Source organism: uncultured Phascolarctobacterium sp., assembly GCF_958349595.1.
Classification (GTDB): domain Bacteria; phylum Bacillota; class Negativicutes; order Acidaminococcales; family Acidaminococcaceae; genus Phascolarctobacterium.
The window spans coordinates 57,672-166,275 of record NZ_CATWDQ010000005.1; the positions used below are offsets into that span (position 1 = coordinate 57,672).

Annotated in this window: 103 protein-coding genes, 1 tRNA gene and 1 pseudogene (1 of these 105 running past the window's edge); 12 read left to right on the forward strand and 93 right to left on the reverse strand. The window is 44.8% G+C overall.

Features of this window, described 5'->3' with window-relative positions:
- The 15 genes from Q4G98_RS05720 to Q4G98_RS05790 all read right to left on the reverse strand — a co-directional run.
- Nucleotides 1-771 carry the 5' portion of a carbohydrate ABC transporter permease gene (locus tag Q4G98_RS05720; protein WP_298565020.1) on the reverse strand. It extends 57 nt beyond the left edge of the window, so the window shows 771 of its 828 coding nt (coding positions 1-771); the start codon lies at nucleotides 769-771; its stop codon lies off the left edge, out of view.
- The gene (locus tag Q4G98_RS05725; RefSeq protein WP_298565023.1) at nucleotides 761-1,639 is read right to left on the reverse strand and encodes a carbohydrate ABC transporter permease; all 879 of its coding nucleotides are present in this window, start codon (nucleotides 1,637-1,639) and stop codon (nucleotides 761-763) included. The genes Q4G98_RS05720 and Q4G98_RS05725 overlap by 11 nt, the downstream gene beginning before the upstream one ends.
- Nucleotides 1,640-1,708: 69 nt before the next feature.
- The gene (locus Q4G98_RS05730; protein ID WP_366935075.1) at nucleotides 1,709-3,013 is read right to left on the reverse strand and encodes an ABC transporter substrate-binding protein; all 1,305 of its coding nucleotides are present in this window, start codon (nucleotides 3,011-3,013) and stop codon (nucleotides 1,709-1,711) included.
- Nucleotides 3,014-3,285: 272 nt separating this feature from the next.
- Nucleotides 3,286-3,483 carry a hypothetical protein gene (locus Q4G98_RS05735; protein WP_177560687.1) on the reverse strand — a complete coding sequence of 66 codons (198 nt, stop codon included), beginning with the start codon at nucleotides 3,481-3,483 and terminating at the stop codon, nucleotides 3,286-3,288.
- A 586-nt stretch (nucleotides 3,484-4,069) separates the two neighbouring features.
- Entirely contained in the window at nucleotides 4,070-7,417 is a 3,348-nt protein-coding gene (locus Q4G98_RS05740; RefSeq protein ID WP_301961889.1) for an exodeoxyribonuclease V subunit beta, read from the reverse strand.
- Nucleotides 7,410-10,487 carry a PD-(D/E)XK nuclease family protein gene (locus Q4G98_RS05745; protein WP_298565033.1) on the reverse strand — a complete coding sequence of 1,026 codons (3,078 nt, stop codon included), beginning with the start codon at nucleotides 10,485-10,487 and terminating at the stop codon, nucleotides 7,410-7,412. The genes Q4G98_RS05740 and Q4G98_RS05745 overlap by 8 nt, the downstream gene beginning before the upstream one ends.
- Nucleotides 10,488-10,589: 102 nt before the next feature.
- Nucleotides 10,590-11,051 carry a GNAT family N-acetyltransferase gene (locus tag Q4G98_RS05750; RefSeq protein ID WP_298565036.1) on the reverse strand — a complete coding sequence of 154 codons (462 nt, stop codon included), beginning with the start codon at nucleotides 11,049-11,051 and terminating at the stop codon, nucleotides 10,590-10,592.
- Entirely contained in the window at nucleotides 11,032-13,299 is a 2,268-nt protein-coding gene (locus tag Q4G98_RS05755) for an EAL domain-containing protein (protein ID WP_298565039.1), read from the reverse strand. Before Q4G98_RS05755 ends, Q4G98_RS05750 begins: the two co-directional genes overlap by 20 nt.
- Before the next feature lie 35 nt (nucleotides 13,300-13,334).
- Nucleotides 13,335-14,744, reverse strand: a complete 1,410-nt coding sequence (locus Q4G98_RS05760; RefSeq protein ID WP_298565042.1) for a hypothetical protein — start codon at nucleotides 14,742-14,744, stop codon at nucleotides 13,335-13,337.
- 32 nt (nucleotides 14,745-14,776) lie between these two features.
- Nucleotides 14,777-16,063: a serine dehydratase subunit alpha family protein gene (locus Q4G98_RS05765; RefSeq protein WP_298565045.1), complete on the reverse strand. Its 1,287-nt coding sequence runs from the start codon at nucleotides 16,061-16,063 to the stop codon at nucleotides 14,777-14,779.
- 31 nt (nucleotides 16,064-16,094) lie between these two features.
- The gene (locus tag Q4G98_RS05770) at nucleotides 16,095-16,742 is read right to left on the reverse strand and encodes a CatA-like O-acetyltransferase, family 3 (RefSeq protein ID WP_298565048.1); all 648 of its coding nucleotides are present in this window, start codon (nucleotides 16,740-16,742) and stop codon (nucleotides 16,095-16,097) included.
- Between the two features lie 43 nt (nucleotides 16,743-16,785).
- Entirely contained in the window at nucleotides 16,786-17,589 is an 804-nt protein-coding gene (locus tag Q4G98_RS05775) for an RNA methyltransferase (protein ID WP_298565051.1), read from the reverse strand.
- 13 nt (nucleotides 17,590-17,602) lie between these two features.
- Nucleotides 17,603-18,727 carry a radical SAM protein gene (locus Q4G98_RS05780; protein WP_298565054.1) on the reverse strand — a complete coding sequence of 375 codons (1,125 nt, stop codon included), beginning with the start codon at nucleotides 18,725-18,727 and terminating at the stop codon, nucleotides 17,603-17,605.
- A gap of 89 nt (nucleotides 18,728-18,816) precedes the next feature.
- Nucleotides 18,817-20,193 (reverse strand): 23S rRNA (uracil(1939)-C(5))-methyltransferase RlmD, encoded by a 1,377-nt coding sequence (gene rlmD / locus Q4G98_RS05785; protein ID WP_298565057.1) that lies wholly within the window; start codon nucleotides 20,191-20,193, stop codon nucleotides 18,817-18,819.
- Nucleotides 20,194-20,365: 172 nt separating this feature from the next.
- Nucleotides 20,366-20,860: a YbaK/EbsC family protein gene (locus Q4G98_RS05790; RefSeq protein ID WP_298565060.1), complete on the reverse strand. Its 495-nt coding sequence runs from the start codon at nucleotides 20,858-20,860 to the stop codon at nucleotides 20,366-20,368.
- A gap of 166 nt (nucleotides 20,861-21,026) precedes the next feature.
- Here Q4G98_RS05790 and Q4G98_RS05795 point away from each other — a divergent pair, with 166 nt between their 5' ends.
- Nucleotides 21,027-21,233 carry a DUF1858 domain-containing protein gene (locus Q4G98_RS05795; protein ID WP_177562109.1) on the forward strand — a complete coding sequence of 69 codons (207 nt, stop codon included), beginning with the start codon at nucleotides 21,027-21,029 and terminating at the stop codon, nucleotides 21,231-21,233.
- A gap of 46 nt (nucleotides 21,234-21,279) precedes the next feature.
- Here Q4G98_RS05795 and Q4G98_RS05800 read toward each other — a convergent pair whose 3' ends face one another.
- Entirely contained in the window at nucleotides 21,280-22,113 is an 834-nt protein-coding gene (locus Q4G98_RS05800; RefSeq protein ID WP_298565063.1) for a deoxyribonuclease IV, read from the reverse strand.
- Between the two features lie 80 nt (nucleotides 22,114-22,193).
- On the opposite strand from Q4G98_RS05800, the gene Q4G98_RS05805 reads away from it, so the two are divergent.
- Complete coding sequence (locus Q4G98_RS05805) at nucleotides 22,194-22,886, forward strand: DNA alkylation repair protein (RefSeq protein WP_298565066.1); 693 nt, start codon at nucleotides 22,194-22,196, stop codon at nucleotides 22,884-22,886.
- Nucleotides 22,887-22,924: 38 nt separating this feature from the next.
- Here the strand turns inward: Q4G98_RS05805 and Q4G98_RS05810 are convergent, their stop codons facing one another.
- From Q4G98_RS05810 to Q4G98_RS05850, 9 genes are all read right to left on the reverse strand, one after another.
- On the reverse strand, nucleotides 22,925-23,686 hold the full coding sequence (locus Q4G98_RS05810; protein WP_298565069.1) for a hypothetical protein: 762 nt from the start codon (nucleotides 23,684-23,686) through the stop codon (nucleotides 22,925-22,927).
- Nucleotides 23,687-23,694: 8 nt separating this feature from the next.
- Entirely contained in the window at nucleotides 23,695-24,918 is a 1,224-nt protein-coding gene (gene pepT / locus Q4G98_RS05815) for a peptidase T (RefSeq protein WP_298565072.1), read from the reverse strand.
- Nucleotides 24,919-24,929: 11 nt separating this feature from the next.
- Entirely contained in the window at nucleotides 24,930-26,153 is a 1,224-nt protein-coding gene (locus tag Q4G98_RS05820) for an ATP-binding protein (protein ID WP_293548092.1), read from the reverse strand.
- A gap of 1 nt (nucleotide 26,154) precedes the next feature.
- Nucleotides 26,155-26,622: a 2-amino-4-hydroxy-6-hydroxymethyldihydropteridine diphosphokinase gene (gene folK, locus Q4G98_RS05825; RefSeq protein WP_298565075.1), complete on the reverse strand. Its 468-nt coding sequence runs from the start codon at nucleotides 26,620-26,622 to the stop codon at nucleotides 26,155-26,157.
- Nucleotides 26,604-27,797: a dihydropteroate synthase gene (gene folP, locus Q4G98_RS05830; RefSeq protein ID WP_298565078.1), complete on the reverse strand. Its 1,194-nt coding sequence runs from the start codon at nucleotides 27,795-27,797 to the stop codon at nucleotides 26,604-26,606. The genes folK and folP overlap by 19 nt, the downstream gene beginning before the upstream one ends.
- Nucleotides 27,794-28,573: a GTP cyclohydrolase FolE2 gene (folE2, locus tag Q4G98_RS05835; protein WP_293661061.1), complete on the reverse strand. Its 780-nt coding sequence runs from the start codon at nucleotides 28,571-28,573 to the stop codon at nucleotides 27,794-27,796. Before folE2 ends, folP begins: the two co-directional genes overlap by 4 nt.
- Nucleotides 28,573-28,932 carry a 6-carboxytetrahydropterin synthase QueD gene (queD, locus tag Q4G98_RS05840; protein WP_177562091.1) on the reverse strand — a complete coding sequence of 120 codons (360 nt, stop codon included), beginning with the start codon at nucleotides 28,930-28,932 and terminating at the stop codon, nucleotides 28,573-28,575. The genes folE2 and queD overlap by 1 nt, the downstream gene beginning before the upstream one ends.
- Before the next feature lie 17 nt (nucleotides 28,933-28,949).
- Nucleotides 28,950-29,414: a tRNA (uridine(34)/cytosine(34)/5-carboxymethylaminomethyluridine(34)-2'-O)-methyltransferase TrmL gene (gene trmL, locus Q4G98_RS05845; RefSeq protein WP_177562089.1), complete on the reverse strand. Its 465-nt coding sequence runs from the start codon at nucleotides 29,412-29,414 to the stop codon at nucleotides 28,950-28,952.
- Nucleotides 29,415-29,479: 65 nt separating this feature from the next.
- Nucleotides 29,480-30,571 (reverse strand): glucosaminidase domain-containing protein, encoded by a 1,092-nt coding sequence (locus Q4G98_RS05850; protein ID WP_301961890.1) that lies wholly within the window; start codon nucleotides 30,569-30,571, stop codon nucleotides 29,480-29,482.
- Between the two features lie 147 nt (nucleotides 30,572-30,718).
- On the opposite strand from Q4G98_RS05850, the gene Q4G98_RS05855 reads away from it, so the two are divergent.
- Nucleotides 30,719-31,384: a metal-dependent hydrolase gene (locus tag Q4G98_RS05855; protein WP_177562087.1), complete on the forward strand. Its 666-nt coding sequence runs from the start codon at nucleotides 30,719-30,721 to the stop codon at nucleotides 31,382-31,384.
- A 51-nt stretch (nucleotides 31,385-31,435) separates the two neighbouring features.
- Here the strand turns inward: Q4G98_RS05855 and Q4G98_RS05860 are convergent, their stop codons facing one another.
- From Q4G98_RS05860 to Q4G98_RS05920, 13 genes are all read right to left on the reverse strand, one after another.
- Nucleotides 31,436-32,356 carry a hypothetical protein gene (locus Q4G98_RS05860; protein ID WP_298565088.1) on the reverse strand — a complete coding sequence of 307 codons (921 nt, stop codon included), beginning with the start codon at nucleotides 32,354-32,356 and terminating at the stop codon, nucleotides 31,436-31,438.
- Nucleotides 32,353-32,826 (reverse strand): hypothetical protein, encoded by a 474-nt coding sequence (locus tag Q4G98_RS05865; RefSeq protein WP_298565091.1) that lies wholly within the window; start codon nucleotides 32,824-32,826, stop codon nucleotides 32,353-32,355. The genes Q4G98_RS05860 and Q4G98_RS05865 overlap by 4 nt, the downstream gene beginning before the upstream one ends.
- A gap of 16 nt (nucleotides 32,827-32,842) precedes the next feature.
- The gene (locus Q4G98_RS05870; RefSeq protein ID WP_177562080.1) at nucleotides 32,843-33,139 is read right to left on the reverse strand and encodes a hypothetical protein; all 297 of its coding nucleotides are present in this window, start codon (nucleotides 33,137-33,139) and stop codon (nucleotides 32,843-32,845) included.
- A 10-nt stretch (nucleotides 33,140-33,149) separates the two neighbouring features.
- The gene (locus Q4G98_RS05875) at nucleotides 33,150-33,626 is read right to left on the reverse strand and encodes a Tfp pilus assembly protein FimT/FimU (protein WP_177562078.1); all 477 of its coding nucleotides are present in this window, start codon (nucleotides 33,624-33,626) and stop codon (nucleotides 33,150-33,152) included.
- Nucleotides 33,604-33,987, reverse strand: a complete 384-nt coding sequence (locus tag Q4G98_RS05880) for a type II secretion system protein (protein ID WP_298565094.1) — start codon at nucleotides 33,985-33,987, stop codon at nucleotides 33,604-33,606. The genes Q4G98_RS05875 and Q4G98_RS05880 overlap by 23 nt, the downstream gene beginning before the upstream one ends.
- Before the next feature lie 13 nt (nucleotides 33,988-34,000).
- On the reverse strand, nucleotides 34,001-35,239 hold the full coding sequence (locus tag Q4G98_RS05885) for a type II secretion system F family protein (RefSeq protein ID WP_177562074.1): 1,239 nt from the start codon (nucleotides 35,237-35,239) through the stop codon (nucleotides 34,001-34,003).
- 136 nt (nucleotides 35,240-35,375) lie between these two features.
- A complete protein-coding gene (locus tag Q4G98_RS05890) occupies nucleotides 35,376-36,740 on the reverse strand; it encodes a hypothetical protein (protein ID WP_177562072.1) in 1,365 nt (454 codons plus the stop codon).
- An 18-nt stretch (nucleotides 36,741-36,758) separates the two neighbouring features.
- Nucleotides 36,759-38,507, reverse strand: coding sequence for a pyruvate kinase (gene pyk, locus Q4G98_RS05895; RefSeq protein ID WP_298565099.1), 1,749 nt, complete (start codon nucleotides 38,505-38,507; stop codon nucleotides 36,759-36,761).
- 18 nt (nucleotides 38,508-38,525) lie between these two features.
- The gene (locus Q4G98_RS05900; RefSeq protein WP_177562068.1) at nucleotides 38,526-38,720 is read right to left on the reverse strand and encodes a hypothetical protein; all 195 of its coding nucleotides are present in this window, start codon (nucleotides 38,718-38,720) and stop codon (nucleotides 38,526-38,528) included.
- Nucleotides 38,721-38,744: 24 nt separating this feature from the next.
- Nucleotides 38,745-39,935: an electron transfer flavoprotein subunit alpha gene (locus tag Q4G98_RS05905; RefSeq protein ID WP_177562066.1), complete on the reverse strand. Its 1,191-nt coding sequence runs from the start codon at nucleotides 39,933-39,935 to the stop codon at nucleotides 38,745-38,747.
- A gap of 11 nt (nucleotides 39,936-39,946) precedes the next feature.
- Nucleotides 39,947-40,744 carry an electron transfer flavoprotein subunit beta/FixA family protein gene (locus Q4G98_RS05910; RefSeq protein ID WP_177562064.1) on the reverse strand — a complete coding sequence of 266 codons (798 nt, stop codon included), beginning with the start codon at nucleotides 40,742-40,744 and terminating at the stop codon, nucleotides 39,947-39,949.
- Nucleotides 40,745-40,849: 105 nt separating this feature from the next.
- Nucleotides 40,850-44,254: a DNA polymerase III subunit alpha gene (locus tag Q4G98_RS05915; RefSeq protein ID WP_177562062.1), complete on the reverse strand. Its 3,405-nt coding sequence runs from the start codon at nucleotides 44,252-44,254 to the stop codon at nucleotides 40,850-40,852.
- A 150-nt stretch (nucleotides 44,255-44,404) separates the two neighbouring features.
- Nucleotides 44,405-45,799, reverse strand: a complete 1,395-nt coding sequence (locus tag Q4G98_RS05920; RefSeq protein WP_177562060.1) for a sodium:solute symporter — start codon at nucleotides 45,797-45,799, stop codon at nucleotides 44,405-44,407.
- Nucleotides 45,800-46,165: 366 nt separating this feature from the next.
- Here Q4G98_RS05920 and Q4G98_RS05925 point away from each other — a divergent pair, with 366 nt between their 5' ends.
- Together Q4G98_RS05925 and Q4G98_RS05930 are read left to right on the forward strand one after the other, a co-directional pair.
- On the forward strand, nucleotides 46,166-47,299 hold the full coding sequence (locus Q4G98_RS05925; RefSeq protein WP_177562058.1) for an acyltransferase: 1,134 nt from the start codon (nucleotides 46,166-46,168) through the stop codon (nucleotides 47,297-47,299).
- A 157-nt stretch (nucleotides 47,300-47,456) separates the two neighbouring features.
- Entirely contained in the window at nucleotides 47,457-48,824 is a 1,368-nt protein-coding gene (locus tag Q4G98_RS05930) for a sodium-dependent transporter (RefSeq protein ID WP_301961891.1), read from the forward strand.
- Between the two features lie 152 nt (nucleotides 48,825-48,976).
- Here Q4G98_RS05930 and secF read toward each other — a convergent pair whose 3' ends face one another.
- From secF to Q4G98_RS05995, 13 genes are all read right to left on the reverse strand, one after another.
- On the reverse strand, nucleotides 48,977-49,852 hold the full coding sequence (gene secF, locus Q4G98_RS05935; RefSeq protein ID WP_177562054.1) for a protein translocase subunit SecF: 876 nt from the start codon (nucleotides 49,850-49,852) through the stop codon (nucleotides 48,977-48,979).
- Complete coding sequence (gene secD / locus Q4G98_RS05940) at nucleotides 49,852-51,081, reverse strand: protein translocase subunit SecD (protein ID WP_298565110.1); 1,230 nt, start codon at nucleotides 51,079-51,081, stop codon at nucleotides 49,852-49,854. The genes secF and secD overlap by 1 nt, the downstream gene beginning before the upstream one ends.
- 47 nt (nucleotides 51,082-51,128) lie before the next feature.
- The gene (locus Q4G98_RS05945; protein ID WP_293548034.1) at nucleotides 51,129-51,689 is read right to left on the reverse strand and encodes a 5-formyltetrahydrofolate cyclo-ligase; all 561 of its coding nucleotides are present in this window, start codon (nucleotides 51,687-51,689) and stop codon (nucleotides 51,129-51,131) included.
- The gene (gene yajC / locus Q4G98_RS05950; protein ID WP_155163524.1) at nucleotides 51,689-51,991 is read right to left on the reverse strand and encodes a preprotein translocase subunit YajC; all 303 of its coding nucleotides are present in this window, start codon (nucleotides 51,989-51,991) and stop codon (nucleotides 51,689-51,691) included. Before yajC ends, Q4G98_RS05945 begins: the two co-directional genes overlap by 1 nt.
- A 68-nt stretch (nucleotides 51,992-52,059) precedes the next feature.
- Nucleotides 52,060-53,172: a tRNA guanosine(34) transglycosylase Tgt gene (gene tgt, locus Q4G98_RS05955; protein WP_293548024.1), complete on the reverse strand. Its 1,113-nt coding sequence runs from the start codon at nucleotides 53,170-53,172 to the stop codon at nucleotides 52,060-52,062.
- 14 nt (nucleotides 53,173-53,186) lie between these two features.
- On the reverse strand, nucleotides 53,187-54,215 hold the full coding sequence (gene queA / locus Q4G98_RS05960) for a tRNA preQ1(34) S-adenosylmethionine ribosyltransferase-isomerase QueA (RefSeq protein WP_366917011.1): 1,029 nt from the start codon (nucleotides 54,213-54,215) through the stop codon (nucleotides 53,187-53,189).
- A gap of 14 nt (nucleotides 54,216-54,229) precedes the next feature.
- Nucleotides 54,230-55,540 carry a SpoIID/LytB domain-containing protein gene (locus tag Q4G98_RS05965; RefSeq protein ID WP_298565120.1) on the reverse strand — a complete coding sequence of 437 codons (1,311 nt, stop codon included), beginning with the start codon at nucleotides 55,538-55,540 and terminating at the stop codon, nucleotides 54,230-54,232.
- Between the two features lie 24 nt (nucleotides 55,541-55,564).
- Nucleotides 55,565-56,113, reverse strand: a complete 549-nt coding sequence (locus Q4G98_RS05970) for an epoxyqueuosine reductase QueH (protein WP_293661024.1) — start codon at nucleotides 56,111-56,113, stop codon at nucleotides 55,565-55,567.
- Between the two features lie 4 nt (nucleotides 56,114-56,117).
- The gene (gene ruvB, locus Q4G98_RS05975) at nucleotides 56,118-57,125 is read right to left on the reverse strand and encodes a Holliday junction branch migration DNA helicase RuvB (protein ID WP_293548014.1); all 1,008 of its coding nucleotides are present in this window, start codon (nucleotides 57,123-57,125) and stop codon (nucleotides 56,118-56,120) included.
- Nucleotides 57,125-57,733: a Holliday junction branch migration protein RuvA gene (gene ruvA, locus Q4G98_RS05980; RefSeq protein WP_293661021.1), complete on the reverse strand. Its 609-nt coding sequence runs from the start codon at nucleotides 57,731-57,733 to the stop codon at nucleotides 57,125-57,127. Before ruvA ends, ruvB begins: the two co-directional genes overlap by 1 nt.
- On the reverse strand, nucleotides 57,734-58,228 hold the full coding sequence (ruvC, locus tag Q4G98_RS05985) for a crossover junction endodeoxyribonuclease RuvC (RefSeq protein WP_177562038.1): 495 nt from the start codon (nucleotides 58,226-58,228) through the stop codon (nucleotides 57,734-57,736). It abuts the gene before it with no gap.
- A gap of 68 nt (nucleotides 58,229-58,296) precedes the next feature.
- Nucleotides 58,297-59,037 carry a YebC/PmpR family DNA-binding transcriptional regulator gene (locus Q4G98_RS05990; RefSeq protein ID WP_177562035.1) on the reverse strand — a complete coding sequence of 247 codons (741 nt, stop codon included), beginning with the start codon at nucleotides 59,035-59,037 and terminating at the stop codon, nucleotides 58,297-58,299.
- Between the two features lie 171 nt (nucleotides 59,038-59,208).
- Complete coding sequence (locus tag Q4G98_RS05995; protein ID WP_298565128.1) at nucleotides 59,209-60,153, reverse strand: nitronate monooxygenase; 945 nt, start codon at nucleotides 60,151-60,153, stop codon at nucleotides 59,209-59,211.
- Between the two features lie 245 nt (nucleotides 60,154-60,398).
- Between Q4G98_RS05995 and ilvD the strand changes: the two genes are divergently transcribed.
- On the forward strand, nucleotides 60,399-62,075 hold the full coding sequence (gene ilvD / locus Q4G98_RS06000) for a dihydroxy-acid dehydratase (RefSeq protein ID WP_298565130.1): 1,677 nt from the start codon (nucleotides 60,399-60,401) through the stop codon (nucleotides 62,073-62,075).
- Between the two features lie 52 nt (nucleotides 62,076-62,127).
- Here the strand turns inward: ilvD and Q4G98_RS06005 are convergent, their stop codons facing one another.
- Nucleotides 62,128-62,319, reverse strand: a complete 192-nt coding sequence (locus Q4G98_RS06005) for a hypothetical protein (RefSeq protein WP_177562029.1) — start codon at nucleotides 62,317-62,319, stop codon at nucleotides 62,128-62,130.
- A 74-nt stretch (nucleotides 62,320-62,393) separates the two neighbouring features.
- Nucleotides 62,394-63,041, reverse strand: a complete 648-nt coding sequence (locus Q4G98_RS06010) for a hemolysin III family protein (protein WP_177562027.1) — start codon at nucleotides 63,039-63,041, stop codon at nucleotides 62,394-62,396.
- Nucleotides 63,042-63,397: 356 nt separating this feature from the next.
- Between Q4G98_RS06010 and Q4G98_RS06015 the strand changes: the two genes are divergently transcribed.
- Entirely contained in the window at nucleotides 63,398-64,249 is an 852-nt protein-coding gene (locus tag Q4G98_RS06015; protein ID WP_366917012.1) for a pirin family protein, read from the forward strand.
- A 106-nt stretch (nucleotides 64,250-64,355) separates the two neighbouring features.
- Here Q4G98_RS06015 and Q4G98_RS06020 read toward each other — a convergent pair.
- The 5 genes and pseudogenes from Q4G98_RS06020 to Q4G98_RS06035 form a co-directional block, all read right to left on the reverse strand.
- Nucleotides 64,356-64,430: transfer RNA gene (locus Q4G98_RS06020), tRNA-Ile, on the reverse strand.
- A 76-nt stretch (nucleotides 64,431-64,506) separates the two neighbouring features.
- The gene (rpoD, locus tag Q4G98_RS06025; protein WP_367119688.1) at nucleotides 64,507-65,550 is read right to left on the reverse strand and encodes an RNA polymerase sigma factor RpoD; all 1,044 of its coding nucleotides are present in this window, start codon (nucleotides 65,548-65,550) and stop codon (nucleotides 64,507-64,509) included.
- A 162-nt stretch (nucleotides 65,551-65,712) separates the two neighbouring features.
- Nucleotides 65,713-66,090 (reverse strand): annotated as a pseudogene (locus Q4G98_RS12390) (RNA polymerase sigma factor region1.1 domain-containing protein); the annotation flags it as partial.
- Between the two features lie 41 nt (nucleotides 66,091-66,131).
- On the reverse strand, nucleotides 66,132-67,913 hold the full coding sequence (gene dnaG, locus Q4G98_RS06030; protein ID WP_298565138.1) for a DNA primase: 1,782 nt from the start codon (nucleotides 67,911-67,913) through the stop codon (nucleotides 66,132-66,134).
- A gap of 104 nt (nucleotides 67,914-68,017) precedes the next feature.
- Nucleotides 68,018-69,004, reverse strand: a complete 987-nt coding sequence (locus Q4G98_RS06035; RefSeq protein WP_293718758.1) for a deoxyguanosinetriphosphate triphosphohydrolase — start codon at nucleotides 69,002-69,004, stop codon at nucleotides 68,018-68,020.
- A gap of 80 nt (nucleotides 69,005-69,084) precedes the next feature.
- Here Q4G98_RS06035 and Q4G98_RS06040 point away from each other — a divergent pair, with 80 nt between their 5' ends.
- Nucleotides 69,085-69,546: an organic solvent tolerance protein OstA gene (locus Q4G98_RS06040; RefSeq protein ID WP_298565142.1), complete on the forward strand. Its 462-nt coding sequence runs from the start codon at nucleotides 69,085-69,087 to the stop codon at nucleotides 69,544-69,546.
- 46 nt (nucleotides 69,547-69,592) lie between these two features.
- On the opposite strand, the gene Q4G98_RS06045 is transcribed toward Q4G98_RS06040, so the two are convergent.
- From Q4G98_RS06045 to lepA, 19 genes are all read right to left on the reverse strand, one after another.
- The gene (locus Q4G98_RS06045) at nucleotides 69,593-70,411 is read right to left on the reverse strand and encodes a pyruvate, water dikinase regulatory protein (protein WP_366780858.1); all 819 of its coding nucleotides are present in this window, start codon (nucleotides 70,409-70,411) and stop codon (nucleotides 69,593-69,595) included.
- Nucleotides 70,404-71,066, reverse strand: coding sequence for a helix-turn-helix transcriptional regulator (locus Q4G98_RS06050; RefSeq protein ID WP_177561709.1), 663 nt, complete (start codon nucleotides 71,064-71,066; stop codon nucleotides 70,404-70,406). Before Q4G98_RS06050 ends, Q4G98_RS06045 begins: the two co-directional genes overlap by 8 nt.
- A 147-nt stretch (nucleotides 71,067-71,213) precedes the next feature.
- Nucleotides 71,214-72,734: a PucR family transcriptional regulator gene (locus Q4G98_RS06055; RefSeq protein WP_298565145.1), complete on the reverse strand. Its 1,521-nt coding sequence runs from the start codon at nucleotides 72,732-72,734 to the stop codon at nucleotides 71,214-71,216.
- 247 nt (nucleotides 72,735-72,981) lie between these two features.
- Nucleotides 72,982-74,301 (reverse strand): short-chain fatty acid transporter, encoded by a 1,320-nt coding sequence (locus tag Q4G98_RS06060; protein WP_177561705.1) that lies wholly within the window; start codon nucleotides 74,299-74,301, stop codon nucleotides 72,982-72,984.
- A gap of 35 nt (nucleotides 74,302-74,336) precedes the next feature.
- Nucleotides 74,337-75,524 carry a thiolase family protein gene (locus Q4G98_RS06065; protein WP_298565148.1) on the reverse strand — a complete coding sequence of 396 codons (1,188 nt, stop codon included), beginning with the start codon at nucleotides 75,522-75,524 and terminating at the stop codon, nucleotides 74,337-74,339.
- 2 nt (nucleotides 75,525-75,526) lie between these two features.
- Entirely contained in the window at nucleotides 75,527-76,201 is a 675-nt protein-coding gene (locus Q4G98_RS06070) for a 3-oxoacid CoA-transferase subunit B (RefSeq protein ID WP_298565151.1), read from the reverse strand.
- Nucleotides 76,198-76,851 (reverse strand): CoA transferase subunit A, encoded by a 654-nt coding sequence (locus Q4G98_RS06075; RefSeq protein WP_293660993.1) that lies wholly within the window; start codon nucleotides 76,849-76,851, stop codon nucleotides 76,198-76,200. The genes Q4G98_RS06070 and Q4G98_RS06075 overlap by 4 nt, the downstream gene beginning before the upstream one ends.
- A 211-nt stretch (nucleotides 76,852-77,062) precedes the next feature.
- Nucleotides 77,063-77,512 carry a GatB/YqeY domain-containing protein gene (locus tag Q4G98_RS06080; protein WP_293718751.1) on the reverse strand — a complete coding sequence of 150 codons (450 nt, stop codon included), beginning with the start codon at nucleotides 77,510-77,512 and terminating at the stop codon, nucleotides 77,063-77,065.
- A 14-nt stretch (nucleotides 77,513-77,526) separates the two neighbouring features.
- Nucleotides 77,527-77,703, reverse strand: coding sequence for a 30S ribosomal protein S21 (rpsU, locus tag Q4G98_RS06085; protein ID WP_021717591.1), 177 nt, complete (start codon nucleotides 77,701-77,703; stop codon nucleotides 77,527-77,529).
- Between the two features lie 145 nt (nucleotides 77,704-77,848).
- The gene (locus Q4G98_RS06090; protein WP_298565156.1) at nucleotides 77,849-78,184 is read right to left on the reverse strand and encodes a histidine triad nucleotide-binding protein; all 336 of its coding nucleotides are present in this window, start codon (nucleotides 78,182-78,184) and stop codon (nucleotides 77,849-77,851) included.
- Nucleotides 78,185-78,416: 232 nt separating this feature from the next.
- Nucleotides 78,417-79,721 carry a tRNA (N(6)-L-threonylcarbamoyladenosine(37)-C(2))-methylthiotransferase MtaB gene (mtaB, locus tag Q4G98_RS06095; RefSeq protein ID WP_298565158.1) on the reverse strand — a complete coding sequence of 435 codons (1,305 nt, stop codon included), beginning with the start codon at nucleotides 79,719-79,721 and terminating at the stop codon, nucleotides 78,417-78,419.
- 3 nt (nucleotides 79,722-79,724) lie between these two features.
- Complete coding sequence (locus tag Q4G98_RS06100; RefSeq protein ID WP_293718747.1) at nucleotides 79,725-80,459, reverse strand: 16S rRNA (uracil(1498)-N(3))-methyltransferase; 735 nt, start codon at nucleotides 80,457-80,459, stop codon at nucleotides 79,725-79,727.
- 3 nt (nucleotides 80,460-80,462) lie between these two features.
- Complete coding sequence (gene prmA, locus Q4G98_RS06105) at nucleotides 80,463-81,404, reverse strand: 50S ribosomal protein L11 methyltransferase (protein WP_298565160.1); 942 nt, start codon at nucleotides 81,402-81,404, stop codon at nucleotides 80,463-80,465.
- Nucleotides 81,405-81,541: 137 nt separating this feature from the next.
- Nucleotides 81,542-82,690, reverse strand: coding sequence for a molecular chaperone DnaJ (dnaJ, locus tag Q4G98_RS06110; RefSeq protein WP_298565162.1), 1,149 nt, complete (start codon nucleotides 82,688-82,690; stop codon nucleotides 81,542-81,544).
- Nucleotides 82,691-82,712: 22 nt separating this feature from the next.
- Nucleotides 82,713-84,545 (reverse strand): molecular chaperone DnaK, encoded by a 1,833-nt coding sequence (gene dnaK / locus Q4G98_RS06115; protein ID WP_177561687.1) that lies wholly within the window; start codon nucleotides 84,543-84,545, stop codon nucleotides 82,713-82,715.
- A 48-nt stretch (nucleotides 84,546-84,593) separates the two neighbouring features.
- The gene (grpE, locus tag Q4G98_RS06120; RefSeq protein WP_298565165.1) at nucleotides 84,594-85,193 is read right to left on the reverse strand and encodes a nucleotide exchange factor GrpE; all 600 of its coding nucleotides are present in this window, start codon (nucleotides 85,191-85,193) and stop codon (nucleotides 84,594-84,596) included.
- A 23-nt stretch (nucleotides 85,194-85,216) separates the two neighbouring features.
- Nucleotides 85,217-86,236 carry a heat-inducible transcriptional repressor HrcA gene (hrcA, locus tag Q4G98_RS06125; RefSeq protein ID WP_298565168.1) on the reverse strand — a complete coding sequence of 340 codons (1,020 nt, stop codon included), beginning with the start codon at nucleotides 86,234-86,236 and terminating at the stop codon, nucleotides 85,217-85,219.
- A gap of 100 nt (nucleotides 86,237-86,336) precedes the next feature.
- Nucleotides 86,337-87,491 (reverse strand): radical SAM family heme chaperone HemW, encoded by a 1,155-nt coding sequence (hemW, locus tag Q4G98_RS06130; protein ID WP_298565171.1) that lies wholly within the window; start codon nucleotides 87,489-87,491, stop codon nucleotides 86,337-86,339.
- 1 nt (nucleotide 87,492) lies between these two features.
- Nucleotides 87,493-89,289: a translation elongation factor 4 gene (gene lepA, locus Q4G98_RS06135; protein ID WP_177561728.1), complete on the reverse strand. Its 1,797-nt coding sequence runs from the start codon at nucleotides 89,287-89,289 to the stop codon at nucleotides 87,493-87,495.
- A 287-nt stretch (nucleotides 89,290-89,576) separates the two neighbouring features.
- On the opposite strand from lepA, the gene Q4G98_RS06140 reads away from it, so the two are divergent.
- Together Q4G98_RS06140 and rpsT are read left to right on the forward strand one after the other, a co-directional pair.
- Complete coding sequence (locus Q4G98_RS06140; RefSeq protein ID WP_177561681.1) at nucleotides 89,577-90,116, forward strand: nitroreductase family protein; 540 nt, start codon at nucleotides 89,577-89,579, stop codon at nucleotides 90,114-90,116.
- Nucleotides 90,117-90,214: 98 nt separating this feature from the next.
- Entirely contained in the window at nucleotides 90,215-90,478 is a 264-nt protein-coding gene (gene rpsT, locus Q4G98_RS06145) for a 30S ribosomal protein S20 (protein ID WP_177561679.1), read from the forward strand.
- 118 nt (nucleotides 90,479-90,596) lie between these two features.
- Here the strand turns inward: rpsT and sepF are convergent, their stop codons facing one another.
- The 15 genes from sepF to Q4G98_RS06220 form a co-directional block, all read right to left on the reverse strand.
- Nucleotides 90,597-90,959, reverse strand: a complete 363-nt coding sequence (sepF, locus tag Q4G98_RS06150; protein ID WP_177561677.1) for a cell division protein SepF — start codon at nucleotides 90,957-90,959, stop codon at nucleotides 90,597-90,599.
- Between the two features lie 106 nt (nucleotides 90,960-91,065).
- Nucleotides 91,066-92,883: a translational GTPase TypA gene (typA, locus tag Q4G98_RS06155; protein WP_177561675.1), complete on the reverse strand. Its 1,818-nt coding sequence runs from the start codon at nucleotides 92,881-92,883 to the stop codon at nucleotides 91,066-91,068.
- A 192-nt stretch (nucleotides 92,884-93,075) separates the two neighbouring features.
- Entirely contained in the window at nucleotides 93,076-94,353 is a 1,278-nt protein-coding gene (locus tag Q4G98_RS06160) for a TRAP transporter large permease (RefSeq protein ID WP_298565176.1), read from the reverse strand.
- Nucleotides 94,347-94,880 carry a TRAP transporter small permease subunit gene (locus tag Q4G98_RS06165; RefSeq protein WP_293547965.1) on the reverse strand — a complete coding sequence of 178 codons (534 nt, stop codon included), beginning with the start codon at nucleotides 94,878-94,880 and terminating at the stop codon, nucleotides 94,347-94,349. The genes Q4G98_RS06160 and Q4G98_RS06165 overlap by 7 nt, the downstream gene beginning before the upstream one ends.
- A gap of 72 nt (nucleotides 94,881-94,952) precedes the next feature.
- Nucleotides 94,953-95,978 carry a DctP family TRAP transporter solute-binding subunit gene (locus tag Q4G98_RS06170; protein ID WP_298565182.1) on the reverse strand — a complete coding sequence of 342 codons (1,026 nt, stop codon included), beginning with the start codon at nucleotides 95,976-95,978 and terminating at the stop codon, nucleotides 94,953-94,955.
- Between the two features lie 21 nt (nucleotides 95,979-95,999).
- A complete protein-coding gene (locus Q4G98_RS06175) occupies nucleotides 96,000-96,866 on the reverse strand; it encodes an oxaloacetate decarboxylase (protein WP_298565184.1) in 867 nt (288 codons plus the stop codon).
- 453 nt (nucleotides 96,867-97,319) lie between these two features.
- Nucleotides 97,320-97,820: a C40 family peptidase gene (locus Q4G98_RS06180; RefSeq protein ID WP_298565187.1), complete on the reverse strand. Its 501-nt coding sequence runs from the start codon at nucleotides 97,818-97,820 to the stop codon at nucleotides 97,320-97,322.
- Between the two features lie 33 nt (nucleotides 97,821-97,853).
- A complete protein-coding gene (locus tag Q4G98_RS06185) occupies nucleotides 97,854-99,461 on the reverse strand; it encodes an MBL fold metallo-hydrolase RNA specificity domain-containing protein (protein ID WP_293547957.1) in 1,608 nt (535 codons plus the stop codon).
- A 109-nt stretch (nucleotides 99,462-99,570) separates the two neighbouring features.
- On the reverse strand, nucleotides 99,571-100,788 hold the full coding sequence (locus tag Q4G98_RS06190; protein ID WP_298565190.1) for an ATP-dependent DNA helicase RecQ: 1,218 nt from the start codon (nucleotides 100,786-100,788) through the stop codon (nucleotides 99,571-99,573).
- A gap of 65 nt (nucleotides 100,789-100,853) precedes the next feature.
- Complete coding sequence (gene nth / locus Q4G98_RS06195; RefSeq protein WP_298565193.1) at nucleotides 100,854-101,486, reverse strand: endonuclease III; 633 nt, start codon at nucleotides 101,484-101,486, stop codon at nucleotides 100,854-100,856.
- Nucleotides 101,486-102,844: a PFL family protein gene (locus tag Q4G98_RS06200; protein ID WP_177561659.1), complete on the reverse strand. Its 1,359-nt coding sequence runs from the start codon at nucleotides 102,842-102,844 to the stop codon at nucleotides 101,486-101,488. Before Q4G98_RS06200 ends, nth begins: the two co-directional genes overlap by 1 nt.
- Before the next feature lie 10 nt (nucleotides 102,845-102,854).
- Nucleotides 102,855-103,124 (reverse strand): ACT domain-containing protein, encoded by a 270-nt coding sequence (locus Q4G98_RS06205; RefSeq protein ID WP_177561657.1) that lies wholly within the window; start codon nucleotides 103,122-103,124, stop codon nucleotides 102,855-102,857.
- Between the two features lie 150 nt (nucleotides 103,125-103,274).
- Entirely contained in the window at nucleotides 103,275-103,790 is a 516-nt protein-coding gene (locus Q4G98_RS06210; protein ID WP_298564084.1) for a 3-isopropylmalate dehydratase small subunit, read from the reverse strand.
- A gap of 5 nt (nucleotides 103,791-103,795) precedes the next feature.
- Nucleotides 103,796-105,073 (reverse strand): 3-isopropylmalate dehydratase large subunit, encoded by a 1,278-nt coding sequence (locus Q4G98_RS06215; RefSeq protein WP_298564086.1) that lies wholly within the window; start codon nucleotides 105,071-105,073, stop codon nucleotides 103,796-103,798.
- Nucleotides 105,074-105,112: 39 nt separating this feature from the next.
- Nucleotides 105,113-106,027, reverse strand: a complete 915-nt coding sequence (locus Q4G98_RS06220) for an alpha/beta fold hydrolase (RefSeq protein WP_298564088.1) — start codon at nucleotides 106,025-106,027, stop codon at nucleotides 105,113-105,115.
- Between the two features lie 172 nt (nucleotides 106,028-106,199).
- Between Q4G98_RS06220 and Q4G98_RS06225 the strand changes: the two genes are divergently transcribed.
- Entirely contained in the window at nucleotides 106,200-107,078 is an 879-nt protein-coding gene (locus tag Q4G98_RS06225) for a LysR family transcriptional regulator (RefSeq protein ID WP_298564090.1), read from the forward strand.
- A gap of 107 nt (nucleotides 107,079-107,185) precedes the next feature.
- Complete coding sequence (locus Q4G98_RS06230; protein WP_298564092.1) at nucleotides 107,186-108,034, forward strand: Bro-N domain-containing protein; 849 nt, start codon at nucleotides 107,186-107,188, stop codon at nucleotides 108,032-108,034.
- 52 nt (nucleotides 108,035-108,086) lie between these two features.
- On the opposite strand, the gene Q4G98_RS06235 is transcribed toward Q4G98_RS06230, so the two are convergent.
- Nucleotides 108,087-108,566, reverse strand: coding sequence for an ATP-binding protein (locus tag Q4G98_RS06235; protein WP_301961892.1), 480 nt, complete (start codon nucleotides 108,564-108,566; stop codon nucleotides 108,087-108,089).
- Nucleotides 108,567-108,604: the final 38 nt, after the last annotated feature.

Genomic DNA, 108,604 nt, shown 5'->3' on the forward strand with positions numbered 1-108,604 from the left:
ATATAAGCCCAGCGGCGGTAAGCTGGTCAGCGTGGCGACTGCCATGGCGATGCCCCATTCGCTGCCGCCTTCAGCACTGATAAACATTTGCAGAGCCAGCGGCAGGGTGTAGGTTTCTTTGTCCTGCAGCACCAAGAGCGGCCAGAAATATTCGTTCCATGAGTTGATAAAAAACAGGATACCGACCGCGATAACAGACGGCTTGATCAGCGGCAGCACCACTTTGCGCAGTACCTGCAGCGGTCCTGCATTATCTAAAACAGCCGCTTCCAGCAAGGGTTTGGGTATGCCGCGCATGGTCTGGCGCATCAAAAATACACCCATACCGTCAACAAACTGCGGCAGCATAACGCCCCAGGGCGTATTCAGCAGCTCCAGTTTGCTCATCAGCAGATAATTCGGCATGATCAGCACAGTGATCGGAATAAAAAAGGTCAGCAGCATACTGTTAAAAACGGTTTCTTTATATTTAAAATCATAGTAAATAAAAGCAAAGGCGGCCAAAACACTGGTCAGCACTTTAAATACCGTGACAAAGGCGGCAATAAAAAAGGTGTTATAGATATAAGTAAACAGCGGAAAATTGCCCAGAACGGTCAGATAGTTATTCAGCGTCGGTGGCAGCGGCAAAGGGTTCAGCGTCGCCTGAAAGATCTGGTCCATATCCTTGAGCGAAGTAGAAACCATAAAAACTATCGGCCACAGCTGGATAAATACCGCTGCCAAAAGCGGCAGGTGCCACCACAGATCTTGATGTGTTTTAGTTTTCATAATAAACTTTTTTCTCCAGGTATTTATTTTTCAGGTACAGGAACGCCATATAACAGAATATAGTGATAATGGCAAACGCTGCCGACTTACCGGTTTGGAAGAAAATAAAACCGTACTGGTATACGATATAGACCAGATTGGAGCTGCCCTGATCCGGCCCGCCCTGCGTCAGCATATTGACAGGAACCAGCACATACTGCAAGCCGAAAACTACAGTAATAGTAAAAACATAGATCGCCGTCGAAGATGTCATTGGCACAATGATGCGGCGGAAGATCGTCCAGTTAGAAGCATTTTCCAGTTTGGCGGCTTCGATCATTTCTTTAGGTACGGCAACCATTGCCGCCAGCATCACGATCAGGTTATAGCCAAACACCTTCCAGCCAATGATCGTACAGATGGAAAAAATAACGAGCAGGTTTTCCTTGAACCAACGCGGCGATTCCAGACCAAACCACGAAAGCACGATACTGATAGGCCCGGCCAGCGGATTATAGAGCCACAGAAACAGGATACTTGCTACTGCCAGCGATAAGGTGGCCGGCAGAAACAGTATGGAACGGTAAAACATTTTACCGCGCTGCAGCAGATGACCCATGATAAACGAATAAATATATGGCAGTACAAAATTAAATAGCAGCATGATCAGCACAAAAACGATCGTATTGCCGATGATCTTGTACAATTCTTTACTTCCTAAAATAGCACCGTAGTTGGCCAGCCCTACATATTTCATCGTCGGACTGATCATATTCCAGCTGAAAAAGCTGAGATATAAGTTCTGCAGCAGCGGCCAGTAAAAGAAAACTATAAACAGCAGCGCCGCCGGCAGCAGAAACCAAAACGCAGGCCACTTGGCTTTGTTCATAACAACTCTCCTTTGGTAAAAATCAGGATACCGCAGCAAGCAGCACCCTGATTGGTTCAAACATTAGTATTACAATAAGTTATTGATCTTTTCTGACGTTTCGTGCAGAGCCTGCGCAGCAGTTTCTTTACCGCTCAGAATAATATCGCGGGCGTCGATCAAAAGCTGCTCGGCCTGCAGACCGTTAGCGCCGGGGAAACTGGCCCATTTCACCAGATTAGGCATCGTGGACAAAGCGACCTGGATATTTTTGTTTTCTTCGATCATCTTTTTGAAACCGTTGGGGTCTTCGGCCACACCTTTACGCGGCGGCAGATAACCGGTGCCGGTACTCCATTTAGCCAGAGCTTCAGGAGATTCGATATATTTGATAAATTCCCAGGCGGCTTTCTGTTTATCAGCATCTTTAGAGAACAGCATCAGGAAGTTGCCGCCGGCAGGAACTTTCAATTCTTTGCCTTCAAACTGCGGGAAAGGAGCAGCCATGACTTTAAACTTGGCGCTTTTTTCAAAATTGGCACGTTTGCCAATCGTAGTACAAACCATGCCCAGCTTGCCGGACAGATAAGCCTGGAAGCCTTCTTCATTAGTAGCATGCAGGCCGCTGCCGTCTTTCACCATATCGGCCAGCAGTTGATAGGCTTCTGCGGCTTCGGGTGTATCAAAGCCGGCTTTGACCTTGCCGCCTTCATTTTTCAGCATCGAGCCGCCATTGGATTCGATAATAGCCTGTTGGGTCCAGTTATCAGCATATTCCTGCATAAAAAAGCCCATAGTGCCGGTCTTGTCTTTGATCTGTTTCGCCGCGCTCACTACCTCTTTCCAGGTTTTAGGCGGGTTATTGGGATCAAGCCCTGCCGCGGTAAAGATTTCAGGATTATAGAACAGCACCGGTACGCTGATAGAATACGGGATACCGATTTGTTTGCCGTCGTCAGTCTGAGCTAAAGCCAAAACATTAGGCAGATAATTGTCTTTCAGGAAATTTTTATCTTCAGGCGCCTGCTTTTCGATCGTTGACTGCAGATCAGTATATTTAAGATTTTCAGCGGCATAGTTCAAATACGACCAGCCCATCTGCACAACGTCGGGATTTTTGCCGGAAGCGATAGCAGCCTGCAGATTTTGGGTCAGCCCTTTATACATATCAGGATTATATTTTTCTACGACCTGGATATTAGGATGTTTGGCATTAAAGTCAGCTACCAGTTCTTTGACTGTCGCACCGCCAAAGCTTTCGGAAGCCACATGCCAATATTCGATCTGCACCTTTTTCTCAACACTGCCTTTGGATTGGTTATCGCTGCTGCCGCAGCCTGTAAAGACCATCGCGCTGGCAGCTGCCAAAAGCAGCGCCGCAATTTTCTTTTTCATCATCATTCCTACCCTCCACATTTTTTAGTTCCGAGCTCTGTTATGTATAATAGCTGATTTTGATTAAATCTAAACGCTGTTTTTGTTAAAGCTTTGTAAAGTTTGTTATAAAAATTTGCGCAATAAAAAAAGACAGTGAAACTTTCTTCAAGTTCCGCCGTCCTTCAGTTATTTAAAATTCAATATATTAATCCCCCGACTGTCAGGCAGCCGGGGAAATTATATTTCAACTAAAACATTTCCATGTTACTAGCAAAATCATCACTGGAAATTTACTTAGCGCCAGGTCTGTTTTTAAAGCAGGAGTACCTGCAATAATAGTAGCGCTTTCTTTTGATCAAAGCCGTATAAACATGATGCGCTTTATTACAGACAAATTCTTTGCCGCAGACCGGACAGGTCATCACCAGCGAACCAACAATACTTTTGGCTTTTGTTTCGATTGTGTTTATCATTTCTTTTTCTTTCATAACAGATCACCCCAAACTCAGAATATTTTTTTGGTCTGAGCTTTAGTTTAATGGAATTTTCACTGTACCACTCCCTTATCTGGCATTTGAGCTTTATATTCATCGGGGCATCCGTTATGTAGCGCCAAGGTTTTGGCGTTGTTATGTTACCTTGTAATGACACCCGTCAGTTGCACCTTTAAAAAACAAAATATCTCTGTCAGATAGTTTCTATCATTCTTTTATTGCAATATTTTATAATTTGTAAATTTTAATTCACATTATTGAAAAAAGTTTGTATTTTTAAATTATTATTTCCCTTCATAGATATTTTTAAGTATAATAACATATTTGTTTTTAGTATGCAAGATATCTTTATTTACATAATTAATCCAGCATTTAATTTATTGTGATATTTTGCCATTCTTCTCAAGTATCAGGAATGTTTGTGGTTTATTTATACATGCGAATAGTAATATTAAAAATACTGTATGTATCGTCATTCTTAGGTTTCTTTAACCTGTGAAAATATTAAATTTTAACCCTTATGGGTAAATAAAAAACGCCTGTATTCACAGACGTTTTTTATTTATTAATTTTTAGCTGTTTATTCGTGCTTCGGGCAAAAGTAAGCAAACTGACAGTTTTGACAATATTTGTTTTTCACAGCAAATTCACATTCTGTACGTTTGGCAAAAATTTCCTTACATAAATCGGCAGCTTCCGCCAACACATCGCTGTGGACTGACAATTGCCAGCAGGAATTGTTTTGCAGAAAATGCAGCTCCGCCATTTTGACAGGCTGCTGCCATAATTCGGCGGCAGCTTTTTTATAGAGAGCCAGCTGATAAATATACCCCTGCTGCGGTTCATCCTCACCCGGCGGCAAGCCGGTCTTATAATCGATAATGGTCAGAGTTCCGTCACCGTTAAAGACAGTGCAGTCAATATAACCAGTAAAGGCAGCGTCAACCCCAAACTCACGCAGCAGCGGCAGGTTAAAGCTGATTTCCGCTTTACGTTCCTTCTGCTGCAGCTTTTGATAGAGCGGCCCGTTAAGATAGCGCCAATAGATCTCATGCGCTCTATCTGCACTTCCCTGCACCTTATAAGCCTGCAGCGCCGCTGTAAAGGCCTGCTGCGGTTCATATCCATGTACCAGCAGCTCCAGGGCCTTATGAATTACCTCGCCCTGCAGGGAGGCTGGCAAATAGCCCTCAGCTCCGGCTTCCTTCTGCATTTCATAGCCTGGCATCTGCAAAATATACTGGTAATAATAACAACGTGGACAGTAGAGATAAGTTTGCAGCGCCGTTGCCGATAAGCTGCGCTGCCAGGCCAGCCCATACTCTGGTAACGGCTGGATACGCTGCAGCAGTTCGCCTGAGACCAAAATTGTAGCAGCTGTTGCTGCTGCGCTAACGGCAGGCTTTACCTCAGCCGCTTTATATTCCTTCAGCAGGAACTGATCATAGTCCTGCAAAATATTACGCAGACTGCTGAACCATGTCTCGCTTTTACTTCTGCTGCCGCTGTCATATGCCCCTGAAAGGATCAGCCTGTCCTGAGCTCTTGTCATAGCTACATATAACTGCCGCTGTTTTTCAGAAGTATCCAGCTGCTTTTCGATTTCCTTGATTTCCGTCATAACGCTGGTATCCTGTAATTCGCCGCCTAGATCGACTTTTATCCCCAGCCCAACTGCGGCATTGAACCGCAGCATATCCGTATCGCCCTTGCCCCTGGCATCCAGTGCCGGTACAAAGACTACAGGAAATTCCAGCCCTTTGGATTTATGGATCGTCATGATCGTTACCGAAGTTCCGCCAGCCGTATCAGCCGCAGACGCCTCTCTTGCCGAGGCCAGCCGCAGCTGCTGCAAACGCAGCAGATAATCTGCCAGCGTCCCGTGTTTTTCTGTGGTATAAGCCTCGGCCAGAGCGATCATTTTTTTGACATTGGCCAGTTTTTCCATACCAAAGTCCTGCGCTGCCAAAAGCGGCTCCAGATGCAAACTTTTCAGAATGGTATGCAGCAATTCCGGCAGAGCCATCACAAGGGCGCACTGCCGCAGCTCACGCAATACTCCGGCAGCCTGCTGCAAACCTTCTCTCTGGCTGCCACTCACTAAACGCCAGTTATCCTGCTGCAGCAATTGCCACAGGTTTGCTGCTTCCTGTCCCTTGCCGTTCAGCTCTAAAAAAAGCGCAGTCAGTGTTTCGTCGTCCACTGCAAAATAAGGTGAACGCAGCACACCTGCCAGTTCCAGACTGCGGCTGCTGTCTTCTAAAAATACCAGCAGATTGATCAGGTCAATGATCTCCTGCCGTTCATAGAAACCTTTGCCGTCAACGATATTATAAGGTATCCCTGCCTGCTGCAAAGCTGCCGCAAAGCCTTTTGCCGTAGTCAAGGCACTGAGCAGTATCACCATGTCTTCATAAGCGACAGCTTCGCTATTATGCAGTTCCAGTATCCGCTGCGCTATAACGGCGGCTTCAGCTTCCCTGCGGCTGTCCTTACTGTCTTTATCATAGGCGACAGCCAGCATTTCCGGCATCAGATCTGTTGCCCGGTTGGCGTTCAGGGCTTCAAAATAAACGTCCTGCTCACGGTCTTCACCCAACAGTGCTGCAAACGCCAGATTGCACAGATCCAGCACTTTATCGACCGTACGAAAGTTATCATCTAAAACGATATTACTGCCGCCTGTGGCTTTTATATCGCGTCTCACGCGGGCAAATACGCTGACATCAGCACCGCGGAAACGGTAAATCGATTGTTTGGCATCACCCACTACAAACAGCTTCCTGCCGCGTAATTCATCTTTATTGCCGCCGCACAGCAAATACACCAGCTGCCGCTGCCGTTCGTTCGTATCCTGAAATTCGTCGACCATGATATATTGATAGCGCCTGCTGTTTTTGGCACAGACCTGATCGTTGTTGGAAAGCAGCGCCAATGCTCTGCTTTCCAGGTCGTCAAACCCCAGCATATTATTAAGGTCCTGCTGCTGCCTTAGATAAGCACAGCAGTCTGTCAGGGTCTGCTGCCAGCAGGGCAACAGCTCTAAAGCAGCCTTGTCAGACGCCAGTAAACGCAGTTTCTGCAAAACATCTTTCGCCGCTTTGACTACAGCTTTGTCGCTGCTGGTCGCTGCCAATCTGCCCACATACCGCTCCAGCAGCGTCATATTTTCTTTACTGCTGCTGTCCGCCGCTGCCTCTAAAAGCTGAGGCAGGTTCTCACGCAGCTGCTCCAGCTTTTGACGGTGGGCTGCCGCTTTGACCTTTGTCCTGTCTTCTGCAAGCTCTATCAGCAGATAATGCAGCTGCTCCTGCAAAACTCCTTGTGCAGCCAAGCTTTCCTGATAAGGATGCGACAGATCACCAAAACCCAAAATCTCATCCAGCCTGGGGACAGCCATCAATAACTGCTTCACCAGATCAGCCGCTGTATATTCGTCAGCCAGACGCAAAATATTACTGTCGCCAACGCGCAGGCACTGCTTGACAAACTGCTGTACCGTACGCAGTAAAAACTCATCCATTTCTACTTCTTCCGCCACTTGAAAAGCCGGATCAAGCCCTGCCTCTACGGGATTTTCTTTCAGCAGGCTGTTGCAGAAGCCATGAATAGTATTGATCCGTGCCTGTTCCAGCATTTCCAGCTGCTGCCGCCAGAAGGAAGCATATAAAACGTCCTCCTGCTCCAATTCTGCCAGCCGCCTGCGTACGCGTTCTTTCATTTCCCCTGCTGCTTTACGGGTAAAGGTGATCGCCAGAATATCAGCGGCAGTGACCGTTTTACCGTTCTGCCCACGATTCTGCCTCAAAATATTGACAAAACGCTCAACCAGAACACGAGTCTTCCCGCTGCCGGCACCGGCTGAAACAGATACGTTCCGATCAAGAGTATCTATTGCTTCCTGCTGCGCTTTAGTAAAATCAAACATTGTCTTCACCGCCTTCTGCTGCCAGATTGCCATAGGCGCGGCAAATATCTTTCCCCGGACAGAACTCCGGGCATTTCTTGCGCGGTGCCGGAGGGAAAATACCCTTATGCAAGGCATCGGCATAACCTCTGATAGTAATGCGGCAAAAATCACTGAAGTCAGACCACTGGTCAGCGCCTTCACTGAACGGTTTATTATTTATGGTAAAAGGCGTCTTGCCCAGGGACTGCAAGGCAAAACCGCCTTTGCGCCGGGCTTCCTTCAAGGAATAATAACCGCCGCCAAGTACGACATTTTGCGGCTCTAATGCTGCCAGGGCCAGCAGATAAACCGGCATCTGCAGATCTAAGCCGGCTGTTAAGTCGCTGCCTGACGGTGTTGCGCCGCGTTTGTAATCTGTAACAAATAAACCTCTGCCATCACTGTCAATACGGTCAATGCGGCCATTCAGATAGATCTTGCCGCCCTCTACCGGCAACGCTAACGGTGTACTGCCATTTTTGCCAAAATCCCACTCTATCTTTACCGGCACAAAAGGTTCCCATTCTCTTTGGTAAGCCAGCTCACGTTCCAGCCAGCGGCGCAGCAGTAAATTCAGCCGCCGGCGTTGCGATGGCCAAAAATCTGTAACGGCGATCTTATTATTTTCAATATATTCTTCACAAACTGACGTCATAATGTCATCAAGCTGACTTACAAGCTGCTTTTGCGGATATTTCGTCAGCTTTTCCTGCAAATGCAAGGCCATAAAGCGTGCTAAAACGTCATGCAGCAGATTGCCTTCTACTGTCGGCTCCACTGTTTCAGTAAGTTCTTCATACTGTTGTTGTTTCCAGACATAGCTCAGCAAAAATCTGTAGGGGCACTGGGCATACGTTTCTAAATAAGAGGCGCTGAAAAAACCGCCTACAGCCTCATTAACAGCCCGCTGCAGCCGCTCGTCTTCAATGATCCCCTTATAAATACTGCCACCCTGCCTGCGTATTTTTTCGATACTGCTGCGCAGAGGCCAATCAGCCCCCAGCCGCTCCAACAGCCAGTTATGCTCCGGATCAGCCTGCGCCAATCCCTGCAGCAGTTCCTGCTCTGATAAGGACTGCTGCAGACCGCAGCGCCCGGCTCTGCATTTTACAATACTGCCGGGGGCATATAAACGTTCTACATCTTCCACATAAGCAGACGCACCGGCCGCATCGTCACTGTACCAGCTCAGGGTCAACGTTTCTGTCGCCATCGCCGCTACCGCTGCAAAAAAGAACTTATCTTCCGCATAAGCGCAGGCTGTATTCTCCAGTTCGACGCCGACGCTGCTTAAAACCACCCGCTCACTGTCATTGTAGATCCAGCTTTCATTCTTACTGCGCGGGAACTCACCTTCACGCAGCCCCATAATATATACATACTTAAACAGCAGCCCCTGTAAATTTGCCGCTTCGCCGAATAAAATCCCCTCACTGTCAGCAGCCGTCAGAACTACCTGCCGTTCGGCACAGGCAGTCAGCAACAGTCTGCTGTAATCGGCGGCGTTCAAGGCAATATTTTCCAACCCGCCATTTTGATAATCTTCCTGCAGAGTATCAAGCACTTCCACAAGCTGTCTTACTGTTTCAGTCAGATTTTTGACCTCACGCAGCTGTGCTCTGCCCTTTCTGTACTCTGCGCCGACCTTATCCGGCAGTGCCAAAGCTTCCAAAACGCCCTTTAAAACTTCGCCATAAGCAGCCACCGTTGCCCGCCGCGGCACTTTATCCAGATATGCCTCCAGCTCGCTCAGCTCAGCCGACCACTGCGCCTCCCCTATTTCGTCAATTTTGTCCGCAACAGCCTTGCGCAGCTGCTGCAGGCTGCTGTATAAATGGTCTTGCTTTAATCTGTTAAGCTGTTCGCCATCAAAATCATAGACCATTTTGACAACGCCGCATTTCAGCAGCCGCCAATAGGCAGCAACAGCTTCGCTGCCGCCTGCGGCCACGGCAAGCAGCAGTCGCAGAAATTCACAGACAGGCTGCGCACTTAAAGAAGCCGCCGCAGGCAAAGTCACTGGAAGGCCATATTCGTCACAAACAGCTCTGATGCCGCTGTAAGTATTAAAATCACGTACAGCAACCAGAAAATCGCCATAAGCAGCTCCTGTCTGCAGCTTTTCCTTGATCGAACGCAGCACAGCCCGCACTTCACTCTCACTGTCACCCGCTTCAATAAATTCTATACCGTTAGCAGCAGCCAGAGGCAAACCACCGCTGCGTCCCAAATTGTCAACTAAATGCTGCAAGGCAGGCTTGCGCTCTACAACCTCCTGGCTCAGCTCTGCCTGCCAGGCAAAACCGCTCAAATAACCATAACTGCGTTCTACAGCAGCAAATATTTCCGGACGCTTCGGCTCATACATCAAGCCGATACTGATCTGGCAATGCGCAGACAATGCCTTGATGATCAGCCGCTGCAAGGCGTCAAAATGATAAAATTCACTGAAATACAAATGCTGCCACGGCAAGCTGGCCTGCGGCTTCTCTAAAACTGCCGCCGCCAAACGGTACAGTCCTTCCACATCGTACCAGTTCTTCTGTTTCAGCTTATTACGGTAAAGATTATATAAAGCCGCTACTTCACGGTCCTTCATTACATAGGCCGGATTACGTTCTTCCCATTCCAGCAGCGCCGTAGTAATTTCTTCCTGTGTCGAACCGCTGCGGGAAAGCTGCCCCAAAAGCCCGGTAATAGCTTTGATAAAGCCTTCTTTATCAGCCAGTTTGCTAAAATAGTCCAGTCCCTGCAGCTTGCTGAGCTGATGCAGTAAATCGCCTACTAATAGTTCCTGCGTCCGACGGGAGATCAGCTCCAGTTTAGCCTCTGCCGGTAGATCCAGCAGCCGTCTGTTCAAGGTTACGATACGGTTGGTCAAATATTCAAAACTTACTGCCTGTCCCCTGCTTACTTTGCGGGTATGTTCAACAAGCAGTCTGCTGGGCAGCACCAGCAACGCTTCATCATAACTGTAGTTTTTTTCTGCTGCAGCCGCAAAAAAATTTCTGGCTGTTGACCCTAACGGTACTTTGTATAAATCAATCATTCTTCTTCTCCGCTCGTTAAAAATATATATTTATTGTACCACAAAACGATGGTTCACAGCATGGAGCACAGACAAAAAGCAACGGCCGTTAAGCCGTTGCTTTTAAATGCCCAATTTATTTTCACTTACCGCACTGCCGGTCAAAGGCAGCGTAAATTTATAATTAAATTTATGCATACCCTGCCGTTCATAAAAAGAATGTGCTTTTTCCCTCAGCCTGTTACTGCTCAATTCCAGCTGCTGGCAGCCGTTCTCACAGGCCAGCTTTTTGGCATGAGCAAAAAATTGCTGTCCCAATTGCTTGCCGCGGTATGCCTGTGCCACGTCAAATTCTAAGCTCTCTGCGATCTTAGCAGCGTGGTGCAGCTGCTCCTCCACACGCAAATGTAAAAAAGCCGCTGCCCTGCCGTCGATTTCACCAATCAGTAAAAAATGTTCCGGCAGTTTCAATAAACTGCTGAAGATCCTGATAAATTCTGACTGCAGCAAAACCTGCTCTTCTAATTCACACATCAGGACATACACGGTCTCCGCATCCTGCAATTCAGCTTTTCGTATCAGCATCAGCGTCACTCCCGTTCCAGGTTTCTTTTTGCAGCAGGTCCGCAAAAGCTTCTGCCGGCTGCGGCTTACCAAAATAATAGCCCTGGATATAATCGCAGCCAACATCTCTCAAAAATTCAAACTGTGCTTTAGTTTCCACACCCTCGGCAGTCACTTCTATCTGCAGCGAATGGGCCAGATAAATAATGTTGGAAATGATTTTTTCACTGCGCTCATCGCCAATATCGTCTACAAAGCTTTTATCCAGCTTCAGTACGTCGATATCCACGTTTTTAAGCATCATCATCGATGAATACCCGGTACCAAAATCATCCATCAAGACCTTGATCCCCACTTTGTGCAGCGCTTCGATCACACCGTTCATGATACTGGTATTCTCAAAGAAAACACTTTCCGTCAGTTCCAGCTTGACATAAGCAGCAGGCAGGCTACTTTCCTCCAAAATGCCGATATATTCGTCAACTATATGCGGATCATACAGGCACATCCTCGACATATTGACCGAGATCGGCACAGGAGCCAGACCCTCACCCAGCCACAATGTTTGTTGCCTGCATACCAATTCGAACATGTAGCGATCAAGCTTATTGATAAAACCATTACGTTCAAAAAGCGGCACAAACTGATAAGGCGGCACAATAACATCATCGCTGCGACGCCAGCGCACCAAAGCTTCTGCTCCTATGAGCCTCTGCTCTTTTGTGCTGTATTTCGGCTGATAATAAGCAATAAATTCACCTTCAGCCAGGGCTCTTTCCATCTGGCTTTCAATTTCTTTTTCATGCAACAGCTTATCACGGACAGCACCGTCATAAAAAGCCCACGCCGTATCGCCTTTATTTTTTATTGTCTGCCGGGCAATATATGCTCTGTCCGCCATACTGACGATATCGTCTGTTTCGCCGTCGACCTCGTAAATACCCATCGAAAGCGACAGCTTATAGACCTGACCGCTCTTAGTCATATAGTGATTTAAATACAGGCATAAATCGTTGATACGCCAAAGCAGTTCATCTCTCGTATCAAACCGCAGCAAAAAGATAAAGGTATCGGCAACACCATGCGCCAATATTTCGCCTTCATTCAGGCTTGCTCTTATTTCCTGCCAGATATAACGCAAAAGGTCATTGCCTTCCTCATAACCAAACATATCATTAAAATATTTAAATCCGTCGATGTCCATACTAACAATTGCCGTTTTCTTATCAGCAGCACGCAACAGCGGTTCGGCCTCTTTAAAAAATTTGGCAAAAGAATAACCGCCGGTAATCTCATCCACATAAGCGATATTCATCAGTTCCCTTTGGTTGCGGGTATGGATACGCATGATATGCCAGAGCAACAGTAAAAAAATAACTATCAGCAAGATGCCCAGCAAATACGTTTTATGCAAAACCATATTTGTCTTATCTTCAATAACTCTGGCAGGCGTAACTGTAAGCAACATCCAGTTATTAACGCCGATCGGGGAACAGTACATATATTTCTGGCTGCCGTTATAAAATTCTATATACCCGTCTTTTTTGCTGTTGATCAGCTGCCAGAGCTTTTCAGCGCTGTCTTTGTTATTCTTCGGGTCTGCCGTCAATAAAGCCGCATAAACATTTTTTAAATTTTTAAAGCTTTCCGGATGCCTGGAATCAACTACTACATCACCATTTTCCTGCACCACATACGAATAACCGGCGCCGCTGAAAAATGATACCTCAATAGTTTTTCTAAAGGTATCCATACTGTAAGTGGCAAACAAAACACCGATCGGCTTATCACTGCCATCAGAAAGAATCGGCACCGCATAAACAGCGATCCTACCGCCATCAGTATAATCGTCCAGATTACGCGAAACAGTCATCTGACCATGCAGGGCCCTGCTAAAATACCCACGTTCTGAAATATTCAGCTCAATGTCATCAGTCGTATAAGCACGTCCATCTGTCAACGCCACTCCGATTCGTTTAAAATTATTGCGTGCGGCAGCTTCTTTCAAATAGACAGCGGCCGCCTGTGGATCGTTGGCAAAAATCCGGCTGACATCATGTGAAAGCTCTACCAAAAGATTTTGTTTGTTTTTGATTTCATTATTCAGCATCAAAGCCCCCTGATTAGAAAGCTCTTTCAGGGAGTTGATATTTTCTTCTTTATAACTTTCTTCAATACTTCTGCTATAGGAAAAAACAGCAGTCAGCAAAATAATAATGGCAATCAGTCCCAGCAAAAGCGTGCCATAAAGTTTTTTATATTTGCCCATCGCCGTCTTCCTCCCAATTTTCTGAAGCATTTCTGTCAGATTATTTTAATAGTTTTTCCGCTATCTGGCTCTTCCAGATAAATTTCACCAATATGTAGTTTACCGTCCACTATATCAAAAGCATTAGTTTTAATTATACCCATTTTCGTTTCAATAACGACATTTTTAAATTCCAGACGTTTATTTTGATTGGAAAACTCACCGCTGATGCTTTCGAAAGGAATAATATAATACGACCCCTTCCCTGATTTAAAGCTGCCATAAGTCAAAGCGGTTTTCGGATCACCTTGTGAACGGATCTTAAAGTCCAGTTCGACCTTGCATTTTATTTTGCCATTACGGGCGGCAATGCTGCCCAGAAGTTCGTGGCCCAGCGCATCAATATTATAATATCTTGTATCCAGATGATAATCACCAAAGGCTTCGACTGTGCCGCCAAAAACATTACCTGTTACATTAGTAAATTTCAGCAGAGCATTTTCATAATGCAGATCACCTCTGACTTTGGAAAAATGGAGTCCCGGAATATTCAGTTCTTTAAACTCCAGATGTCCGTCGATAACCGGGCTCGGCAGCTCGCCGGTGACGCCGGCAGTAACCGAAACCGTATCTTTGATGTCTGCTATCCCCAGCGAAGCAGGCAGCACATTATAAAGCTCCAAATGCAGATCATAATGCGGAATCTGCTGCGCTAAATCAATATCTCCTTTGATTGCCAACCCGTCGCCGACCATGGTGCCGCCGAATTTACCGGTAACAAAGTCGATAGCAAGTTTTTTCTTTGTATCAATATCCAGTTTGGCATTGACGTCGTTCAGAACAAAATAACGGTTACGGTACCCGGCAGTTAAAGTACACTTATTCAGAATAACCTGCAGCTTCAGCCGCTTATTTTCCAAATCAAGATTTAACTCATGTCTTGCTCTCTCCCGCCTCTGCCGGCTTTCCTGCACTTTTGGACTGTCTTGAGCCGGTATTTCAGCTTCAGCGGCAGTTTCACTCCCCAACAAAACAGCTTCTTTTTGTTCTGCACGGTCAATAACTCTTTTCGCCTGCTCCTGCTCAAAAATATCCAGCTGCATCTTTCGATTGAATCTTACAGCAAACAAAGCATTGTCCAATTCCAGTTCCCGGATAGTCGCTGTACTGATGCTTCTGGTAATGATGTCCCACGGTTGTACCTTAAAACGCCCCTGCGGCACATGCACTATAGGCTGACCATCCGTATCCAGCCAGACAAGATTTTTAAAGGCAACCCGACCCCAAATATCGGCCTCGATACTGCTAATCGTCACTGAGCCTTTAAGCACTTTTTGAGTAGACATAGCTTTATTGAAAATAAGCAGAGCCTGATCACTGGCTATTTTGCACAGCGCAAAATAAGTTACTGTTACAAGCGCCCACAAGCCCAAAGCAATATAGATATATTTCTTTTTTATCCGCATATTATCACTTTCCTTTGAGCGGGCTGCTGCACTTATTTGTTTCCTGTTTTCGTCATGATCCGCAAAATTTCCTGATCAGTCGCCGCCATACCTTCTTTGGCCAGCTGTCCTACATTTTTAATAGTATTCTCGACGCCTTTGCTGACGATACCGTCACCGCCATAGAACTGCTGACCTTCTTTATACATGTGGTAGCCTAAAATCCCGGCGTCGATAGCTGTAGCTATTTTAGCGGCGCACGAGGCTTTTGCGCCGTCGCAGATGATACCTGAAGTTATTGCCAGCGAATTGACGATCGTATGCGATACTTCATCGACACCGCCGCCATACAGGTAAGCAATCCCTGCACCGCTGGCACAGCCGGCACTAACGGCACCGCAGTAGGCAGACAGTCTGCCGATACCGGATTTCAAATGGATCGTGATCAGATTGGAAACCAGTAAAGCACGGTAACGCCGCTCGTCGGAAACACCTAACTCTTTAGCATATTCTATTACCGGTATGGAAGCCGTGATCCCCTGATTACCGCTGCCGGAATTAATAACTACCGGCATCTCACAGCCGTTCATCCTGGCATCAGAACCGGCGGCAGCTTTAGCCTTAGCCCTGATTTTCACATCGCTGTCGCCATAAGTCTTTAAAAGCACTTTGCCGATATTAGCGCCATAATCGCCGCGCAGTCCTTCCTCAGAAATATTGACATTGCAGGAGATCTGCTGATCAAGCAGCTCTTTGACATCTTCGATTTTTACAGTATCGGCAAATTCCAGCATCTCCTGTACATTCATGAATTCGCGGTCTGTAAAACCCAGACTATCCTCTACCGCAACATCCTTTTGCAACACATACTTATCATCCTCTTTGATCTCCACAACATTAGTATGGAATTCACAGATGCGGACATAGGCAGAATGACCGCCGCCATAAACGGTGATCATAATATCAAAGATTTTTTTGCTGTCAGAAAAATCAACGCTTATCGGCACCGCTTTTAAAAAGCTGTGGATAGCGTCAACAGCTGCCGCGCTCACTTCCGAAATAACTTTCAGTTCCCTGTCCGCATCCCCGGCTACGATACCAGCAGCTGCCGCCACTTCAATGCCGCGCAGACCGCCTGTATTGGGCACGATAACACTTTTGACATTCTTGATGATATTACCGCTGACCTCGATCTTTACCCGCTCCGGCAGGCAGCCCAAGTGCTTTCTGGCAATAGCGCCGGCATAAGCAATAGCGATCGGCTCAGTACAGCCCATCGCCGGAATCAATTCCTCTTTCAGCACACTGATATAATCCTGATATTTTTGCCTTGTTATCATCTGCTTACCTCTCCGCACTTATAAATTCTTCTTAACCGTTAATCAATAATTTTATTTCCTGTTCCAGCAGCCAAAAAGCCTTGGAAACTACATAGCCATCGGCGATCGCATGATTCATCCTTACAGTTACAGGCATCAGCAATCTGCCGTTTTCATTTTTATATTTGCCCCAGTTAATGATCGGCGGAAAATGCAGATGCCCATCAGGCAATTCTACATGCAGCGCCTCATAGGACAACCAGGAAATATAGGACGCGTCAAAATAATTCAACTTACTGCCATCCAGCCCATATATACGGGTCTGTTTGCCTTTTTCAATATCAGCACAGCAGTTGTTATAAAATTCCTGATAATTTTCACTGAACTCAGTGTAAACTATTGTAAAAGTTTCAGTATCCTCGTGAAAAACATAATGGGCAGGGTTGATCTTGTCAAACACTACCAGCTTGTCTTCCTGATATAAATACCGCATTTTATAATCATCTCTGCTGTTCAGCGCCTTGGTCAGGGCATACAGAAAATTGATATAAAACTTAGTCCCGGTTTGTTGCGAATACACTGCCAAATCGGTCACATCGATTTTGGACGTAATCATAACAGAACATTTACAGTCCATCGTAAAATGTCTGTAAATATCCTTCCGGTAATACTTTTCCATATCCAAAACTTTATAATTCATGATCGTCACCTCTCACACGAAAGCAACCATTTTTAACTGTTTATTATTGATGTCTCAGCTGCCAAAACGTCACAGCGCTTGCCGCAGCAACGTTAAGCGAGTCCACATCATGCGCCATAGGTATCTGCACCACATAATCACATGCATCGATCGTAGCCTGAGCTAAGCCGTAGCCTTCAGTACCAAAAATCAAAGCCAGCCTGGCTTCAGCCATCAGCTTGGGGTCATCAATACTGACGGCCTGCTCACACAAAGCCAGCGCCGCTGTTTTAAACCCAAGTTCTTGCAATGGTGCAATACCATTTTCGATATAAGTCCAGGGTATCTGAAATACCGTTCCCATACTGACACGTACGGCTTTGCGGCATAAAGGATCACAGCAGGACCGCATCACCAGCACGGCATCAACACCTAACGCCGCTGCCGAACGGAATATTCCTCCCACATTGGCCGCATCTGTGATATTGTCCAATACTGCCACCCTGCTGGCCTGGGCGCAGATCTGCTGCACCGGCGGCAGCTGGGGGCGGCGCATAGCACACAAAATACCACGAGTCAGCCTGTAGCCAGTCAAGCCGGCCAGCACCTCCCTGTCACCGGTATAGACTGTAACATCATCATAGCGGTCAAGAATATTTTTGCCCTGACCGGTGAGCTGCTTACGTTCCATCAACAAGGAAACAGGCTCACAGCCAGCCGCCAGTGCCAACTCTATGACCTTGCCGCTTTCAGCGATAAAGATACCCTTTTCCGGTTCCAGCTTATGGCGCAGTTGCTTCTCTGTCAGTTGTGCAAATACTTCCAGTTCAGGAACAGAAATATCAGTTATTTCTATGATATTTGCCATGGTGCCACTCCTTCTAAAAAAGCATCTCTCCCGGTTTATAGCCGTCTGGCAGCTCTTCTTCAACTAAAAAATGAAAATCATCGTCACGCAGCACCGGTAAAAATACAGCATAAGGTATTTCTAAAAATTCAGCTGTATAACTGCTGGCGCCAAACCATTTCCCCTCTTGCGCACCTAAATGCAGATCTCTGGCAAACTTGGTATCATTAGAGCAGTCGTGTACGACTAAATCCCATTTTTCTTTGTCAGCGACCGCCATAAATCGCAGGGTCAGTTCACGGCTCCAGATCGGTGAGATATAGCCATGACGGGCAATATACATTTTTTCGCCCCAATAATTATCGATATTATTGCCATTCAAATGCAGCTCCGCACAATTGATAAAATCCAGACCCGTATCCAAGATAGCCTGCTTTTTTACAAAGAATTTTTCAAAAAACTCAGGCGTCATAGGTGTTTCAATACCGACTTTTTTGATATATTTTTTAGCCAGGCCGATATTTTCAATCACCTTATCGGCGCAGCCGGAGGCTCCCAAATTAAACCTGAGTTCATCCAGACCGGCCTCCCCCAACGCTTTCAGCGTTGTTTCCGTAGCCAAAGTACCATTGGTATAAAGATGCTGATAAATACCTGCTTTGTTAAATTTTTGAATAATATTATAATATTTCTCGATTTCCATAAAAGGTTCTAAATAAACATAGGCAACGCCTGTGGGCTTTTTATGGATCGACAGCAGCAGATCAAGATCCTTCTCATAAAACTTTGTCCCGCCAATGACCCAAATACCCTCGCCTACAGGCTCAATAGCATCAAGTTCACCGTAATTATAGCAAAACTTGCACTGCAAATTACATTTATTTGTTTTTCTGATAGCAGTCAGCCCGCTGCCCAGCAAACAGGACCGGCAGCCAGCGGGGAATTTATCTTCCGGTCCCACAAAAAGCGTTCTCTGCTTCAGTGTTTTCAAACCGGGTATTTGCGCCATCAGCTCTTCATTTCTTTTTATGACTGCGGCCTCGATCTGCGCAAAGGCAGCATAAACAAGCTCCTGCTGTTTAACCAGCAGCTGCTCGCCCTCAGGCAGCTGCGCAAAAAATTCAAACCAGGCCAAAGCATCCTTCTTGGAAATCTTCATATTGTTACTGCTCCTTGTCTACTATCTAAATGACTAATTTAACCTTATTGCTTTCCAATCTGAGCAAATTACACAATCTGGTAATCATTCTATTTTACAATCCTCGTCATCAACACGACCGTTTCCACATGATGCGTCATAGGGAACATATCTACCGGCTGGGCGATCACCGCCTGATAACCGTTTTGTTCCAGATAGGCCAGATCGCGGGCCAGCGAAGCCGGATTGCAGGAAACATACACGATCCGCTGCGGTTTGACCTGCGCAATGGCCGCCAGCACCTTTTCTTCACAGCCGGCCCGTGGCGGATCAAGCAGCACTACTTCCGGACGCACTCCCTGTTCTGCCAGTTCCTGCATTTTGACAGCGGCATCGCCCAAAATAAATTCCGCGTTATCACAGCGGTTATCTTCCGCATTGCGTCTGGCATCTTCAATAGCCGGAGCAATAATTTCAATTCCATAAACTTTTTGCGCGTGCTTAGCCAGATACAAAGAAATCGTACCTGTGCCGCAGTAACAGTCCACAACAGTTTCCGCACCGCTCAATGCAGCAAATTCCACTGCTTTGTTATAAAGTTTTTCGGCCTGCACGCTGTTGACCTGAAAAAACGACTGGGCTGAAATATTGAATTTCAGAGTGCCCAACCTGTCTTTGATCGTCGCTTTACCATATAATAAGCGTGTTTTGTTACCCATGACGATATTGGTCTGTTTTTTGTTGATATTCTGCACCACGCTTTTTAAGCCCGGTACAGCGTCGCGCAGCATTTTTACCAGTTCTTTCCCGTGTGGAAGATCGTAACCGGCGGTGATGATAACGGCCATCACTTCGCCGGTATTGACGCCAACACGTCCCATAATATGACGCACTACGCCTTTGCCTGTTTTTTCATTATAAGCAGGAATTTCATATTGCTGCATCCATTGACGCACAACGGCAACTATATCATTATTACGCTGCTTTTGGATCAGGCAGCTTTCCACGCCCACTACTTTATGCGTAGCAGCAGCATAGCAGCCAATTTCCAGGATGCCATTCTCAAATGCAACCGGGAACTGCATTTTATTGCGATAATGCCACGGATCGTCTTCGCCGATGATCGGCATAACTTTGATTTCCTGCAAATGTCCGATCCGCAAAAGGGTATCACGCACCTGCTGCTCTTTAGCCTGCAATTGCCCAGCATAATTTAAATGCTGCAGCTGGCAGCCGCCGCAGGCTTCATAAACAGGACATAACGGCTCCACCCGGTCAGGTGATGCTTCCAGAACAGACGTTACCTTACCCGATGCATAGTTTCTCTTGACACGTTCCAGTTCTACTTCTACTGTTTCACCAGTTAAAGCGCCATGTGCAAAAATGGTAAAGCCGTCTACCTTACCGACACCTTCACCACTGCTGCCTAAGCCGGTCACTTTCACGTTTATTTTGTCACGCACTAAAAATTTATTATCAACGCTCATAAACTTCTCCTAATGTAAATTTTCAACAAATAAATTATACCACACCAGACGGACCTAAACCACCTTGTTCGTTACCTGTATCCGGCAATACCCTCAAAGCCCTGAGTTTTTTACATACTAAAATAAAATGGCAGAAAAGCGAAAATTTCACCTTCTGCCAAATAAACACTGACTATTTAGTTGCGTTGACCCAGGTCCCACCCGTCACCTTTTCCAGCATTTCCGCGCTGATCGGCAAAGCCGAGTGCGGCGTACCAGCTGCAATAAAAGTAATGTCATATTCTTTCAGACTGTTATCAAGATAAACTTTAGCCTGCTGCCTCAGCGCAAACGGGCACACTCCGCCTGGAGCAAAGCCGGTTACCTGCATGACAGTTTCCGCATCCGCCATTTTTATTTTTTTCGCTTCGATGGCGCGGCCCCATTTTTTAGTATCTATTTTCTTATCACCGCAGGCCACGATCAATACCGGCTCGCCATCGGCTAAAAAGCACAAAGTTTTAGCGATCTGCCCCGGTGTCGTGCCCAAAGCCTGCGCTGCGAGTTCTGCCGTATGGGTCGATCCCGGTAAAATTTTTACTTTCAGCTCCGGATAAGCCTGCAGGCTTTCCTGTACTCTTTTTAGACTTGCTGCATATGCTTCTGCGTGCTCTTCCATTTCCATCATTTATCCCTCACATTTCTTTTGCACTTCTGCCACAACTAACAGCTTTATTTTTACATTTTCTGTGCTATAATATATCCATACATGAAGTCATTCAGGCATCTGTTGTCATTTTAACACAGACACGCCTCTCTGACAAATCAAAGTACCTGTTAAAGGAGGGTTATCAGTGGATATTATTACTAAAGATACCGGCATCATTGATGCTGTTCAACAACATCCTGAAATTTTGGAAGTATTTGCCAAATATGGTTTGGGCTGTGTAGGCTGCATGGCAGCTCATTACGAAACTATCGGACAGGGCGCAGGCGCTCACGGCATTGATGTTGAAGCACTTATTGCTGATATCAACAAAGCTGTTGCTGAGGCCAAGTAAGTTTTTAAGCAAACAGGCTGACGTTTAAACGTCAGCCTGTTTTTTATTACCACTTATATAATGATCTTAATAGCTCTATTTCAGCTTTGTATCCGTGCAGTTCATTCGGAGTTTCCAGATAGAAAGGCAAATCTTTGAGCCGAGGATGATTGGTAACAGCACTGAGTGCTTCCAGACCAATATTTCCCTGGCCTATTTTGGCATGCCTGTCTTTGTGGCTGCCCAGTCCGTTCAAGCTGTCATTGATATGGATCGCCAGCAGCCGTTCCAGCCCGATAATGTTATCAAACTCTGCCAGTACCTTATCCAGTTCGCCGACTATATCATAACCGCCGTCAAAGACATGGCAGGTATCCAGGCACACGCCCAGCTTTTCCTGCAGTTCCACCTTATCGATGATCGCACGCAATTCAGTAAAATTACGTCCTACTTCACTGCCCTTGCCGGACATGGTTTCCAAAAGCACTGTTGTCTGCTGCTGTGGCTGCAAAATCTCGTTTAAGATTTCAGCGATCATCTCTATCCCCTGCTCTGCCCCCTGCTGCACATGACTGCCGGGATGAAAATTATATCTTGTCCCGGGCAGCAATTCTAAAAGCTGCAGGTCTTCATTCATCACCATACGGGCAAATTCACGCACCTTAGGGTCAGCTGAACAGGGATTGAGCGTATAGGGGGCATGCGCCAGCAGCGGCGCAAAAGCATGTTCTTCCAATAGCTGCAACAGGGCTTCAATATCCGCCGGATCAATGGCTTTAGCCTTACTGCCACGGGGATTACGTGTAAAAAACTGAAAAGTATTGGCACCGATAGCCAGCGCTTCCTTGCCCATATGTAAATAGCCTTTAGCCGATGATAAATGACAACCAATATTAAGCATAAATCCTCCTTGATTTACAAAGCTTTTTAAAATACGTTATAATTATAGCATATCAAGCCACAGGAAAGGAATATTGACTGATGCAAGCATTAAGAGAACGCCTGCTGAGCCTGCAGGACAAAAAATACCAAAAATTCCACAGTGACCTGTGCCCCGGCACCACTAACATCATTGGCATACGTATACCCGTACTGCGGCAGCTGGCGTCAGAAATCGTCCGTCAGGGAGAATATCCAGACTATTTACAGCAAGCTTTGCAGAAACCATTCCACTACAGCGAGGAAGCAACTTTATGTGGTATGGTTTTAGGCTTGCTGAAAATTGATTTTACAAAACTGTTGGAATATCTCAAGCTTTTTGTCCCCCGCATCGACAACTGGGCTGTCTGCGACGTTACCTGCAGCAGTTTGAAAGCCTTCAGAAAAAACCAGCAGCAGGGACGCAGGTTTCTGCAGCACTATCTGGCTTCACATAATGAATATGAACTGCGTTTCGCTGTCGTAATGCTGATGAATTATTACAACGACGACGCATATATCGATGATACCCTGAAGGAACTGAACGCTGTACGGCACGAAGGTTATTATGTAAAAATGGCTGTAGCCTGGGCATTATCGCTGTGCTTTATCAAACAGCGTGATAAAACTATGACACTGTTGCAAAATAATGCGCTCGACGACTTTACTTATAACAAAGCCCTGCAGAAATGCCGCGAATCCTTCCGCGTCAGTGACGAGGATAAAGCGCTGCTGCAAAGTATGAAGCGTAAATAAATAATACAACTCCCGTCCTCTAAAGGACGGGAGTTGTATTATTTTACCATGCTCAACAACATCATTGCTGCCAGAATGGCCATTGGCACCAAAATAGCCAGCTGGCCGATCTCATTAGAATAATTGAAGAAAAAGAATACAGACAGGCCAAAGGCCAGAAAGGTATTAACTGCCAGAACCAGCGCCGCCATGCGTTTACCGCGTACATTATCCAAAGAAAATACCATCGCCCGTACTGCCGAAAGCTTTCCCTTTAAACAGGCCCGGCTGAAAAAACCGTATAATACAACGCCAATCGTACATTCCACTAAAAAATTATTAGCAAAAATAATCCCAAACAAAATATTATACGAAACAAAACCAAAAAAATCAGTAAACAGCGGAATTATTACTGCTGCAGGAATGGCGGAAAGCAAGGCCAAAATAAAATACCACAAGTAGTTTTTGGCACTGTCCAGCAACAAAATATTCTCATCACGCTTGCACAGCAGTGCGCCCCAAACCTTATAAGGGATGTAAGCCATTGCAAAATTACCGATCATGCCACCCAAACTGGCAAAAGTCAGCGTACCGCCAACAGCATCGCCAAAAAGATTACCTAAGGCCGAAGCAATGGCTCCTAAATTACCAAACAGCAGGCCAAATATCAAAGGCAGGGCATTGACCGGCCTTAATTCCGTTATTGACGGTATAATAACAAAACCCTTGAATGCCAGTGCCGTAACGGCAAATAATGCTGTCATCAGGGCTGTAACTGTCAGTTTTTCAGTTTTATTTCTCTGTGAAAATCCTTCACCCATCGTCTCGCCTACTTTTGCACCAGTTTTACCAATACTTCCACACATTTGAGCAGGGAAGGCACTGGTAAATATTCAAACCTTCCGTGAAAATTATGCCCGCCGGTAAAGATGTTCGGACAGGGCAATCCCATTTCCGAAAGCCGTGCACCGTCAGTACCACCGCGTACCGGCGTCAGCTGCGGCTCTACACCTGTCGCATGCATGGCATTTTCAGCCCTTTCAATGATTTCATATACAGGCATGATATATTCTTTCATATTGCAATAGACGTCTTCTAACTGACAAACAACGCTGCCAACACCATATTCCGCATTCATGTAATCCGTCATTTTCAAAAGCAGTGCTTTACGCGCTTCCAGCTTCTGCCTGTTATGATCGCGCAAAATCATTTCCAGCTCAACTTTATCAGTACCGCCGCTGACCCGCAGACTGTGATAAAACCCTTCATACATTTCAGTGTATTCGGGCCGCTCGCCGGCCGGCAGCAACATCTGCCATTTTGCAGCCATCGTTACAGCATTACGCATTTTATTTTTAGCCGAACCCGGATGTACTGAAACACCATAAAAAGTTATCGTCGCATTGCAGGCATTAAAGGTTTCGTAATTCAATTCGCCGATTGCACCGCCATCAACCGTATAGGCAAAATCAGCGCCAAATGACTGCAGCGGAAAATGCTCCGTGCCGCGGCCAACTTCTTCATCAGGTGTAAAGGCCAGACGTACTTTGCCATGCCTGATTTCCGGATGCCGCAATAAATACTCACAAGCCGAAACAATGGCACAGATGCCAGCCTTATCATCTGCTCCCAGCAGCGTCGTACCGTCAGAAGTAATGATTTCCTGCCCCACATAATTTTTCAGCTCAGGAAAATCCTGCGGGCTTAATATGATGCCAGGGCTGAGCATAATGTCACCGCCGTCGTAAGCAGGCTGCACCTGCATTTTGACATTGGCCCCCGAAGCTTCATTACTGGTATCCATATGCGCGATCAGCCCGATCACAGGCCGTTCTTCTTCACTGTTAGACGGCAGTGTTGCCAGTACATAGCCATATTCGGTAAGCTCCACTTCCTGCAGCCCCAGCGCTGTCAGCTCCTGGTGCAAAAGATGTGCCATGACCAGTTGCTTTGCTGTACTTGGAAAGGTTTTCGATTTATCATCGGAAGCTGTATCCAAGCTGACATAGCTCCGAAACCGTTCAATAATTTTCTCTTGGCTAAGTTCAATCATTTTCTATACTCCTAAGACCTGCCATGCAAATAATCTAATAATTGCCGCGCAATCCTGCCGTTACGTCCAGTGTGGCTCATTTCCCATTTCACGGCCGCAGCACGCAGCTCTTCCTGGGGTATAGCCAGACCTTCATCTGCGGCTTTATTTTCCAGCAAGCGAAAATACTGTTCCTGATCCATAGAATCAAAAAATAATTTGATTCCGAACCGGTCAGCCAGAGAAATTTTTTCGTTAATACTGTCACGGCTGTGCAGCTCGCTCATATTCTGATCCTGCCATACTTCCTTGATGATATTGCGGCGATTTGAGGTCGCGTAAAACAAGACATTATCCGGCTTTACTTCCAGTCCACCGTCTAAAATAGATTTCAAGGCTTTATATTCCACTTCAAATTCTTCAAAAGAAAGATCGTCCAGAACAACAATAAATTTTTTGCCCCAACGGCCCAATTCCTGCATCACCTTTGGCAGTTGGGCAAAATCATGCCTTTTGACCTCGACCATGCGCAGCCCCTGTTCAAAAAAGGCATTGCCCAGTGCTTTGATCGACGAAGATTTACCTGTACCGCGGTCACCGAACAACAGGACGTTATTAGCAGGCTTGCCCTTCAGAAAAGCTTCCGTATTACGAAGCAGCTCTTCCTTCTGATGCTCATAACCATACAGCTTGTCAAAAGTCATATCAGAATAGTTTTTAGTCCCGGTCAGGCATTCCAGCTCGCCGTTCCAGGCAAAAGCGCCGTTATCAAGCATTGCACCGTAACCATAGTCATTATAATATCCGCATAAGGTTTCTACAGCCAGCCGTCCGTTAGCATCCCCTTCCGCATGCAGAAAAATTTTCTCCAGTTTACTGCGTCCGGGCAATGGCCTGAACAATGTCGGCGTATAATTTCCCAGCAGCGGATGATTCTTATAGCGGGCAAAAACATCGTCAATGAACTCGCGCAGAATGACAATGTCATGTGCAGCCGCTCTCGCCAGGCCTTCACCAATTTTTCCGCCATTCTTTTCAGCAACAGTCGAAAAAACATTCTGCTCATGCACTAGCGCCGACAGCAAATATTCCAGCGGAATAATACCGGTCAGGCCTTTTTCTTCGGCGGCTACCAACAGCAGTCCTTCCAATTCAGGCGCAAAAAATTCTTTAGGCCTGCGCAGCGCATTCACAATTGGATCAGCCAGCAAAGCTCTGTAGATTACCAGGTTACTTAAATTAGCGCAACAATTCATTTCATTCATCTCCGTCTGTCAAAGATTTTAGAAGGGTCTGAATACTTTTTTTATAAACGGGGTGTATTTTCTCCGCTGCGATTTCTGCCAGCGGCTGCAGTACAAAAAGCCTGTTCTGCATATCCGGATGCGGTAAAGTCAGCTTATCACTGTGATAAATCAGGTCATCATATAAAAGCAGGTCCAGGTCGATATTTCTTTCGCCCCAATGCCGCAGCCGCACCCTTCCCATTTCCAGTTCGGTATCCAACAGCAGCTTCAGCAAAGCTTCCGGAGGCAAACTTGTTTCCACACAGGCAGCCGCATTAATAAATTCCGGCTGATCCGTCACCCCATAAGGCTCGGTTTGGAAAAAGCTTGAAACAGCCCTGATTTGCAGCCCTTTTGCCTGCAGCAGTTTTACAGCCTGCCCAAGGTTAGCGGCTTTATCACCTAAATTGCTGCCTAAAGCTATATACGCGACGGACATAAGATCGCCTCCAGCATCCTGATCGCCCGCAGATTTTCTTTGACATCATGCACACGCACCATTTGCGCTCCCGCATAAACAGCCTGACAGCTTGTAGCGATCGTACCTTCCAGACGCTCTTCTGCCGGGACTCCGCCCAGCACGCTGCCGATAGTACTTTTCCGCGACGCAGCCAAAAGCACAGGGTAGCCTAAGCCTGTCAGCGATTTTAAGCCTTGCATCAACTGCAGATTTTGCTGAACATTTTTAGCAAAGCCGATGCCTGGATCAAAAATAATTTTCTCTTTCTTTACTCCGCGTTCTTCCAGAAGCTTTGCCTGCCGCACTAAATAAGCTGCGACCTCTGTCACCACATTTTTATATTCACAGTTTTGCTGCATATTTTTAGGTGTCCCACGCATATGCATCAAAATGATCGGTGCCTGGCTACGGACGACCAAATCCAGCATCGCCGCATCGCCTTCCATGGCGGTAACATCATTGATAATATCTGCTCCTGCTCCCAATGCCGTCTCGGCTGTCGAAGCACGATAAGTATCAATAGAGATCACACAATCCGGATAACGCTCTTTCAATGCTTTGATAACAGGCACGACACGCTGCTGTTCCTCGTCAGCGGATACGGCATCACTGCCGGGGCGGGTAGATTCACCGCCAATATCCAAAACAGCGGCCCCCTGCTCAAGCATCCTAGCGGCCCGTTCCAATACCTGCTCTATCTGCGGTACACGCGAACCGGCATAAAAAGAATCCGGAGTAATATTTAAAATTCCCATCACTAACATTTTATCATAAAGAAGTGTTCTGCCGTCAGCTAAAATAGTTTGCAGCGGCTGCGGCTTTAAAATATTTTCCAATTCAGTTTTGATATCCGCCATGCCAAAATAAGACATCTGAGCCAATTTCTCCAGCAGTCTGGCATAATGCTTCTGCGTGCCCAGCAGTATTGCATCCACACGCTCTTCGGCACAAACCACACAGCCGGCAGGAATAGCGCAATCGCCGCCGCAGGCCAGCATCTCCTGTTTTATAATATTGGCGGCAGGTGTACGGATATTTAAAAGTTTTAATGGTACGATCTCACTTTTATGCAGAAAAATCGCCTCACTGGCAGGGTGGACACCCAATTGACTGAACTCATCTGCCAGTGTTTGCGTTTCCAGCTTTAAAATCATACTTCCACGTCCTTCCAACCCTTTTCGACACAGGCAAAAGCGTTATGATTATGGATACTTTCGATGCTTTCCACAGTTGCCTGATACCAGGTGATACGTTGATCAGCCTCCAGCCGCAGCGCTATCTCGCGCACGGCGTCTTCGACAAAACGCGGATTATCATAAGCCTGTTCAGTTACAAACTTTTCATCAGGACGTTTTAAAAGTCCGTAAACAGGTGCACTGGCACCGGCATCAGCAATAGCTGCCAGTTCTTCCAGCCAGACCATTTCTCCCGCTTCGATCTCCAGCCTGGCCAAAGCTCTTTGATTATGTGCTCCATAATCACTGATCTCTTTAGAACAGGGACACAAGGTTTGGATAGGTATCTCAGCAGAAATACGCAGGGAAAAATGCTCCTCCTTTTCAGCCGTATAAACACAATCGATATCCATCGGAGCCCGCTGCCCACTGACAGGCGCTGTTTTATAAATAAAATATGGAAATTTTAACTGCAGAAAGGCTTTTTCAGCCTGTAGACGTTCCTTCAAATGGTCAAGTATATTCTCTAAAGAGCCCAGTGTCACCGGTCCTAATGTCTGCAGACACTCTACAAAACGACTCATATGCGTTCCGCGCAGATCATGCGGAAGATCGACCGCAAGGCTTACGGCAGCAACAGTATGCTGCGTACCTTTTTCTTTATCTTTTAACGCTATGGGCCAGCGCAGATTTTTGATACCGACATGCTTCAACGGAATATTACGACGGTCTAATTCACTCTGTACGTCTTTCATTATAAATCACCCCGGTAAATACAGCCGCTGGTTTTAGTTTCCCAAACCTCAACTTCATACAGTTTATAGTTAGGTCCCTGAAGCAGTTTTTCCAAACGCTGCCATACCCAAACGGCAATATTTTCTGCTGAAGGCTGTTGCAAAATATCGTTAAGGCAGGCATGATCCAACTGGCTCAAAACCTCTTCCTTCACAATATTTTTGAGACGGATAAAATCAATTACCATACCTTCCTTATCCGGCGTTCCTTCTACTTTTACGACTAATTTATAAGTATGTCCATGCAGTTTTTCACACTTACCATTATATTCCGGCAAATAATGTGCCGCATCAAATTCAAACTCCTTTAAAACAAACATTGTTACCCTCCGCAAAATTATACTTTTAAACCTGCAAAATCATCCTGCTGCCGCAAGGCTTCATAAGCGACGATAGCGGCGGAATTAGATAAATTCAGCGATCTTGCTTCGGCAATCATCGGTATGCGCACGCAGCAATCCTCATATTCCAAACGCAGCTTTTCCGGTAATCCTGCCGTTTCCTTACCAAAAATCAGTAAACTGTCTTTTTCATAATGTACATCAGTATAACGCTTATGTGCTTTTGTCGTCAGCAAAAATTTAGCGTTATCCTTATATTTTTCCAGTACTTCATAAACGCTGTCATAATAGTGCACATCTACCAGATTCCAATAATCTAGCCCTGCACGTTTCAAATATTTATCTTCGACTGAAAATCCCAATGGCCGTACTAAATGCAAATGGCAGCCCGTTGCTGCGCATAAACGGGCAATATTGCCCGTATTGCCGGGAATTTCCGGTTCTACTAAAACGATATGCATAAACTGTTCACCTCTTCAAATTTTAAAAAACGCAAAATGCACAGTCGTCTGACTGTGCACCCGCGCTATTTATTTTTCTTCAGCAATTCGTCAACAAGCTCACGCATTTTGTGCTGATCTTCTGACTGATTTCCTTCCTGTTTAACTTTGTCATCTTTTTTGTCATGCTCATTTTTATTCTTTTCATTTTTAGTTTCTGCTGCTTCTACGGCCAGCATTCTCTGCCAGACACCCATGATTTTTTCACTGTAATTGGGGCTCATGGCCCAGGTACCATTCAATTTATACCAGGTATCACACAAGCCTCGTTCCAATCTGATTGCATGGGCTAGATCATAACGCGGATCAACGATCTTAGTAGAAGGATGCTTCTGCGTTGTATAAGCCAGCAAATGCTGGATATGGGCACGTACACCGATCTCAGGAGTTTTAAAATGCGCGCCTTTCACACCGCCTCCGGTAGTACCCAGTCCGCAGAAATTATTCTGCTCCGGCTTCACATCACCGCCAAAACGGAAAAAGCCTGTCTCTACCAGAGCCTGAGCAAAAGCTAGATCCTGCCGCACACCTTCGCGCCCGGCCTCTTGCCAGTATAGATCAACGATTTCTTCTGCGCTGCAGGTCAATCGCAAATCCTGGTTATTTTGTTTCAGTAATGCCACAGCCTGGGCTTTAGTAGCAACGGCTTCGCCAAAAATACCCAGCTCCTTATACCCTATAGGCAGCACAGGATTCGACTCTTTAGGCAAAGCGCCTTGCCCTGTGGAAAGGCTGCCTGTTTTGTCGTTATTTTTATTGATTACCGGCGCATCATTTTTTTGCTGCTTAGTTTTATTTTTTGCTGAGGATTTCTTTTTCTCTTCTTTTTCTTTCTGTTTCGCCGCCTTTTTAGCCTCTTTAGCCGTCAGCTGCGATGTTGCCGCAACAGGCCGTACTTGTACTCTTGCTTGATTGGGCGTGGTCATACGCCGCGAGTCTGACGGCGTGTTCTGCACCAATACCTGTTTCTGGCTGCGGGGCTGCGGCACAGACGATACAACTGCCTGCGTTCCACTCATTTTATTTTCTTTCTTCTTTGCTTCTGCCTGCAGCGGTATCACCGCCGCACAGCAAACTGCTAAAGAAATAGCTATTAACTGTTGTTTGCTTAAATTCACGTCACTTCTCCCACTTGTTAGATATTGATAGTTAAATTTTACCCCATTTCTACTGGTACTGTAAAGTTTTATTAAACTTCTTCACAAAAAATACGCATCTCCTATGTTATAATATAAATGGAAAATGTTTAAAGGAGTTGATAATTTATGCCTACTACTTTTAAGTTTATCAATCACGCCTGCTTCACTCTGACTCACGAAAACCATACCATTATTTTTGATCCTTATCTCGAGGGCAGTACCCAGGATATCAATGATCTTAAAGTTGAATATATTTTCGTTTCCCATGGTCATTTTGACCATCTCGGCAGTGCAATAGAACTTGCCAAAAACTGTGATGCAACAATTATTTCTACTGCAGAAGTCTGCGGAGTAGCCAGTGAAGCCGGAGCTAAAGCACATGCAATGCATTTGGGCGGCACACATGAATTTCCCTTCGGTAAAGTTCGCCTTACTTTAGCATTCCACGGCAGCGGCGTTCCCGGAGGACATGCCTGCGGCTTTATCGTTGATTTCTATGGTACAAAACTTTATTTTGCAGGTGATACAGCTTTGTTCGGCGATATGCAGCTGCTGCAGAGGCTGGATGCATTTGATTATGCGGTCCTGCCTATTGGCGATAATTTTACTATGGGACCTAAAGACGCGGCTATCGCCGCCGAATTCCTGCAGGCCGGCTATGTAATTCCAATACATTATAACACCTGGCCTTTAATCGCGCAGGATCCGGTTAAATTTAAAGAAGATGTCGAAGCGCATACAAAATCCAAAGTTTTAATCGTAGAGCCAGGCGCAAGTATTGAATTAAAATAACTTGAATATATAAAAAGAACATTGCCGATCGGCAATGTTCTTTTTATATATTCATTCTAAATACACCGCTGCAAAATATGGTTCCAACACATCCTCACGGCGCTGTAAAGTAAAGTTATCACCAATAGTAACTTCACCTCCAGCAGCAATAATCCCTTTGATACTGCAATTGGCGCCGATCCTTAAATTATTCTTTACTATCAGCAAGGTTTGTTCCATCCGCACACCATCACCAATAACAAGACTATCGCCGACAACCATAGTCAGACGACCAAGTAGATGCAGTTTATTTTCTATAGTGATATTCTTCTCAGAAATCAAAAAAGCATCTCCTTTTAATGACTCGACTATACAGGGCAGCCTCGCGCCATATAAATCCTTATTATAGTAAATCCCCTTACCGAAGCCAAGCTGCTGATATTCAGCATCGGTTAAGAAGCTATAACGTCCCCATTTTTTATAATCGCTTACATCCAACCCATCCAAAATACGGCCTGCTTCAGCAACACAGATCACATCTTCCGGCCTGTTACACATGCCTTTTACCTTTTTGCCGGCAGTTAAAGTATTTTTATAAAAATCCTGCTCACGTCCCAGCGGGGGCTGCAGGCAAACCTCAGCCAGTTTTTGCTGCATGGTATCGGTCCCGGCAGTAACGGTCAGTTTCCGGCCAGGCAGGTTTTCATCTTTTTCTAAAACCACTTCTGTATGCATAATCTTCTGACCAGGGTATAATATCTGTTCCGGCAAGCTAAAGCTTTCTGTCAGATTCCCGCTCTGCTCTTGCTGCAAGGCACATCTCATAACATCACCGGCGGCAGCCTGAAGTTGACGGCGTAAAATAATCTGATATTCAGAATCTATTTCTTCGCGCAGCAAATAATACAAAGCCTGAACAGCACCAGTCAAAACAACACAGGCCAATAATATAACAATACTTACACTGCCTCTGCTGCATGTACCTGCTTTCATACTGTAACGACTCCATTTCCCAAAAGTAAAACTTTACTGCGAGTTATACTTCTTCCACTTTTCATATCCTGCAGCTTGATGGTCAGCAGTAATTCTTTATCATTCAGACGTTCAGCCTGAAATGCCTCTACTTTTACCGATGCTAAAGATAAAACATTGACCCCTTTTAAAGAATTACTTTTAGTTTCACGATACAGGATATTACCGCTCAGATAAAAAGTTATCTGGCGGCTGCCGAAAACATCCTGACAGATTATTCTGCTGCTGCCTTTATAACCAGTATTACTGATCGTTACTGTCGCCGCATGCAGGAACAATTCTCTTTCCGGCAGTGAAAAACTATAGCTTGCTGCACGCTGCAGCATAATGTCAGCCTGTATTCGCTGCCACCCCTGCATGAGCTGCCGCAAACTACCTGCAAAAAGCAAACTTACTATCATGACTAATATTAAGGCCAAATTTAATTCCACTAATAAAAATCCCCGGTTACGGCATTGCATAGCGCACCTTGTTCACAAGTACCTTTTTACTCTTATACTCCATGACGGAAATTATTTGCTGCCTGATCTGCAGACTGCCGTTAATTTCTTTGCGGTCGATCACTAATCCCTGTTCTGCCGCTAAGGTATCAGCCTTTTCCGTATCAGATGCTTCTGCCAGTTCCAGCGCCACTTCTAACCTGTTATATTTCTGCATCGTGATGACGCAGGCCTGATAACCCGCCAGCAAAGAGCAGCAGGTAATACTAACCAGCAGCAAAACCAATAGCACCTCTATCAACATAAAGCCACGCCTATTTACTGTCACTGATAACGATCCTTCCAGTTACAGGCTGTACCTCAAACTTTTTTACCAGCTGTGGCTCACGCCTGTTTTTGATTAAGACTGAAAAATAAGCCTGCGGCGCTCCTTCATCGGAAAAACGTATTATAGACGTACTGGGACTGTAAAAATACAGTTTTCCCTGTCCTATTTCCTGCAAGCTTACTTTTTTTATCAGTTCACCATCACGATATACATAATAGCATTGCTGATTTAAATCAAGCATCAGCTTGTTCTGCAGGCTGTTGCCCCAAAGAGAAGCCTGCTGCAAAGCAGTTACTTCAGCCGACAGTCTTTGACAAAAACCTTCCATCTCTAAACGACTGTCAACTTTGACGATGCCTTCTGCACAAGGAAGCAGTAAAGCAGTTACAAGACTATAAATGCTGATATAGACCAGCAGTTCTATAAGCGTAAAACCATACTTACTGCGATTGCTTGCTGCCATTGGAAGTGATCGTTGTGCCATCGGCATCGGTACCAGTTAAGGTATAACTTAATCCACCTTCTGTAGTAGTATACGTAAAAGGCTTATTCACCGCATCGGTAAATCCCTTGTTTTTAGCAATATACTCGTCTACTAATTTAGATAATTCAGTTGGGCAAGTCCCATTCTCCATTTTATACAGCTGAATTGCGCTGTCTACGGTCAATAAATCATTGTGCAGTTTAGCATTTTTAGCCCGCTTATTAGCCGAGTCAATAGAAGGCAGCAACATTCCCGCCAATATTCCCAACATTGCCGTTACAGCTACCAGTTCAATCAAAGTAAAGCCTTTTCTGTCACACATCTTCCTGTAAAAATCCATTCTAACACTTCCATCATTCATATTCAGGTATTTCTGTCAAAAATTTCAGCAAAGGCGATGCTACTATAAAAATCATTGCACCGATTATTGCAGCAATAATAATTAAAAGTACCGGTTCCAATAAAACTTTGATATTTTTTAAATTTGCAGTAAAATCCTGTTCCAGCAGTAAAGCCGCTTCCTTGAGCATTGCTGCTAAAGTACCGGAGCTTTCTCCTACGATCAAAAATTCTATTGTCAGCGCACTTAAAAGCGGAGAAGCTGTCGCTGCTGCTTTGGTAATATCACTGCCACGAACAATAGCATCGGCAAAAAGCATAGCTTTTTTGATTAATACTTTATCAGCAGTTCCGGCAGCTGCAGTTTTAATGGCTACTGGCAACGAAATACCACTGTAAAGAAGCAGGGACAGAATTTTACAGAAACGTATTTCTAAAAATATCTGACGATAACCTGCAATAAAAGGCAGACAGCAGATTTTTTCCATTAAATACGACCTTTTCCACCTCAAATAATAAACAGTAAATACAGCGAAAGAACCTGCTGCCAGCCAATACTTAACAGCAAACCCACGCAGTATCAGCATTAACTGTAATGGTAAAGTAGGTATAAGACCAAACGACTCGTATAAATCTGCAAATAATGGCAACAGTTTGAACATGAATAAACAGCATGCAGTTATAGATAATGTCAATACTAAACATGGATATAAGCAGATATTTTTCAAAAATCTGGCTGTTTCTGTTTTCTGTCCATAATAAGCTGCCAATTCTGCCAGCATCTCCTGTAAAATCCCACCTTGCTCACCTGCTTCGATTACTGACACAACAACGGGTTCAAAAATATGCCCCTGCTTTTTCATCGCTGCCGATAACGCTTTACCGGACTGTAATTCACTTATCAATAAAACGCAACTCTCTGTTAAAGAAACCGGACAGCGCGTCTTTAACAATTCCAAAGCTCTGCATAGTGGTATACCGCTGCCCAGCATTGCTGCAAGCTGCTGAAAAAAACGGCCGCGTTCTTTGTCTTGGACTTTGCCACTGTTAAACCAGCGACTAACTTTATCAACGAAACTTTGTACTTCTTCTATACCAGTAATATAATCATAATTATCTCGTAAAAATGCCGCTACCTCTTGCTTACTGTCCGCCAAATAACTTCCCTGATAAAGTTTGCCTGCCCTGCTGCGGGCGCGCCAGCGGTATAACTGCATTTTTTCACCCCCATTATTACCACTATTCTTTTTCACTGCAGCAAAACCCCTCTCATTTTAATGATATTTGTGAACAAAAAGTGAACTCATGCAAATAAAAAGACGCTTTTCCGAAGAAAAACGTCTTTTAGCTTTTTAAATATTATATTTTTTGCCAATTCAGATATTTTACCTATCTTACTTTTTCCAACAGCTCCAGATATTTTCCCTTTACCAAATCAGGCTCAAAGACATACAGTAAATGCTTAAGCTGTTCCCTACTTGTACGTGGCTGCTGTGCGGCCCAATAGCCTACGGTCAGCTGCACCAGCCGGCGTACCCTGATCCTGTTTTTTTCGCTTTTTGCTGCAGCCAGACCAAGCTCCAGCCATTCTCCATAAACAGTCATTTCTTCCTGCATTGTCTGTCTTGCCACCGCAGTTATTAAATCTCTTTGGGTCCGCAATACCAAACTGCCTATCTGTTCCCGCTGCTGCTGACTGCGTCTGCTGGAAACAGCCTGATCAAGCAATACCAGCATAAAATTCTGCCACGGAGCATATATTTTAAAAGCATTGGCAAAGCCATCCCAGCCTGCATACATTTGAAAATGTAAAGCAATATTCATCAGCGTGCTGCGCGTTAAAGCAAAATCCTTTTCACGCACCAGAAACACAAACAACCCGTCCATCAGCTGCCTTGTTTCATCTTCCCATTTTCTGCGGGCGATCTGTGCAATCAGCTGTGTCCACTCTCGCACGAAATACTGTAATTCGTTTGCTGTTAACGATTTATTATTAGTCAATAATAAGCTCATCCAACGCAGCATTGGTAAGGCATTGACATACCGCCTGTCAGCAGCCGTGAAAAATAACGTCAGCAGAAATTCTACCATTTTTGACCCGGCATAAACTGTACTTTCTGCACTATAACGCACGACAGCTTTAGATACGAGAGCCGCAAATCTTGCTTCATCACGCATTCTGGCCGCCATCACAGCCATGTCCTGCAACATTTGCAGCAGTTCCCGTTCCAGATCGGCATCCGTTTCCGTCAGCTCATTGCTCACAACAACTACTATATTGGCACACTGCATAGTTACCTCCGGCAAGCCATCCTTCATAGCCAGACAGCCAAGCATGCCTAATTTACGTATGCCTTCTGCACGCAGATGCGGATTAGTCACTAAAACAGGCTGAAAAACAGTCACTATTTCCTTTGCCAATATCTCATGCTTAGCCCGCATAAAATAGATACAGGAATTTTTTAATTTTTCCAGACAGGCTTCACAGGCAATCCCCTGTTCTGCAAGCATCTTAAAGCGCCGCACGATCCGTTCAATCGTCAACGACATCTGTTCTTTGACGCTTTGCGACATAACAGCTTCAGCCTGCATATCTAACGCATCCAAAAGACAGCCGAGTAAATCCTGAGCCAGAGAACTTTTCTCCTCCGGTGACAGATCTTTTTTCTGTGTCTGCTTTTCCAGCCTGGTTACATTATCTAAAAGATTTTTTAGCGTAGGACCATGAACTATCCTGGTTGATTCTTCAGCCATCTCTACCTCTATCCTTTATTAAATGTTGATCGTACCTTCGTAAACAATACCGCTTACAGTATCTACAGTTACTTCCATACCATCCTGCAGCAGCTCAAGTGCTTTTTCAGCCCCTACAACTACCGGGATACCGCAATTAATTGCTACAATAGCCACGGAAGAAGTCAGTCCGCCTTCTTCAGCAATAATAGCCGCTGCTTTTGACGCATAAACAGCCGCTTCATCAGGCAATACTCCAACTACTAAAATATCACCGGGTTTAAACTTCTCTTTAAAATCTGCCAGCGTAATGGCTTTGCAGACTTTCCCTGTAACAGAATGTTTACCGATACCAACACCGCTTACCAATTTATTTCCCACATTAACCACCTTAATCAAATTCGTTGAACCAGGTTTACCAACAGGAACGCCGGCAGTAATGACAACCGAATCTCCGTCTTTGATATAACCATATTCACGGGCACATTGTAATGATAGCTCAATCATTTCGTCAGTATTATCACTGGAAGGCCCTAAAAGCGGCCTTACGCCCCAGTAAAACTGCATCGCTCTTACCCGTGCAGGTATTCTTGAAACGCCTACGACATAACATTTAGGTCTGTATTTGGCAATCATTCGCGCAGTAAAACCTGATTCAGTCACTGTAACGATCGCATCCGCGTCCAGCTCCTGGGCAATCTGTACCGTAGCATGGCTGATTGCGTCTGTAGAATGTATTTTATCGCTGATACCTTTACCTTTGAAAATAGCAGCGTAATCTAAAGCTTCTTCTGTGCGCAGAGCTATCTTTGACATCGTCTGGACAGCTTCCAACGGATACGCACCGGAAGCTGTTTCACCACTCAGCATGATAACATCGGTACCGTCAAAAATAGCGTTAGCAATATCACTGGCTTCCGCACGGGTAGCGCGATAACTGCTGACCATACTTTCCAGCATCTGCGTAGCGGTGATCACAGGTTTACCCGCCTTATTGCAGCGCCTGATAATCTCTTTTTGTACCAAAGGCACATATTCAGCAGGAATCTCTACACCTAAATCACCACGGGCAACCATCACGCCATCAGAAACTTCGATAATTTCATCAATATGTGTGAAGCCTGCCTGATTCTCAATTTTAGAAATGATCCCCATACTCGAGCCGGCTGCTTCTAAAACCTTTCTGATTGCAATAACGTCCTCTGCCTTCTGAACAAAAGATGCCGCAATATAATCCATCTCGTGCTCAATTGCAAAGGTAATATCTTTTATATCCTGCTCCGATAAGAACGGAAGCTTCAATTCGACGCCAGGGCATGCTACTCGCTTGCGTGAGCCTAACTGCCCGCCGTGCACAACTTTCGTATAAATTTCAGTCCCATCAATTTTTTCTACCTCTAAAGAAAGCAGGCCATCAGCCAATAAAATAGCGTCGCCCGGTTTTAATTCATCCGGCAACCCTGCATAATTAACAGAAGCGATCTGTTCGTTACCGACTCGTTCCTTTGTCGTCAGGCAAAAAGACTCGCCCTCCTGCAAAGTAATTTTATCATGTTCAAAAATACCCAGGCGCATCTCAGGCCCCCGGGTATCGGCGATCATGGCGATCGGTTTATTGACTTGTCCGGCTGCCTTCCGTACCATGCTCAATCTGTGAGCATGGTCAGAATGGCTTCCATGTGAAAAATTAAAACGGGCCATATCCATTCCCGCTTTCAGCATTGCTGCCAAAAGCGGTATATTATCCGTACTGGGACCAACGGTGCAAATGATTTTTGTTTTCTTCATTGCCCGGCCTCCTTAGAATTACAACTGGAACTTGTTTTCGCAAATAACCTCATACGCATCTTCAGCTTCGGAAAGCGGCACACTGATCTCATACACGCCCCCATGCTTGGAATTCGTCGTTTTAGTCTGCGTCAAAAAACCGTTTGCGGCTAATACCTCTTTAATTTTTGCAGCCGCTTCAGCAGTCTGCGCAATGTATACTACCTTCCACACAGGTTTTTCCTCCAAGTTTAAAGCTTAAGCCTCTTTTACAGCTTTGATCTTAGCGATCAGCTTGGGCAGAATTTCACGGGCATCGCCTACTATACCATATTGAGCGACCTTAAAAATAGGCGCATTCGCATCTTTATTAACAGCGATAACCACATCTGAGGACGACATACCGGCCAGATGCTGAATAGCACCGGAAATACCAAACGCAAAATAAATTTTAGGCGTTACAGTTTTACCTGACTGTCCAACCTGATGTGCATGGTCTACCCAGCCTTCATCAACAACTGCGCGAGAGCCGCCGACACTTCCATGTTCAAATAAAGCAGCCAGTTCTTCCAGCATTTTAAAATTATCACAGCTGCCTAAACCACGTCCGCCAGAGCAGATGATCTCCGCATCTTCGATTTTGATAGCACCGCTGGCCCCTAACGCTTCTTTACGAACCAATTCTATTTTAGAAGTTACCGCATTTTTTACAGTATAATTTACAACTTCACCGCTTCTGGCAGGATCAGCCTGTTTGGCCTTAAAAACCTTCGGACGTACAGTACCCATCTGCGGACGGTGTTCATCGCAGATAATAGTAGCCAAAATATTGCCGCCCAAAGCTGGACGGGTCCATTCCACCAGATCTCCGTTAATATCCAGTGCCGTACAGTCTGCACAAAGACCTGTACCCAAGCGCGCAGCGATACGGGGAGCAAGATCGCGGCCATCGACGGTAGCTCCGCATAAAACAGCATTTGGCTTATAGGCTTCAACTAATTCGCAAAAAGCATTGGTATACATATCAGTATTATATTCTGCATATTCCGGACCGCTGACAACATAAACAACATCAGCACCGGCAGCAAATAATTTCTGTGGCAAAGCGCCGGCTTCTTTACAGATCAAAACCGCGCAGCAGCGTTGACCGGCTTTAGCTGCCAATTCAGCACCTACGCCAAGCAATTCATAAACAACGCCTACCGGCTCTCCATCTTCCAGTTCAACATTGACCCACAAATCCCGGCCTTCCTTGTTCTTTACCTCACGGACAACCTCTTCACGTTCGATTGCCTCAACCGGACATTCGCCGATGCAGGCACCGCAGGCGATACAGGTATCCTGATCTATATTTGCTTTGCCGTCAACCATGCTGAGCGCGCCAACAGGGCATACTGCTACACAGGATTCACAGCCGATACATTTTTCTCTGTCTACACAAATTGCCATCTTCATTCACCTCAATGAGTAATAATTTTTGCTTGTACCAATTTTTCGATCAGCATATCAACTGCTTTATCTGTATCTTCTTCGTTAATAATTTCGCTTTCAATATGCGGTACGGATGGAGTGAAGATTTTCAAAACTTTAGTCGGCGAACCGGATAACCCTATTACTTTTGGATCAATCCCCAACTCAGCAGCACCCATTACCGGGATTTCTGCCTTTCTTGCTTTCATTTTACCTTTGATACTGGCAAAACGCGGTTCTTTTTCAGATTTAGTAACAGTAACTACAGCCGGCATAGTAACAGCTAAAGTCTGACTGCTGCTTTCATTCTCCCTGTCAACAAGCAGTCTGCCATCTGCTCCCAGCGCTACTTTCAGCGCACCTGTAACCTGAGGTATACCAAGATGCTCGGCCATTTCAGGACCAACCTGTGCAGTGTCACCGTCAATTGCCTGTTTACCGCATAAAACCAGATCGCATTCCCCTACCTTGCGTACAGCTGCCGCCAAAGCGACGCTGGTCGCCAGTGTATCAGAACCAGCCAGAGCCCGATCGCTGACTAAAACAGCATCGTCAGCACCCATAGCAATAGCCTCTTTTAAAATGTCCGTTGCCTGCGGCGGTCCCATCGAAACAACAGTGACTTTCGCGCCGCTGGCGTCTTTAAGTGTCAAAGCAGTTTCCAAGGCCTGACGGTCAAACGGATTCATAATATTTTCAACACCATCGCGGATAAGTGTGTTGGTTTCAGGATTAATTCTGACCTCCGCCGTATCAGGAACTTGTTTGATGCATACTACGATATTCATGTGAGCCCTCCTCTATATTTATGCCAAAGGTTTCAACTACATATTTATTATTGTAACATTCTTTACTTGGATGTGGCAAGCAAAACCCTGTTTTTCAACAAGGTTTCACTCCTTTAAATACCAATCTTCTCCCAACAAATCATCTAAAGCCCTATAGACGGCTGCCTCTTTAGCATCCACCCAAAAACAGCGCTCTACTTTGATCATTTTTCCTGAATCTACTAAATGCAGATAGACAGGTGTCTCGCCCTTGAAACTTTCAAAAATCTGTTTCAGGCCCTTTTGGATGATGCCATTCTCATCTTTTTTCCTGATCTTTATATGCAAATCAGGCGGCACCTCCTGAAGCGGTTTGATCCTTAATGCCTGTATCTTGCGTTCACGCTCATCAATGCTGAGCTTACCCTCAACACTGATAGCATTTTCCAGATAAAGCAGTCTGGCTGCCTCTCGGTAAACTTTTGGAAAAACTACTATTTCCATCTTCCCATTAAAATCTTCCAGCGTCAAAATTGCCATACTGTCTCCCTGCCGCGTATTTCTTATCTTACAATCCGAAATGATCCCGGCAACACTGAAATATTTACCGTCAAGAACTTCACCGGCTTCTGCCATTTTCCGCAGCGGCGTGAAATAATACAAAGAACCAACATAGGCATCTAAAGGATTACCAGTCACGTAAAAACCAATTAGTTCTTTCTCATATTGCAAAATAGTACGCTTAGGAATTTCCTCTAATTCAGGTATTTTTAATTCATTGATATCAGCAAAGCCTTCATCACCAAATAAACCAATTTGTCCGCTCTGGTAATCTTTTTGGTAATTACTGCCCAAATCCATTGCCTGTTCTACGACAGCTAACAACTCTGACCGTTTATGACCAAAAGAATCCATTGCGCCGCATTTGATCAGATTTTCAAGCATCCGCTTATTCACAGCTCTATTATCCACGCGTTTGCAAAAATCCAGCAGCGATGTAAACGGACCATCTTTACGCGCCTGTAAAATACTGCTGATTGCGTTTTCACCCACATTTTTCACACCGGCTAAACCAAAACGGATTACCCTGTCTTTATTTACCGAAAAGCTGCGGCCACTTTCATTAACATCCGGCGGTAAAATTTTCAACCCCATGCCACGGCACACACTGATATACCAGCTCAATTTTTCACTATCGCTGATGACACTGGTCAAAAACGCAGCCATAAATTCTGCCGGCCAGTGCGCTTTTAGATAAGCAGTCTGATAAGCCACCAACGCATAAGCAGCCGAATGTGATTTATTAAAGCCATATCCGGCAAAATGCTGCAGAAGCGCAAATATCTCGCTGCTCAATTGAGTACTGATACCATGTTTCTGTTTAGCGCCTTCAATAAAGGCTTCACGCATCGAGTCCAGTTCTTTGGCCTTTTTCTTACCCATTGCCCGGCGCAAAATATCCGCCTGGCCAAGACTGAAACCTGCCAAAACAGAGGTGATCTGCATAACCTGTTCCTGGTAAAGAATAACTCCAAAAGTGTCTTTTAAGACAGGTTCCAACAATGGATGCAACATCTCTGCAGTCTTGTCACCATGACGTCCGGCAATAAAATCTTCGACCATGCCTGTCCCCAAAGGCCCTGGACGATACAACGCTACCAAAGGAATAAGATCTTCAAAACTTTCTGGCCCCAAATCCATGACCAGCTTAGTCATGCCGCCGGATTCAAGCTGAAATACACCCTGAGTATCACCTTTCCGCAGCATACTGCAGGTTGCATCGTCATCAAGGGGAATCCTGTCAATATCAATTTTATTACCAGTAGTTTCATAAATAAACTTTATTGCATCACCGATCACAGTAAGAGTACGCAGCCCCAAAAGATCCATCTTTAAAAGGCCCAAACTCTCAATTTTATCTTTATCATATTCCGTTGTAATAAAATTTTCAGTTGAAAGCTGCAGAGGCACATACTTTTTCAAATCATCAGGAGCAATTACAACGCCCGCAGCATGAGTACCTGAATTACGCGGCATTCCTTCCACGCTTTGCGCAAGATCGATAAGACGTTTAATATTAGCGTCGCTCTCATATAATGCCCTCAGTTCATTACTGGCCTCCAGCGCTCTTTCCAACGTGATGCCCAGATCACGGGGAATAAGTTTTGCTACATTATCCACCATGCTGTAAGGCATTTCCAAAGCTCTGCCAACATCACGCACAGCTGCACGTGCCTGTAAAGTGCCAAAGGTTATGATCTGCGCAACCTTATCCTGTCCATAGCGGTTAATAATATAATCCAGAACCTGCTGCCTTTTTTCATAGCAGAAGTCCGTATCTATATCAGGCATACTTACACGTTCAGGATTCAGAAAACGTTCAAACAGCAAATCATATTTCAGGGGATCAATATTAGTGATCCCTAACAGATAAGCAACGATACTGCCTGCCGCACTGCCGCGGCCAGGTCCGACAGGTATATCATTTCTGCGGCTGTAACTTATAAAATCCCAGACAATCAGGAAATAACAGTCATAGCCCATTTTGTTGATAATGCCTAATTCATACTCCAGTCTCTCCCAAACCTGCTGAGTCGGCTCAGGATAACGTTCCGGCATTCCCTCTAAACACAGCTTACGTAAATAGGCTTCTGCCGACAATCCCTCTGGAATAGGGAATTCCGGTAACAGTAAATGGCCAAAGCTCAATTCCACGTTACATCGCTCTGCTATTTTGGCTGTATTTTCCAAAGCTTCAGGGCAATCGCTGAATTTTTCAAGCATTTCAGCTTCACTTTTTAAATAAAATTGATCATTAGGAAATTTCATTCGTTTTGGATCATCTACAGTACTGGTCGTCTGAATACACAACAAGACATCCTGTGCATCAGCATTTTCGCGCTTCACATAATGCGAATCATTAGTAGCCACTAAACCCAGCTCATATTTTTTTGCCAGACGTTTCAGTTCAGCATTGACCGTATGTTCTTCTTCCAGATCGTGGTCCTGAATTTCCAGAAAAAAATTATCTTTCCCAAAAATATCCAGATACTCCTTTAGACTGCGTTCTGCTCCTTCTAAATTTCCCCGCAGTATTTGTGCCGGAATCTCACCGGCAATACACGCACTCATACAGATGATACCTTTACTGTATTGTCTGAGAATATCTTTATCAATTCTCGGTTTATAATAAAAACCTTCTAAATGCCCAAGTGAAACAAGCTTCATCAGATTGTGATAGCCTTCATCATTCTCTGCCAGTAAAATCAAATGATACATTCCATCACGATTATTTTTTTCAAATCGCGATCCATTGGTTAAATATACCTCACAGCCAATAACAGGTTTTATCCCCTGCTTCATAGCCTCCTGATAAAAGTCTACGACACCATACATTACGCCATGATCTGTTATTGCCAGATTTTTCATTCCCAGTTCTTTGGCATAAGCAATCAAATCACTTATTTTGGCAGCACCATCAAGCAGGCTATATTGCGTATGGACATGTAAATGTGTAAAAGCTCCGCTCACGACAGCCCTCCTTCCGAAAAAACATATGATTTTTCTCCTAAATTTATATTATCTATTATACCACAACAGCTATATGCAGACACCAGTAAAGGCTTCTATTATATCAAGCAAAAGCATCACCTGCCTTTATCGGCAAAGTGATGCTGAAGTTCAAATTTTTCTTTCTTTATTTTTATATAAGCTCCATAATACTCCGGGTACCAAAAACAACAGATTAACAACCAGACTGGGAAACAATGCATTTGCTGATTCAGGAAAAACAAACGGCCACAGACATGCTACTAATATCCCAGATACCATCGCCGCAAATCCTGCTGTTGGCGGTACCAACCCTTTAAAGAAAACAATAAATGTCAATGGCAAGAATATCCCCGCCCCCCTTAACGCCATCGAAAGATAATTCCAGTGCAGTACCAGCGAATCAAGATAATGAAAAACGAAGGCCACCGCGCCAACCGTAACTGCCAAAACTGAAAAACGACTGATCCATAGTAATTTTTTAACATCACGCATACCGAATAAATCATTAAAAATATCTCTGGAAATCATTGTTCCTATTCCCAGCGCCAAGCCGGAAATAGAACCAAGCGAAGACAGCAGCAGCGCTGCAATCCCTATCCCGCCCAACCATTCAGGTAAATATGAACAAAGATAAAAAGGCAGGGCATCAATAGCGCTGATTTCCGGATGCATCGCATGCATATACATTCCTATCATAACTGACGGCAAGCCAACAGGAATAACGATCAAAGCCGCTGTAACACACCCAGCAGCTGCTGTTTGACTATCCTCCGCCGAAAACAGAGCCTGCACATAGGTCTGTGTAGAAATAACCCCGATCACCATAGAAAATAAACTAAACAGACTATCTTCCAGGCCCTTACCAAAGAGGCTAAGCCATGGAAAAGCAGGAAAGCTTTCACGAATCCCCGCTAATCCTCCCAGATCGTTATAAGAAAGGATCCCGCCTACAAAAACTGTTGCAAAAATCAATAAAATTTTAAAAATACCAGCCATACCCGAACTGCTGATACCGCCAAATAAAACCAAAGCAGCAACAATAGCTATTATTATTGCCGCTGCCGTCAGCACACTTACCTGAAAAAGACCTATTATCAGATGAATAGAGGTAAGCATACTGGCAACAATGCTGAAAAATATACCGGCGCTGGCCGATAAACTGGCTATTGGCCCGGCCTTCTTGCCAAAATTAACAACCAGAAACTCAGAAATAGTCATTAAACCACTATTTCGCAGTGGCCTTGCATAAAAAAGCCCCATAATAATAAATCCTATACCTGATCCTAAAGTAAACCACCAGGCAGTAAGACCTAACTGAAAACCAAGCTGTGCAGTTCCTATAGTAGCAGCACCGCCAACGATCGTTCCTATGATACTGCCGGCAACCATGCCGATACCGGCACTGCGCCCACCTAATGCATAATCCTCAGCAGACTTCACTTTACGTCCGGCATAGATCCCCGGCGCAATCGTCAAAACCAGCGTTATAACTAAACTCACAAGCTGTATTGTTGTTAACTGCATATTTTCCACACCCTTGTTAAAATATCACTTGCATATACGAATTATATTATTTTATAAAGTTTAATTCGCTGTCAAATATTTAAATCCTGCCGTAAAACCGTCAATTCATCATACTATTCTGATATGGAAACTATACCTTTATCAGCCGCTGCCGGATTCTTTTTACCGGCAAACGACAAGCCAGACTTTTAATGTCTCATATAACGCATTTTTAAATACCTCTAGCCGAAGCTCTGAATACAGTAACGACAGCCCAGGCTCCAGTCCCCCAACAGCCTGCTTCCTGCTTATAGTTTTCTTTGCCATAGCCGCAGGCTTAGAGTATAATAGATAAATCAGTAAATAAACTTTTACAAGGAGTCGCTTATGCCGGAACGCAATCAAATAATCGATGACCTGCGCGGTATCTGCATGCTTGGAGTCATCGGGATCCACGTCGGTTCTTTTGTCTTAGAATCACCACAGCCAAACAGCTTCTTATACATGCTGCTGGAAATACTTTCACGCTATAGCGTACCAGCTTTCTTTTTTATCTCAGGTTATGGTTTATTTTGCCAGTACCGACCTGAAAGCCATGTAGCATACCTGCCTTTTTTAAAAAAACGACTGCAAAGTGTTGGTATTCCTTATGTAGTCTGGTCACTGCTTTATCTGCTTTATTTTTCTGCTGTGATGCCCGGCTGTATCAGCTGGCAGCCAGGGAATATTGCTTTTCTGCTTTTTTATGGCCTGTCCTGTTACCACTTATATTTTATGGTCATACTGCTGTGGTTTTATTTTACCTTCCCCTTATGGCACAAATTATTTGCCTTCTTCCAGCGCGGCGGTCTTAAACTTGGCTTTGCACTGCTGTTCTTTCTGCAAATCACCTTCAACTACTGGACCTGCCATCCCAATATCAACAGCACTGAATTGCCGTTGCTTTTACAAAATTTATTTAACTATCGTTTAAACTACCTGCCCCTGCACTATTTATTTATTTTTATGCTGGGTGGCTTAGCCGCAATCTATTATAATAAATTTATAAAATTTATTACCAGCCATTTCACAGCAGTCAATATTTTCTACATTTTTACACTCTTTTTTATCGGCGGCAGTTATTACTATTATTATTTTTATTATAATTACAGCCTTATCATCCTGGTAAACACCTTTCAGCAACTAAGCCTGCAGGGATTTCTTTATACAATAGCTTCTCTGCTCTTTTTCTGTGCTGTCTTTAGCAAAACAAACCTTAATAACCCTTGCAGACAATTCATTCACCTTTTATCGGTAAATTCACTTATTGTTTATCTTATTCATCCCTTCTGGATGGATATTATCAACAGGCTCTGCCATGCCGGCGGTATCGTTATGACCAGCAAACGAATCCTGGCCATATATTTTCTTCTGGTAGCACTGTCAGTATTCTCAAGTATTCTCCTTACTAAACTTGGAAGTAAATTTCCACATCTGGCCTTACTTTTAACTGGTAAACGGCCTAAACCCAACACTTTTTAAATTTAAGCATCTTGACTGGTCAGGGTGCTTTTTCATATTAGTGTTGCGCTAAGTTCACAAACAATTTACAAAAATCTGATTTTTTTGTATAATTGTTCTTACTATAATTATTATTTTATCTTATGTTGCTGACGCAATATGAAAGGACTCTTATACTATGGAACGCGAAAATTTTTCATCCCGACTTGGCTTTATTCTTATTTCTGCCGGCTTTGCCATCGGTCTTGGTAATGTATGGCGTTTTCCCTTTATTACCGGTATGTATGGCGGCGCTTCTTTTGTGCTTATCTATCTGTTTTTTCTGCTTATTCTTGGCCTGCCTATCATGGTAGCAGAATTTTCAGTAGGACGTGCCAGTTGCCGCAGCGCTGCTCTTTCTTTTGATGTTTTGGAGCCCAAAGGTACAAAATGGCACCTTTACAAATACGGAGCTATTGCTGGCAACTATATCCTGATGATGTTTTACACAACAGTCGCAGGCTGGATGCTGTATTATTTTTATAAAATGGCTGTTGGCTCTTTTGCAGGTCTTGACGCCAAAGGCGTAGGAGCCCTTTTTGGCGGACTGCTCGGTGATCCGCTCACCATGACGTTTAATATGGTTCTGACAGTAATAATCTGCTTTGGCGTATGCCTTTTGGGCTTACAAGCAGGTGTCGAAAAAATCACCAAAACAATGATGCTGTGCCTGCTTATGCTTATGCTTGCGTTAGCAGCAAACTCCATGTTTTTGCCTGGGGCTGAAGCCGGTCTCAAATATTACCTCTATCCGGATTTCAGCAAAGCTTTCGATAAAGGCATTTCCGAAGTTATTTTTGCAGCTATGGGTCAGGCTTTTTTCACCCTCAGCCTTGGTATTGGCGCCCTGGCGATCTTCGGCAGCTACATTGCCAAAGAACGTTCACTGACAGGCGAAGCTGTTTTTATCACTATTTTAGATACAGCTGTCGCTCTTATTTCCGGTTTGATCATTTTTCCGGCCTGCTTCAGTTTTGGCGTCAAGCCAGACAGTGGACCGAATCTTCTTTTCGTAACTCTCCCCAACGTCTTTAATGCAATGCCTTGGGGGCAGTTCTGGGGAGCATTATTTTTTCTCTTTATGATCTTTGCTTCTTATTCTACCGTTATTGCAGTCTTCGAAAACATCACTGCCTGTATTCGTGATCTTACGGGATGGAGCCGCAGCAAAACAATTTATATCAATATTGTATTGATAATTCTGCTTTCCATGCCCTGCGTGCTTGGTTTCAATGTCTTGAGCCACATTCAGCCGTTAGGTCCCGGAAGTTGTATTCTTGACTTGGAGGACTTTTTTATCAGCAACAATCTGCTGCCGCTTGGCAGTCTCGTCTATCTGCTCTTTTGTACGCAGCGTTACGGCTGGGGTTGGAACAACTTTATCAAAGAAGCCGACACTGGCAACGGTTTAAAGTTCCCCAAATGGATGCGCTTTTATGTTACCTATATTTTACCGCTGATCGTTCTTGTAATCTTTATCAACGGTTATGCCGCATTATTTAAGTAGTAACTAATGCAACCTCAACCTCCCTGACAAATGCTGTCAGGGAGGTTTTTATTAGCAAAATATATATCTCAAATTGTTAGTGTAATAATACTGTTTTTTTATAAAAACACACAAAGCCCCCTGTGCGTAGCACAGGGGGCTCATTTACTGCATCAAACACCAAATTTTTTATTTTTTAAGAATAACCACATCGGACCAGCCAGGAAGATAGAAGTGTAAGCACCGCTGGCAAATCCTACCATCATAGCAAAAGAGAAATTATGGATAGTCTCGCCGCCAAAAAGGAAGATCGATATTATAGCAAACAATGATGTTGCTACAGTATAGATAGTTCTTGTCATACACTGCCAAATACTGTTATCGACCATATCGCCCAAACTTTCACTGCGGCGATGTATTTTAAGATTCTCACGAATACGGTCAAAAATAACGATCGTACCATTAACTGAATAACCTACTACGGTCAGCAGAGCAGCTACAAATGAAGAATCCATTTCCATATGGAACAACGAGAAATAACTCAACACTACCAAAACATCGATAATAAGCGCAATAATTGCCGCTATTGCAAATTTAAACTCAAACCGGAAAGTAATATAAGCGATCATCAAAATCCAGGAAAGGAAGATTGCTATAGCCGCCTGCTGTACCAGTTCTGAACCGATTGTAGCGCCGACCTGCTCAACACGCTGGATCTGATAGCTGCCAAGCTTACTCTGCAAATCACTCATCGTAGCCCGTAATTCAGCATCTCCTACAACACCAGTACGGATCAAAACACTGTTGGCTTCAGTTTTGCCATCACTGTTTTCCAGCTGGATGATGCTGTTGCCCATATCATGTTCTTTCAGTACATCACGGACCTGAGCTACACTGACCGGGTTTTCAAAAGTCAGGTCAACAATACTGCCGCCGGTAAAATCGATACCAAGATTAAAACCACGGGTAATAATAGATCCCAAACCGATCAACAAAAAAATAATGGTGATAGAAAAGAAAATTTTATAATTCTTTACAATCGAAAACATTATTTATTCACCTCCTTCGGAGCAGAAACGCCAAAGAAGGCGGGGTTTTTGGTGAAATTGCTGGCAATCAGAAAGCGCAGCAGGAATTTTGTAATGGCAATAGCCGAGAACATACTCAGAACAACACCGATAGCCAATGTTACGGCAAAACCTTTAATGGGACCTGTACCCAGATAAAACAAAATGACAGCAGCCATTAAAGTAGTTACGTTAGAGTCGAAAATAGTTATGAACGCACGGTTAAAACCGGCATCCATTGCTGAACGCAATGTCTTGCCATTACGAATCTCTTCTTTAAAACGTTCAAAAATCAAAACATTAGCATCTACTGCCATGCCAATAGACAGGATAATACCAGCTATACCAGGCAAAGTCAGCGTAGCATTCAGGTATCGCATCACTAAAAGCAGCATCATCACATAAAGCAATAATGCAATGCAGGCGACCACACCGGACAAACGGTAAAAAAGAATCATAAATACAAAAACGCCAATAACGCCAATCCCAAAAGCCTTGATACTTTTTTCTTTAGAATCCTGACCTAACGTCGGTCCCACAGTACGGTTTTCCATAACCTCAATTTTTACAGGCAACGAACCGCTGCGCAGCAAAATAGCCAGATGTTCGGCTTCTTCCATCGTTCTCGATCCTGAAATCTGAGCCCTGCCGCCCGTAATTGCTTCCTGAACAACAGGATTGGTAAGCACTTCACCATCTAATACAATAGCAATAGGTTTACCTATGTTGCGGGCAGTAAGATCGGCAAATTTTTTACCGCCTTCATCACTGAATTCCAGTCCGACAACAGATTGATTGCCCTGAGAAATCTGCGCTTTAGCATCTTTCAGATCTTTACCTGTCAGAACAGTTTTCCCACTGACGTCTTTAAACTCCAAAAGTGCTGTGCGTCCCAGCATCGCAATCGCTTTATCTGGATCTTTAACACCCGGAAGCTCAACAATAATGCGGTCTTTCCCCTGACGCTGGATGACCGGTTCAGTCAACCCCAGCTCATTAACGCGGCGCTCGATGATTTTTACCGAACGATTAACCGCATCGTCATCCACCTTTAACTCAGGCGTGTCAACAGCCTGCAGCACAACATGTGTACCGCCCTGCAAATCGAGACCCTGTTTAATGGAATTTGACAAAGGCGAAATATAAACACAGAAACCCCCGATTATCGCCAAAGAGATAATCAGGAATTTGCCTAATTCATTCCATCTCAAAATTAGCTGCCCCCTTTAGTAAGTTCATCAAAACTTTTATAAACAAGTTACCCGCAATGAGCAACGTTTGTTTCTGTAACTAAATACTGCACTGATTTATCATAGCTGTCGACCGGTATTTCCTGGCATAACAGGACATCATATGTCACACCCATCAGCACAGCTTTGTTGACCTGTGCCAAGAAGCGGTCATAATAACCTGCGCCCATACCTATACGATTGCCATTTTTAGCAAAACCAACCCCAGGTACTAATGCCAAAGCGATTTGCTGCGGATCTATCACACTGTCCGTACCGGAAACACTGCGGATCCCGTAACGATCAAGTAATAAATGCTCAAAGCCGTCAAAACGTACGGCACATATCTCTGTTTCGGAAATTATCCGCGGCACGCACACAGTTTTATCTGCGAGCAGAGCCTGTTCTAAAACGCTGTCGATATTCGGTTCATTGCCAAAGGCCAGATAACCAAAAATAACATCAGCCTGATGATATTGCGGAGAGCTCAAGATATGTTTACATATTTTGCTGCTCCAGCTGGCTACCTGATCCCTAGAAAGCTTATTGCGCAAAGATTTTAACTCCTTGCGCAATTGTTGTTTCTTCATTATTTTTCTGCCATTTCCTGCTTAACGGGGTCTTGAAAAGCACTGATAGCGGAACGTGCAAAATCAACTTCCACATCTTCAGCCAGCTTCAAGGTAACCTTTTTTTCACTGATAGCAGTAATCACACCGAACATACCGCCGACAGTTACTACTTTATCGCCTTTTTTCAAAGAATCAAGCATTCTCTGCCGTTTTTGCTGTTCCTGTTTCTGCGGACGATACAGCATAAAATAAAAGATACCGCCCATTAAGATAAACGGCCAGATCGCATTGATCATCGCCATAGTATCTCCACCTTGCATGGGAACACCTCCTTCATAATTCTCCCCTATCTGGGGTTATATTCGCCATAAAAAGTAAAAATCCTGTTTTACCCCTGATAATTTTCTAAAAATCTTTCGCGCAGTTCCGGAAATGTATCATTGGCAATAGCTTCTCGAATCTGACGTGTAAATTCAAGCAGGAAATGCAGATTGTGGATCGTAAGCAGTCTTAAAGCAAACAGCTCTTCTGCTTTAAACAAATGCCTGATATAGGCCCGCGAAAAATTACGGCAGGTATAACAGCTGCAGCGCTCGTCAATAGGACGAAAATCCTCTGCATATATTGCATTTCTCACAACCAGTCTGCCCTCAGGTATCATTGCTGTGCCGTTGCGCGCTACTCTGGTCGGAAACACACAATCAAACATGTCCACACCCAGATTTACAGCTTCTACTATGCAGTCAGGCGTTCCAACTCCCATCAGATAGCGGGCTTTATTCTTGGGCATATACTCAGTCGTCTGACTTAAAATTTCATACATCAGCGGCTTGGGCTCCCCTACACTCAACCCGCCGATGCCATAACCTGCAAAATCCATTTCGGTCAGCTGTTCAGCACTCATTTTACGCAGTTCAGGATACATTCCGCCCTGAACGATGCCAAACATCGACTGATCTTCACGCGTATGCGTATCCAGACAGCGCTTAGCCCAGCGGGTAGTCCTCAGCGTCGACTGTTTTGCATAATCAAAATCAGCAGGATATGGTATACATTCATCAAACGCCATTGCAATATCAGCGCCCAATGCTTCTTGTACTTCCGTAGCTATCTCCGGCGAGAGGAATTTTTTGGAGCCGTCAATATGCGACCTGAAAGTTACACCTTCCTCTTTAATTTTCCGCATGGCGCCTAAACTGAAAACCTGAAACCCACCGCTGTCTGTCAGCATACCACGGTTATAGCGCATAAAATTATGCAGTCCGCCGGCTTTCCTGACCAACTCGTGCCCCGGACGTAAAAACAGATGGTAAGTATTGGACAGAATAACCTGACTGCCCATTGCATATAATTCTTCCGGTGACAATGTTTTTACTGTAGCCTGTGTTCCTACAGGCATAAACATCGGCGTGTCAAAGGTCCCGTGCGGCGTATGCAATTTTCCTAAACGTGCGCCGCTCCGGCTGCACTCTTTTATCAATTCATATGTAACTGCGTGCATAAGTTCTCCTAAAATTATTTATTCAGATCAGTAATGAACATAGCGTCGCCGAAAGAAAAGAAACGGTAACGTTCACGTACAGCTTCATCATAAGTAGCCAGCATGATTTCCCGCGTTGACAAAGCCGATACCAGCATCAAAAGCGTGCTCTGCGGCAAATGGAAATTAGTAACCAGAGCATCTACCAGACGAAAGCGATACCCCGGATAAATAAAGATATTCGTCCAGTTGCCGCCAGCTTTAATCAGGCCGCTTTCACCTGCTGCTTCTAAAGTGCGGACCGCCGTCGTTCCCACAGCAACGATGCGGCGACCTTCTGCTTTAGCCTTATTGATAGCAGCAGCAGCTTCTGGCGAAACAGAATAAAACTCTCTGTGCATGACATGATCTTTGATATCTTCGACACTGACAGGGCGAAAAGTCCCAAGACCGACATGTAAGGTGACAAAAACCTCTTCACAGCCCATATCCCTGATCTTTTGCAAAAGTTCTTTGGTAAAATGCAGACCGGCAGTTGGCGCTGCAGCACTGCCATTCTCCCGTGAATAAACGGTCTGATAACGTTCCTTATCTTCCAGAGGCGCAGTAATATACGGCGGCAGCGGCGTTTCGCCCAAACGGTCTAAAATTTCCTCAAACACACCAGTATAGCAAAAACGCGCTACCCTGCCCCCAAAATCCGTATCAGCAATAATCTCACAGGCTAATTCTTCACTGAACTTTATTTTAGCGCCGACCCTCAATTTACGTCCTGGTTTAACTAAAACTTCCCAATCAGTACTGTTCAAACGAGTCAGTAAAAATACCTCGACCCGTGCTCCTGTATCCTTCTCGCCATGCAAACGTGCCGGAATTACGCGGGTATCATTAAAGACCAGTAAATCATCAGGCCGCAGATATGCACATAAATCATAAAAATGCCTGTGCTCTGTAATTCCCGTATTTTTATCGACAACCAGCAGTCTTGAGTGATCGCGCGGTTCCAGCGGATGCTGTGCGATTAATTCCTGCGGCAGTTCATAAGTAAAATCTTTTACCTGCATCATAATCTCCGGTTTCAGTAAAATTTTTCAACTCTGGTATTTGTATAATAATGAGTCAAAATTTCTTTATAATAGTCCCTGCTCCGCGGTGGAGCACTATTAGCCATACCACGCGCTCCCCATTGTGAAAGGCCCAGTCCGGATCCCTGCCCGCGGCCTTTAAAAGTTATCATCTCACCTTTTTCGCCACTGACAAAATGCAGATCCTTTAAAATATCTTTAAAGCTGACGCCTCGCTCACTTACTTTTATCGGGACTTCCTTTCTCCCAATTTCGATGCCATAGGGATTTTCAATCGGTATCTCGATCGAATTTGGAACCGGACGGCTGACCTGTACCTCAAAAAAAGTACTGTTAAGGCCCAGCAATTCCTGTACCTGCGTTCCTGTCAAAAGAACTGTTCCATCACTGCCGCTGAACAGCATTTCCTGTGCACGTCCACTGGCAGTGCGGTCATTACCAAACATCTTACTGCCGCCTTCCAGTGGTGATAAACGTATGCTTTCAAGCTTCCCGACCGCATGTCCATGAGTCGCCAGCCGTCGTTCGATCTCGCTGGCCGGCAATGCTTTCTCCCAGTTATACATAGGCGCATCCCAGTCATAATCCTTTACGCTGCGCAGGTACGGCACATAGCGTCCCCAAACATCGCTGCTGTTCTCAGTCTGACCGCCGCCGCTTTGATGATAGACAGCCTCAATTGGCCGGCCATTATAGGTAACTATCATTCCCGCAGTAGCATCAACCAGTTTATTGATAGCTGGTTTCTCAGCCGCCAGTCCATAATAGTCCTGACCTTCTTCACTGGCCTTTAAGTCATAACCTAAACGGCTGCGATTTCCCAGCCTGTTATAAGCCAGTGATCTTGACGCGACAACCTGAGCTTTGATAGCTTCGTCAGGGAAAATCACAGGTATCTCTTCGCCTGCGACACTATATAAATACTGCTCTAAAGGCAGTATATTTACCACATCTAAAGTCTTACCGTCAGCTGCAATACGTATTTCAAAACTGCCTCGATAGGCTTTTTTATTCACTTCAATGGGCTTACTATCTTCTTTAACTGTAAAAAGTAAGCTTTTAGCACCAAACTTCTGGGCTCCCAAATTAACAGTACCGCCCTCAGCATTGACAAAATAGCGGTCAGGCTTCAAAACACTTACTTCACCTGTAGCTGGCACACTTACCATCAGTTCATCCTCACAGCTAATCTCAGCTGCAAACTGACTATGCACAACAGCAACGGCAATATCCGGCACCGCAGCCATTACTATACCACAGTTCAGGCACAACAGCAATGTGACAAGCAGCAGCATTTTTTTCATGAGGATGCTCCCTTCTTAAAAAAATCAACCTGATTTAACCTTAGGTTTCTTCTCATAACGGTCACGTTCACTAAATACGCAGCCACAGTACGGCTGGCGGTACAGTTCAAGCTCCAAGCTAATATCTACACCACGCTGATAGCCTGCGCGAAAATCTTCATAGTAAAAGGAAATATCAAATTCCTTTGCAGCTTCCTCTGCCATTTGTATGATCAGTTCATGCTTCTGATACGGACTGACCAATAAAGTAGTCGAGAACGCATCATAACCGTTTTCTTTGGCATAGCTGGCCACATAACGCATTCTCACTCTGTAACAGTAGGCACAGCGTATTGTCGGTTCAGCCAGCATCCCCTGCACACAATCCTCTAAAGGATAACTTTTATCTACGATCAGCTTATAACGCTTTTTCTCACATAACTCACGTAAAGCATTTAACCGCCGTTTGAATTCTTTATAAGGATGGATATTAGGATTAAAATACAAAACATCAAAAGCCTTACCGTCAGCCAGCAGCTTTTCTGCAGGATAGCATGCGCATGGGCCGCAGCAGGCATGTAATAATAACTTCATAACCTCATCCCTTTTCCGGAAACGGAACACCCAGATACCGATACGTTTCACGTGTGGCGATCCGTCCACGTGGAGTACGCTGCAGCAATCCCAACTGCATCAGATATGGCTCGATCACATCCTCGATCGTATCTGTTTCTTCACTTACTGCCGCCGCAATAGTCTCGATACCAACAGGTCCGCCGCCGAAAGTTTTAACGATCGTTTGCAAAATGCGGCGATCATTGCGGTCCAAGCCATAACGGTCAACCTCTAAACGTGCCAAAGCTTCATCCGCCATTTGTCCCGTAATCACCGCGGCACCTGACACCTGCGCAAAATCGCGCACACGTTTCAGTAAGCGGTTCGCTACACGCGGCGTACCACGACTGCGGCGCGCAATCTCCTCTGCCCCGTCTGCTGCAATCTCTACACCTAAAATCTCGGCAGCGCGTGTAATAATAAATTGTAATTCATCCGGTTTATAAAACTCCAGCCGGCACTGCACACCAAAGCGGTCACGCAAAGGTGCCGCAATAGCCCCCAAACGCGTTGTCGCACCAATAAGAGTAAACTTTGGTAAATCCAGGCGTACACTGCGCGCGCTTGGCCCTTTACCGATAATAATATCCAGCGCATAATCCTCCATAGCAGAATAAAGAATCTCTTCCACAGTTTTGGATAAGCGGTGGATCTCATCAATAAAAAGCACGTCATTATCACCCAAATTAGTCAAAATTGCCGCCAGATCTCCCTGCCGCTCAATGGCTGGTCCAGAGGTGACACGAATATTAACATTCAATTCATTAGCGATAATATTTGCTAAAGTCGTTTTACCAAGGCCAGGCGGCCCAAATAAAAGCACATGATCCAATGCCTCTTTACGGTCGGCGGCAGCCTTGATAAATACTTCCATATTCTGTTTTACCTGGTTCTGCCCGATATATTCGGCCAGACGGCGAGGCCGCAGGCTATATTGCCATACATCAGCATCCTGCTCCTGTCCGGTAATAATTCTTTCTTCCGGCTGCATTATTTCCTCCCGGCAAACACTTTAAGTGCCTGCTTGATGATTGCCTCACTGGTCAGTTCGGTATAATTCGGAATCTGTTTTAAAGCGGGCATAATCTCCGAATTAGAATATCCTAAAGCACATAATGCTTCAATAGCTTCATCAACAGCGGCACTGCCGCCGCTCAAAGCAGCATCAGCAAAGCTGCCGACGTCATCGCCGCCAATGCTGCCTACTTTATCTTTTAATTCCAAAAGCAGACGCTCAGCCGTCTTTTTACCAATGCCGGGCAGTTTTGTTAAAACTTTCAGGTCACGGCTTTGCACCGCCAGATAAAAGTCATCAGGCTTTACCGCCGACAAAATTCCTAAAGCAACTTTGGGGCCGACACCGCTGACACCCAAGAGCAATAAAAACAAATTATAATATTCCTGATTCAGAAAACCAAACAGCAAAATAGCATCCTCGCGCACAGCCATATAAGTGTGCACTTTAGCGTCTGTTCCTACAGCAAGTTGTCCCAAATGAGCCGCAGGCATAAAGACCCTGTAGCCAACACCGCTGTTAGTTTCCAACAAACAATATTCATTTGCCAGATAGGCCACCTTTCCTTTAATTGATCCAATCATTTATTTCAACTCCTGCCATCTTCTTGTAGCCGCCGTATGCAGCCCGCAGATCGCAACTGCCAAAGCATCAGCGACATCGTCCGGTTTAGGTTTAGTACGAATATTTAAAAGACGCTGCACCATAAAAGTTACCTGCTCTTTATTGGCGCCGCCGTAACCTACAACCGCCTGCTTGATCTGCATCGGGGTAAATTCCGTGATCGGTATGCCGCGGTTAGCTGCTGTTAAAAGCGCAACGCCGCGAGCCTGACCAACGCTTATCGCCGTCGTTACATTACGGTTAAAAAACAATTGTTCGACGCTCATCACATCTGGACGATATTCATCCAACAAAACATTCAGTTCATCGTAGATCTTTTTCAACCGCAGCTCAGGCAGCATATCCTTATCCGTGAACACAGCTCCATAATGAATCGGAGTCAGTTTATTCCCTACCATTTCCACCAGGCCAAAGCCGCAGATAGCAGTACCAGGATCAATTCCAATTGCCAGCATCTCTTCGTACTCCCTCCTGATTATGATAGAAAGCAGGCAGGCCTTGGTAAGCCTGCCTGTCACACAATTTATTCTTCGTCTTCTTCGGGCAGGTCAGCGTTTGTATAAACGTCCTGCACATCATCCAGGTCTTCCAATGCCTCAAGCATTTTCCTGACTTTAACAACGTCTTCGTCAGACAGCTCTGCCATTGTATCAGGAATCATTGCGATCTCAGACATCATGACTTCAATATTATTATCAGCAAGAGCTTTTTCAACAGCATCAAAATCCTCAGGGGCTGTAACTATCTCAAAACCTTCTTCCTCAGCTTTGACATCCTCCGCGCCTGCATCTAACGCTACCAGCATCAAATCATCTTCTGTATAACCGGACTCGCTGTCGATACTGAAAACGCCCTTACGTTTAAACATCCAGTTCACACAACCGGTCTCACCCATATTACCGCCATATTTAGAAAATACATGGCGTACATCAGCTGCAGTACGGTTACGGTTATCAGTCAAAGTGCTTACCATCACGGCAACACCTGCAGGACCGTAACCTTCATAAGTAATTTCTTCATAATTGGAAGCATCCGCAGCACCCTGACCTTTTTGGATCGCGCGCTGGATATTATCTTTAGGAACATTATTAGCTTTAGCTTTTGATAAAGCCAGTTTCAATTTCATATTGCCGGTAGGGTCAGGGCCACCCATTCTGACCGCGATCGTGATCTCACGGCCGATTTTAGTAGTAATCTGACCGCGTGCTGCGTCAGCCTTACCCTTTTTGTGTTTGATGTTTGCCCATTTTGAATGTCCGGACATTGTCTAATTCCCCCTAAATCTTTAAACCTTACAAAATTGCAAGATATTTTTACCATAATATTATACTATAGAGCCCTTATTTATTCAAATCATTTTCGTATCTATATATTACAGATACACAAAACGCAGCCGAAGTTATCCCCGGCTGCGTTCTTCAACTAATTGCCATACTTACAGCACAATATTCTTTGCATTAGCTAAAGTCGCTCTTGCTTCAGCTATCAGTCTTTCCATCACTTCAGCACATGGCAGAATATCATTTAAAACATTCAGGCTTTGCCCTACTAAAACCGCACCATGAACTATATCGCCTTCCACAGCGCCCAAACGGTTTGTTCCTGTTGCAAAATCATTTAACTCCTGCTGTGGAGCACCGCTGCATTCTTTTTCCAAATATTCTTTGGTAAACTCATTTTTCAGACAACGTACAGCATTATTGCGCGAAAAACCAGTTACGGCAGAATCGGTGTCAGTAGCCTTAATAATTGCTTCTTTAGCTTTGGGATGAGTAGGACATTCATCCGTCAAAATAAAACGCGATCCCATCTGCACACCGTCAGCCCCCATCAAGAGCGCTGCCGCAATTCCACGCCCATCCGAAATACCGCCTGCCACCAAAACAGGTACCTTTTTGATCAAAGGCAATACATTCGTCATCAAAGCCATAGTTGTCTGCTGACCAATATGTCCGCCGCCTTCCATACCCTCGATGACCATTGCGTCGACACCTGCTTCTTCAACACGTTTTGCTAATTTAACGCTGGGAACCACAGGAATTACTTTAATACCTGCGGAATGGAATTTTTCGATATGAGGAACGGGATTACCTGCGCCTAAAGTCACAAAAGCAACTTTTTCTTCACAAACAACATCAATAATTTCCGCAATATTAGGAGCCATCAGCATGATATTGACACCGAAAGGCTTAGCTGTCAAATCTTTGGCTTTTCGAATCTCATCGCGAGTCCATTCTACAGTCCGTCCTCCAGTAGCAATGATGCCTGCGCCGCCTGCATTGGATACAGCAGCTGCCAGATTAGCATCTGAAGTCCAGGCCATACCACCCTGGATAACAGGATACTTGATTCCTAAAAGCTCCGTAATCTTTGTTTTCATATATCACACCTCTTAACTTAAATTTTATTATGCAAATCTATTACCTTTATATTATATAATACTCTTCTGTTACTTGGCTACCTAAAAAGTTCCTTATAGTGTAAAAAAACAGTGAAATAATAGCTTACACAATTATCTGTTAAATTGACATTTTTCGTAAAATACCGTAAAATTTTTTTAATATCCATATACGTGGATAGATAGACAGATAAAAGATACATTTAAGGGAAAGAGGTTATCAAATCATGCGTAGTGAAGAAGTAAAGCTCGGTTCTACCCGGGCAGCTCACCGCTCTTTATTTTATGCGATGGGTTACACTGAAGAAGATTTAAAAAAACCGCTTATCGGCGTAGTTAACGCCCAAAACGAAATAATCCCAGGCCATATGCACCTCGACCAGATCGCCAAAGCTGTCAAACATGGTATTTTAGCGGTTGGCGGTACGCCTATCGAGTTTCCTGCCATCGGCATCTGCGACGGCATTGCCATGGGCCATAACGGCATGAAATATCCTCTTGCCAGCCGTGAGCTGGTAGCCGACAGCATTGAAGCCGTAGCAAACGGTCATGCATTTGACGGCCTTGTGCTTATTCCTAACTGTGATAAAATCGTGCCGGGCATGCTGATGGCCGCAGCGCGTCTCAATATTCCCGCAATCGTTGTCAGCGGTGGCCCAATGCTTCCCGGCCGCCTTAATGGAACCGATATCAGCGTTTCTACTGTTTTTGAAGCAGCAGGACGTTTTGAAGCAGGCAAGATCGACAAAGCTGAGCTCAGCGTCATCGAACACGCCGCCTGCCCCGGCTGCGGCAGCTGTTCCGGTTTGTTCACTGCCAACACTATGAATTGTCTGACCGAAGTGCTTGGTATGGGCTTACCTGGCAACGGCACAATTCCAGCTGCTTATCAGGGAGCACGTATCGCTCTTGCCAAACGTGCTGGAGCTAAAATCATGGATCTGGTTGCTCAAAACCTGTGTCCCCGCGAAATTATGACTATGGCTGCTTTTGAGAATGCAATAACTGTCGATATGGCAATTGGCGGTTCTTCCAACACTGCTTTGCATTTGCCTGCTATTGCCCACGAAGCCGGTCTGGAATTACCTTTGGAGCTTTTCGACAAAATCAGCAAAAACACTCCTTATCTGACTAAACTCAGCCCCGGCGGCAGTCATCACATTATCGACCTTAATGAAGCAGGCGGCATCAACGCAGTAATGCACGAGCTCAGCAAACTTGATTTGCTGCATAAAGACGCCAAATCAGTTACTGGACTGACTATAGGTGAAAATTTTGCCAACGCTGTTATTACCCGTCCTGATGTTATTCACAGCGTTGAAAATCCTTATCGTAAAACAGGCGGCATCGCTGTACTCAAAGGCAATATCGCACCGGACTGCAGTGTAGTTAAAGAAAGCGCAGTTGCTGAAGAAATGCTTGTCCACTCCGGACCTGCCAAAGTCTACGATTCTGAAGATGATGCCATTGCAGCGATCTGCGGCAAGCAAATAGAAAAAGGCGACGTCGTCGTTATCCGTTATGAGGGACCAAAAGGCGGCCCCGGTATGCGTGAAATGCTCAATCCCACTTCGGTGCTGGCTGGCATGGGTCTCGATAAAGACGTGGCACTTCTTACTGACGGCCGTTTTTCAGGAGCCACGCGCGGAGCCTGCATCGGTCATATCTCACCGGAAGCTCGCGAAGGCGGCAATATCGCCCTCATACAAAACGGCGATATTATCGAAATAGATATCCCCAACCGTACTTTAAACGTCAAAGTATCGGACGAAGAACTGGCCAAACGACGTGCAGCCTGGATCTGCCCGCCCCCCAAAGTAACCAGCGGTTACCTGGCCCGTTACGCAGCGCTGGTTTCTTCCGCTGCTACAGGCGCTGTGCTTAAAGTGCCTGGCCAAAAATAAAATTATACACTTAACACATAAAAAAAGAACGCCATACGGCGTTCTTTTTTTATTATTTATCCTTATCCGAATCGTCTTTATTATTTTTATCTCTATAAATTCTGAAAGCACTGCGAAACACCAGAAAAAAACATAATAAAAGCGTTGTTATATCGCCGCCGTCAGAAGTGTCGAAATGAAAGCGCCGCAGCACGAAAATATAAAGAAAAATCACAAAAATTATAGTATAATCCTGCTGCTTCATGCTCATCACCTCATCTGTTATTACCTGCTGATTTTATTATAACATCACTTAAGATAAATACAGCTTTTTATTATTTACAAGACAAAATACAAAACAAAAAAATAATGTAAAGCGCTGCCTGCCATCACAAATAAATGCCAGACCGGATGCATAAATCTGTGTTTTTTATCCGCATAGAAAAATATACCTATCGTGTAGGCCAATCCTCCGCTGACCAACAGTGTCAACGCATCTGCAGAAAGCATCCGCCAAAGGTACGGTAAGGCAATAATAACAGACCAACCCATAAACACATACAGCAGCAATGAAAGTTTTTTCCATTTGTTTAAACTTATAGCATTAAGCGTGATCCCAACTACTGTCAGCAATAAATTTATGCCCAATAGCCGCCACCCCAACTCAGGCGGCAACAAAACAAGGCAAATAGGCACATAACTGCCCAAAATCAAAAGAAAAATCGAACAATGATCCAGCACCTGAAATATTTTTTTCGCCGTATTATTTGTTAAAGCATGATACAAAGTAGACATTAGATAAAGAAAAATCAGGCAGAAGCCATATATTGAAGCGCTGACAACACCGCTGACGCTGCTGTTATACGCTGCATAAACAATCAGAATAACAGTGCCAATAACAGCGAGCAGCGTACCGATACCATGTGAGACCGCGTTAGCAATTTCTTCACCCAGTGACTGTCTGTTCAGGCTATTTAAATTAGTCATATAATCACCTCCAGCTTACTTAGTAAATTATAACACTATCTATCAAAAAAAGTGTGACAAGAAGGTTAATCCCTTATTTTATTTCTTAAATCAGTTTCTAAAATAACTAATCGCACTATTTTTCCAAACATAATCGAAATAATCAGCAAAGCATATTATAGCTGCGCAGCAATGAGCAATAACGCTGCCAACAAATTATTTCTTCTAAAAACAATTATTTTAACCTTTCCCTCTGTTTTTTAACCATTGCTTAATTCCTATTTGTTTAATATGATTAGTAAAAGAAACAGAATTAAACTTAAATGAATTTCTTTAAATTTTATAGTGCAGCTTTTTACAGGAAAGGAATGATTTTTATGACAATGAGACAAATAAAAAAATTAACAACTGGACAGCAGGCCATCGATGGCGCAGGCGTACATCTTACACGTGTATTAGGTCACGATACAGTAATAGACTATGATCCCTTCTTAATGCTTGATTCATTTGATTCGCATAATCCAGCTGATTATATCAAAGGCTTCCCCTTCCACCCTCACAGAGGTATCGAAACAATTTCTTATCTTGTACAGGGAGAAATGACACATCAGGACAGTTTAGGCAACAAGGGAACTATCCGCAGCGGCGAAAGTCAGTGGATGACTGCCGGCAGCGGCATCATGCACCAGGAGATGCCTCAGGCCAGTAAACATATGCTTGGTGTCCAGCTTTGGTTGAATCTTCCTCAAAAAGAAAAAATGACTGAACCAACATATTTTGACATTACCGGTCACATGATTGGTATCAAAAAAACGGACACTGCCACAATTCATGTGCTTGCCGGAGAATACGACGGTGTAAAAGGCGTCGAACCACCACATATCAAAGCAACTATTTATGATGTAGAATTACAGGCTGGTAAGACCATAACGCTGCCAACAAAACCCGAAGACAATGTATTCGTCTTCTTGATTACAGGTAATGCAATAATAGACGGCAGTAATATTTCAGAAAAAACTGCCGTTTTATTCGGTAAGGGAGATACAGTTTCCATCACTGCTGAGGAAAATAAATCTTTACGTTTTATACTGTGTGCCGCAAAACCTCTAAACGAACCAGTAGCATGGGGTGGCCCGATTGTTATGAATACACGTGAAGAACTGAATGAAAGCTTTAAGGAGCTTGATAAAGGAACTTTTATCAAACATAATGCAGCCCATCTTGGGTAGTCCCACTACCTGGTTTTGGTACTACATTTTTACCAGAACGCCTTTATATTGGTAACCCAATGACATAAAAAAGCCGCAACCTTTGGTTGCGGCTTACTTTTTTGTTTGGTGGGCCCAGCTGGGTTCGAACCAGCGACCAACCGGTTATGAGCCGGTGGCTCTACCACTGAGCTATAGGCCCATAGTACCTTGTGTTGCCTCAATGGTCAACAGTAATATTCTAAACAAATTCGGTCTGCTTGTCAAGCTAAACCAGCTTATTCTAAAAAGTCTTTCAGCCTTTTGCTGCGGCTCGGATGGCGCAGTTTACGCAAAGCTTTGGCTTCAATCTGACGAATACGTTCTCTGGTTACACCAAAATGCTGACCAACTTCCTCCAAAGTACGGGAACGTCCATCTTCCAGACCAAAGCGTAATTCCAAAACTTTCTTTTCGCGTACAGTCAATGTTTCCAGTACTTCTTCCAGCTGTTCACGCAATAGGGTAAACGAAGCAGCATCAGCAGGTGCCGGCGCATCATGATCTTCAATAAAATCTCCCAAGTGCGAATCTTCTTCCTCACCGATAGGCGTTTCCAAAGATACGGGCTCCTGTGCGATTTTCATGATTTCACGCACTCGATCAACCGTAGTATCCATTTCCTTGGCAATCTCTTCCGGCATAGGCTCACGGCCAAGTTCCTGCAACAGCTGACGGGATACGCGAATAAGCTTATTGATTGTTTCTACCATATGTACTGGGATGCGAATAGTACGGGCCTGATCCGCAATTGCACGGGTAATGGCCTGACGAATCCACCATGTAGCATAGGTACTGAATTTAAAGCCTTTATTATAATCAAATTTTTCTACTGCTTTGATAAGCCCAAGATTACCTTCCTGAATCAGATCCAAAAACAGCATTCCACGTCCAACGTAACGTTTAGCGATACTGACGACCAAACGAAGGTTAGCTTCTGACAAACAGCGTTTTGCTGCTTCGCCTTCTTCGAAAACTTCTTCCAGAAGTTTTCCGTAATCTTCTTCCAATGCCATATAACTGTCAAAAACAGCTGCATCAGTCTCTTCAGGCAAACGACGCTTGATTTCGTCCAGCAAAGTCTTGATTTCAAACAGGGCATGTACTTCTTTATCACTGGTTTGGCGATCAACTACCATTTTATCGCAGTCAGGAATCATTACATTGTGTTCCTGCATCATACGCTGCAAATGCAAGCGTTCATCTTTAGTAAACTCCACGATAAGATCCTGATACTCCGCCAACGTACATGGCTTACCTGCCGCTGCAGCTCGGGCAATAATTCCAAGAACTTTTTCTACACTGCGCACTTCGCAGCTTCTATGTTCCTGTTCCAAATGTTTCTTGATTTTTTTAATCAGAGTAGCAGTTTTTTCTTTACCACTGTAAGCAGGCACTAAAGCTGCCGGTAAAGAAGAATTCATCAGACGTTCTGCCTGTTTGCCCTTATCCATACGTTTGGCAAGTTTGATTTCATCTTCACCGATCAGAAGCGGTACACGACCTATTTCTTTAAGGTACATCCTGACAGGGTCGTCGATGCTTACCCCCTCAGGAACACTGAGGTTAGCCAACTCAGCTTCATTGATCTCTTCAGTATCATCCTCAGTAACAGGCAATACATCGTCATCACTGTTTTCATCGACTACGTCGATACCTTTTTGAGCAATCAGCTCATACATACTGTCCATATCGTCCGGAGTCATATCTTCTACGTTTTGCATAGAATCCATAATTTCACGATAAGTGAGAACACCGCCGTGCGATTTGCCTTTAAGTAATAATTCTTCTACCTGATCGGCAGAAATTTTAGTGTTAGCCATGGTGTTCCCTCCTTTCGTCTCTTAATAATTGCTGTTGTTTTTTAATATAATTTTTTAATTTCATTTTTAATTTTCTGGCTTTCTGCAAGCTCCTGCAAAAAGCGGTTATCCCCCAAACGTTCATATTCGTCGGCGCGTAGTCGGTGCTCCTCATAGCGTCGTTCCAAAGCGCCCCTGCGCATCTGCCGCAGGCAGTCGTCTACTAGTTTTTCACCGTTTGCATCCGCAATCTCTTTTGCCATGATCTGAGCCAGCTCGGTCGCAGCCTCACTTGACAACTCTGTAAACAGTTTGTCAGCAGAACTTTGTTTGCCGGCATCCAGCTGTTTCAGCAACTCTTCATAGATTTCTCCACGAACTTTTGATATAAAACCAACATCTACGATTTTATCTCTGTAAACAAATGCCAAATCGGTATTTTTTAAAATAACGTAAAGCAAAAGCTGCTCTGCCTGATCCTCGGCAGAAAGTACGCTGGTCGGTCTCTGCCATGCAGACGCACTATCTCTCCGTTCATTCTTGCGGCTTAGCTTACGGTATTCACTCATGATGAGCCCTTCGTCAATAGTCAGACGCTGGGCCAGCGTTTTGATATGCTGTGCAACCTCGATCTCATTTTTGCACTCTAGTAGGAATGGTAGTATATTCGACACAGCTTCGACTTTTCCTGCTAAATTTGAAACATTATTTTGAGAAATAACATACTGCATCTGAAATTCTATACCTGAAACAGCTGTTGCAATCAGCTGCAGATAAGCATCTTTACCGTGTTTACGCACAAATTCATCAGGATCTTTCCCATCCGGTACCACTAATACCCTGACTTTAAGCCCGGCCTCTTTAGCAATACTTACAGCACGTACAGTTGCCCTTTGTCCTGCTGCGTCACTGTCGTATGAAAAGACTACTTCATCGGCAGCGCGGGCTAGGAGTTTTGCCTGTTCCTGCGCAAAAGCCGTGCCCATCGAGGCAACAGTCCAGTCTATACCGCAAGCATGCAGGCTGATAGCATCCATATAGCCTTCCACAATCACAGCCTGGCGGCGTTTTTTTATTTCCTTTAACGCCACGTTCATCCCGAATAACAGGGTCCTTTTATTAAACCATTCTGTCTCACCGGTATTCATATATTTTGCCGTCTGCTGAGCATTCTGCTCTAAAATACGGCCGCCAAAACCTACCACATGTCCACGTGGGTCCTGAATAGGTATCATCACTCTGCCGCGAAACTTATCCATCGGGCCTCGGTCATAATTTACAGCCAATCCAGCCTGTACCAGCAGACCGGCACTGCAGCCGCGTTTTCCAAGCGCAGAAAGCAGCGCGTTATAATTCGGCAATGCCACCCCTATAGAAAACCTTTCGATGATCTCAGGAGTAATACCGCGCCCTGCAAGGTAATCCTGTGCTTTTATACCATAGTCAGTCTTAGTCAGACAAGCCTGAAAAAAACGTGTTGCCAATTCATTAGCCGCAATGACCTGTTTGGCCTGTTTCTCACGTTCCAGTTCGGCCTTGGTCTTTTCCTTTTCCGGCACAGCAATACCTAATTTATTGGCCAGCAGCTTTAAAGCTTCGGGAAAAGTACAGTTTTCCATCTTCATCACGAATGTAAAAACATCACCGCCTACGTGACAGCCATAACAATAAAAAAAGTTCTTGTCCGGCGTTACGGAAAAGGACGGTGTTTTCTCTCCGTGAAAAGGACAGCAGCCCCAAAAACTGCCGCCACGCTTTTTTAGCGGTACATATTCGGAAATGATCTCGACGATATTAGCTTGGGAGCGAACCTGCTCTTTAAAATCATCAAACATACCACTCATAATTATTGCTCCTGTCACCTCAAATACCATCTGATTTATTATATTCCATATTTAACAAAAAAATCCTCTTTTTAATAGTAGATAATTTTAGCATTACGGCAAGTTTATATTATTGGAATATAGTGTTTATTAAATAGCTGCACAGCGCCGGCGTCAGTCAATCCACCCACAAAATCTACCACTGTCTGCTGCAGTCCAAAACGGTCAGTCAATTCGGCATACTCCTTTGGCAGAAGCTGCGGAGATACCATATATAGGTCCATTAGGGTTTTCACAACATGCTCTGCTTTGTTATGTTCAACAGTCAGTTGCGGTGAACAGTAAATATAATCAAACATAAAATCACGAAATTCTTCGAGAGCCTCTTCATAATATTTGTCGATAACGATCTGAGGTTTATTCAACGATAATTCCACAATATTGCGGACGAGCACATCTAAGATCTGGCTCGGCTCGGTCCCTAACCGCATAGCGACAATTCCCGGTAATTTTTCGGGACCGATAATCCCTACCTTGCAGCCATCGTCAAAATCATGGCACAGATAAGCAATACGGTCACACCGACGCACAACCTGCCCTTCAAGCGTTTTCGGCAGATTACTTCCTGTATGGTTCACGATAGCATCACGCACTTCACTGGTCAGATTCAACCCTTTGCCTTTCCTTCCGTATAGCTCCACCACCCGCAAGCTTTGCTCGTTATGCTTAAAATGTCCGGTATAAGTATTAATAGCTCTTTCCCCAGCATGCCCAAAAGGAGTATGCCCAAGGTCATGGCCTAAGGCGGCAGCTTCCGTAAGGTCTTCGTTAAGTCTCAAGGCTCTTGCAATGGTTCTGGCAATCTGTGACACTTCCATACTATGCGTCAGGCGCGTACGGTAATGGTCGCCAGGACACAAATATACCTGTGTTTTATGTTTCAACTTACGAAACGGCGTACTGTGAATGATCCTGTCACGATCACGCTGAAAAGCTGTCCGCAAATCATCAGCAGCTTCTTCCGTGTCACGCACTGCCTGCGAACTTTTAGCCGCCCAGGCCGCCAGTGTTTGCTGTTCGATATTCTCACTTATTTTTCTTACTGATAACATTATTCTTCACCTTTATTTCACTTTCAAGCATTGTCACCAGGCGCATTAAGTAATATAATTACACATGTGAGGTGAACCGAATGAAAAAATTTTTTCTCTTTGTTTTGATGCTGCTCTTAGTTCCTGCAATTTGTCTGGCCGAACCGCAGGTAACCAGCGATAAACAAACCTTTAACCCTTTTACAGGCGTTTATGATCTGCAGGGCAACGTCCACGTTGAAATCGGTGACCGCATTATCACCGGCGACGCTGCACAGGTAAGTATGTATAAACTTGAAGTACATGGTCAGGGTAATATCACCCTGCGCGAAGGAGATATCACTTTTGATTGTGATACTGTTGATGTATACGGCAAAGAAAAAACAGCCTATGTTTCCGGAAATATGCATTTTACGCAAGGAGACCTGATTATCCGCGCTGATACCGGCAGTTTTAACTGGGGCACAAAAAACGCTGTCTTCAACGGCAATGTAATCGTTAATGGTGAACCCAAAAGCGGCGAAGTTATTTACAATGTCCGCGAAAAAGTTTTTGTAAATTAATTTTACAGTTTAAATAACCCTCGCTCAAGCGAGGGTTATTTTTTATTTAATGACGATCCTTATTTTTCTGCACATACTCCAAGATCATACCGGCAGTTTCTTCGATCGCACGGTTAGAGACATTAATGATAGTACAATGCAGACGACGCATGATTCCTTTTGCATATTCAAGCTCTTCATTGATGCGTTTGACATCGGCATAAGCAGCGCCATCAGTCAATCCCATAGTTTTCAGACGCTCACTGCGGATCTCATTAAGTTTAAACGGATCGATCAATAACCCGATGATTTTATGCGGCGGGACTTTGAATAATTCTTCCGGCGGCATTATTTCCGGCACCAGCGGTACGTTGGCAACTTTGATTTGTTTATGCGCCAAATACATACTGAGCGGTGTTTTAGAAGTTCTGGATACCCCGATAATAACAACGTCAGCTTTGGCCAATCCCAGCGGATTTTTACCGTCATCATACTTAACGGCAAATTCAACTGCTTCAACACGTTTAAAATATTCATGATCCAACGCATGAATCAACCCGGCCTGATTTTTAGGCAGCAGACCGGAAGTTTTCTCAATAGCTTTAAGCATTGGTCCTAAAACATCGACAACTTCTACATCATGCTCCATTGCTTTATGAGCAATATGTTCGCGTAATTCAGGGGAAACTACTGTATAGCAGATAATGCCATTATTTTCTTTAGCCTCTTCGATGACCTTTTCCACCTGCGCCTTATCTTTAACATAAGGAACACGGATCACATCAAATTTTTCCTGCACAAATTGGCTGGTAGTAGCTTTTACAACAGACTCCGCGGTTTCACCTATAGAGTCGGAAACTGCATAGATAATCGGTAACTTAGCTATGATAATTGCCTCCTTTGCCCTCTGCCAGATCTACTAACAGCCGGGTAAAATTAGTTTTAGTGATACGACCAACAACTTCGTAACTGCGCTTATCCTCACCTACACATCTGACAACCGGCAGACAGTCAATTTCATTATCAATGATTTTACGTGCTGCCGACGCTACCGAATCCTCCTGCTTGACTACAATCAGTTTCGACAACGGCGTCATAACCATTACAACAGGGATTTCACGCAAGTCACTGCCATTATTGATAGCGGCTTTCAGCAAGTCCTTCCGCGATACTACACCTACCAAAAGTCCAGCTTCATCCAGAACAAATACCGTTCCCACATCCTCCAGGAACATGGTTACAACAGCTTCATAAGCACTTTTATCCTGATTGACCGCTACCGGCACAGATTGCAGATCACGTACAAGGATGCCGGAAATTTCTTCCATCAACATCCCCAGCGTATTCTTCCCCGTAAAATAATAACCAACTTTCGGACGCGCATCTAAAATACCGCCCATAACTAAAATCGCCAGATCTGAACGCAGAGCCGCACGAGTTACGTTCAGACGTTCAGCAATATGTTCGCCCGTGATAGGCCCGTCCTGGCGCACGATCTCGGCAATACGTTTCTGTCTGTTACTTAACGAAATTGTCCTCACACCCTTCCGAACTTCCAGTAATATTTTCCTATATTTATATAGTATACGCTATTTTATGAAAAATCCCTGCTTTTGGTCATAAATATTTTCAAAAGTATACAAAAATGGCAGAGCCAAATTTTGGCCCTGCCATTTACTAAAATATCTCTATAACTGTTCATGCTCCATCCTCTGAATCATGATACATATCAGCAAAAAATAACGGTCAGTCATTTTAAAATAATTTTTTTGTGTTATTTCCCTGATTTTACCCAACCGATAACGCAGAGTGTTGATATGGATATGCTGCCTTTCCGCAGCATCCTCCAAACTGTTTTCCTGCAGCGCCGCAGTCAGCGTATCCAAGAGACTGGCTTGATAACGCCTGTCATATTCCAGCAGCTTATCAAGCACCGTCGACTTAATAAAATTATACTCCGCCGTATTACGGCAATGCATCAGCAAACTGAACGGCAGCCATTCCTCGGCTTTACGAACTCCGGAAATATGTAATTTATATAAAAGACTGATAACGTTGACAGACATCTCATAATGCTCTTTGATCTGCCCAAGCTCTGTAAATTCCGGTGATATTACCGCCACAGCCACCTTGTTCTGCTCTTTATTATATTTCTTGAATATATTGACGATTGCAAGCGCAGCTTTACTGTCACACAGTAATATATAAAACTTTTCCTCTTCGATCAAAAATTTATTCAGTAAATAATAACGTATGTCGTGACTGCCCTTAGAAAATAAAACCAAATTATAAGCTTCGTGTTGATTAAAACCCAAACCGGTAAGTTTTTCAGCGATAACCTCACCTTGCGTGATCGCACCATTTTTTATTTCTTTCCAAAAGCGTTCCACCGTTTTCTGCAGCGTTTCATAATGATCCCATAGCTTGATCGCCAGAAAAGAAGCACCCTGCTGCCCGATCAAACGTTCTTTTTCTGTCAGGGGCCCAGCAGCAGCAATAACAAACTGTCCCACCAACTGATTACGCGCATAACATTCAAAAACATGCAGCTCATCTATACAAAAACCTGCGTCAGTATATATTCTTTCTTTAAAACCGGCTTTGATTTTTTCTATCCAATCCAAAAAATCCTGTTTGCGTATGCCTCGTTTACCCCAGGAAGCAAGCAGCTTGCCTTCGTGATTCAGGCAAAAACAACTTTTATGTAACTGGTTCCCCAGAACATTCACTAATGAAGCCAAATCATCTGAGTTCAATGATGTATGAATAAGCTTTTGATAATTTTTTTCTACTTCAATCAACATATTCGTTTGATAATTTTGAATCTCAGAAGTAATCGTCTGTACCAGTTCTCTAAACTTGACGGCCGTTTTCACTTCAAACACCGGCAGCTGATACTGGTCTGCCAACTGCAATATTTTCAGCGGTATCTTATCGATAAAACGTCCTGTTTTGATGCCTATTGCAGATATCCGGGGCGCAAGTTTTTGAAAAGCGATTTCCTGCAGTTCAGGATTTTTACTGAAAGCATACCAGGTAGTAAGAACAAACTCACCTCCTGTTACCCATTCGTATAAATCCGGGCCTTCCATAATCGTCACATGTGTTATCTGATTATTAAGATTTCCCTGCTTATTGACCAATATCACACGTTCGGCAAAATCTTTGATTTCCAATAATTCATTTAAGGTCACCATTTTCTTGGACATTCTCTCACCTGCTTTTCTGCTGCCATATATTTATTTTCTTATAAAACATCTTTATCAGGATTGTACTATCTAGTTAACTTTTTGGCAAATCCTGAACGCTGCCGGTCCCATAACAAGTTTTCTCTGCTAAAGCCAGAGCCTCTTCACTACAGGTATATCCAGCTCGGCTTCTGCAAAAATCCAACTATAAAAAATGTTGAGGCAACTAAACAAGTAGCCTCAACATTTTCCATCATTCACTATTCATTCACATAAAACTGAGTGCTACAAAAGTTCCACTGATGATAAGTCCGGAAACTATTGTCCAAATAACACAATATCCCATAATATCACGAGCTGATAACCCGGCAACACCTAAAAGCGGCAGCGCCCAGAAGGGTTGAATCTGATTAGTCCAGCCATCACCCCAGGCAAAAGCCATGATCGTCTGCGGAACATTTGCTCCCAGGGCCTCTGCTGCCTTCATCATGATCGGCCCCTGAATGGCCCACTGACCACCGCCGGAAGGAATAAAAATATTTACCAGGCCGGCAGACAGGAACGTATACAGAGGGAAAGTATGTGCGGTAGAGATATTAACAAACCATAAGGAAATCATATCTACAAGTCCTGACGCTGTCATCATGCCTGACATACCGGCATAAAGCGGGAATTGCAGAATAATACCGCGGCTGGCACCGATGCCCTGCGACACAGCCTTTAAAAAAGTATTGGGACTGCTGTGCAGATATAAACCCAGCGTCAGAAAAATGAGAATAACCAGATTTAAATTCAAGTCGAAACCTATTTTAGAAAAGTTTGCACCTAAATAAATCAGAGGGAACAAACCGAACAAGGCATTGAGCCAGTAAGAATTTTCCAGCCGCTCCGCAAAAGTCATATCTTTTTTAGCAACAGGCACCTCTTGTTTTTCCGGTTCTTTTTCATAATATTCCACGATTTCGTTAGCCTGCGGTTTCATATTGAAATAGACAATAAACAGCATTATTACTATAACAAGCGTCATTATCAGATTCCAGCTGGAATACAGCGTCTCACTGACCGGAGTCAGCGGCAGCCCGAGTTTCTCCATAAAATTGCCCGGTGTTGCCGACACCAGCGGAATCGAAGAAGAAGGACCGCGGATAATTTCGCCGCCATAAGCAGCAGCTACCAGCAATGGAAAATGCAGACCTTTAACTTTTTTACCTACTTCTTTAGCCAGAACAGCACCGATTACCAAACCAAAGCCCCAGTTGATATAACAGGAAGCAATAGATACCAGTGCCGTCAGACCTAAAGCCTGCTGCGGAGTTTTAGGGATGCTGGTTACTTTGTTTAAAATCTTTTTCGCCAGCGGCGTCAAAGCCAAAACATAGCCTGTAAGCAGGACCAATACCATCTGCATCCCGAATACAAACATCGAAGAATAACCTTTGCCCCAATACTCGATCATTTGCAGAGCACTTTTATCCATTAAAAACATTCCACCAAAAAATACTACGAACGTTAAAAGAATTGCTAAAATAAAAGCATCCGGCAGATAATTCTGCACCATTTTCAAACAAAACCTAGTGAGAGCCTTCATTACTTTTCGCCTCCTTTACCCATTTTCATCTTCATTTACAGCAGCTCTAAAACTGTTGCCGATCCTAAACCACCGGCAATACATAAAGTTGCCAGCCCATATTTCACCTGTCTTTTTTTCATTTCATGCATCAAAGTTACTAAAATTCTTGCTCCGGAGCAGCCAATAGGATGCCCCAGTGCTATTGCACCGCCATTAACATTAACTATTTCCGGATCGAGCCCCAGTTCCTGAATAACTGCCAGCGACTGAGCGGCAAAAGCTTCGTTGATTTCAATAAGTCCCAGGTCTTCGATCTTAAGGCCTGCTCTTCGCAGGGCCAGTTTGGTTGCCGGTACAGGCCCCATGCCCATATAAGCCGGCGATACTCCTGCCGCCGCCTGACTGATGATTTTAGCGACAGGCTTTAACCCTGCTGCTAACGCCGCCTTTTCCTCTGCAACTAACAGCATGGCGCCGCCGTCATTTCTGCCTGACGAATTTCCTGCCGTAACAGTACCGTCTTTTTTAAAAGCGGCCTTAAGCTCAGCAAGTTTTGCCAGCGAAGACAACCGTGGATGCTCGTCTGTAGTAAATAATACTGTTTCTTTTTTGTTTTTAACAGGTACGGCAGTAATCTCGTCAGTAAATCTGCCGCTGGTAATAGCGTTATGAGCTTTACACTGACTTTCGTAAGCAAAACGATCCTGTGCCTCCCGGCTGATACCACATTTCTCAGCAATATTTTCTGCCGTCAACCCCATAGTAAGCGTTCCATACTGGTCTATCGGCTGCGAACGCGGCTGGCTTTCCGTATTTGGGTCCAGCAGGACGCCATTACCTACTGTATACCCTCTGCGTGCCTGCCTTAGATAGTATTGCGCATTACTCATGCTTTCCACGCCGCCGGCCAGTACAAAATCTGCATAACCGCACATGATTTCCTGCGCCGCATTATGCAAAGCCTGCATACCGGACCCACACTGCCTGTGGACAGTATAAGCCTGCAATTCTACGGGAAACCGCGCTATCAGTGCTGCTAGTCTGGCTATGTTAGGCTGATCGCTGCTCTGCTTGGCATGTCCCAAAATCACAGCATCAAGAAGTTTGGCGTCTAAACTGTTACGGTCACATATTTCTCTCAGCAGCAGCGCTGCCATCTCCTCCGGCTGCACAGACTGCATAGCTCCATTTAATTTGCCGATAGGAGTTCTTACCCCATCAATGATTACCGGTTGCTGCATTTTTACACCTCCCTTATCTGTATTTTTTCCGCCAGTTCATAATGCGCCGAGGTCATTGCCTGCATTTCATCCAGCGTTATATCAGAAGTATGCTCAGTTAAGAACATCTTGCCATCCTTAAATTTAAAAACTGCATATTCCGTAACCAGGGTATTAACAACGCCTATACCTGTCAGCGGCACGGTACAGCTTTTCACCAGTTTATGCTTACCATTTTTAGCTGTATGTGACGTCGCCACAATAACCTCTTTGACACCTACTACCAGGTCCATCGCTCCGCCCGGTCCTAAAACGCCTTTCCCAGGCAGTGCCCAATTAGCAAGATCCCCACGATCGTTGACCTGAATAGCCCCAATGACAGTAGCATCCATACGCCCGCTCCTGATCATCGCAAAGGATGTAGCACTGTCAAAATAACAGCAGCCGGGAGTTTCTGTAATTGGTTTGCGGCTGGCATTGATCAGGTTCGGTATTATTTCAGCTTCACTCCGTGGTTTAGGTCCTACGCCCAACATACCGTTTTCAGTTTGGATATAAAGCCGTTTCCCTGCCGGCAGATAATCAACAGCCAAAGTAGGGATACCTACGCCTAAATTCACAAAACCTCCATCAGGAAGCATTTCCGCAACCCTTTTAGCGATCCTCAACTTCACCTCTGCTTCTGATAGATTCTTCATAATACTTCACCTCGTTTCTGAGGCACCAGAACATCGACATAAATATAAGGTGTTACAATTTCTTCCGGTGAAAGCTGCCCAACCTCTACGATCTCTTCAACCTCCACGATCGTTAAAGACGACGCCGTTGCCATGAGAGGATTAAAATTTCTCGCAGTTCGTTCATAAACCAGATTTCCCATCCGATCGGCCTTTTTGGCATGCAGAATCGCCACATCTGCTCTTAGTGGATATGCCAATACATAAGTCTGCCCATCAATATTTTTAGTTTCGCAGTTTTCAGTAAGCTGAGTACCCACGCCTACCTTTGTATAAAACCCGCCAATACCGCAGCCGCCAGCCCGAATACTTTCGGCAAAGGTTCCCTGCGGCAGCATTTCCAGATTAAGTTTGCCTGCAAAATACAATTCTGCTGCTTCGGTATTATAAGTAAAATAAGTACCAATGGCTTTTTTTAATTTACCATTGCGAACCCAGCGCCCCAACCCAACGTTAGGCGTTCCCAGATCGTTAGCGATGACAGTCAGCTCCCGCACATCTGTTTCAGCAATCAAATCGATCAGTTCCTTTGGATTGCCGATATTGCCGAACCCTCCGATCATAACAACGTCCCCAGGCTTAACAAGCTTAACAGCCTCTTCCGCTTCCATAATCCTTGCTATGATAACCACCTCCGTCTTATTTCTTTGCTTTCAGTATACAAATCTCAAAGCGAAGCTTATATGTAGAAACCTACAAAAATAATCTGAGTTTTTTGCATTTTTGCACAAAAATAGCGCTAAGAACAAGTTATATAACTGTTCTTAGCGCTATAAAAAAATAACAGGACCGAATATTCGGTCCTGTTAAGTTAATTATTCATTATTGAAGCAGTTCACGTACCATTTGATTGATACGTTTACCATCGGCACGGCCTTTGGCCTTTGCCATAACAGCAGGCATTACTTTACCAATCGCTTTCGGACCTTCTGCACCGGTCTCAGCGATAGCTTCGGCAACCATAGCACGCAATTCCTCATCACTAAGCGGCTCAGGCAGATATTTTTTAAGTATCTCAATTTCCGCCTTAGCCTGCTCGGCTAATTCACTGCGCCCGGCTTTTTCGAATTCTACCAAAGAATCCTGCCGCATCTTGACCTCTTTCATTAAGATAGCCAGAACCTCATCATCGTTCAGTTCCTTCTTCTCATTGATTTCGACATTTTTAATATTTGCACGCACCATACGAATAACCGATAAGCGAAGCTTGCCCGCTTCACGGTCTTTCATGGCTTGTTTCATATCTTCTGTCAACTGGTCTTTAATAGACATACAGCACGCCCCCATTATCTGGTTTTACGTTTTCTGGCTGCTTCGGATTTTTTCTTGCGTTGAACGCTAGGTTTTTCATAATGTTCGCGCTTTCTAACTTCAGAAAGAATTCCGGCCTTTTGGGTTGCTCTTTTAAATCTGCGCAGCGCACTGTCCAATGTTTCGTTTTTGCCAACTTTAATTTCTGCCATCTGATCTCCCTCCCTCCACACACTTAGGGAAGTGTATATATGCATTTCATGCGTTTTTTGCACTATTGCCGACTAACGTCAGGCCGCAATTACCGCACAATATTACCAGTAAATTATATCTTATGATACGTCTTTTGTCAAGGCATCAACAGGGCGGCCAGCCTAATGCTTTCCCGCCTAAAAGATGGATATGCAAATGCTTAACGGTTTGCCCTCCATCATCGCCAGTATTGGCAACGATACGAAATCCTTTGGCATCCACACCAAGTTTTTCAACCAGCTCCCTGACCTTGCCAAGCATATGCAAAAGCAGTTCCGGTTCCGCTGTAGTAATATTTTCCGTATGAGACTTTGGTATCATCAAAACGTGTACTGGTGCGGCAGGAGCCACATCACGGATCACGATCATCTTGTCATCTTCATAAACCCTTTCAGACGGGATCTCACCTGCAATGATACGGCAAAAAATGCAGTCATTCATTTCTTTCCCTCCTTCATGCTCTTAACTTTTATTATATTCGTCAGAGAATGTAAAAGTCCTTTTTCTATTTGTTATGTTCACAATTTATTTGCAAACTGAAACCAGCTAAGCAAAATCCATTCCCAAAATATGTACCGTCCAAACATTATCAGCTATTCTAAAGCGCTCATAAAATCCAAAAACAATGACTTATAATACCGGCAGCATTCAATCAAGTATTTATCTATCCCTATTATAATAATTCACCCACTAAAAAACCTGTTTCTGCTTTCAGTAATCTTACTTTTCGGAGAGTGCCGCATAATTCAGCCCCTCCCTGAACATAAACCCGTAAATAATTACTGGTCAGGCCTTCAATATAACCGTCTGCAGCAGTCTGCTCAAACAATACTTCGGCTTCACTGCCAACACACTGCTCCAAAAAACTCTGCTGCTGCTTATGGTCAATTTCAGCAAGCTGGGCACAGCGTTTTTGCTTAACTGTTTCCGGGATCTGATTCGGCATTTTCTCAGCTGGAGTACCCTTGCGTTTAGAATAAGGGAAAATGTGCATTTTACTGAAACCGCAGTTTTCAGCAAAAGCCAGTGTCGACATAAATTCATCTTCCGTTTCACCGGGAAATCCGGCAATAATGTCGGTCGTAATGGCAATATCAGGGATACGTTTACGAATATCACCTAAAAGCTCGGCAAAACGCCTGGTGTCATACGGTCTGTGCATTCTGGCCAGGGTCGTATCACAGCCGGCCTGTAAAGGCAAATGCAGCTGTCTGCACAAACGTTTATCTTGTTCCATCAGTTCCAGCAATCGCGGTTCGACTTCTACTGATTCCAATGACCCTAAACGCAGTCTCTGCAAACCTTCTACGCTTAAAGCAGCCTCAACTGCATCAAACAAAGTCAGCCTGCCGTCATGCTCTTTCCCATAACAGCCAAGATGTATACCAATCAGTACTATTTCTTTATACCCGGCAGCTACCAGTTTTGCAGTTTCTTCCTTGATGCTTGTCAAACTGCGTGAACGCAGCGGCCCACGGGCAAAAGGAATGATACAGTAAGTGCAGAACTGGTTACAGCCTTCCTGTATTTTGAGAAAAGCTCTGGTTTTATCAGACGCCTCGCCAACGCTCAATTCCTCAAATTCGGTATTTGCACTCAGCTTGCGTACACTGTCGATAGTATCTACACGCTGAGTTTCAGCAGCTGCTTCCACCAAGCCAACAATCTCAGCTCTGTCCTGGTTGCCAATAATAAGATCCACACCGGCAATTGCTTTGACCTCTTCCGCAGCCGTCTGCGGATAGCAACCCGTCACAACTACGAGCGCAGTCGGATTTCTGCGCACTACACGATTGATCATCTGTCGTGATTTACGTTGACCCGTATTTGTAACAACGCAGGTATTGATCACATAAATATCAGCTTCGCCATTAAAATCAACTATCGTATAACCATGACTGCGAAACAGTGTTTCCATACTAGCAGTATCAGCCTGATTGACTTTACAGCCTAAAGTATAAAATGCTATTCTTTTCATCAATCAGCCTCCTAAATCGCCAGTCTCATAAAAGATTGCGGCAGCAGCTACTAACGCAGCTGTTTCCGCACGCAGTATCCGCTTACCCAAACTTACTCCCCATGCTCCCGCCGCCTGTGCCTGATGTAACTCAGCCTCGGAAATACCACCCTCCGGGCCTATGATCAACAGTACTTCCTTTAATTCCTGCTGTTTTTGCAGCGCAGCTTTCAAGCCCAGCTTATCTTCACATTCATAAGCTATCAGTTTACAGGAGCAGGCATTATGAGCAAGCATTTGCTCCATGGTCTGCACAGGCTGCACTATGGGTATAACATCCCGTTTACTCTGTTTAGCTGCAGCCTCAGCGATCTTCTGCCAGCGCTCTGCTTTCTTTACTGCTTTCTCACTTTCCAGCCGCACAACAGAATGTTCCATAGCTACAGGTACGATCTCGCTGACGCCCAGTTCTACTGCTTTCTGGATAATAAAATCCATTTTTTCACCTTTTGCCAGTCCCTGTGCCAGAATGATCCGCACTGAAGGTTCATGGCTTTCCGCCAGCACCTCCAGGCATTTTACCGTTACAACGCTTTCACCGGCTTCAGTGATCTCGGCCAAAGCAGTAACGCCATCATCGCTGACAATTTGAATTTTTGTCCCCTGCGTCATCCGCAATACCGTATAAATATGCCTGGCATCAACGCCAGTTATCGTCATCATTTCCCCATAAGGCTGAGGGATAAAAAATCTATGCACCGGTCAGGCCTCCTTACGCATCTGCATAACGACCCAACCACCCTTTGTATCGACTGCTTCAACACATAAGCCGGCCTTAGCCGCAGCTGCAGCCACATCGTTCTGCCGTTCTTCAATAATGCCGCTGGCAAGAAAGATACCACCGGTTTTTAACTTGCCGGGAACATCCTCTAACAGCATGATAATAATATCAGCGATGATATTGGCAATGATAACATCCGCCTTGCCGACTGTGCCCTGCAGCAGGTCGCCTTGCTTGACACTGATCTTTTCTGTCAGTCCATTAGCCGCAATATTCTCAGCTGCTACCCGTACTGCCGTAGCATCAATATCCACCGCTTTGACTGTTTCCGCGCCAAGCTTAGCTGCCGCAATAGCCAGAATGCCAGAACCTGTGCCCACGTCAAAAACTTCCATACCCTGACGCAGGACTTTTTCCAGCCGCTCCATGCACATACAGGTCGTATGATGTGTACCGGTGCCAAACGCCATACCAGGATCGATCTCAATGATATGCTCGCCAGCTTTAGCAGTATATTCTTCCCAGGTAGGTTTGATCACCAGCGTTTCGCCGATATGCGTAACATGGAAATACTGCTTCCATTCGTTGGCCCAATCCTGCTCAGAAACAGTCCGAAAACGGGTATTGCCAAAACGGCACGTACCGATGCTGGCTTCCAATGCTGCCATTTCCTCTTCGATCTGCGCAAGACGTGGCTGCAACGCTTCATCTTCCGGATAATATGCAGTTACCGTAACCACCTCTGTATTGCCCTGCTCAGGAATATCACATAACTCCCAGGTACCAGAATTACGCAAAGTATTGATCAAAACAGGATCCTCAATAACAACGCCATTATTTGCTCCTGCAGCACGCATGATCTCTGCAGTCAGTTCAGCAGCCTCATGCGTAGTTTGTATACTTACCTCTATCCATTGTGACACAGTCAACACTCCTTAAATATTAAGAATCTATAAATTCAAATACTTTTTCAGCTATATTTTCAAGTGCTCACATTATATCATATTTTTTTGCATAAAAAAATAAACTGCGGCGTTCAAACCGCAGTTTATACAGGCACTTATTTAAATAAATCCTTGATTTTGTTCAAAAAACCTTTTTCCTCAGGATTGATATTATCTTTACTGATCTCCGCAAATTTACGCAGAGCATCTTTTTGTTTTTCATTCAGCTTCTGCGGCACAACAACTTTGATGCGAACCAACTGGTCGCCGCGTGTACCATTACGCAGGCTGGGGATACCTTTGCCCTTCAGACGCAGTACCTTTCCAGGCTGAGTACCTTCCGGGACCTTCATCACAACCTGACCATCCAGCGTAGGGACCTTTATTTCAGCGCCCAAAGTTGCCTGTACGATATTAATCGGCACTTCGCAGTAAACAGTAGTACCGTCGCGTTCAAAGAACTTATGCGGTTTAACGTACAGATAAACATACAAATCACCGCTTGGCCCGCCTTTGGCACCTGCCTCACCCTCTCCGGCTACCCGCAGACGGGAACCGTTATCAACACCGGCAGGGATCTTAACCTTAAGCTTCTTATTATTTTTAACAGTGCCCTGACCACGGCATTCCTTACAGGGTTCGCTGATGATCTTGCCTTCACCGTGACATTTAGGACACGGCCGGACATTGGTCATCTGGCCGAACATAGTATTTTGTGTAAAACGGATTTCACCGCTGCCATGACATTCCGGGCAGGTTTCGACTTTAGAACCGGGTTCGGCGCCATTCCCGTGGCAATGCGGACATTGCTCGTCACGATACAGGCTTATTTCACGTTCTAAGCCAAACGCAGCTTCTTCGAAAGTGATCTCCAGATCAAAACGCAAATCAGCACCACGCTGCGGACCGGCATTGGAACCACGGGAACCGCGTCCCTGACCGCCAAAGAACATATCAAAAATATCTTCCATGCCTCCGCCGCCAAAACCGCCGAAGCCTTCAAAGCCCCCAAACCCGCCGGCACCACCGGCGCCGCCGTTTTCAAAGGCAGCATGGCCAAACTGGTCATACTGGGCACGTTTCTGTTCATCACTGAGCACACTATAAGCTTCGGACGCTTCTTTAAATTTCTCAGCAGCTTCCGGATTATCTTTATTCACATCAGGATGATACTGACGTGCCAGTTTGCGGTATGCTTTTTTAATTTCATCTGCCGTAGCGGTCTTAGACACGCCTAGCACGTCATAATAATCTTTTTTACTCAAAGTTTACACCATCCTAAGCTGATTATTTTTTGTCTTCGTCAACCACTTCGGCGTCAACAACGTCGTCATCAGCTTTTTTCGCACCTTCACCTGCTTCAGCGCCTTCGGCCCCTTTAGCAGCTTCGGTTTGTTTGTACAGCTCTGCAGAAAGTTCATACAGCGGTTTAGTCAAGGCTTCGGTATCGGCTTTGATTTTTTCCAGGTCTTCACCTTTCAGAGTTTCTTTCAAGGTATCAAGCGCTGCCTGTACTTTACCGATCAGCTCTTCAGAGCCTTTGCCTTCCATATCTTTAATGGTTTTCTCGGCCTGATAGCAGAGAGAATCGGCATTGTTGCGTACTTCAACGCCTTCTTTACGTTTTTTATCGGCTTCGGCGTTAGCTTCTGCTTCTTTGACCAAACGGTCGATTTCATCCTTATCCAGCGTACCGGAAGAAGTGATAGTGATTTTTTGTTCCTTACCGGTGCCAAGATCTTTGGCGCTTACATTTACGATACCGTTAGCATCAATATCGAAAGCAACTTCGATCTTCGGTACTCCACGGGGAGCAGCCGGGATACCGGAAAGCTCGAAACGGCCGAGAGTTTTATTGTCGGCAGCCATTTCACGCTCGCCCTGCAATACATGGATATCAACGGAAGGCTGATTATCGGCAGCAGTAGAAAATACCTGTTTGCGGGAAGTCGGAATAGTGGTATTACGCTCAATAATCTTAGTGAAAACACCACCCAAAGTTTCGATACCCAAAGACAACGGAGTTACGTCAAGTAGGAGTACGTCTTTAACTTCGCCTGCCAGAACGCCGGCCTGGATAGCTGCGCCAACAGCGACACATTCATCAGGGTTTACACCGCGATAAGGCTCTTTGCCGATGAATTTTTTCAAAGCTTCCTGTACAGCCGGGATACGGGAAGAACCGCCAACTAAGATAACTTTATTGATATCGGAAGCAGATAAACCAGCGTCAGCCATAGCCTTACGGGTCGGTTCCATTGTGCGTTCAACAAGATCGGCAGTCAATTCATCAAATTTAGCGCGGGTCAGGTCCATATCCAAATGCTTAGGACCTTCAGCACCGGCAGTAATAAACGGCAGGTTGATGTTGGTAGTCAAGACGCCGGACAACTCGATCTTGGCTTTTTCAGCTGCTTCACGCAAACGCTGCATGGCCATACGGTCATTGCTCAGATCAATGCCTTCGTTTTTCTTGAATTCAGCAACCATCCAGTCAACGATTTTCTGGTCGAAATCATCGCCGCCCAAATGAGTGTCGCCGTTAGTAGCTTTTACTTCAAATACGCCGTCGCCGACATCAAGGATAGATACGTCGAAGGTACCGCCGCCAAGGTCATAAACCATAACAGTGTGATCATCGCTTTTATCAATACCATAAGCCAGAGAAGCAGCAGTAGGCTCGTTGATGATGCGCAGAACTTCCAAGCCTGCGATCCGGCCTGCGTCTTTAGTTGCCTGACGCTGGCTGTCGGAGAAGTAAGCAGGAACAGTGATAACAGCCTGCGTTACTTTTTCACCCAAATATTTTTCTGCATCTTCTTTCAATTTTTGCAGGATCATTGCAGAAATTTCTTCAGGAGAATATTTTTTATCATCAATTGCTACTTTATAGTCAGTACCCATATGACGTTTGATAGAACTGATAGTCCTGTCAGGATTGGAAACCGCCTGACGTTTTGCCAGTTGGCCCACCAACCTCTCACCGTTTTTGGAAAAGCCAACTACGGACGGAGTTAAACGGCTGCCTTCCTGATTAGTGATAACGGTAGGTTCGCCGCCTTCCATTACTGCTACTACAGAGTTAGTAGTACCTAAGTCAATACCAATTACTTTAGACATGATTTATTCCTCCTTGGGTTTATATGTTAATTTTAATTTATGTAGCAACTATTCGTTGCTGATAACTTTTACCTTGCTGTGCCGGATAACTTTATCACGCAGCTTATAGCCCTTTTCCAGAACCATTTCTACAATGTCCTCATCCATATCGGGATTCTGTCCTCTCATCACAGCTTCATGCAGCTCGGGATCGAATTTTTCGCCCTGGGCCTTTATTTCCTCTACGCCCAAATCTTTAAAAGTCTGCTCAAACTGACGTCTGATCATTTCAATACCGGAATAAATACCTGCAGCATCATCCGATTTTTGAGCAGCAGCCTCAGCACGTTCGAAATTATCCAGAACTTTTAAAAATTTCCCGACAACATCAGCTGTAACAAAAGTTGCCAGCTGTTCGCGTTCGGAAGTATTGCGGCGGCGGAAATTATCAAAATCTGCCTGCAGCCTCAAAACACGATTTTGCAGCTCCTCGATTTTGGCATCCTTTTCATCCTGTTCAGGAGTTTTTTCTTCAGCAGCTCCCTCACTCTTTTTTGCGGCAGTCTCATCGACTCCAGCAGCATCGGCTGCATTCGTTTGAGTTTCCTGCTGAGGTGTTTCTTCGGCAGTTGTTTGCTTTGAGTTCTCTTTCAAATCTTCTGTTTGCAAAACACTTCCTCCTTATAGTCTTTTTACTTATCTAAAATTGTCCGCAGATACTTATGCAGGTAATCCATTACAGAAATGACCTTACCATATTCCATACGGGTAGGACCTAAAACTGCCATCGTACCTACGATCTGACCATTCAGGCGATAAGTAGCCTGAACCATACTGCAATCCTGAATGCCGGTAAATTTATTTTCAGAACCTATCGTTACCCTGAGGCCTGAATCTTCACCGCCCTGCAGAAGATCCTTCAGGACCTTTTCTTCTTCTAATATGCCAAGGAGATTTCTGACTCTTTCCACATCGCGGAATTCCGGTTGATTAAGCAGCTGTTTTGTACCGCCCAAAAATACCTTTTGTTCCTGCCTGCGCCCTGTAATTTTACGTACGGCCTGCAGCAATGATGAGAAAATCAGTTTATCCTCGACCACATCTGTATGGACATTCTGTAAAAGCTCCACAGAAATATCACTGAGATTACGGTCTTCCAGTAATTTACTCATTTTACCTGCCAGATAATCCATTTCCTCTGGAGACATTCCCAAAGGGATATCAACAACGTTAGTATCAATGCTGCCATCATCGGCCACGATACATAAAATAGCATGCTGGCTGTCAAGCGGTAAAAATTTCAAATAACGGAAATTTGCAGTAGTCTGCTGATTAGTCAAAACCATAGAAACATTTTGTGTCATACGAGACAAGATCTTGGCCGTGGACTGGAAAATATCATCGATATTACGGCGGCGCTCATTATACCAGCCATCTATCAAAGCCATATCATTGTCTGTCAATGTCCCTGGTTCAATCAGAGAATCAACATAAAAACGATAAGCCTGAGCAGATGGAATACGTCCCGCCGAAGTATGCGGCTGTTCCAGATACCCAAGAAGCTCAAGATCTGACATCTCATTGCGGATCGTTGCCGGACTGAGCCCCAGGTCATACTTGCGGGCAATGGTACGGGAACCAACTGGTTCGGCTGATGAAATGTAGTCTTCTATGATAATTTGCAGGATCTTTTTCTTTCTTTCGTTTAACACGATCCCACCTCCAACTCGATTGTTAGCACTCATCTCTTTAGAGTGCTAACACCTTGATATTAGAATAGCACTGACCTTAACAGTTGTCAACAGATTTTTCTTACTTCACAAATATTTCAAAGATTTCGTTGCTGAAGCGCATCCCTTGCTCTGTCAGCCTCATCCGTCCGTGCCTGTCATCCAGAATAAGTAAATTTTCTTTAATAAATTTTTCTAATTCACTGCCAAATTCTAACATCACATCACAATCAAAGCGCTGCCTGGTTTCCATTAAATCGATTCCGGCCGCTGTACGCAAACCCATAAATAAATACTCAGCCAGCTGCGTTTCCCTCGTTAATTCTTCAATTGTTCCGGTAGTCTTACCAATATTAATGCCGTCAATATAGTCCATAACGGCAGCCGTTGATGTGAACCGTCTGTTACCGTCAAAACTGCAGGCAGCACTGCCAAAAGACAAATAAGGAAGATATTGCCAGTAAACAAGATTATGCCTGGACTCCTGCCCTGCTGCCGCATAATTGGAGATCTCATACCTATGCAGTCCCTGTGCCGCCAGATACTCCTGCACTAATTCATACATTGCCAGCTGAGTATCTTCGTCCGGCAGCTGCAGCTTCCCCTTGTCCACAAGCTCTGCCAAAGGCGTCTTTTCTTCAACTGTCAAGCCATATACCGACAAATGCTGCAAACCTATGTTAACCAACGCCCGCAGGCTGGTACCCAATGTTTGTAAAGTTTGTTCCGGTAAACCATAGATCAGATCGGCACTTATTCTTGTAAACCCTGCCCTCTCAGCCATCTCAACAGCCTGCAGAGCCTCTCTTGCCGTATGTATCCTGCCCACTGCGCGCAATTCGCCATCGTTAAGACTTTGAACGCCAAAACTTATGCGATCAAAACCCAGCTCTCTAAAAAACCGTAATTTAGCTAAATCAGCTGTACCAGGATTGACTTCGATCGTTACCTCTGCCGGCTGCCACCAGCAGCCATTTTTTTGCAAAGCTTCTACCAGCTTAGCCAAAAGCTTTTCAGGCAGCAGTGAAGGTGTGCCGCCGCCAAAATACAGCGTTGCCTGCTCTGCAACAGGCAGTATATTACTGCGCCGCGTCATTTCGATGCAGACAGCGTCTACATACTTGGGCATTATTTCCATATCAAAGCCGGCATATGAAGCGAAGTCACAATATAAACATTTTTGCAAGCAAAAAGGGGTATGTACGTATACCCCTTGGATTTGTTCCCATTTTTGCATTTTAATCCATCTTCAAAATCGCCATAAAAGCCTCTTGCGGCAATTCTACACTGCCAACCTGCTTCATGCGTTTTTTACCTTCTTTTTGTTTTTCCAGCAATTTACGTTTACGGCTGATATCACCGCCATAACACTTGGCCAGCACGTCTTTACGCATGGCCCTTACGTTTTCGCGGGCAATTACTTTATTGCCTATCGCGGCCTGCACAGGAATTTCAAACATCTGGCGCGGGATCAGACTGCGCAGTTTTTCTACCAGCTGACGCCCACGGGAAACAGCTTTTTCGCGGTGCACTATCGCCGACAGCGCATCCACCGGTTCTCCATTCAGTAAAATGTCTACTTTTACAAGACTGGAAGCACGGTAACCTGCCAATTCATAATCCAAAGAAGCATAACCGCGCGTCACTGACTTCAACCGGTCAAAATAATCATAGATGATCTCGCTCAGCGGTAATGCGTAATGGATCATAACCCTCGTTTCGTCTAAATAGGTCATATTCTCATACTCACCGCGTTTTTCCTGCGAAAGTTCCATTACTGCGCCAACATAATCTTTAGGTACAATGATCGTAGCGTTGACATAAGGTTCTTCAACATGGTCTATAACTGTCGGATCAGGGAAATTGGACGGATTATCGACCAGCTCCACATCACCATTAGTACGAAACACCTGATAAATAACGTTGGGCGCCGTTGTGATCAGCGTCAAATTATATTCCCGCTCCAGCCGTTCTTTAATAACGTCCATATGCAGCAGTCCCAAAAAACCGCAGCGGAAACCAAAGCCAAGCGCTACCGATGTTTCCGGTTCAAAAACCAGAGACGCATCGTTGAGCTGTAATTTTTCCAGCGCGTCCCGCAAATTATCATAATCCGAATTTTCTACCGGATAAAGGCCACAGAAAACCATCGGCGTTGCCTTGCGATAACCAGGCAGCGCCTCGGCCGCCGGATTATTGGCATCAGTAACCGTATCGCCTACACGCGCATCTTTAACATTTTTGATTGCAGCAGCAAAAAAGCCAACCTGCCCAACTTCCAGCGAATCTACATTAACAAGATTAGGCTTGAACACGCCAACCTCTGTTACCTCAAATTCAGCGCCGGTCGCCATCATCCTGATTTTCATACCGGGTTTTATGCGACCGTCAATAACACGCACATACAAAACAACGCCTTTATAAGCGTCAAATTTAGAATCGAATACCAACGCTTTTAAAGGACTGCCGCTGTCGCCTGAAGGTGCCGGCACCTTAGCTACAATAGCCTCCAGCACATCTTCGATACCAAGGCCTGTCTTGGCACTGGTCAAAACAGCTTCCGAAGCATCGATCCCGATGACCTCCTCAATCTCATGCTTGACCCGTTCAGGATCGGCACTGGGAAGATCGACCTTATTGATGACCGGAATAATTTCCAGATCATTATCTAAAGCCAGATAGACATTGGCCAGAGTCTGTGCTTCTATTCCCTGAGTTGCATCAATAACAAGCAACGCACCTTCACAGGCAGCCAAAGCCCTGGAGACCTCATATGTAAAATCTACATGTCCAGGCGTATCAATAAAGTTAAGCATATACTCTTCACCGTTTTGAGCCTGATAACTGCTGCGCACAGCCTGTGCCTTGATCGTAATGCCGCGCTCACGCTCCAGATCCATCGAATCGAGTATCTGTGCCTCCATCTCGCGTTTTGTCAGCGTACCAGTATATTCTATCAATCTGTCGGCCAAAGTAGATTTGCCATGATCGATATGGGCAATTATAGAAAAATTACGGATCTTTTTCTGGTCCATCATATTCTCCTTCATATATAATCTTGCTCAAGCGGAAAACCCGCCGTAAATTCATCGCAAAATATTATATCATTTTTGCCTATGGTTAAGCAAATACTAACTCTTTTTGATCAACTTTCTTTAAATCAGCAGCTGCTGCGATAAAAAATATTTATATTAAAGATTATGAAAGTATATATAACTGTGTTTAACGCTACTTCACAAATAATTTACAGCAAATCACGGCTTGAACCTGTTACAATATAAGTAATAATAGAATAATATTTATTAGGAAAGGATGTTTTATTATGGATACTTTAACTGCTATTGCAACCCGTCGTTCTACCCGTATGTATAAACCTGAACAAATAAGTGATTCCCAGCTGCAAACCGTTTTAGCCGCAGGCTGGGCTTCACCCGTAGGTCACGGAGCATATGGAGAATTATATATCTCTGTTGTACAAAATCCCAAGATCCTCGAAAATTTCGCAGAATACTGCGGACAGGCCTTTGGCAACCCCAAATACAATCCATTTTACGGAGCACCAACTCTGATCGTAGTTTCAGCCAAACCCAAAGATGATGGTCAGCTGGTCTATATAGCTGACGTTGGCTGTATTCTGGAAAATATGCAATTGGCTGCTACTGATATCGGTCTTGGCTCCGTTTATCTCTGGGCACTTCTAAACAGGATTCCGCAAAGCCCTCAATTTGTAGCCAGCCTTGAACTGCCGGAAGGTTTTAAACCGGTTTCTGCTCTGGCGCTGGGTTATCCTGCAAAGCCGCTTGAAAAACGTTCTTTTACTGACATTAAACCTGAACGTATTGCCACTAAAATCATTAAATAAAGTATTTTGCAGAATAATTTGCAGAAAGGCCTTGCAGAATTAACTCCTTCGTGGTAGAATACTTTAGTAAACGTATTTAATTGTAGGAGGTGAATTCGTTGCCGAACATTAAATCTTCCATCCGTAGTGTAAAAACCGACGCAGAACGTCGTGCAAAAAATGCTCCGATCAAGGCTGCTATCCGCAATGCTGCTCGTAAAGTAGTTGCTGTAACCGAGACCGGCTCTCAAGATGAAGCAAAAGCAACTTTTGCAGCTGCAACCGGTTTGATTGATAAAGCTTCTCGTAAAGGTATTATCCATAAGAATGCTGCAAACCGCAAAAAATCCAGACTTGCTAAAAAAGTCAATGCTATGGACTAATCTCTACAGCGCTTAAAGCCTGCTCAAATGAGCAGGCTTTTTTATTGCCTTCACCCTAACATCAAAAAAGCTCATTCCCGAGGGAATGAGCTTTTAATATTTTATAGATGAGTTAGTATTATCTGCCTAACCAGGAACGGGCACTTTTTTTAACAGCTTCCTTATCTACTTCTACGTGATTAGGCGCATACATCAGCAAATTTTCGCTGACCTTGGAAACAGTTGCACCGATAATGTAACTTACACCGTTCAGATAATCAAAAATACGGTTTTTCATTGCAGAATCAACAGCGTCAAAAGATACCATCAGTGTTGCACCGCTCATTAAAGAATCAGCATACTCACGTACGTCACTGAATTGACGCGGAGAGCGCACCAAAATATCCATATGACCGCCTTTTACCAAGTACGGACCACTATAAACTTGATCGTCTTCTACATCGCTATGCCAAAGCTTACGTGCAGCATTTTTTAAATCCATCTTTTACGCCTCCAAACGTCCTTGTTGTCAGATATGCCAACTGCCTACTTCTACATAAATTCTTAAAATCCTTCTTTTTTAGAAAAATTTTTATATTTTTGTATTATCATGCTTTATTGCGGGAACGCTGACGTCCGCGTTCAACACGATCAAGGATCTTTTTGCGCATCCGAATGTTTTTCGGAGTAACTTCGACCAGTTCATCATCGTTGATATGTTCCAAAGCCTGCTCTAAAGAGAACGTCTTAGGCGGAATCAGGCGAACGGTATCATCACTGCCGCTGGCCCGCATATTGCTGACGTGTTTTTTCTTACAGGGGTTAACATCCATATCATCTTCACGACTGTTTTCGCCGATAATTTGACCTTCATACACCTGTTCGCCGGGGATAATAAACATCGTCCCACGTTCCTGCGCATTGCCGATACCATAAGACGTCGTTTCGCCATTTTCAAAAGCAACCAGACTGCCTCTGGTACGGCCGGGAATCTCACCTTTATAATCAGCATAACCTGCAAAAACATGGTTCATAACACCATTGCCTTTAGTATCAGTCAGGAACTGATTGCGGAAACCAATGAGCCCGCGGGCAGGAATCATAAATTCCATACGCAGATAACCGGCCATTTCTGTCATATTGGTCAGCTCAGCTTTGCGCAGACCAAGACCTTCCATGACCGCACCCATAAATTCCTGCGGTACATCGATAGTCAAAGCCTCCATAGGCTCCTGCAAAGTACCTGTTTCGTCATGATGCATGATTACTTTAGGTTTGCCTACCTGCAGCTCATAGCCTTCACGGCGCATAGTTTCGATCAGGACCGACAAATGCAGCTCGCCGCGTCCGGAAACAATAAATGCGTCAGGGCTTTCAGTTTCTTCTAAGCGCATCGAAACATTGGTTTTGATTTCTTTAAACAGACGGTCACGCAAATGACGGCTGGTAACATATTCACCCTCACGTCCTGCAAAAGGACTGTTATTAACGGAGAATACCATGGACAAAGTAGGTTCATCAATACTGATACCCTGCAATTTCTCCGGGTTTTCAGCATCAGCAATGGTATCACCGATATTGGCATCAGCAAGACCGATCAGGGCTACGATATCACCGGCGCCAACTTCCTGAGTCTCAACGCGTTTCAGCCCTTCATAAGTATAAAGACGGCCGATTTTCGCTTTACGCTCTCCTTCTTCATCCATCAAAGTGATCGTTTCACCGTTATGGATAGTACCGCGAATCACACGTCCGACAACGATACGTCCTACATAATCGTCATAATCCAGTGTATTGACCAGCATTTGCAGCGGAGCCTCTACTTCAACGTCAGGTGCGGGAATATTTTCCAGAATGACTTTAAAGAGCGGTTCTAAATTGTCGCTTTCTTCTTCCATCGTCAATTTAGCAATACCGTTACGGGCAGAAGTCAATACTACCGGAAATTCCAGCTGATCATCATCAGCGCCCAGTTCAATAAACAAGTCTAAAACTTCATCGATAACTTCCTCAACACGTTGGTCAGGACGATCGATCTTATTGATAACTACAATCGGCTTCAAATGCTGTTCTAATGCTTTACGCAAAACATATTTAGTCTGCGGCATTGGGCCTTCATAAGCATCTACCAATAACAATACGCCGTCGACCATAGTGAGTACGCGCTCAACTTCGCCGCCGAAGTCGGCATGGCCCGGGGTATCAAGAATATTGATTTTAGTCCCTTGATGCATAACTGCTGTATTTTTCGCCAAAATAGTGATACCACGTTCGCGTTCCAAAGCGTTGGAGTCCATTACACGTTCTTCAACATGCTCGTTAGCACGAAAAATATTGCTTTGCTTCAGCATTGCATCCACAAGCGTGGTCTTGCCATGGTCAACGTGGGCAATAATGGCAATATTGCGTAAATCATTTCTTAACATAAATCCTATCTTCCTCTCTTTTGAGCAGACGGCCTGCCGCCTGTAAATCCAAACCGAGCTATGCCATATACAACAAAAGCCTGCGGTCAAATAAAGCCACTCTAAAATTAATGAAGGATGCTTGTCAAGAAGCATCCTTCACTATGACTAATTAATTATATTCTTTTTAACTTACTCTGTCAACAAAAAACACTATTTTACTATACCTGGAAGCCATGTAGCGATCTCCGGGAAGATACATAACAGTAAAATTTCCAGTGCCATAATTATGCCAAAAGGAATTACGCCCTGTATGATCTGCGTCATTTTACTGTCAGGGCTGATCCCCTGTAAAACAAACAGATTCATTCCCACTGGTGGTGTAATCAGCGCCAACTCCAAATTGATCAGCATTACAACATTGAACCAGATCGGGTCGAACCCCAATTTCAGAATAATCGGATACAGGATCGGCAAAGTAATGAAGATAATCGAGATAGATTCCAAAATACAACCCAAAACCAAAAGCAGAATATTGATCGCTATAAAAATGATCCAACGGCTGGTTTCCATCTCGGCCACTAAACTTGTCAGGGCCTGAGGCACCTGCAGGATAGTCAGAACAAACCCGAACAGAGTTGCACCGATCATGATCGCGAAAATCATCGAAGTAGTTTTGACCGTATCCAGCAAAATTTCAGGCATATCTTTAAACCCCAGCGTACGGTAAATAACAAAAGTGATAAACAAACTGTAAACCGTACCTATAGCCGCAGCTTCTGTAGGAGTAAATGCGCCTGTATAAATACCGCCGACAACAAGCACCGGCAGCAGCAGTCCCCAAAAAGAACTTTTTAAGGCTTTTAAACGTTCACTCCAGCTCGCCGCTTCCTGCAGCGGCAGCTTACGGGAACGGTAAACTACAACTGCAATAAACAGCAGCGTTAAAATAGCTCCCGGAACAACGCCCGACATAAAGAGCTGTCCTACTGATTCGCCAGTGATCGCACCATACAAAATCATCGGGATCGATGGCGGGATCAGAATACCCAGTGTACCGCCTGCGGCAACAGCACCTAAAACCAGTGTCCGTTCATAACCACGCGCCAGCATTTCCGGAATAGCTATTGCCCCGATAGTAACCGCGCAGGCAACGGACGAACCTGTAATAGCGGCAAAAATAGCACAGGCAAAAACTGTAGCTACACCTAAACCGCCAGGCAAATGACGCAGCCATTTATTACCAAGTTCAAATAAATCATTACCTACTTTTCCTGTTAAAAGGATCTGGCTCATCAAAATATATAGCGGCACAGCTGTTAAAACAAAATCATCCAGAGATTTGTAAGCCAAAATCGGTATCTGGGTCAGAGAGGAACCCCCGCCCATAAAAGCAAACATACCAAAAAGTCCTGCCGTACCTAACGAAAAGGCTACTGGCAGCCCCAGAACCAGCAAACCCAGTAAGAGAATGGTAAAAATTATCAGCATTTATAATTTACCTCCTCACTGAATTCACCGCTGCTGATCTTTTGGATATCAACCAACAGCGTTCGTATGAACTGCAGAAGCAGCAAGCCTATACCTATTGGCAGTGACATCTGTGGAATCCACATCGGAGTACGCAGAGTACTTGGCGAAGTATTGTCCATTTCATATGAAAGCAGCGCCATATCCAGAGATTGTATTACAAATACGACACAGAAGAAAATACCGACAATGGTTGTAAAAAGTTCGATATAACAGCGGGTACGTACTGATAAATGACTTAAAACGATATCGACATGGATATGCTTTCCCGCCGCGTAAGTAACAGACATCCCCAAAAATCCTGCAATCAAAACGCAGTATACAGAAAGTTCGATCGACCATTCTGTCGGAGCGTTGAACAGCCCACGCATCACAACTTCGTAAAAGACCATCAACGCCGGCAGCAATAATAAAATACCGGCAATGATACCTACTACTTTAGTAACAGCGTTCAAAAATTTCTCATAGATCTCGAGCGCTCTTTTCAACTCTTTTTCCTCTCATTCTTTCTAAAAATAAAGACCGCTGCCGCTTATGGCAGCGGTCACTCACTAACTTGTTTATTGTTTGCTGCAGATCTCGATCAATTCTTTGCCCAGGTCGCCGGTATGTTTTACAAACACATCCCAAACCGGTTTAGTAGCGGCCTGCCAGGACGGCAGATCGGCTTCTGGAACAACATATACCTGCATCCCTTTTTCTTTCAGTTTCTCTAAAGCAGCCATATCTTCTGCTTTAGCATTTTTACGCAGCTCGTCACGCACTTCATTCGCAGCTTCAGTTACTATTTTTTGCTGTTCCGGAGTCAGCTTTTGGAAAGACTTTTCATTCATTGCCAAAATAAATTCCGGATACGCATGATTAGTAATAGTCAAATATTTGGTAACCTCAAACATCTTACGGTCATACATGGCTGTAGTGCCGGAAGTTTGTCCATCGACAACACCGCGCTGAATCGCCATATAAACTTCACCGGACCCCATCGTTACAGGAGAAGCACCCAATGCTTTTATTGTTTCGGAAGGCAATTCACCATAACCGCGCAGTTTCAGACCCGCAAAATCTTCCGGTTTAGTGATTTCTTTTTTGCTGTTAGCAAACTGAACAAAACCGTAATCGGCCCAGATCACCGGACGCACGCCTTTCTTTTTCAATTCGGCAGATAATTTATCACCCAAACCGCCATCAATAGCATGATCTACTTTTTCATAGCTGGGAAATAAGAACGGCACATCAAAAACTTCCATAGCAGGAATAACAGTTGACCACATCGCCGTAGAATTGAGTCCCATATCAATACCGCCGGACATGATAGCGTCATTCATGCTTTTATCGTTGAACAGCTGACCCGAAGGATAGATATTCAGGGTGATAGTGCCTTTGGATTTTTCTGCAAGCTTTTTGTTGAAAGCTTCCATTCCCTGAGCTAAAGGATGTGCCGTCGGCAGATTGTGCGCCAGTTTCAGAGTGACCTTTTCTCCGCCGGCAGCCTTTTTCTCACCACTGCCGCCGCAGCCTGCGGTCACCACCAAAGCCATAATCATAGCTGCAGCTAATGTAGTTTTAATCATTCTGGACATTTTCATGATCTTCACCTCATCAAATTTTTATTTATAGCGTTTTTCCAGTTCCATATAGCTTTCAAGACCAATAAACCGATTAAAATCACTAAAATGCATCATTTTATCTTCATAACCTTTAGTAGTCCCTGTTTCATGCAGCACCGTCATCGCCTCTTTAAAAGCCTGTGTAATCACATATAAAGCACTGCAGGGCCAAAAGACTATTTTAAAGCCGATATTTTCCAGATCCTTCGCTGTCAAATTCGGCGTTCTGCCGCCTTCGATCATATTGGCAATCAGCACTGTATCGGGAAAGGCCCTGGCGATAGTTTCCAATTCTCCGATATTCTGAGGCGCTTCAATGAACAAAGCTTCCGCGCCGTTAGCCAAATACAGCTTGCCGCGTTCGATAGCATCATCAAGTCCGTTAACAGCTCTGGCATCAGTCCTGGCAATCAGCAAAAAATCGCTGTCAGTTCTTGCATCTGCCGCTGCCCGCAGCTTTCTGGCATGTTCTGCAGCCTCGATCACCTGCTTACCGGCCATATGCCCACAACGCTTGGGCCAGACCTGATCTTCAAAAAGTACCGCCGCTGCTCCGGCACGTTCATATTCCTGCATAGTACGGCGTACGCTTAAAGCGTTACCATAACCAGTATCGCCATCAGCAAATACCGGCAGTTCAGTTGCATCCACAATGCCTTTTAAAGCCTGCGTCATTTCCGTCATCGACAGATAGCCAACATCCGGCTGTCCCAATCTGGAAGCAGCAATACTGTAACCTCCCATAACCAGGGCTTCAACCCCTACTTCAGCCGCAATCTTAGCCGTCAGGGCATCATATACGCCCGGCAAAACAAGAATATCCGGCTTTTGCAGCAACTCCTGCAGACGTTTGCGCTGCTTGTTCATTTTCTTCCCCTCCCTTAATCTCAACAAGACCAACAAAAAGCCCCTACCGGCATAGCCGATAGGGGCGTTAGTACGCGGTACCACCCTAAATTATACTCTGAGGCCTTAACGCAGCCCTGCGCTTTTTCCTACATAACTACCTCAGAAAAAGAGTTCCTGGGTGAGAGGACTGATTTTTATGCTTACCGGCTCGCATCTACCGCCGGCTTTCTGAAAGCCTTCCACTGTCCATTCCCAGTCATAACCTGTAATCTAATAATTTGTTGAAATATTGAGATAAGTATAACAATCCCTTAACAACCTGTCAATATATTTTTAAAAATATTTTGTCATCTCGTTTTTTCTCGCACAATCGTATTAATTTTATACTACTTTTAGCCATTCGTTAAAGAAAAAACAGCGGCTGTACTGAATATACGGCCGCTGTCAGAAAAACTTCAAAATATATGTTTATCAGTTAAGAATCCTTTTCGCTCCATAAAAACGCTCATCCCAATAAGGTCCAAACGCTTCGCCTTCGATTACACCATTTTTAGTGCCGGCATAAATAAATTTACCGTCACCGCTGTAAATACCACAGAAGGTTGCCCCCGGCCCATCAGTACTGTAAAACACCAGATCGCCCGGCAGCAAATCATCCTTGCCGACGCGCTGCCCTACATCATATTGCTCATCAACAGTTCTCGGCAAGGCAATACCGCTTTCACCAAATACATACTGCACATAACCGGAAGCATCAAAGCCTTCTGACGGAGAACTGCCTCCCATTTTAAAAGGTGTCCCCACCAAAAGATAAGCATTTTCAATAATATTACCGCGCAGACTGGAATACTCAGCCGCATATACTACTGCCTCTGGCTGCACAGTTGTCCAAACAGCTCCGGCCGGCAAGGCCAGCGCTATACCCAACGCAGTACAAATCGCCAGACGTTTACATAAACTACCATAATTCATGATTTTTTAAAACTCCTTTACTTGCACAAACTTTTACAGTGATGAAAGCATATCATCCACATATTTTTTGATCTTTTCCATTTTCTTACGAATACCGACAGCTTTATCACCGTCACGCGCCACGATCTGCTCAATTTTAGTACGATACTGCAAATAAGAACTTTCAAACTGCCGCAGATACTCTCTGAGCGCGGCAACTTCAGGAACTGTTGCAACGATATTAGAAGTCGTAACATTCCATTCAGTACCGCTGATCGTTATACTGTCTCCATATTGAGGTATGTAAGCCGCTGTACCCAAACGGCGCTGCAATTCATCAGCAAAATTACTTGCGGCATCAAACTCACCATGCGTAACAAAAAATGCTTTCGGCGGCTGTTTCATCTTGCCGTACCATTCCAGCAGCTGCTCCTTATCCGCATGCGCCGAAAACCCCTTCATATTGTAGATCTTAGCGTTGACTCTGATGTCTTCTCCCATGATCTTGACTTGCCGTGCACCTTCAATCAAGCGGCGTCCCATCGTACCTTCAGCCTGATACCCGGCAATAATGACCGAGCAGTTCCCCTGCCAGAGATTATGCTTCAAGTGATGCAGGATACGTCCTGCATCAGCCATACCGCTGGCCGAAACAATGATCTTGGCTCCCGGCATCTCGTTGATCATCCGTGATTCCTGTGCCGTCGCTGTAAAACGCAGATTAGGTATCGCCAGCAGCCTGTTGCCATGCATTTCATACAAAGCCCGCGCTTCTTCGTCATATTCCTGAGGATTGGTCAGGGTGATAGCCGTAGCTTTGCTGGCCATAGGACTGTCGATAATGATCGGTACCTGTGGGATACGGCCTTCCTGCAGCAGCTTCTGGAAATAATACAGCAGCACCTGAGTCCGCCCGACAGCAAAAGCAGGAATAACCACATTGCCGCCCTTCGCAACAGTATCATTGATAATCTCAGCCAGTTCAGCTTCTTTGTCATAGACCTTATGCACACGGTTGCCATAAGTTGATTCAGTAATAATAAAATCTGCGCCGGAAATATCTTCCGGGTCTTCAATAATTGGCTGATTAGGCTGCCCGATATCTCCGGTAAAGACAAGCTTCGTCGTTTTCCCGTCTTCATTCACAAAAACTTCCACGATCGCCGAACCTAAAATATGACCGGCAACCTTAAATTTAACCTGCACCCCAGGAAGGACCTCAAGCATTTCACCAAATTCGTGCGTCCGAAAATGCTGCAAAGCTTTATAAGCATCATCAACAGTATATAACGGTTCTACCACAGATTTACCCGCACGCAGGCCTTTACGGTTGGCAAACTCCGCATCAGATTCCTGGATATGAGCGCTGTCCGGCAGCAAAATCGTACAAAGCTCCAAAGTAGTCTTAGTACAATGTACAGGACCCTTATACCCATGTTTTATCAGCTTGGGTATCAAGCCGCTGTGATCGATATGAGCATGAGTCAGTACCACTGTATCGATAGAATCAGGTGCAAAAACAAACTCTTTCTCATTAAAAGCAGTAATCATTTTTGAACCCTGGAACATCCCGCAGTCCAGCAGCATTTTTTTATTACCTATTTCAAGTAAATAACAAGAACCCGTGACCATCCTTGTGGCACCTAAAAAGGTGATTTTCATAGCGGTCCCTCCCTGTTTAAATTCTTAATAGATATATTCTGCATTCAAAAATTATTCCCTGCCCCATAATCAATAAATTCACTGCCTTGTCACAAAGCTGCTTTAATTTCTACCGCCGGCAGTTACTGCAATTACCACAGCTTTCGTCTGTTTCCTGGCCAAAATATGACAACAGATATTTACGCAGGCAGCCCTTAGTAAAACAATAACCTTCCATATCGCGCAATTTCTGATAAGCATTGGTCAGCCAGGTCTTCTTTTCTTCTGTGCTGCACTCCCGCTGTTCACAACTATATTCCAGCAGCTGACGCTGCTGCATCACGTCACGCCGCTCAAAAAGCAGCACACATTCAGCAGGCAAACCGTCACGACCGGCCCTACCTGCTTCCTGATAATATCCCTCTACATCAAGCGGCAAGGTATAATGCAGGACAAAGCGCACATCCGGCTTATCTATCCCCATACCAAAAGCATTGGTTGCTACCATAAAACGCAGTTCATTCTGAATAAAAGCATTCTGATTTCGCTGCCGTTCCTCCATCGTTAATCCGGCATGATAACGTCCTGCCGGATAGCCCCAGGCATTAAGGTCATTATATACATCCTCTGTTTGTCTCTGCGTCGCGCAGTAAATGATCCCACAGCCGTTTTGCTCGGGCAGCCAGCCTCGCAGAAAACGCCTTTTGACCATTGGTTTTTCTACCCGGAAAGTAAGGTTGCTTCTGTCAAATCCGGCAACCAGCTCCAAAGGCTTCTCTAAAGCCAGCGTACAGATTATCTCACGTCTTACAGCCGGCGTTGCCGTTGCTGTAAACGCTGCCACCAAAGGCTGTCCTGGCAGACTGTCTAAAAACGGTCTGATAGACAGATAAGCCGGACGAAACGATTCTCCCCAGCGTACTATACAGTGGGCTTCATCCACAACCACCAAAGCTATTTTCAATTCGCTGACAAACGCTTTAAACTGTTCATTTTGCAGTCTTTCCGGTGAAACATACAGCAACTTGCACTTATTGTTCCGTGCGGCATAAACAGCCGCACCATACTCCTGCTTGCTCATCCCGCTGCTCAAATAAGCGGCTTCTATACCCCGTTCTTTTAAACCTCGCACCTGATCCTTCATCAGCGATATCAAGGGTGAAACAACCAGTGTCAGACCCTCCAGCATCAACGCCGGTAATTGATAGCACAAACTCTTGCCTGCACCGGTAGGCATTACTGCTATAACAGAGCCTCCAGCCAAAAGCTGCTCTACCAATTCTGCCTGACCGTTTCTAAATTCACTGTAACCAAAATACTTTTGTAAAAACACTTCTTTGGTCTGCATATTTCCTCCTTAAACACAACAAGCCTGTGTGCCAGTCGCACTACAGGCTTGTCTGCAATTTTATTTTATAAATTCTTTTCTTTATAGGGGCACAATTCCACCAGTACACATTCGCTGCACAAAGGCTTCCTTGCTTTGCAGATCCTGCGGCCATGCCAAATCAGCCAATGGTGGGCATCACTCCACTTGTTTTTAGGAATAGCTTTCTGCAGTTCCTGCTCTACCGCCAGCGGATCATCACCTTTAGCCAGTCCCAAACGGTGTGAAACCCGGAAAACATGGGTATCGACTGCAATCGCCGGCACCTTATAAACAATACTTGCAACTACATTGGCCGTTTTTTTCCCTACTCCAGGCAGCTTCATCAATTCCTCGATCGTATCAGGAATAACGCTGTCATACACTTCTACCAGCATTTTGCAGGTCGCCAGCAGATTCTTGGCCTTCGAACGGAACAAACCGCAGTCACGGATTTCTTCTTCCAGCTGTTCCTGCGAAAGTGCGCCCATTTTTTCAGGCGTATTATATTTCGGAAAAATACGCGCCGTGATCTTATTGACACGTTCATCCGTACATTGCGCCGACATGATAACTGCCACTAACAATTCAAAAGGCGTTGAATAATGCAGCGCTGTTTCCGTCCCCTTATAAGTTTCTTCCAGCAGCGCTAAAATCGCCTCACGTTGTTGCTTACGCATTAGTTAGTCAGACTCCTTACCGGTGCGGGAATACGACCACCGCGTGCAATAAAGGCATCCGCCTTAAATTTGCTCACGGCAATGATGGGAGCATATCCCAGCAAACCTCCAAATTCTACCTTTTCGCCGACAGTTTTCCCTGGAACGGGTATCAAACGTACGGCAGTAGTTTTATTATTGATCATGCCGATCGCTGCTTCATCAGCAATGATCGCCGCAATAGTTTCAGCCGTCACATCACCGGGAATAGCGATCATATCAAGCCCTACGGAACAAACACAGGTCATGGCCTCAAGTTTTTCCAGTGTCAGGCTGCCGCGTTCAACCGCCGCGATCATGCCTGCATCTTCACTGACAGGGATAAAGGCCCCGCTCAAACCGCCTACGTAGCTCGAAGCCATCAAACCGCCTTTTTTAACGGCGTCATTGAGCATGGCTAAAGTTGCAGTCGTACCAGGTCCGCCACAGCTTTCCAAGCCTATTTCTTCCAGGATATGCGCTACGCTGTCGCCAATAGCCGGTGTCGGAGCCAGCGACAGATCGATGATGCCAAACTGCGTATTCAGACGGCGTGCCGCTTCCTGTGCGACCAGCTGACCTACGCGGGTGATCTTGAACGCAGTTTTTTTGATAGTTTCCGCAACTGCGCCGATATCCTGACCACGCACAGCCTCCAGAGCATGTTTGACCACGCCGGGTCCGCTGACGCCTACATTAATGACAGTTTCAGGTTCGGTAACGCCATGAAACGCACCTGCCATAAAAGGATTATCAGGTACCGCGTTACAGAAAACTACCAGCTTGGCGCAGCCGATAGCGTCACGGTCAGCAGTACGTTCTGCCGCCATTTTAATCACACGGCCCATTTCTGCCACAGCGTCCATATTGATGCCGCATTTTGTTGAACCGACGCTGACAGAGGAACAAACGATATCCGTTACTGCCAAAGCTTCTGGTATCGAACAAATAAGATTTTTATCGCCTTTGGTATAGCCTTTATCCACCAAAGCTGAAAAACCGCCGATAAAATTGACGCCGACTGCTTTGCCGGCTTCGTCCAGCGCCTTTGCCAGCGGAACATAATCATTGCTGTCGCAGCTCTCGCCAACCATTGAGATTGGCGTTACGGAAATACGTTTATTGATGATCGGCACGCCAAGCTCCATTTCCAGCTCTTCGCCGACCTGAACGAGCTTTTCGGCCTTTTTGGTGATCTTATCATATACCTTCTGCGCGGTTACTTTTATATCAGGATGACCACAGTCACGCAGACTGATCCCCATAGTGATCGTACGCACGTCCAGGTTATTCTGCGTTATCATCCGGTTGGTTTCTAAGATATCTTTGATATTGAACATAAACAGCCTCCTAGATACGGTGCATCGCCGTAAAGATTTCTTCGCTTTGAACTCTGATCTCAACGCCGATCTCTTCACCTAAAGCCGTAAAAATATTCTTCAGATCCTGTAATTTAACAGCAGCACCCGTCATATCAGCAATCAAGACCATGTTAAAGAAGCCCTCCATGATATTTTGATTGATATTGAGGATATTTACGCCATGCTCAGCGAGAATATTACTTACTTTAGCAATAATACCGACCTTGTCCTTACCAACGATGGTTAATACGATACGCATACTGTTGTCATCCTTTCCCATAAAACAAATAATAACTACCATGTCTAACACGGTAGTTATTATTGTATCATATTTTCAGCAAAGTTGTGTGTATACATTGCAAATTATAATTATAAAAAATCATCACATTGTAATTTTACAGAGCTGCTGTCAGCTCTTACTATTTTTAGCTTCCTGCATCGCCCTGATCATCGGTTTGATGCCGCCGCTCTGCAGGATATTCATGATATAAGGCGACATCGGCACAGCTGCTGCAGTTGCTCCCGTAGTTATATTTTTGATCACCCCGGCTTCGATGTCTACTTCCACTTCATCTCCCTCAGCAACAATTTTCGTGATCTCGCTGCAGGTAATGACAGGCACGCCTAAATTAATGGCATTACGGAAAAATATCCTGCCAAAAGATTCCGCCAGTACGGCACCGGCACCGACTGCTTTCAAGGTTATTGCCGCATGCTCGCGCGATGAACCGCAGCCAAAATTAGTACCGGCCACAATGATATCTCCCGGCTTGAACTTTTTCACAAAAGCCTCGTCCGCACCATACATCGCATATTTTTTTATATCTTCCACATCCGTATATTCTACAAAACGTCCCGGATAGATCTGATCTGTATCAACGTTTTTACCAAAAACAAACGTTTTCCCTCTGACTGTCGTTTTCATTGCTGTCACCTTCCATTCCCGCAGTCGCCGTCCTTTAGATATGCCGCCGGCTCCGTAATTTTTCCCTCTAATGCCGAAGCTGCCACAGCAGCCGGCGAAGCTAAAAATATCCTGCCGTCTACATGCCCCATCCGTCCGGGGAAATTACGGTTAGTAGAACTTATGCAAACCTCTCCTCCAGCCAGCATCCCCTGATGCACGCCCAGACAGGCAGCGCAGCCGGGAGCCGTTATCGTAGCCCCGGCCTGCATCAGTTCTTTTATGTAGCCAAGCGCCATCGCGTTCTCCATCACCTTTTTGGAAGCAGGCACAACAATCATTCTCGTTGTCTTAGGAATTCGCCGCCCCTTCAAGATCTGCGCTGCCACAGCCAGATCCTGCAGACGCCCGCCTGTACATGAACCCAAATAGGCTTCGTCAACAGGCGTACCTGCATATTCTGCCAGTTCAAAAACATTATCGACACTGGACGGCGCCGCTACCTGCGCTTTGATCTTGCTTACGTCATAAGTAAGCTCTGCCGCATACTTAAAATCAGCATCTGTTTCATAAATTTTATAGGGCCTTGTCACATTACTTTGAAGATACGCCATCGTTACCGCATCAGGCTGAATATAGCTTGTCTTACAGCCCATCTCCGTTGACATATTGCACATACACATTCTCTCCGAAACACTCAATTCATGTACGACGGGCCCGGCAAATTCTACAGCTTTATAAACGCCGTAATCAGCCCCCAGATCGCCGATGATATGTAAAATGATATCCTTGGCAAAAACACCCGGCTGCAGCTTGCCCACCAGATTGATCTTAAATATCTCCGGCACCATAAACCACAGCTTACCCGTGATCATGATCGTTGCCAGATCGGTAGCGCCCACACCAGTCCCAAAAGCGCCAAAGGCCCCGTGAGTCGTCGTATGCGAATCAGTGACCACTACGATCTCGCCCGGATGGACCAGACCTTTATCGGCCAATACCTGATGACATACGCCCTGATCTATATCCATCAATTTTTCGATGCCCTGCTCAAAACAGAATTTTCGGAACTGCTTATGGTTCTCGGCCTGCGTTATCGTCGCACAAGGAGCATAATGATCAAAAAACATCACTATCTTATCTGCATCAAAAACCTTCTCGCCGCCCATTTCGTAAAACGACCTCACCGTCTGCAAGTATAAATCATTGATCCCGGCAATATCCACATCACAGTTAACGATCTCGCCCGTTACGACCTTGCTTTTGCCGGCTTTTTCCGCCAATAACTTTTCAATAGCATGCATAAGCCACACTTCTTTCTTTTTATTGTCTCTACAAATAATTCAACCTGGATATTTAGCTAAAAATTTCAGCAGCGCTTCCAAAACTACCTCAGGCTGCTCTTCCGGCACAAAATGTCCGCACTCTGCCACAGCCAGTCCATCAACATTAGCAGCTCTTTCCTGCCAGCCGCTCATAACGTCCCACAGCTTACCGACAACGCCATCCTTGCCCCATAAAGCCAGGATCGGTACCTGAATAATCCGTTCCCTGTCCGCTTTATCCAGCTCCATATCTATAGTAGCACTGGCGCGGTAATCTTCGCAAATACCATGGAAGGTCATCGGATCACGCAGACAGCGTACATATTCGTCTAAAATCTCCTGCGGGAAACGGATTTTAGCCGCAGGACCGATCTTTAAATTCAGATTATAATTAACAAAACACTCAGGATCTGACGCCAGTACCCTTTCCGGGAAACCCTTCCCCTGAATATAAAAGAACCAGTGCCAGTATTTAGTTGCAAACTCCTGACTGGTATCACGGTACATATCATAAGTTGGTAAAATATCCATCATCGTGCAAGACAGCAGCCGTTCCGGATGATCCATTACCATACGGTGCAGCACTCTTGCTCCGCGGTCATGACCAACGCCGTGAAATTTTTCAAACCCCAGTTTACTCATAACCGCAAACTGATCGTCACCCATCGCCCGCTTGGAATAATTGGCATGGTCCGGTGCTCCTTCAGGCTTGCTGCTGTCACCATAACCCCGCAGATCGGTAAGAACGACCGTATATCGCCCAACGAGGCCAGGCGTCAAAAAACGCCAGATCAAATGTGTCTCCGGATGCCCATGCAGCAGCAAAACAGCTTCACTGCCGCTGCCGCCGACTAAAGTATTGATCTTAATACCGTCACCCACATCAATAAACTGCTGTTTAAACTCAGGAAAATACTTTTGGTCAATAGTCATCTGAGCCACCTCCGTAAATTTTCACATCCGCTTTAATATTCTATTTCTCTGCTTTTATTATCTGCTGCGGCAGCAGTAAAGTAAAATACATATTTCCAATATTAATATAGTTTTTAACTATCAAATAATGCTATAATAAAAGCAGGTTATCAGCAAAATCAGGAGGTTAACTATGACACTTACACAGATGCGCTACTTTTATGAAGTCTGCAAATGGAGCAGCATTACTAAAGCTGCCGCCAGCCTGCATATTTCACAGCCAACTGTCTCTATCGCCATGGCCGATCTGGAAAAAGAAAGCGGCCTGAATCTTTTTCGGCGCGAAGGTAAAAAACTTTCGCTTACCGAAGACGGCAGCCTGCTGTTAAGTAAAATAACTCCTATTTTAGCCAATCTGCAGCAGCTTGACCGCGATATCAAAGATATGGCTCAGAATAAAAACCTCATTCGTCTCGCAGTCCCTCTGCAAATAGGTGTACAGCTGCTGCCGACCCTTTTTCGCGATTTCAGAAAGCTGTATCCTGAAATCGAACTGGAAATAGTGGAAGCTGGCGGTATAGATTCACTGCGCATGATCGAAAACGAAGAACTTGACTTGGCCGTCACCAATTACGACGACAGTTTTTCACCCAATCTGCACTACCGCAAGCTTTTTAAAAGCGAAGCCTGCTTCTGCACTTATCCTGCCCATCCGCTGGCGCAGAAAAAATATGTGGATACCAAAGATATTGCCAACGAACCTCTGGTCCTGCTTAACGGCGGCTTTTTCGTCAACCGTATCATCTATCAAAATTTTCAACAGGCTTTGATCGCCCCAAAGGTGATTTTACATTCATCACAGCTGCATACAGTCAAAAACCTGATCATCAATCAGGTCGCCTCCTCTTTTTTGATGCGCCAGTCCATTACCGCTGCAGACGCCATAGTTCCCATTTCGCTTAAAAAGCCGCTTTTCATCAACTCCGGCATCGTCACCAAGCGTGGCCGGCAAATTTACGGCGACGAGCAAAAACTCATCGATTTTATCTGCGACAACAAGCCGTTGGGCTAAAAAATACAGTGATATTTATTCTATATTTTTATATGTTTCGATAAATATTGGTGATATAATATTTATTAAAATATGACAAAACCAACCATTTCAAGGAGTAAACAACTATGAGCAACATAAAATTATTTCAGTCAAAACAGATCCGCTCTGTATGGAACGAAGAAGAACAGCAATGGTATTTTTCTGTTGTTGATGTTGTCGGCGCTTTAACGGACAGCGTTGACCCAAAGCAATATATAAAAAAAATGCGTACACGCGATCAGCAATTAAATTCCAACTGGGGTACAATTTGTACCCCAGTTAAATTGCTTGCTCCTGATGGTAAAATGCGTAACTCTCAAGCCGCAACTACAAAAGGCATATTACGTATTATTCAATCCATTCCCTCTCCTAAAGCAGAACCATTCAAATTATGGCTTGCCCAAGTCGGCAGCGATAGAATTTCCGAAATAGAAAATCCGGAGTTGGCGCAAAAGCGAATCCGTGATACTTATCGAGCCAAGGGATACAGCGATGAATGGATAGAACAACGTATTCGCGGAATAGCGATTCGGGATACACTGACTGATAAATGGCAGAAGCGCGGCATCAAAGAAGGCAAAGAATATGCAATTCTTACTGCAGAAATCAGTAAAGCAACCTTTGGACTCACACCGACAGAATATAAAAAGTTAAAGTCGCTTGATAGACCCACAGAAAATTTACGTGACCATATGACAGACCTGGAACTTCTTTTCTCTGCACTCGGCGAAGCTTCTACAACAGAGATAGCGAAAACACATGACACTTACGGCATCAATGAAAATACAGCTGCAGCTAAAGCTGGCGGCAAAATTGCCGGAGACGCCCGCAAAGCTTTAGAAAAAAAGACTGGTCGTTCTGTTATCTCAAAAACAAATTACAAAGAACTGCCGGAAAAAGACCTGCGCAAGCAGCTAAAAGAAAAAAACAAATAAAATCACACCCTCCTACACAAAAATACTCCAGCTGTATCAGCTGGAGTATTTTTTATGAATTTACGCTTGTGCGCAGCTGTACCGCCTCAGCAAGATGAGCAGCGGTAATGATCTCACTACCGTCAAGATCGGCGATCGTACGCGCCACTTTAATGATCCTGTCGTGACTGCGGGCGCTGAGCCCCAAAGCAATAAAAAACTTCGCCAGCAGCTTTTCGGCCGCCGCTTCCATCTGGCAGTGCTTATTCAGCTCACGCCGCCCCATCTGCGCATTACAGTACAGCCCCGTTCCCTGCAGGCGCTGCAGTTGACGCTGACGTGCTTTGATGACCCTGTCACGGATCACTGCCGAGCTTTCACCAGCTTCCTTACTTTGCAGATCGCCATATTCCAGCCGCGGCACATATACCTGCAAATCGATCCTGTCCAACAGCGGCCCTGACAATTTACGGTGATAACGCTCGATCTCAAACTGCTTACACGAGCATTCCCGCTTTTTATCACCGAGATAACCGCAGGGACAACCGTGCAATTAACTACTGTGGCAAAAAAAATACAATTGGAACCCGC

Coding starts and splice junctions, on each gene's coding strand:
- Q4G98_RS05725 (WP_298565023.1), bottom strand. CDS start 1,639: ATGAACAAAGCCAAGTGGCCTGCGTTTTGGTTTCTGCTGCCGGCGGCG.
- Q4G98_RS05730 (WP_366935075.1), bottom strand. CDS start 3,013: ATGAAAAAGAAAATTGCGGCGCTGCTTTTGGCAGCTGCCAGCGCGATG.
- Q4G98_RS05735 (WP_177560687.1), bottom strand. CDS start 3,483: ATGAAAGAAAAAGAAATGATAAACACAATCGAAACAAAAGCCAAAAGT.
- Q4G98_RS05740 (WP_301961889.1), bottom strand. CDS start 7,417: ATGTTTGATTTTACTAAAGCGCAGCAGGAAGCAATAGATACTCTTGAT.
- Q4G98_RS05745 (WP_298565033.1), bottom strand. CDS start 10,487: ATGATTGATTTATACAAAGTACCGTTAGGGTCAACAGCCAGAAATTTT.
- Q4G98_RS05750 (WP_298565036.1), bottom strand. CDS start 11,051: ATGCTGATACGAAAAGCTGAATTGCAGGATGCGGAGACCGTGTATGTC.
- Q4G98_RS05755 (WP_298565039.1), bottom strand. CDS start 13,299: ATGGGCAAATATAAAAAACTTTATGGCACGCTTTTGCTGGGACTGATT.
- Q4G98_RS05760 (WP_298565042.1), bottom strand. CDS start 14,744: ATGCGGATAAAAAAGAAATATATCTATATTGCTTTGGGCTTGTGGGCG.
- Q4G98_RS05765 (WP_298565045.1), bottom strand. CDS start 16,063: ATGATAACAAGGCAAAAATATCAGGATTATATCAGTGTGCTGAAAGAG.
- Q4G98_RS05770 (WP_298565048.1), bottom strand. CDS start 16,742: ATGAATTATAAAGTTTTGGATATGGAAAAGTATTACCGGAAGGATATT.
- Q4G98_RS05775 (WP_298565051.1), bottom strand. CDS start 17,589: ATGGCAAATATCATAGAAATAACTGATATTTCTGTTCCTGAACTGGAA.
- Q4G98_RS05780 (WP_298565054.1), bottom strand. CDS start 18,727: ATGAAGATTTCCAAGAAGGATGCTTTGGCCTGGTTTGAATTTTTTGCG.
- rlmD (WP_298565057.1), bottom strand. CDS start 20,193: ATGAGCGTTGATAATAAATTTTTAGTGCGTGACAAAATAAACGTGAAA.
- Q4G98_RS05790 (WP_298565060.1), bottom strand. CDS start 20,860: ATGATGGAAATGGAAGAGCACGCAGAAGCATATGCAGCAAGTCTAAAA.
- Q4G98_RS05800 (WP_298565063.1), bottom strand. CDS start 22,113: ATGCTTAATATTGGTTGTCATTTATCATCGGCTAAAGGCTATTTACAT.
- Q4G98_RS05805 (WP_298565066.1), top strand. CDS start 22,194: ATGCAAGCATTAAGAGAACGCCTGCTGAGCCTGCAGGACAAAAAATAC.
- Q4G98_RS05810 (WP_298565069.1), bottom strand. CDS start 23,686: ATGGGTGAAGGATTTTCACAGAGAAATAAAACTGAAAAACTGACAGTT.
- pepT (WP_298565072.1), bottom strand. CDS start 24,918: ATGATTGAACTTAGCCAAGAGAAAATTATTGAACGGTTTCGGAGCTAT.
- Q4G98_RS05820 (WP_293548092.1), bottom strand. CDS start 26,153: ATGAATTGTTGCGCTAATTTAAGTAACCTGGTAATCTACAGAGCTTTG.
- folK (WP_298565075.1), bottom strand. CDS start 26,622: ATGTCCGTCGCGTATATAGCTTTAGGCAGCAATTTAGGTGATAAAGCC.
- folP (WP_298565078.1), bottom strand. CDS start 27,797: ATGATTTTAAAGCTGGAAACGCAAACACTGGCAGATGAGTTCAGTCAA.
- folE2 (WP_293661061.1), bottom strand. CDS start 28,573: ATGAAAGACGTACAGAGTGAATTAGACCGTCGTAATATTCCGTTGAAG.
- queD (WP_177562091.1), bottom strand. CDS start 28,932: ATGTTTGTTTTAAAGGAGTTTGAATTTGATGCGGCACATTATTTGCCG.
- trmL (WP_177562089.1), bottom strand. CDS start 29,414: ATGCATATCGTTTTAGTAGAACCGGAAATTCCCGGCAATACGGGCAAT.
- Q4G98_RS05855 (WP_177562087.1), top strand. CDS start 30,719: ATGCCTACTACTTTTAAGTTTATCAATCACGCCTGCTTCACTCTGACT.
- Q4G98_RS05860 (WP_298565088.1), bottom strand. CDS start 32,356: ATGAAAGCAGGTACATGCAGCAGAGGCAGTGTAAGTATTGTTATATTA.
- Q4G98_RS05870 (WP_177562080.1), bottom strand. CDS start 33,139: ATGTTGATAGAGGTGCTATTGGTTTTGCTGCTGGTTAGTATTACCTGC.
- Q4G98_RS05875 (WP_177562078.1), bottom strand. CDS start 33,626: ATGGCAGCAAGCAATCGCAGTAAGTATGGTTTTACGCTTATAGAACTG.
- Q4G98_RS05880 (WP_298565094.1), bottom strand. CDS start 33,987: ATGGATTTTTACAGGAAGATGTGTGACAGAAAAGGCTTTACTTTGATT.
- Q4G98_RS05890 (WP_177562072.1), bottom strand. CDS start 36,740: ATGGCTGAAGAATCAACCAGGATAGTTCATGGTCCTACGCTAAAAAAT.
- pyk (WP_298565099.1), bottom strand. CDS start 38,507: ATGAAGAAAACAAAAATCATTTGCACCGTTGGTCCCAGTACGGATAAT.
- Q4G98_RS05905 (WP_177562066.1), bottom strand. CDS start 39,935: ATGGCAATTTGTGTAGACAGAGAAAAATGTATCGGCTGTGAATCCTGT.
- Q4G98_RS05910 (WP_177562064.1), bottom strand. CDS start 40,744: ATGAATATCGTAGTATGCATCAAACAAGTTCCTGATACGGCGGAGGTC.
- Q4G98_RS05920 (WP_177562060.1), bottom strand. CDS start 45,799: ATGCAGTTAACAACAATACAGCTTGTGAGTTTAGTTATAACGCTGGTT.
- Q4G98_RS05925 (WP_177562058.1), top strand. CDS start 46,166: ATGCCGGAACGCAATCAAATAATCGATGACCTGCGCGGTATCTGCATG.
- Q4G98_RS05930 (WP_301961891.1), top strand. CDS start 47,457: ATGGAACGCGAAAATTTTTCATCCCGACTTGGCTTTATTCTTATTTCT.
- secF (WP_177562054.1), bottom strand. CDS start 49,852: ATGTTTTCGATTGTAAAGAATTATAAAATTTTCTTTTCTATCACCATT.
- Q4G98_RS05945 (WP_293548034.1), bottom strand. CDS start 51,689: ATGAAGAAACAACAATTGCGCAAGGAGTTAAAATCTTTGCGCAATAAG.
- yajC (WP_155163524.1), bottom strand. CDS start 51,991: ATGCAAGGTGGAGATACTATGGCGATGATCAATGCGATCTGGCCGTTT.
- tgt (WP_293548024.1), bottom strand. CDS start 53,172: ATGCACGCAGTTACATATGAATTGATAAAAGAGTGCAGCCGGAGCGGC.
- queA (WP_366917011.1), bottom strand. CDS start 54,215: ATGCAGGTAAAAGATTTTACTTATGAACTGCCGCAGGAATTAATCGCA.
- Q4G98_RS05965 (WP_298565120.1), bottom strand. CDS start 55,540: ATGAAAAAAATGCTGCTGCTTGTCACATTGCTGTTGTGCCTGAACTGT.
- Q4G98_RS05970 (WP_293661024.1), bottom strand. CDS start 56,113: ATGAAGTTATTATTACATGCCTGCTGCGGCCCATGCGCATGCTATCCT.
- ruvB (WP_293548014.1), bottom strand. CDS start 57,125: ATGCAGCCGGAAGAAAGAATTATTACCGGACAGGAGCAGGATGCTGAT.
- ruvA (WP_293661021.1), bottom strand. CDS start 57,733: ATGATTGGATCAATTAAAGGAAAGGTGGCCTATCTGGCAAATGAATAT.
- ruvC (WP_177562038.1), bottom strand. CDS start 58,228: ATGCTGGCAATTGGAATTGATCCTGGTACTGCTATCTGCGGCTTTGGC.
- Q4G98_RS05990 (WP_177562035.1), bottom strand. CDS start 59,037: ATGTCCGGACATTCAAAATGGGCAAACATCAAACACAAAAAGGGTAAG.
- Q4G98_RS05995 (WP_298565128.1), bottom strand. CDS start 60,153: ATGAAAACAAAGATTACGGAGCTTTTAGGAATCAAGTATCCTGTTATC.
- ilvD (WP_298565130.1), top strand. CDS start 60,399: ATGCGTAGTGAAGAAGTAAAGCTCGGTTCTACCCGGGCAGCTCACCGC.
- Q4G98_RS06005 (WP_177562029.1), bottom strand. CDS start 62,319: ATGAAGCAGCAGGATTATACTATAATTTTTGTGATTTTTCTTTATATT.
- Q4G98_RS06010 (WP_177562027.1), bottom strand. CDS start 63,041: ATGACTAATTTAAATAGCCTGAACAGACAGTCACTGGGTGAAGAAATT.
- Q4G98_RS06015 (WP_366917012.1), top strand. CDS start 63,398: ATGACAATGAGACAAATAAAAAAATTAACAACTGGACAGCAGGCCATC.
- dnaG (WP_298565138.1), bottom strand. CDS start 67,913: ATGAGTGGTATGTTTGATGATTTTAAAGAGCAGGTTCGCTCCCAAGCT.
- Q4G98_RS06035 (WP_293718758.1), bottom strand. CDS start 69,004: ATGTTATCAGTAAGAAAAATAAGTGAGAATATCGAACAGCAAACACTG.
- Q4G98_RS06040 (WP_298565142.1), top strand. CDS start 69,085: ATGAAAAAATTTTTTCTCTTTGTTTTGATGCTGCTCTTAGTTCCTGCA.
- Q4G98_RS06055 (WP_298565145.1), bottom strand. CDS start 72,734: ATGTCCAAGAAAATGGTGACCTTAAATGAATTATTGGAAATCAAAGAT.
- Q4G98_RS06060 (WP_177561705.1), bottom strand. CDS start 74,301: ATGAAGGCTCTCACTAGGTTTTGTTTGAAAATGGTGCAGAATTATCTG.
- Q4G98_RS06065 (WP_298565148.1), bottom strand. CDS start 75,524: ATGCAGCAACCGGTAATCATTGATGGGGTAAGAACTCCTATCGGCAAA.
- Q4G98_RS06070 (WP_298565151.1), bottom strand. CDS start 76,201: ATGAAGAATCTATCAGAAGCAGAGGTGAAGTTGAGGATCGCTAAAAGG.
- Q4G98_RS06075 (WP_293660993.1), bottom strand. CDS start 76,851: ATGGAAGCGGAAGAGGCTGTTAAGCTTGTTAAGCCTGGGGACGTTGTT.
- Q4G98_RS06080 (WP_293718751.1), bottom strand. CDS start 77,512: ATGTCTATTAAAGACCAGTTGACAGAAGATATGAAACAAGCCATGAAA.
- rpsU (WP_021717591.1), bottom strand. CDS start 77,703: ATGGCAGAAATTAAAGTTGGCAAAAACGAAACATTGGACAGTGCGCTG.
- Q4G98_RS06090 (WP_298565156.1), bottom strand. CDS start 78,184: ATGAATGACTGCATTTTTTGCCGTATCATTGCAGGTGAGATCCCGTCT.
- mtaB (WP_298565158.1), bottom strand. CDS start 79,721: ATGAAAAGAATAGCATTTTATACTTTAGGCTGTAAAGTCAATCAGGCT.
- dnaK (WP_177561687.1), bottom strand. CDS start 84,545: ATGTCTAAAGTAATTGGTATTGACTTAGGTACTACTAACTCTGTAGTA.
- hemW (WP_298565171.1), bottom strand. CDS start 87,491: ATGCAAAAATGGGAACAAATCCAAGGGGTATACGTACATACCCCTTTT.
- lepA (WP_177561728.1), bottom strand. CDS start 89,289: ATGGACCAGAAAAAGATCCGTAATTTTTCTATAATTGCCCATATCGAT.
- Q4G98_RS06140 (WP_177561681.1), top strand. CDS start 89,577: ATGGATACTTTAACTGCTATTGCAACCCGTCGTTCTACCCGTATGTAT.
- sepF (WP_177561677.1), bottom strand. CDS start 90,959: ATGGATTTAAAAAATGCTGCACGTAAGCTTTGGCATAGCGATGTAGAA.
- typA (WP_177561675.1), bottom strand. CDS start 92,883: ATGTTAAGAAATGATTTACGCAATATTGCCATTATTGCCCACGTTGAC.
- Q4G98_RS06160 (WP_298565176.1), bottom strand. CDS start 94,353: ATGCTGATAATTTTTACCATTCTCTTACTGGGTTTGCTGGTTCTGGGG.
- Q4G98_RS06170 (WP_298565182.1), bottom strand. CDS start 95,978: ATGAAAATGTCCAGAATGATTAAAACTACATTAGCTGCAGCTATGATT.
- Q4G98_RS06175 (WP_298565184.1), bottom strand. CDS start 96,866: ATGAACAAGCAGCGCAAACGTCTGCAGGAGTTGCTGCAAAAGCCGGAT.
- Q4G98_RS06180 (WP_298565187.1), bottom strand. CDS start 97,820: ATGAATTATGGTAGTTTATGTAAACGTCTGGCGATTTGTACTGCGTTG.
- Q4G98_RS06185 (WP_293547957.1), bottom strand. CDS start 99,461: ATGAAAATCACCTTTTTAGGTGCCACAAGGATGGTCACGGGTTCTTGT.
- Q4G98_RS06190 (WP_298565190.1), bottom strand. CDS start 100,788: ATGCAGACCAAAGAAGTGTTTTTACAAAAGTATTTTGGTTACAGTGAA.
- nth (WP_298565193.1), bottom strand. CDS start 101,486: ATGCGTAAGCAACAACGTGAGGCGATTTTAGCGCTGCTGGAAGAAACT.
- Q4G98_RS06200 (WP_177561659.1), bottom strand. CDS start 102,844: ATGTTCAATATCAAAGATATCTTAGAAACCAACCGGATGATAACGCAG.
- Q4G98_RS06205 (WP_177561657.1), bottom strand. CDS start 103,124: ATGCGTATCGTATTAACCATCGTTGGTAAGGACAAGGTCGGTATTATT.
- Q4G98_RS06210 (WP_298564084.1), bottom strand. CDS start 103,790: ATGAAAACGACAGTCAGAGGGAAAACGTTTGTTTTTGGTAAAAACGTT.
- Q4G98_RS06215 (WP_298564086.1), bottom strand. CDS start 105,073: ATGCATGCTATTGAAAAGTTATTGGCGGAAAAAGCCGGCAAAAGCAAG.
- Q4G98_RS06220 (WP_298564088.1), bottom strand. CDS start 106,027: ATGACTATTGACCAAAAGTATTTTCCTGAGTTTAAACAGCAGTTTATT.
- Q4G98_RS06225 (WP_298564090.1), top strand. CDS start 106,200: ATGACACTTACACAGATGCGCTACTTTTATGAAGTCTGCAAATGGAGC.
- Q4G98_RS06230 (WP_298564092.1), top strand. CDS start 107,186: ATGAGCAACATAAAATTATTTCAGTCAAAACAGATCCGCTCTGTATGG.